The organism is Leptolyngbya sp. AN10 (assembly GCF_050565645.1).
Taxonomy (GTDB): domain Bacteria; phylum Cyanobacteriota; class Cyanobacteriia; order Leptolyngbyales; family Leptolyngbyaceae; genus Leptolyngbya.
Genome location: NZ_JBNXVP010000024.1, coordinates 1 through 105,680 on the forward strand (window position 1 = coordinate 1; position 105,680 = coordinate 105,680).

Genomic DNA, 105,680 nt, shown 5'->3' on the forward strand with positions numbered 1-105,680 from the left:
TGGCTTTCACCGCTTCGCTCAGCATTGACGGCAACGGTTCTGGGTTTGGAGGTTGAGACATCATCGCAAGGGCTTCTCTCATTTCCTCTAGAATGACCGGGATCTTATTTATTCGCAAGCCCCTAAGGAAGATCGCGACTGGTCAACAGTGTTGTCTGGTTGTAATGATCTCCCTTATTCATTCGCTTCTAACCAATGGCTCAAATCATCGATCGAATTAAAATTGAGCAATGCGATCGCTAAGTCTGACAGTTTGTTCGGTGCGAGCGAAGAAATGCGATCGCTGATTGCTTCTGGTAGTTGCCCAATTTTTTGTTCCAACAAAAGAGAAACGAGCGATCGTTGTCCCTGTTCAACTCCTTTCTCAATGCCCTTTTCTTCCCAACTCGTGGTAACTTGCATAATCGCCTCCCTTTGCGCTACACCGATTTTATCAAGTTCCGCTTGAAAAGTCTGCTCTTCTTGGGCGTTCAAGCGTAGGTATGTGTCAACAAACTTGGATATCAATCGAGTTTTAGCAGGGTCAAGCTTTAACGTTACCAGCAATCGTAGACATTCTGCTTTCACCTTGGGACGATCTCGTTTGGCAACTTTCATCTTGCTCATCAATGCGGCTGCAACAGGATTGGGGTGATCAATATAGTCCCGCCAGTTGAGTCGATTCAGTTGGATGGCATGAAAGCGAAACTCCAATACCTTGAAGTTGGGAAATTCGATCTTGAAGGTGTTATTCTCTGCACGATAAGGTTGATCGAACGAAAAAATGACAATTGGATAAATGTCTTTGACATAGTTCTGGTGCAGTCGTGCCAGATAGTAAAACATTCTGCGATTAAGTCTGCTTTCACTATAAGATTGTGCTTCGATATGGAATAGAAAGGTCGTATCTTGCCCAAATAGCTTGACCTCTACCAGCAAATCAATGATTTTCTCATCGCCTTCTACTAGATCAGCGAAGTATTCTTGTGGTAGAAATCGAATTGATTCAGGGTCGATGTTTCTGGCTATCTCTGGCAAAAATAGTTCTAGGAATTCCAGGAAAAAGGTTGAGATTAGCTCTTTAAAGTTTTGGTCATGGTCGATGGCTTCGGTACTTTGAGAAGAGGGATTGGACATAAGTCATAGCAAACTGTATATCAAAAGTTCATGTGTACCATATCATATTTTGGTCGCTAGAGAAGAGGGATTGCACTTCATCAAGTCTTGGTGAGATTATGTGGTTAAGCGCGAGTTGTAGTAACCGCAGCATAACAACAAACACAGTGGAGCGGACGGTACAGAGTCTTTGCGCTACGTTCTAGTTCCCTCGCCGCCGCTCACTTTAGCCGATATGTAGCCGTACTTAATTTCAGTTAGGACACTTCGAGATCGCCCCCAAGCCCCCAAGTTTGGGGAAGCAAGAGTCTTAAGCCTCCAGAATTGTGGGCTTGGGGGCGACTCCGAGGATGTCCTAATCTAAACTTCTACTGCTATACCTGCCGATCGTTCTGCATTCTAAACTATGTATCACTCATCAAATCCTTTTCCTGATAGCACCTCTGTTCGATCTGCCCATCGAGGAAAGCATAAAATCTTTATTGGCATGGCACCGGGGGTAGGTAAAACATACCGAATGCTAGAAGAGGGGCATCGTCTCCGGCAAGAGGGAATTGATGTTGTGATTGGTTTACTTGAAACCCACAATCGGCAAGAAACAGCACAGCGCTCAGAAGGGTTAGAAGTGGTGCCCCGATTGAAAATTAATTGTTCTGACACTGTGCTGTCTGAAATGAATACAGATGCAATCCTTGCTCGTCAACCGCAACTGGTCTTAATTGATGAACTTGCTCATACCAATGTCCCTGGCTCCCAGCGAGAAAAGCGGTATCAGGATGTAGAAGTCGTTTTGGCAGCAGGGATTGATGTCTATTCAACCGTGAACATTCAGCACTTAGAAAGCCTCAATGATCTGGTTGCCCGAATTACAGGGATTGTGGTTCGAGAACGAATTCCCGATCGCTTACTGGAAGAAGCGGATCAGGTGGTGGTCATTGATGTTACACCAGAAACGCTAGAGGAACGCCTGAAAGACGGTAAAATCTACGCTCTTGAAAAAGTCGATCAATCCCTGCAAAATTTTTTCCAGCGGCGTAACCTCATCGCCTTGAGAGAACTGGCACTCCGAGAGATTGCAGACAACATTGAAGAAGATGCTCTCCAAGCCTCAAACGGACTCGAAGCGAATGCTCCGTTTTGCAACATTCATGAACGGGTGTTAGTCTGTGTCTCAACTTATCTCAATGCAGTTCAACTGATTCGGCGCGGCGCTCGTATTGCTGGATATATGCACGCTCCGTTTTATTGTTTGTTTGTGAATGATCCAAACCGTTTCCTCACTAAAGTAGAGAGCTTACAGATTGAAACCTGTGAAAGACTCTGCAAAGAGTTTGGCGGAGAGTTTATTCGAGTCACAGACGAAGACAAAGCAAAAGCGATCGCGCAAGTTGCCAGAACCTATCACATCACTCAAATTGTCATCGGGGAGAGTCAGCGATCGCGCTGGAGATTAATGCTGCACGGCTCACTGACTCATAAACTATTGCGATCGCTCAAAAATATTGATGTCCATATTATTGCAACGGACAAGACGAGCTAGTAGCTCCTTCAACCGATATCGGGCAGTTATAGCAGTACCTACTTTAGTTAGGACACTTCGAGATCGCCCCCCAGCCCCCAAGTTTGGGGGAGCAAGAGTCTTAAGCCCCCAGAATTGGGGGTTTGGGGGCGACTTCGAGGATGTCCTAATCTAAACTTCTACAGCTATACCTCAATTTTTTATTAAATGCTTTTGAAGATTCGATCACCAAAAGTTGCAGTTAGCACTACAATCTTTAGTAACGCGCTTCAACTCAAGGAAATATAACAGTGCCTACTATCCTCAATGATACGCTCAAAGCAGAACTCGAACAGACTCGTGCTCGATTGCTCAGTGAGCAAGAAACGATCGCTGAAACCGTGACGAAAGAAGCAGAAGCAGAAATCGATCGCGTTCTCAACTATATCAATTCTTTGCTCGGTGAGACGACTGAAAGCGAACCTGTCTCAAAACCTGCGGCTAAGTCTGAACCAAAAACGACTGAACCAAAAACGACTGCTAAAGCAAAGTCAGCAGCACCCAAGTCATCGAGCAAAACTGCGTTTGATGCTGGAAAGCTCAAAGCCAAATTCAAAGGCACGAAGCCGATGGATGCAATTTTGCAAGTGTTGGCAGATGAGAAGAGTGCTTTATCGATCGATGATTTGATCAATCAACTCTACGATGAGTTCGATCCGGCTGAAATTTCCAAAGCAAGAAGAAGTGTTGCCATCACCACCAAACACGCTGAACGGCGTGGATTGTTGAAGAAAGTGCAAGACAATCCTTCTCGCTTTGAAGCAGCTTAACTGAGATTGGAGTGGAGCTAAGCTAGGGGAAATCCGGCTGCGAGTAACCATGCGAAAAACAAGGCACTCGAAATCGCAACACTCCAACTTTCTCGAACTTGAGCACCGACGATCGATAAGACCGTAATCAATACTGGAAACAGCGGCAGCAAGATAAACATAAATCCAAGCTGCGGCAAGAATTGTAGTACCAGTACAAAGCCACCAATCAGAGTTACACTTTGAGCAATTCCCCAAAGAATTCGCTGTTTAGATTGGGCGATTTCGCTTGCTAAAAACCAGGGCAAAGATGCGATCGAGATCATTCCCCAGATTAGTAATCGCTCTGGAATCAGCACCGATTGTAGCCAAACGAATTGCGCCATTGCTCCCACTGCAATCCACAGCACTGTAAATACGCCAATTCCAAGAAGTAACTTTTTCAGATTGAATTGTGGAATTTGGCGGAGAACTGCTAACCAGAGCAAACCTGCGATCGCAAACCAGAGCGCAACTGCTCCCCCGACTTGAATTCCGCCTAATGTTTGTAAATCAGTGACGCGATTGAGCAAAACCAGTCCAGCCGTCGGAACCGTCGAAGACAGCAATAAGCCGCCCCAACGCTGCAACGGTGAAATCGATAACGGTGAAGTTGCTATCTGCAAACTCGGCGCGATTGCGCTCAGAGCAATTAGCCAGCCGATTAAATGGATCGCTTGATAAAGCATTCGTCGATCGACATACGAACTTTGCTGCTGTGATCCAAATGTTCGATCGAGCCAGTCTCGTGTCGCAGTATGACTCACCGAATTGAACAAGATCGTAATGTGCTCAACATTCGGAACGAGAACAAACTCTCGACCTCTACCGTTTGCAACATCCGAATTGCTGCCGCCTGCTTGCTGAAGAATCCGTTCTGCATTGCGAATAAAGCCCCCTTCCCAGCTACCCGCTTGAAGTTGCAGATTTCTAGGTCGCTCTGGAGTTACATTCGCACCTGTCGGAGAGATGCCCACTGTGGCAAAAAAGTCACCGGGATGAGCGATCGCAGCATTCATTACGGCTCCACTTCCCATTGAATGTCCCACCAATGCTAATCGAGTGGCATTGACTTCAGGCTGTTGTGCCAATGCGTTCCATGCCGTCTCCAAGTTGCGCCTCAGTGAATCATTCTCTAATCGACTCGGATTCGCACCATGTCCATCCCAATCCCAGAGCATGACCCCGTAACCCGATCGCGCTAATACATGACCATAAGACAGCATTAATTGTTTTGAGCCAGAGTAACCATGTGCGACCAATACACCTGGAACAGAGCGCAGTGACTTTGGAGCAAGATAGAGCAGTGGAACTCCCTCTTGGTTCAAAGAACGAACGGTTAAGCCTGAACGAGCAGAGAAGATCCCCCACCAAGAAAAGATAATGAGCAATCCCGCAAGAATGAGCAATCCGATTCGATAACGCTTCAATGGACAATCCTCAATCAACTGTTTCCCATCAAAGCAATTCTAAAGAGTATTGGAATCGGGCGATCGTTAGAAATTTAGGTGTTGCTAAATTGCAGTATGTTTTCTACGTTTGAATCGGTTGCAGCCCTCACCCTAGCCCTCTCCCTGGGGGAGAGGGAACAAGAAGTCTGGCTCCCTTCTCCTTGGGGAGAAGGGTTGGGGATGAGGGCGAATTCATGCCATCATTCAGCAACGCCGAAATTCGATCGATTCAAGCTTTCGTTCAGATGTGCCGAGTAAACAAACAGCGATCGCGGATCGACTCGATCGTGCTGCATCTGATAGTCACACGTTGCAAATTCAAGCTGAAGCATCAATCGATCGTGCCGAATCGGTGGCATTCCTTTATGGAAACACAAGGTATCTTCGACAAATCCAAATCCTGCATTGCCTCGAATCGTGACTAAATTCTCAATTCCATACGCATCGATAATTTCGGAATCTCTAAAGCGTTTTCGATTCAGTTCATGTCTTAGCTTTTTACGTCGATGCGTTCCTTGAACACAAGCATGAGCGCCTGTTAGCCCATCAACATTGGTGAGATAGAAAAAGAATTTGATAAATCGATAGTCATCTAAATCATAGTGAAACAATTGTGCCGCTTTGCGTCGAGCTTGGATTGAAGCATCTGTGACAAAGCTCCACCAAAGCTGGCTACTAATGAAAACTGGATCTGTTCCTAAATACTGAGCCGCGATCGACAAAATCAGCGGATCACGACTCAGTTGCGCGATCGCAGGACAAGTCTTGATCGTATTAAAGTAGCTGGCAGTGACAAATCTTCGCTCATACCAGTGTTCCGCTTCGAGCTTCTGAGCATAGTGAAAGCCGTACTCAGGTTTACGATCGCCATAACAGGGATACTGTTTCGCATAAGTAATGATGTCTTGAAGCGATTCAGGCGGCAGATTCAAGCCCAGATATAATCCATCATTTGCAACAGATTTCACAATAAACTCTGGAGCGACATGAGGAAAGACAGATTCACCGGAAAATTGAGGAACAGAGCGAGACTGAAAGTGACGAAAGAGCGATCGAACTGCTCCAAATCGTGCCAGTTGTCGCATGACTAGCCATCTTGGATTTCTGGTGATTCCTCGAAACCATTCGTACCCAGAATCATAAGCATCATGGTAAAGCTCTCTTAACCAATGAAATCCTAAGAACACACTCTATCTCCATCAAGCGATTTGTGAAGCTGGCTGTCTTTAATCTTCTGTTCTTTTACTGAGACACCCGGCAATTTTGTCAATACTTCACGATTGTTCCCTTAGCACGATAAAAACTCCAATGAATCCCACATCCGTTTTGTGAAAGCTTTATGATTCTGCTCAGTGTTACTCCGCAAGTATGAAGCGTTTCACGGAAAATACGGAGCGATCGAGTCATCAAACTGGTTCTCTGTTTAAAGAACTTGCGAAAATTACTTTGAATAAAAAGAATGAATTACAACCGCAAATTGAGACTTATTACAGATAGGCTTAATTGAACCGAACCCCCGTTTCATCTGACTTAGAACCCTCTCAAGGAACGCCACAATCCTCATAAATTGAAAGCATTGATACGATAAAGCTCATGCAAATGAACTACCTTGACTTCGGGGATTTGACGTACACTAGCAGTGCCTTTGTGAGAATTGCCTAAACAGTTCGGATCACAAGCGGAAAGCTTGAATGACCTAGTAGCGTGACGTAGGAGTGAACTTCTAGCTTTATGTTTGACTGTATTGTTGTCGGAGCAGGACCCGCTGGAGGAACTGCCGCCTATCATCTCGCCAAACGCGGACGCTCTGTTTTAGTGCTAGAAAAAGAAGCACTACCTCGCTATAAACCCTGTAGCGGCGGAGTCTCTCCTGCGATCGCACAATGGTTTGATTTCGATTTTGCGCCCGTCATTTCTCGAAGAGTCAATACAATTCGCTATACCTGGAAGCTCGGTGATCCGGTCGATGCGACTTTGAATACGCCAGAGCCAATGTGGATGGTGCGCCGCGATCAGTTCGATGAATTTCTGATGAATCAGGCACAGCAAGCAGGTGCAAAACTCCAAGATGCAACGGCTGTGACGGGGATCGAATTCAAGGGCGATCGTTGGCAAGTTAATACGACATCGGGAGTCTTAGAAGCGAAATATCTCATTGCTGCGGACGGTGCGAAAGGTCCGATGGCAAAATGGCTCGGATTCAAAGAGCGCAAGACTCGGATGGGAGCGGTGATGGAAGCGCCTCATGCGGTTGGAAGTACGGCACAATTCGATTTCGGTATGTTGAAGAACGGTTTTATCTGGAATTTGCCGAAAGCTGAAGGGTTTTCTGCTGGAACGGCATCGTTTAGAGGTGACGATCGTACTGATTTCAATGCAGCTTTATTAAAGTACGCCAAGGAAGCTGGATTTAATACCAGCGGTGCTCAAGTTTATACCCATCCGATCGCGTTTTGGGATGGGGATCAAACGCTGCATACTCAGAATGCGGTTCTCGCTGGGGAAAGTGCTTCGATCGTTGATCCGATGACTGCGGAAGGAATTCGCCCCTCGATGTTTAGCGGGATGAAAGCAGCGGAAGCGGTGGATCAATCTTTGAATGGAGATCGATCGGCGTTGGCTCAATACACTGAGATTATTCAGCGGGAATGGGGCAGCGATATGGTTTGGGCGCAACGGTTAGCGAATTTGTTTTATCGTGTGCCAGGGATCGGATACAAAGTTGGTGTGAAGCGTCCGACAGCGACCGATCGACTAGGGAAGATTATGTGCGGTGAACTGCGCTATGCAGATGTGGCAAATCGCGCCTTAAAACGATTAGGTGGCGGATTGATTCCAGGAATGGGGGGTTGAATGTAAGAGGGTGTTTGAAAAGTAATCGTTGATCGCATTCACCCGCCCGGAAATGAATCTCCGGGCTAATCAGGGAAGCCCACTAAACTGGGCTAAGAACTCCGAATGATTCTCCCAGCCCGCTTCAGCGGGGTTTCTTCCATTAGCCCGGAGATTCATTTCCGGGCGGACTGGCAACGCAGCAAAGCCGCTTTTTATACTTTTCAAACACCCTCTAAGGGCATCTTGTCCGATCGTGGGGTAGATTTTCCCGTTCTGAACAGGATGCCAATTTTAGAGCATGTTTGAAAAGTATAGAAAGTCACTTCACTCCGATGTCCTCTCGCCCCGGAATGGAATTCGGGGCTAACAGAACGAAGTCCACTCAAGGGGACTGGGAGCCGATTTCAGAGTCTTGAGTCCCTCTAGTGGACTTCGCACCGTTAGCGCCGACTTCTAGTCCGGCGCGGGTGAATGCGTCCGAACTGCTACTTCTCAAACACCCTCTTACAAAGTGTGCTATTTCAACGTGATTGATTAGAACGATTCGGAGACGATCGAGGTTTAGCTGCTTGAGCTTCACGGTGATCAAACACCTCATCATCGATCGTGCCTCGTACCGAAAATGCCTGCTGCGGAATCGCAATCTGAATTCCCTCAGCATCTAAAGCCATTTTTAATCGTCTACGAAATTCTCGTCCAACGTGCCACTGTTGCAACGGTTGAGTTTTAATCCAAATTCGTAAAGTTACCCCTTCGTAACTCAGATTTTCTACTCCTAAAACGTCCGGTGGCTCTAGAATTCGGCTTTCCCAGTCTGGGTCGTGACTCATCTCAGCCCCAACCTTTTCAATTAGCTCAATGGTTCGATCGACATTGGCATCGTAAGAAATCGCGATCGCTAAATCCACTCGCGACCAATCTTTCGATAAGTTTTCTACGATCGAGATCGAACTATTCGGAATCGTAATTAATCGCCCTTCTGCATTCCGAATCTGTGTAATTCTCAAGGTTATAGATTCGACTAAGCCGCTCAGTGTACCGACTTGAATCACGTCACCTACTGCGTATTGATCCTCAAATAGAATTAGAAATCCATTAATCACATCTTTGATCAAGTTTTGTGATGCTAGAGAGATTCCTAAACCGATAATTCCAGCACCCGCTAATAACGGTAAAATTTCAATTCCAATCAGCGACAGGATAGTAACTAACGCAACGCTAATCCAGCCTAGTGTGACTAATCCTTTGATCACTCGCGAGAACGTTGAAAATCGCAGTGCAACTCGCTGAGAAACATCCGTAGACGACTGAGAAATATCTAATGCACCAAAGATTCGATCGATTAATAAATCACTCAATCGGCTCAGAAGATAAGTCGCGACAATGACTCCCAAAACCTTCAGCGGCGTAGAAAGTACAAACGGTTGCAGCGATCGCGTTTGAGGAAAGAGTCCAAGAATTATAAATCCGCCTGTTGCCCAGATCAATAATTGAACAAGCTGAAGCGATCGACGCTGAACATCTTTCATGGTTCGTTGCTGTCGATTCGCTAACTGTTGCTTCACAATCAATTGAGTGCGAGAACTAGCGGTTTCTGGCGAATTCGGTGGCAATTCAGAGAAATTTGGCTCTTTAGTGTGCGATCGTCGATCTCGCTTTCTCAAATACAATTGCAGGCGTGATACCGTCCAACTGAGTGCAAAGGTTCCCGCTAGAATCGCGATCGCTTTCCCGGTTTGGGTGACAAAAGTATCCGGTTGTCGTTCCCGTCGAGCAGTCGTCAATGCTTCCTGAATCACGCGAGTTAGTTCTTCTGCATACGTCGCGGGTTCTTGTCCTTGCAGTTGAGCATCTAAGGTCGTCACCGTCATCAAATACTGATTATTCACCCGAATCACCGGGAGATTGCTGCTAGAGTCGATCGCGCTCGTAACTTCCAAAGCCGTTGAACTCGATTGATTCGCGAATCGTTGCAAACTGCTTTCAATGCCTTGAACTCGAACTGCGATCGCGTTATTTTGATTTGAGTCGCCATCGGATGGAACCGCAACCCGAAAGAGTTCTCGTCCATCTAAGCGAACGGGAGCCGTTCTGACATCGGTATTGCTTAGTTGTGGAATTTCGATTCTAGGAGTTGGCACAATTGGATTCTGCGCTGGATTCTGTGCCAAAACCGATGGAGTCAGAATCAATAAAGCGCTCAATACAATAGCGAAAATAAACCGACGCGATGCCTTTGGCACAGGGAAACCTGCTCGCACACCACACCTCCGATAAGCTCATCCGTCGAGGATTCTAGCTGAGGGATCTGGTCGATCGTCTCCCCTCGTGGAGAGATGCCTCATCACTGTGAAGATACGATCGTGCCTGGATTATTGCAAGCCTAAGAGGGTATTTGAAAAGTATAAAAAGCGGCTTTGCTACGTTGCGAGTTCGCCCGGAAATGAATCTCCGGGCTAATAGAGGAAACTCCGCTAAAGCGGACTGAGAGAGCGGTACAGAGTTCTTAGCCCAGTTTAGTGGGCTTCCCACGATTAGCCCGGAGATTCATTTCCGGGCGGGTGAATGCGATGAACGATTAATTTTCAAACACTCTCTAAGGAGATTTATCGAAAACAAATTACCCGCTGTCTTCGGCTTCGCTCAGTCAGCTAGAGATCGCGCCCTGAGCGAAGCCGAAGGGCAGTCTTTCAAGCGGTAAGCTCTTTCGTAGAAATCTCCTAACAACTCACCAAGCCCATTTTTAACGCTCGAATGATTGCCTGAGTCCGACTCGTCACACCCAACTTATGAAAAATTGCTGTTAAATGCGCTTTCACAGTCGCGACTGAAATATACAACCGAGTCGCAATCTCTTCATTTGATGCGCCTTGAACTAACCAATGTAAGACCTCTTGTTCTCGATCGGTTAAATGCAATTTCGCTTTCGCATCCAACGCTTGCCCATTGTAGAACCGGAACATTTGAAAGAACCGAGTCGCCAAATCAGGAGAAAGATAGACCTGATCATTCAATACCGTAGTCGTAGCATTAAACAATTCGGTTGCGAGTTCAGTCTTGACGACATAGCCATTCGCGCCCGCTCTCATTGCTCGAAACACCCATTCTTCTTCTTGATGTCCAGAGACCACGAGAATCTTCGATCGATGTTCTAATTTCGCCAATTCATTCAGCGTTCCAATTCCATCACCATTGGTCAATTCCATATCTAGCAGGATCAACATTGGGTGTTGTTGTTGTGCGAGTTGAACCGCTTGATCCGAAGATGCGGCTTCTCCAATCACCGTAAAGCGTCGATCTTGAGTTGTACTGTAGAACTGAAGCAGCGTTTGGAGTCCCTGACGAAATTTGGCATCGTCATCGACTAATAGAACTGAAATTTGACCTTGAGCGGGAGCCGTGGAAATCATGTTGCACTCGTAAAAGAAGGGACTTCGATCGACGGAACGATCGATAATTTGGGCTGTTGGCGAGGAAGGGTGAATGAAAACTGTGCGCCGCCTGTGGGACGGTTTGCGACCCAGATTTGACCGTGATGCGCCTGAATGATTTTTTGTGCGATCGATAATCCCAGACCTGTTCCTTCGGGGCGACGCGAATAAAACGGAGTAAACACTTGCTCCAAATCGGCTTCTGATAATCCTGTACCTTGGTCGGAGATTCTGATTAAAACTTCTTGTGGTGAAATTTCCCAAGAACACTCGATCGTGCCCGATTCAGGACTGTAATAAATTGCGTTTGTCAGCAAATTATCGAAGACTTGCTTTAGTTGCCAGCCATCCACATCGATCGGCAGAGGAGAGCGAGAATAATTCACTTGAATTTGCTTTTCTGTTAACCAAGGTTCAAGCTGTTTGATGCTCTGAGACAGGATTTCAGTCAGATCATGCTGTTCGATTCGGAGTGGTTTTTGCTTAAGTGAAATATGGCGATGAATATCTTGAATTGAGGATTGAATCGATTCTAAATACGATCGAGATTGCTCCTCCGAAACGGTCGATAATAGCATCTGAGTATAAATTTGAATTAATGCGATCGGGCTTTTAACTTGATGTTCGATGTGTTGATTTCTTTGTTCAATTTGTTGTTGCGCTTGGCGTTGAATAGATAAATCTCGAACGGTTGAAAGATGATGACTCAACAGATTTGCAACATTTTCGATAAAGCGCTTTTGATGAGCGGTTAATACTTTGGTTGTACCCAAGAGTAAATATTCAGGCTTAGTCTGGCTCAATGGACAAGCGTAAAATCGCCGCCGCGATCCAGTAAACACCTTTTTCAAGCGTCCGATCGAATTTTTGATCCACCAAGATTCCGAAGCGAGAAAGGTTTGCGCTTCGGAATCTAACAGCGACCAAAACTCTCGACCGTACACTACCGATTGACGCTTGGATTGTTCTGGAGATTGATAAACCAGTCGAATTCCTGCACCCGGCAAGATCGATAGAATTTGCTCAATTTGCAGCCGACAGAACGATTGCAGGGGAGAATCAGGCTCGACGGCATCAGGAACAATTGAAGCTGGACGAAGAGCAACAGAGGAAACAACGGCTTGCATAACACCACAAGAGTCCGAGAAATCAGGGAAGCACAAGACCGACCACGCCAGATTAGAAGTTCTAAACTGATGCGTCGTAACTTAAGCACATGATTAAAAAACCATACTTTTGGATAATCGAGTCACCGAAAAATCCTCAAAATTCCCCAATTTTCGTAGAATAACTCAGTAATTTTTCGGAGGGAAGCAATATTAATAACACCTATTTTGTAAAGACTCAATTTCGGTAGGGAGTGGGGAGTAGGGAAACCCGCACTCACTGGAGAGCGAACCTCCCTGAATAAAATAGAGACGCAAGGCGCGATCGTCGCGCACAATGAAGAGCATTCCACCTTCTAAGAATCAAGACGAGGCTTATGACAACGATTCTAGAGCAGGGAAATATTTCGATTCATACCGAGAATATTTTCCCAATTATCAAAAAGTGGCTGTATTCGGATCACGAGATTTTCTTACGCGAATTGGTATCGAACGCGATCGATGCGATTCAAAAGCTCAATATGGTCTCCCGCTCTGGGGAATTTTCGGGCGAGGTGGGTGAATTAGAAGTCGTGATTACGATCGACAAACCGAACAAAACGCTGTCGATTTCAGACACCGGAATTGGGATGACTGCCGATGAGGTGAAGAAGTATATTAACCAAGTCGCCTTTTCCAGTGCAGAAGAATTTGTCGAGAAGTACAAAGCAAGTGGCGATCAGCAAATCATTGGTCACTTTGGATTAGGCTTTTATTCGTCGTTCATGGTGGCGAAACAGGTTGAGATTGATACCCTGTCGTACAAAGAAGGTTCACAAGCGGTTCATTGGTCTTGTGATGGTTCAACCGAGTTCAGCCTTTCAGACTCACCAAGAACAACGCGAGGTACAACGGTTAAGTTAACGCTACAGGATGAAGAACACGAATACCTGGAGCCATATCGAATTCGTCAGTTAGTCAAAACTTACTGCGACTTTCTCCCGTTCCCGATCAAGTTAGAAGTTCTGGCTGCCGAAGGTCAGGAAATGACCGCACCGGAACAAATTAACCGCCAGAAAGCACCTTGGAAGGAGTCGCCGAGCAATCTGACGAAAGAAGACTATCTAGAGTTCTATCGCTATCTCTACCCGTTCCAGGAAGATCCGCTGCTTTGGGTGCATCTGAACACCGATTATCCGTTTGTAGTGAATGGAATTCTCTATTTTCCGAAGCTCAAACCGGATGTCGATGTCACCAAAGGACAGATTAAACTGTTCTGCAATCAAGTCTTTGTTAGCGATAACTGTGAAGAAGTTGTTCCACGGTTTTTACTGCCGCTGCAAGGCGTGATTGATAGTGTCGATATTCCGCTGAATGTCTCTCGAAGCTTTTTGCAGAACGATCGGACAGTTCGTCGAATTGCAGACTACATTGCCAAGAAAGTCGGCGATCGATTAAAAGAACTCTACCGCGACGATCGAGAAGCTTATATCCGCAGTTGGCAAGACTTAGGAACTTTCGTCAAGTTCGGATCGCTCAATGATGACAAGTTCAAAAAGCAAGTCGAAGATATTCTGATCTATCGCACCACGCTCAAAGAACAGCCAAAAGTCGAAGTGCAAACTCAAGAAAGTGATGCGTGGCAGGACACCGAACAGAGCAATTCTGTAGACGGTAAAACCTTCACCACATTGAAAGAGTATCTAGAGCGGAACAAAGAGCGTCACGAAAATCGAGTGTTCTACTGTACCGATGAAGTAACTCAAGCAACGTATGTTCAGTTGCATACCAGTCAGGGCTTAGAAGTTCTGTTCATGGATTCCTTTATCGATAGCCACTTCGTCAGTTTCTTAGAGCGGGAATATTCTCACATTAAATTCTCCCGCGTTGACTCTGAACTTGATGACACGCTGATCGATAAAGACAAATCTGAAATTGTTGATCCGAACACCAATCAAACCCGTGGTGAACAAATCAAGTCATTGTTCCAAAGTGCATTAGGAAAGCCAAAACTGACGATTCGCACTGAAGCATTGAAAGGAGATTCTGCGGCTCCTCCTGCGATGGTCTTGTTACCAGAACAGTTGCGTCGAATGCAGGAAATGAGTGCATTACTGCAACAACAATCGATCGAGTTTCCTGAGGAGCATATTCTGTTAGTCAACACCTCGCATCCGATGATTCAGAATTTGATGAATCTAAGTCAAGGAGCGATCGTCACCAGCGATGCAAATTCTCCATCGGCTGAACTAGCCAATATGATTTGTCATCATGTGTATGACTTAGCATTGATGGCGCAGAAAGGCTTTAATGCAGATGGAATGAAGGCGTTTGTTGAGCGATCGAATCAGGTGCTGACGAAACTGACGGAACGCGCATTGAACTAGAGCAGTAGAAATTTAGATTTGGACAGCCTCGGACTTGCCCCCAAACCCCCAATTCTGGGGGCTTAAGACTCTTGCTCCCCCAAACTTGGGGGCTGGGGGGCTTGCTCGAAGTGTCCTAACCAAAGTAGGTACTGCACTATTACCCAAACACTATCACCTAAACGAAAACCCTCCTAGCTCAATCAATCAAGCTAGGAGGGTTTTTCAATTCAAAATCAACTAAACCGCAGCAAAGTACTCTTTCGACTTCACCGGATCAGGACTCATCGTTTGATCACCCGGCTTCCAACCAGCGGGGCAAACTTCATCCGGGTGAGATTGAACATACTGGATCGCTTGCAGAGTCCGCAGCGTTTCATCCACGCTCCGACCAAACGACAAGTTATTGATCGTCGAATGTTGAATCACACCATCTTTGTCGATGATGAACAAACCACGCAAAGCAATTCCTTGCTCAGGGTCAAGCACATTGTAAGCAGTGCTGATTTCTTTCTTGATGTCAGAAACCAAAGGATAGGTCAGGTCGCCTACACCACCAGACTTACGATCGGTTTGAATCCAAGCCAAGTGAGAGAACGCACTGTCAACTGATACTCCAAGGATTTCAGTTCCGATCGCTTTAAATTCTTCGTAGCGATCGCTAAATGCGGTGATTTCGGTCGGACAAACAAAGGTAAAATCGAGCGGGTAGAAGAACAGGACAACGTATTTGCCGCGATAGTCAGACAGTTTGATGTCTTTGAATTCTTGATCGATCACAGCCGTTGCTGCAAAATCTGGTGCGCTCTGACCGACGCGCAAGCATCCTTCTTGGGTCATGGGATTTTTTCTCCTTGCAAGAGTAGCAGTGTTCGTCTGTATGATTACGAAACAGTTACAACTATATCATAGTCATTACGATTTTGACCTACGATGATCCCCGAAGTTGAAAATGCTATTTTTCGTCTAGATTCTCGCGCCTCCGATTGGCTGAAAGTCGGGGCTACACAGCGAATTGAGTATTTGAAGCGCTGCATGGAGGGCACGATCGAGGTCGCGGAGGATTGGGCGATCGAGTCGTGTAAGGCGAAAGAATTCAATGCACCGGGCGAAGAATGGCTAACCGGATCGGTCACAACGCTGATGATGTTAAGAGCGATCATCAGAACTTTAGAAGGACGAACCGCGAAAATTGAGAATGGAATTGCGCGAGTGTTTCCGGATAATTTGCTCGATCGATTACTCTGGCTCGGATTTCGGGGAGAAGTTTGGATCGATGCGGCTCAGAGTGTAAACTGCGATCGTCCTGGAATTGCTTTGGTGTTGGGAGCAGGAAATGTTGGCTCGACTGCTCCACTCGATGCACTTTATAAGTTATTTGCAGAAAATCAAGTCGTTTTGCTCAAGATGAATCCTGTGAATGAATATGTGGGGAAATTTTTAGAGCAAGCATTTGAACCGCTGATTACGGATGGATTTTTGCAAATTGTTTATGGTGGGGCGGATGTTGGGAGCTATCTTTGTCAGCATCCGAGAATTGATTCGATTCATGTGACGGGATCGCATCATACTTACTACGCGATCGCGAATTCCAAGCCAATTACGTCAGAGCTAGGCTGTGTCACTCCGGTGCTAATTGTTCCTGGAAATTGGTCAGAATCTGATCTGAAATTTCAAGCACGTCATGTTGCCAGCATGGTGGTACATAATGCGAGTTTTAACTGTGTGGCGGCGAAAGTGATTGTCACGGCAAAAGGCTGGAAATTGCGCGATCGCTTTCTCACACTCTTGCGTCAAGAATTCGCGAGAATTCCGAATCGCAAAGCGTACTATCCAGGCGCACAGCAACGATATCAGGAATTTCTCGATCGCTATCCTCAAGCCGAAATTTTCGGAACTCGCACTGATGAGATTGTTCCGTGGACATTTATTCCAGATGTTGAAGATCACTATGCGCTTCAGAATGAGGCATTTTGTGGGGTGCTGGCTGAAGTTAGTTTAGAAGCTACGACTGCTAAAGAATTTCTCGATCGAGCCGTTCCTTTTTGCAATGAGAAAATTTGGGGGAATCTTTCCTGTGTGATTCTGACGAAGACTCCGGTAGACGAGGCGATTAAAAAATTGAACTATGGCGCGATCGGAGTCAATGTTTGGACAGGTGTAATTTATGCGTTACCAGATTTGGCTTGGGGTGCATATCCTGGAAACGATCATCGCGATATTCAGTCAGGTCAAGGGTTTGTGCATAACGCTTATTTTCTCGATCGACCTAAAAAGTCAGTTCTCTATGCACCGTTCCGAATTCGTCCCACTCCATTTTGGTTTGCCGATCATCGAAATCTGGAGCAATTTGCTCGACGTGCCGCAGAACTGCAAATTTCACCCACGTGGAGCAAATTTGCACAAGTGATTTTTGCAGCGATTCAAGGCTGAGAGGTGTTTAATTGACTGTTAGTATACGGAGGTACGCTTTGTTTGTATAGCCCCGAATTCCATTCGGCGGGCGCTTCGGATTCATGCAAGAAAAACATGAATGCGATTGCCTTCACATTGTGTATACACAATAGAGTTTGGGGACTGGGGGGCGATCTCGAAGTGTCCTAACTAAAGTAGGTACTGCTATAGTACATTTTTTCTGGAAAAAACTCGATTTCGTGGTGCATAATGCGTAACGTTAGCTTCACGGTTTAGATTATGGCGAACTATCAGCAAATTGAGTATCGCATCGGCAAAGATGGCAAAGTCACAGAAACGGTGCTGAATGGTGCGGGTGAGAGTTGTACCTTAGCCACCGAAGATTTAGAACGATCGCTAGGCTCGATCGAGTCCCGCGATCTGTTACCCGAATATCACGATAATGCAGATAATTCTCTAAACGTTGAACAATCCCAAACCATTCAACAGCAGGAGTAATCCAATGGATTTGGGCGTTGTTGGATTGTCGCTGAGTTTGATTGGACTGAGTGGATTTTATTGGCGATCGACCAAAGCCGCTCAAGCCACAGAAGCGATATTGCGATCGAACATTGATAAACTAAACCAAACACAATCCGAGCTTGAACAAAAACTAGAAACTACAACTTCAGATTGGCAAACGAGTCAGCGAGAAAAAGCAGCTTTGGAAGTTCAGATCGAGGAATTTAAGCAACAGTGTGCAAGATTGCGATCGCAGTTAGAAACTCAGTCCACACAAACTCAGCAAGACTCCGAAATCAAAGCTTTCGAGCAGATTCAATCTTTGTTAACACAGTATCCGAGTGTTCGACGGATGGCGGAAACTAAACCAGATTTGCCTGCTCGAAATCTAATTGGAATGGTTACTGCTCTCGATAACTTAATTAAGTTTTGGGGTTATCAATCGATCGGGAAACCTTGGGAGCAAGTCGAATTCGATCCACAATTACATCAGGGGGATGTAGGCGATTTAGAGCCTGGGGAATCCGTATATGTGCGATTTGTTGGATATCGGAGTGACGATCGTATTTTAGTGCCTGCCAAAGTTAGTCGAACTTTACCTGCTGGAGCGACCCCATGACCGCAGTAGCGATCGATTTTGGAACCAGTAACACGGTCATTAGTATTTTGGAGCCTGACACACAAGCTCCGGTCACGCTGAGAGTTCCGAATCTTTCTCGATTGTTTAATGAAATTGCAGTGATACCCAGCTTAGTATTTGTGCAGGGAAAGGGCGAATTTGTGGTTGGGGAACCTGTGCGATCGCAGCGTCTCGGATTGATGCAGCCACAGCGATTTTTCCGGACATTTAAGCGAGATTTAGCGGCAGACTTCCAGCCACCCGCGAGAACATTGGACGGGCAGATTTATGATGCGGAAGGAGTTGCTGTTCACTTTCTTAACCAAATTTGGAAAGCAATCAAAGCCTCGCAGATTGAGCCTTCATTGTTAATTTTTACAGTTCCAGTTGGAGCATTTGAAAGATATCTAGATTGGTTCCAAGATGTTGCTCTCAAGTTCGGCTTTCCTGATGTCAAATTTGTGGATGAATCGACTGCGGCAGCATTAGGATATGCAGTTCAGCGACCGGGTTCGACTGTTCTCGTTGCTGATTTTGGAGGCGGGACATTAGATTTAAGCTTAGTTCGCACTTCAGGCATGGCAACAGGTCAGGAGGTTTTACGGGCTGAAGTATTATCAAAAGCGGATGCTTATGTGGGTGGAGAAGACCTCGATCGATGGATGGTCGAGAACTATCTTCAACAGATGAACACGACGCGAGAAGCAATTGGCGAAATCGGTTGGCAGAATTTATTGTCGATCGCTGAACAGCTAAAAATTCGGCTTTCAACTGAGGATGAAGCAAAAGAAAGCTGGTTCGATGAAGAGAATTTTATCTATCACGATTTGGTGTTAACGCGATCGCAGTTCGAGGATTTGCTAGAAGAGCGGCAATTATTAGAGCAAGTTCGCCAAGCGATCGATGAAACATTGCAGTTGGGTGTGCGAAAAGGAGTGCAAAAGTCCGACATTGAGCAGGTTCTATTAGTTGGTGGAAGTTGCCAAATTCGTGCAATCCAACAACTGTTTGTTTCCTACTTTGGACGGCAGAGAGTACAGATTCATAAACCGTTTGAAGCTGTTGCACATGGAGCATTAGCACTCACACAAATTGCAGGATTAGAAGACTATTTGCGGCATGGATACGCGATTCGACTGTGGGAGCCATATTCTCGATCGTATAGTTACTATCCGTTGTTTGAACCTGGCACAAACTACCCTTGCAAACGCGAGGAACCCCTGATGTTACAAGCTGCTTCAGAAGGACAAACCGAGATTCGATTGGACATTGGAGAAGTAGCACAAGTGACCGAATCAGAAGTAGTCTACGATGCTCAAGGGCGAATGAGTAGTACACCATTGAGACAGCAGGAAACTTATCGATCGTTAGAACGCGATCGCAACCCAGTCTGTGTGGCGCGTCTCGATCCACCTGGACAACTGGGAATCGATCGAATTTCAGTCGAATTGCAAGTGACAGAGCATCGAATTTTAACTGCAACCGTTCGGGATTTGTTGACTCAAACTGTGTTGGTTCAAGAAAGTGCGATCGCAAAACTCAGTTAAGAAACTGTTGAAGTAATTCATCTCTCGATCGCTGGACAATGAGTGGCATTGATTCTTCTGGAGGAAGCGCCATCAAAGCAGGGACGATGGATTGAAGTTCAGCATCGATCGAGCCAAACCGAGATTCCAGGAGACTTACAATCATCGCCTGTCGCTCTTCCTGCCGTCCTTCCTGCCGTCCTTCCTGCCGTCCCTCCTGCCGTCCCTCCTGCCGTCCTCGCTCTAAGCCTTCTTCAATGCCCTGACGACGAGTTTGCTGTTCCCATTCCAAATAAGCTTGCGACAAAGCCATAAGAATTCGCCTCTCTTCATCATTCGCCTGTTCTAATAAATCTATATTAATCCGCCAAGACACAAGTAGATTCAGTACATTCATACGTAGCGAACTATCTTCTGGAAGCAGCAATAATTCGGCGATCGCGTCTTCCTGAGTTCGTCCGCGACCGAGTAGACGCAACCAAAGCGTTTCAGGTGTATTTGGCAGTTCATCAATTACCACGATCGTGGCTCGAAGACGGGGTGCAAGAGAGTAGAATCCTTCTCCCAATGTTTCATCAAATTGCCCGTTGAATTCTTCGATTAGCACATTCGAGACGGAAGCACAGAGCATCCAAAGTCGCGGTAAATTCTCAGTTTTAATCGATTCCTCTTGGCGGCGATACTCCGCATACACTAAAAATAACTTCAGCATACAGTTGTGCATATCTTCATCGCTGAGAGAACTACGAAAGGGTTCTAGCAATGCAGGTTTATCGAGCATCAAGGAGAGATAGCCAAGTTCATTAAGGGGCAGTGAAACATTTGGATTCGGTTCAAAATAGATGTCGATCGCTCTTTCTTCTCCTAAAACGGCGCGATTCGGGGTGACTGTACCAAAAGGGGACAGTAAGGTTTCAAATAGACGTTTGTTGAATTGATCAAAAGGTTTCGTAGTCATAGGGTTGAAGATGGTACGATCGCACAAAGCGCATCTACGGATAATTCACTGGGCAAACTAAGCAAAGTTCGTTTTTCTAGCACAATTACACCACAGAAGACGCAATTATTATGCCGGAAGCAAATTCTAACCCTCAGCCTACAGATGCGATTTTAGGTGGACAGACTCCAGCACCGTATCAAGGCGCAATCTTAGGAGGAATTGAAGGGATTCAACAAAAATTAAACCATGAGGATCTCTCCGTTCGCTTAGAAGCAGTGGATCAAGCTTGGAGCTATGGAACCGCAGGACTTGGATGTTTGCATCAGGCGTTGAGCGATCGATCTAAGTTAGTGCGTCGTCGATCGCGCTGGTTATTGCGGCAACCTCAAGATTTACCACTGATTAATCTGCCCTTGTGGAATCTCACAGAGCGCTTTGACTGTCTAGGGAACAATCATGGTGGACTGTTTAGAGGTCATGTCGAACAGTTTGCAGGGCGGCAAGTTTGGGAGTTTGACCGAGAGCAAGCTTTACCGAGTCCGCAACAGTTCGCGTATGCGTTTCGATGTGATTACGATGATGAAGATGATAGTGTTGCGGATCAGATTGATGTGTTGTTGGGAATGCCTGGAGCCGAACTCACTGAAGCATTGGTAATTGGTGCTTGGGTTGGGGGTGAAAGTGTTTCTACAGGAGATTCTACGGCTCAGACTATCGTAGAAAGTTTGGTGGCATTGCGAGATCGCTTTCCGAATCTCAAAGCCTTGTTCCTTGGCGATATTGAATCCGAAGAGTGCGAGATTTCTTGGATTATTCAAAGTGATATGAGTCCAGTTTTGCAGGCATTTCCACAGTTAGAAGTGCTGCAAGTTCGGGGTGGAGAAGGCTTAAGGATTGATCCGACTTTGGGACTTTCGAGACATGAGAATTTGAAAGCCTTGATTTTGGAAACGGGCGGATTAAGTCGATCGACGGTTGAGCAAATCTATGAATGGGAGTTTCCCGCGTTAGAGCATTTAGAACTTTGGTTTGGCAGCCCGTCTTATGGTGGCGATTGTTGGGATCGAGATTTGCTGCCCTTGTTGGAAGATCTGAAGTTTCCGAATTTGACTTATCTGGGATTGCGGAATAGTGGATTTGCAGATGAGATTGCCGCGATGATTGTTCGATCGCCGTTATTAGCAGGGTTGCAAGTGTTAGATCTTTCGCTGGGAACCTTGACCGATGCAGGAGCGCAGCATTTACTCGATTGTGCCGCGATTCGAGATTTGGAAACGTTGAATGTTTCAGCGAGTTATTTATCTGGGGCAATGATTGATCAGCTTCGGGCGTTGGGCATTCAAGTATTGGCACATGAGCAACGCGAGGAGGATGACTATGAAGAGCCGTCTTATCGTCGTTATTGTGTGGTTTCTGAATAGTAGAAACAATGCTAAGTTTTGCCCTCGTTGCTAATCCTGAAACCCGCAGAGTTGAGCTATTTCAACAAGCATTAGCTCGATTCAATCTGCCGCCTGCTGAAGTCATTCCTTACGAGGAACTGTTAGCAGGTCGGTGTTTTTTACATGAATGGGATTCGCTCGATCGACATTTTCGTTTCGATGCCCCAGAACGTAGTTTCAACGTCGATCGAGCTTTTATTGCAGCGGGAGCCGACCAACCGGGAAATCATTGGAAAGTGAGCGCGATCGAGGCTTACAATCTGCCTGCTGATAAAGGTCGCATTCTGCATCCGCGTCAATGGTATCTGGGCTGGAAAACTCGCTTACAAGAATGGTCATCAGTGCAAGGAACCATTCTGAATCACCCGGATGACATTGTGAGAATGTTTGATAAAACTGTGTGTCAGCGGATTTTAGCGAGTCATAATATTCCGATTCCTCGATCGCTTTCTTCAATTAATAGCTATGAGGAACTGTGCGAAGAGATGGAGCGGCAAAACTGCGATCGAGTTTTCATCAAACTAGCTCATGGCTCATCGGCTTCGGGTGTGGTCGCTTATGAACGTCGAGCAGGAGCAGAACGCGCAATTACTAGCGTTGAACGAGTTGTTGAACAAGGAGAGCTTAGATTCTATAACTCTCGTAAGATTCGACAATATCGAGATTCGCGAGAGATAGCAGGGATTATCAATTTTCTGGCGCGGGAACGGGTGCAGGTTGAACGATGGATGCCGAAAGCTCGGATTGAGGGGCGCGAATTTGATGCGCGAGTGGTTGTGATTGGCGGAAAAGCGCGGCAGGTGGTGTTGCGGTTGGGAAATAGTCCGATGACGAACTTACATTTGGGCAACGATCGACGAGACATTTCGGCACTTCCTCGATCGCTTGCTCCCGAAACTTGGGCGGAAATGATGCGAACTTGTGAACGGGCTGGGGCTTGTTTTCCAAAAAGCTTTTATTGTGGAATTGATTTACTAATTGCACCGAATTGGAAAGATCATTACATCCTAGAAATGAATGCGTTTGGCGATTTGTTGCAGGGCATTACCTGGAATGGGCAAGATACTTACACAACAGAGATTGAAATGTTGATGGAGCGGCATCAATGCTCAACATAAATCAAATCATTGGAACACACGACATCCTGTTTATCACCTTTGATACGCTCCGATATGATGTTGCTAGAGATTTGCTCGCTCAAGGTCGCACTCCGAATTTAGCCTCTGTTTTGCCGCCTCAAGGCTGGGAAGAACGTCATTCGCCTGGAAGCTTCACTTATGCGGCTCACCAAGCCTTCTTCGCCGGATTTCTGCCCACTCCAATCGCTCCTGGTATTCATCCCCGTCCGTTCTCGCTTCAATTTGAAGGCAGCACCAGTACACGCCCAGAGACTTGCATTCTTGAGCATGAAAACATTGTGAGCGGACTTGCTGCAAAAGGCTATCACACGGTTTGCATTGGTGGAGTTGGTTTTTTCAACAAGCTCAATCCATTAGGCAATGTGCTTCCGTCAATGTTTGCTGAGAGCTATTGGAGTTCTGAAATTGGTGTGACTTGTCGGAATTCGACAGAAAATCAAATTGCGATCGCACAATCGATCCTCCAACGCCCAGAAAAAATCTTTCTGTTTATCAACATTTCCGCCTTGCATCAACCGAATTATTTCTATCTACCAGGAGCAACAACAGATAGTTTAGAGTCTCATGCTGCGGCTTTGGAATATGTCGATCGACATTTAGGTAATCTCTGGAATGCTTTACGACAAAGAGGTTCTACGTTCTGTATTCTCTGTTCAGACCACGGAACCACTTACGGTGATGACGGGTACACTGGACATCGATTAAGCCATCCCGCAGTTTGGACAGTCCCTTACGCAGAGTTTATCTTATGAATCAGTCCCCTTATCAAACTTATGTGTACTCTTACCCGCATAAAACCGCTTATCGAGAATTGAAACCTCGATCGCTTTCCGAAGTTTGGGCAGATGAGAACAAGAATGCTCTTTTTCTCTACATTCACATTCCATTCTGTGAGATGCGTTGTGGGTTCTGTAATCTATTTACAACTGTTAGTCACAATGATGATTTTGTGAGTCGGTATGTTGCAGCATTACAGCGACAAGCAAATCAAGTGAAAGCAGCATTAGGTGAAGTGCAGTTTGCTCGATTTGCTTTGGGAGGAGGGACACCGACGCAGTTATCGATCGGGCATTTGGAATCGGTTCTGAATGTTGCTGAATTAATGGGCGCGAAGCTTTTAGAAATTCCGGGTTCAGTTGAAGTTTCACCTGAGACAGCAACTATTGAGAAATTGAAACTATTGCGAGATCGTGGACTCGATCGAATTAGTATCGGTGTTCAAAGCTTCGTTGATAGTGAAGTTCTCGCAACTCAACGCCGCCAAACTTCTGATCAAGTGAAAGCTGCTCTTACTCGCATTCGAGAAGCGAACTTTCCGACATTGAACATTGATCTCATCTACGGACTACCAGGACAAACTGTAGAAACTTGGTTGCAATCGCTCAAAACAGCTTTGGTGTTTGAGCCTGAAGAGGTTTACCTGTATCCGCTGTATGTTCGTCCGCTGACTGGATTGGGAATCAGCGATCGAGAATGGGATGATATTCGCCTCGCTTGCTATCGAACAGGTCGAGACTTTCTAAAAGCTCAAGGCTACACTCAAGTTTCGATGAGAATGTTTCGATCGAACACTGCGCCCGAATCTTCTGCACCTGTGTATTGTTGCCAAGCAGACGGCATGATTGGGCTAGGTTGCGGAGCGCGATCGTATACGCGATCGTTGCACTACTCGAATGATTATGCAGTGAATTCCAAAGAGATCAAAAACATTATTGAGCAATACAACAGCACTGAAGATTTTAATGCTGTGAACTATGGCTTTGAGTTGGATTTAGAAGAGCAGAAACGGCGATTTATCTTGATTTCGGTGTTGTCAGAAGAGGGACTGAATCTTGAGAATTATTGCGATCGCTTTCACTCTGAACCTTTACAAGACTTTCCTGAACTTCAAGAAATAATCGAACTTGGTTTAGTAAACAATGATTGGAAGCTGACAGAACTGGGACTTGAACGATCGGATACATTTGGCTCTTGGTTGTTCTCGAATACTGTGCGATCGAATATGTCAACCTATTCGCTGAAATAACAATGCACCTTACTATTCTGTATCGAGGTTCGCTGGTTAGCTGTAACTATGGTTGCGAGTATTGTCCATTTGCAAAACGTCAGCAAACAGCGGCGGAAATGGCGATCGACAAACAAGAACTCGATCGATTTGCTACTTGGATCGCGAATCATCCTGAGCACGACTTTTCTATCTTATTTACGCCTTGGGGTGAGGCTCTAATACATTCTGCCTATCAGCAAGCCCTCTCAAAGCTGTCTCATCTTCCAAACGTTCACAAAGTTGCAATCCAGACGAATCTATCCTGTGATTTGCATTGGATTGATCAGGCAAATCCCGAAACATTCGCGCTGTGGACTACGTTTCATCCTGAATGGTCAGACCTCGATCGCTTTCTCGAAAAGTGCGATCGCTTAATGGCTCAAAACATTTGCTTCAGTGTCGGTGTAGTTGGTTTCGCAAAGTTCAGAAACGCGATCGCAACATTACGCGAGAAACTACCCCAAAGCGTTTATCTATGGATTAATGCAGTAAAAGTTGAACTTCCGAATTTGGCAGAAGACGATCGCGCTTTCTTTCAATCGATTGACCCACTTTATGAATTGAACACGAAGCACTATCCAAGCTTCGGAGAATCTTGTAGAGCAGGACAATCCGTAATTTCAGTGGATGGAAAAGGAACTATTCGCAGATGTCATTTTATTAAAGATGCGATCGGGAGTATTTACGATCGGGAGTTTGAGAAAGTTTTGTTCGATCGACTTTGTACAAATCAAACTTGCCACTGTCACATCGGTTATGTTCATCTTGATTATTTAGAGTTAGATAAAGTATTTGGATCAAGGCTTTTAGAACGAATTCCGGTCAACTACCAATAAATTTATCCTTGACTCTCGAACTATGACCCAGCAACCTAATAACACAGATGCAATTTTAGGAGGTCAAAATCTACCGAATAGCGTTGTGCTAGGTGGAGTTGAGGGATTGCGACAACGCTTGAAGCTTGCAACTCCGGAGCAAAAGATTGATCTGTTAACTGATACGCTGAACTATGATGCAAATGGGATTAATCTATTAATTAATTTGCTTGATGATGCTGAGTTGAAAGTGAGAGTGACAGCATGTGAATTGTTGTCACTGATTGATTCAGAAAAAGCGAGTAGCGCGATTGCACAAGGAGTTCGATTAAATCCAGGCGATCGAATTTATCACGTTTACGAATCAGCGATCGGGTATAACGACGATTCGTACTATCTAATCACTGATTTTGCAGGGTGGAGAGTCGAAGAATGGGGATCTCCAAAGCTAATTTCGTCTTATTCCGATCGAGACAAAGCAGAGATCGAGGCATTGATTCATCACCAGAAACGCGCACACAGCTTGAATCTTCTAGATTTTGAACGCGACGATCGAGAATTCAATCTTGAACAATGGATCATCGAGAATCGGATCTTCGATCGACAACCCGAAGAAACCGTTTTAGAGTTTTCCGAGCGGCTCAGACAAATCTTTGAAGCAACTGGGCAGACAAACCTGATAGTACAACTATGGCAAGACTTTCAAAGAGAGAATTTTGATATCGATCGATGGTTTGCTGCTCTCGCATTCTTCAGGCAATCACCTGACGAAACAGATTGTGAACTTGAGACGAAAATCGTCAAAGCTCTCAAAGCACTTCAGTATCACGACAAATTGGGAGAACTTTGGCTGGAGACTATTGGTGAACTTGCTTTTGTCGATGAGGAGACTGTGACAGAAGCGAAGTATGTTCACGCTACGGAGTTTCTCTAATGTTAGAACTTAGTATTGCCGCGATCGAGCTTCGTCCCCTTGCTGGGCGCACTTTTATTGCTCGTATCGGCGCATCAATTGTTCGTACTGCGATCGCTTTGTCGTTGCTCGATCTGTAATTTGCGCCCATCGAATAGACGTAAAAGCTTGCCATTGCGGAGTTTGCTGAGGTTGAATCTCCTCTATTGGAATTGCAGATTCAATCTCAATGCCGTACTGATACCAAGCATTTAGACCCGCATCTGTCCAGATATTATCTGCAATTCGTTCGATCGCATTGAGCAGTGATCGAGTTGGTTGACTAGCAAGCTGTGAAGTTAAAAAAGCCCGTAAAATCAGAACTGCTAATCGAACGTGCTTTTCATCTTGTCGAGCAGTCTGATCTAAACCGCGTAAACATTTCAGCTTGCTTTCCAAACATAGCAATGGATGTAAAACTTTTAGCTGAACGCCGGACAGCGCATCTGTTCCTAGAAACGGCAAAGCAGTATTAACAATTTCAGTATCATTCAATCCATACACAGACGATAGAACGTTAATTCGGAAAGGTCGATCTTGCCAGTTGAGCATTACAACACCCGCATTGGGAGAAGGATCAAAGTTCTTTGCGAGAGTCAGTGTTCCAGATAATACCTCTGAACATTGAACCGCTTCGAGTCGTCCGCCAAAGAGGTCTAAATCCATACTTGCAAAAGGCTGAAGTTCGTCCCATTCTGAGGTCGGTTGATAGTACTGCATTGCCCACAGGTTGATCGCCTGACCCCCTACAATCACTAAATTGATTTCAGCTTGTTGAAGCTGTTGTAATACAGTTTTGAGAGCATCAGGCGTAAGTGGAGACATTACACAACTTGCTAAAGGAAAATTAGTCGATCGATCAATAGAACACCCGTCAATCTGGACTCGCCACAGTTCGGCGTGTAGTGTTTGATTGACCTGATTTTGAGCTTCAGCAGGAGAAAGTTTGAGTAAGTGCTGTCGAGCCGCAATTTTTTCGGCTTCTAGAGTGTCGATCGACGATTGGGAAATATCACTCATGCAGTAGTATAGTTTTACTATTATTTGTTGATAACACTATTTCATTCTAAACGTCTCGATCGGGCTTATTTACAGTTCCCAAAGGTTCAAGAATGCTAGGACTAAGTATTACCGCGATCGGGCTTCGTCCCCTCCCCGATTGCCTTACGATTTTCGATGAACTGCGTCAACCGCTTCAGCTTGATTTTCTCGAACTCGCGATCGGTTCTCCTTGCGATGTCGATGCACGCTATCCGAATGTGCCGCTGATTCTGCATGATTCGTGTCTCTATCGCAACGGTTTCCGCTGTCGGTTGATGTTGAATGAGCCTCGAAGCTGGAAACCTTACGTGGAATTTGCCCGATCGCAGAATGTCGCAGCTTTATCGCTTCATGCGCCGTTAAGGAAAGAGTTCGATCGATCTCAACTCGAAGATGCGCTGAAAGCTTTAGAAGAAACCGTTCAAGTTCCGGTATATGTGGAAGTGATGCCTTCACCAGAGTATTGGTGTTCTAGTTTGGATACGTTAGTTCAGCATCCATTATTGCTGGATGTGTCTCATGTTCTGATTTGGCATCAGGGCGATCAGGTGCGGACTGAGGAAACTTGTTTAGAAATGCTCGATCGAGTAAAAGCAATCCACCTCAGCCACAATAATGGTCGATCGGATGCTCATGATTTAATTCCGATCGAGATTTGGTTTGCGTCGTATTTGAAGGATTGGACGCAGCGATATCTCGTAACTTATGAGAGTTTGCCGGAAACACAGGCGGCTTATGAACGGTTAGATAAGAGGCGCAGACGTTGAAAAGGTCGATCGAAGAAACTCCTCGATCGACCTTTGTTCACAGACGTTCCCAAGCTAGTTGATTTAGTGTAACTGACTAACGATTAGTCTGCACCTCTTTGATCTCAACATCATCTGCACTCGGACGCGGTTGGTCTGAAGTGAGCTTTTGTGGAGTCGAAAAACTCGATGAGGATTCTTCCGCCAAATGCGTCCATTCCGTGTGGAATACGCCTTCTTTGTCGGTGCGGAGATAGGTATGCGCCCCGAAATAATCGCGCTGTGCTTGTGTTAAATTTTGTGGCAAGCGATCGCGGCGATAGCTGTCGAAATAGTCGAGCGATGCGCTGAACGCAGGAACGGCGATTCCGTGACGAGCGGCAGCCATGATCACTTCGCGCCATGCAGATTGTCGATCGAGAATGGTTTGCTTGAATTCAGGAGCCAAGAGCAAGTTCGGCAGCGTTGGATTTTCGATGAACGCATTTTGGATGCTGCCCAGGAAACCCGCTCGGATGATACAGCCGCCTTTCCAAATCCGGGCGCATTCTGCCAGATCTAGCTCGTAACCGTAGTTTTGGGATGCCACATTCAGCAGTGCCATTCCCTGAGCGTAAGAGCAGATTTTCGAGCAGTACAGGGCATCGCGAACGGCATCGATAAACCGCTTCTTATCACCGTCGAAAGTGGGGCTGACATAAGTTAGCTGTTTCGAGGCTTCGACCCGCTCGGTTTTGTAGGAAGACATGATTCGAGCGTTCACCGCAGCGATGATCGTGGGAATCGCTACACCTTGTTCGAGCGCATCGGTCACTGTCCAGCGTCCCGTTCCTTTTTGTCCAGCAGCATCCAGGATGAAATCGACCAGCGGTTTTTGGGTGTCGGGATCGTAAACCTTGAAGATGTCTGCCGTAATTTCGATCAGATAGGAATTCAGTTCAGCAGTCGTGTTCCACTCCATGAACACTTCATGCAGTTCCTCGTTGCTGAGTCCGCCTACATTTTTCAGAAGATCGTAAGCTTCTGCAATTAACTGCATATCGCCGTACTCGATCCCGTTGTGAACCATTTTGACGTAGTGACCTGCACCACCCGGACCAATGTAAGTCACACAAGCGCCATCATCGACTTGAGCTGCGATCTTGGTCAAAATCGGCTCTAAGTATTCGTAAGCGGATTTCGTGCCACCCGGCATCAAACTAGGTCCATTCAGCGCACCCTCTTCACCTCCGCTCACACCCATTCCGATAAAGGTGAATTTTGCGGCTTCGAGGTCACGGGCGCGGCGGGCAGTATCGCTAAATAAAGAATTACCGCCATCAATCAGGATGTCACCCTCATCAAGTAGCGGCTTCAATTGTTCGATCATGGCATCCACGGGCGCTCCCGCTTTCACCATAATCAAGATCTTGCGGGGGCGTTCGAGGGAAGCAACGAATTCCTCGATCGTATAAGCGGCTTTGACGTTTTTTCCGCCTGCCCGATTTTCCATGAAGGCATCGGTCTTTTCGCGGCTCCGATTGTAGACTGCGACCGGGAAGCCATTTCGCTCGACGTTGAGTGCCAGGTTTTCACCCATCACGGCAAGACCAATTACACCAAAACTTTGTGCCATAAAATTTCTCTGCTAACTCTGTAACGGCAAGAACGCGATCGTTTTCTTCAAGGTAGCTCGATCGCTTTAAGGTAGCGTGGAAGATTCCATTAAGACTCTGGCTGAGGGGAGAAAGTGGGGAGTGGGGAGTGGGGGGAGATTAAGCATTGACTCGTTGGAGCAATCCCCGTAATAATGCGGCTTCCAGGCTGATCGTTTTGTATCCAACTTCATCGAAAAGAATGACGATTTTATCGCTCTCGTAGCGCATCACAGTGCCTTCTCCCCAAGACTTGTGAGCGATGCGGCTGTTGAGTTGATACGGTTTTCGAGCGGTCGATTGCTGGTCGGCGGCTCCACAGGCGCAGTTGTCACAATTTCCACACAATTCTTCACGGGGATCGCCAAAATAATTCGATAGGTAGTTGCGGCGACAATCGAGAATTTCAGCATAATTTCGCATCATCTCTAAGCGCGATCGCTCGACTTTGATTTTCCGTTCCTGAGCGTGTAAGACTTCCTCAGCAGCTTGATCTAAATCAGGAGGATCAGATTTTGCGGTCACTTCTCCAGTTGGCAATGCTTCAACGATTCCTAAAAGTTCTAAATGGCTTAAGGTTGTCTTTATTTTCGTTCCTGATAAGTCAATCAGCGATTTTAATGTTTTCGGGCGAATCGGCTCGGATTGTTGTTGAACCAGTTCAGCGAGTTGAATAACTTTCTCTTTCTCTAGCTTGCTGCCACCGGAGAAGAACTTGCGTAAGTTCAAATCGTCGGGTGTGTAGAACAAGATAATATTTGCAGGATCGCCATCGCGTCCGGCGCGTCCGATCTCTTGGTAGTAACTATCGATCGAGTCACTAATGTTGTAGTGCAACACAAATCGAACATTGGGTTTATCCACACCCATTCCAAACGCGGTGGTTGCCACAATCACTTCTGCTTCATCAGACATAAAAGCATTTTGAGCTTGTTCGCGTTCTTTGTTCTTGAGTCCCGCATGATATGGAATTGCTTTAATTCCGGCTTCATTCAGTGATTCCGCCAAAGATTCCGTAACTTTGCGAGTGGCAACATACACGATTCCTGGCTTTGTTAATTGCTGAATTCGTTTAATGAAAATTTCGCGCTTTTCCGCTTCATCATCATAGTTCTCGACTGCTAGACGAAGATTCGGTCGATCGAAACCCCGAACAATGATCCGAGGATTGTTCATTCCCAATCGCTGAATGATCTCTTCGCGGACTGGAGGGGATGCAGTTGCAGTTAAAGCTAACGTAGTCGGATGCCCTAAAGCTTCGATCACGGTTCCTAACCGCAGATAGTCCGGGCGAAAACTATGACCCCATTCACTAATGCAATGTGCTTCATCAATGACAAACAGTGACGGAGAAGCAAATTGTAAATGCTCGATCGTATCTGCATTGTTAAATTGCTCCGGTGCAAGAAAGAGAAATTCAATTTTTCCATTGCGCCATTGTTCAAAGATATTTGCTCGATCGGCAGCACAAATCGTTGAATTAACAACTGCTGCATTTCCAACTTCAACTGCGATCGATTCCACTTGATCTTTCTGAAGCGCTAACAGTGGAGAGACTACGATCGTGGCTCCTGGAATTCTTGCCGCTGTCAGTTGATAAATTGCGGATTTGCCCGATCCGGTGGGCATTACAGCGAGCGTGTCACGATGTTCGAGAACGGATGCGATCGCGGCTTCTTGTCCGGGTCGAAGATCGTCGTAGCCTAAATAATCTTGAGCAAGTTGCTGAATTGAAACTGTCTTTTTTCTTGGCATAACCTAGAGGTGTTTGAAAAGTATCGTTTATTGCATGACCCGCCCCGGATTGAAATCGGGGCTAACAGTGCGAAGTCCTTTAAAAAGGACTGAAAATCTTACCTAAGCTGGCTGTCAGTCCCCTTCAGTGGACTTCGTTCTGTTAGCCCCGATTTCAATCCGGGGCGAGATGGAACGGAGCGGGGGAGCTTTTTATGGTTTTCAAACATGCTTCTAAAAGAAAAATGCAGAGCAAGTTAAAACTCGCCCCACATTTAGAGAGGTTGAACAGCTTATGAACTTTGGAACACTTAACTCCGATCGCTAAATCCACCCAGCAACGCAAGTCCACCTAAAACCGCAGCCGCGAGTACTCCGATCGAGAAAGCAGGAGTCTTATCAATGTGATCAAGGAAGCTCGGAATTTCAAATTTCTTGTAATCGCCATCAATGCGATCGTATCCTGGTTCCTCGATCGGCTCAAACAGATTGTTCGGATCGTCTTCGCCTTTCTCAACATCGGTGCGCTGTAGCGGGAACGCAAAAGCTAACAAGCCTAAATCGACTAATCCTGGTGAAATTCGCTGAACGACATCCAGAATCTTACCCACATCGCTTACTACATAGTCACGCACTTCATGTTCAGCCGCGTACAAGATTGCATCCGTAACTAAGCTGGCATTGTAAAACGGAGGGGGAGCCATTGGCTTAACACCAAGCTTCGTTTTACCTTTGTTATAGAACGGAGTATTGATCACTCCCGGCAGAATGTTTGCCACATTGATCGGATAGCCTTGATGCTTCAATTCCAATCGTAGTGCATCGATCATCCCCATTGCGCCATGCTTAGAAGCAGAGTAGGGACTTTGATAAGGCAGCGATCGACGAGCTTCTACTGAGGTAATACTGACGAACGAACCGCGCCCTTCTTGTTTTAGCAACGGTAAAGCGACCATAGCACCATAGACTTGACCCATTAAATTCACATCGATCACGCGCTTGAACTCTTCGGGCGTAATGCGATCGAAGGTCGAAAACATTCCAGTTGCAGCAACATGAACCCAAGTATCGAGTCTGCCAAAACGGTTGATCGTTTTATCTCCGATCTCTTTAACCTGATTAAAATCTGCCACATCCGCGATGACTGCGATCGCTTCTCCGCCCAGTTGATGAATCTCTTCAACCAGTGTCGCTAATCCTTTTTGGCTCCGGGCAGCGACTACCACTTTCGCACCCCGTTCCGCAAACTTTAGAGCCGTGTCCCGTCCAATCCCACTCGATGCGCCGACAACTGCGACGACTTGCTCACTAATCGGTTTTAAGTTCATTGTTCTAAAGTTAGTAATCTTCTTCGTTTCTACGGTCTTGGTAATCTTCAGAGGAGGAAGGCTCAAGCTCCCATCTCCGTTCGTCGCGTCCTTCTAAAATCTCATTCGTGTGCAGATAGTTGTAGTCGCTCATTTCTAAGCCCACTGCCCGACCCAAATCATCCACAATGTCCATATCTGGAGTCGAAACTGTGCCGCCAACCGACTCATCCCCGACCGCATTGGCTTGCTCATAGTTCGCATCAATATCGCCACCCGTTAATACTGCGGACGCTTCATGCAGTTCACTTTCTCGATCGTGCATGGTTCGACCGCCGATCGTATATCCAGGCATCTCCATCACACCCGTTCCATACGACTCGGTATACTCTTGCGGAACATCGCCGTAGTCCTGTTCTTCGAGATCTTCGTCTTCAAGGTCTTCAACATCGCCGCCCAAATTATGCAACGATGCCTCTAGATCCGCTTCGTCAGAGATATCTTGGTATCCTGGATTTTTGCTGTATGTCATCGTGTTCTCCCGCTCTAAGGCATCGCACATTTGTAAGTTAACGAATTGCAATCAAAGCAAACTCTTCACATAGAAAGTTCCTTGATCCGTCTAGAGAAGGAGATTTGCTTCTGTCATCCGAATGAGGAGCGATCGAGCTTTTCTTCTTAGTGTGTAAAAAGCCGAACGCGATCGAAGACCAGTCTAGACACAAGGGAGACGCAGCAAATGGTGATGGACACGCAGCCCAAAAAGGTTGCTATTTTAATCGAGCAGGGCGTTGAAGATGCGGAATTTCAGCTTCCCTACAATGCGCTGAAAAAAGCTGGGGCCGAAGTGGTAGTTCTCGGCTCTCGTGTGAATGAAGAATACAAAGGTAAGCAAGGTAAGCTCAATATCAATGCGGATGCTACGACGACCGAATCGATCGCAACAGATTTCGATGCGGTGATTATTCCAGGCGGTCATGCACCTGATCAGATGCGAACCAACCTGAAAACAGTGCAGTTCGTAGAGGATGCACTAGAAAACGGTGTGATTGTTGCTTCTGTTTGTCATGGTCCGCAAGTTCTGATCGAAGGCGATCTGTTAGATGGGGTTCGGGCAACCGGATTCCGGGCAATTCGCAAAGATATGCAGAATGCAGGAGCAGAGTTTGTTGATGAACCTTTGGTGATTGATGATAACTTGATCACCTCTCGTCGTCCGGGAGATTTGCCGATCTTTGTGACTGCGATTCTGCAACAGTTAGATCTCAGCATTCCAGATACAACTTTGCCTTTGATCAGCGATCTCGATGCAGGCTGGTGGAAGCTTGGTGAGGAGTGGGGTGGTTCTAGCAGAAGTGAAATCATCAGCGCTTTGAATACTGCCCTCCAAGGTGAGCGGTATAGCCTGGAAACCTTCCAGCATTACTACGACAATGCCACCGATGATGCAATGAAAGAACTGTTCCAGGAGATTTTGCAGCACAAAAATCAGCACGTCCAACAGTTAGAAGCGCGGCTGGCTGTGTTCAACGAAAGACCTTCGCTGCCTGCCGCTGTTAGCAATATCTACGCCAGCATTAAATCCTTCTTCCAGAACGATCAAACCGATGTTGAGATCTTGCGACGGGCATTAGGCGACCTGCAAACGGGTGTGGTTGATACTTACAATCTCCGCAATATGCTGACTGATCCTGCAACGGTTGAAATTCTCGATCGAATGGAAGTGACTTTGGCAAGAGACGAGCAGCGAATTGCAAATCTCTACAAAGATCGATTGGGCGATCGTACTCCCCAATCTCCCAAACCCACGAGCCGTCCTGCGGTCACGGGCGCATAGTTCTCCAGAAGTCGAAGGTCTCAAAGATTTTCGACTTCTCTGTTTCAATTTACTGTGAGTCACTATGGAAACTGAATCGAACAAAACAATTAACTCTTCTGAACAGCAACCGATGACCGATACCGAAAAATGGGCATCGATCGTCGGGGGTAGTGCAATGGTGCTAATGGGTCTACAACAACGATCGCTCAGAGGAGTTCTCACTGCGATCGCGGGGGGTGGTCTTGCTTATCATGGTGCAACTGCTGAAAAAAGCCTAACCGAGAAGGTCACTGATGCTGTCGGACTCAACAAAGCGATGAAAGTTGAGAAGACCGTCACGATTAATAAATCTCCTGAAGAACTGTACAACTATTGGCATAACTTCGAGAATCTGCCGACCTTTATGAAGCACGTGAAATCCATCACAGTGAGCGAAGGCGGAAAGCGATCGCATTGGGTGGCGAATGCGCCTCTCGGTCAGGAAGTCGAATGGGATGCAGAAGTAATCAAAGATGAGCCAAATCGATTGATCGCTTGGGCATCGCTGGAAAATGCAGATGTCGATAATTCGGGATTTGTGCGATTTACTCCAGCACCAGGAGATCGAGGAACTGAAGTGAAAGTCGTGATGGAATACGAGATTGTGGGCGGTCGATTGACGGCAGCTTTAGCAAAACTGTTTGGGGAAGAGCCAGAACAGCAAGTTGGTGATGAACTCCGTCGCTTTAAGCAATTGATGGAAGCGGGTGAGATTGCCACTACTGAAGGTCAACCTCGCTGTCATGGGTAGTGTGTTTTAGAAATATTGCACTGCGTTGCTGACCCGCCCCGGAATGGAATTCGGGGCTAACAAAACGAAGTCCACTAAAGAGGACTGAGAGCCAAATCGAAGATTTTCAGTCCGTTTCAACGGACTTCGCACAACTAGCCCCGAATTCTATTCCGGGGCGGGATTGAACGAAGCGAGTGTTTCTGAAATGCTCTCTGGTTCCTGCAAAAACAAGCCGCAATTTGCTCAAATCTCTGTCTCTCTGTTCATTTATCCAAGTAACTCACAATGAAAGCTGTTTGCTGGCATGGCGCGAATGATGTCCGCGTCGATAATGTTCCTGATCCAAGCATCCTCAATCCCAGAGATGCCATTCTCAAAGTTACAGCCACTACGATTTGCGGTTCTGACCTGCATATCTATGATGGTTACATTCCCTCAATGCAGCCCGGAGACATTATCGGGCATGAATTTATGGGGGAAATTGTTGAGATTGGGAGCGGAGTTAGAAAACTGAAAAAAGGCGATCGAGTCGTCGTTTCTTCAATTATCGGTTGTGGTCAATGTCACTACTGTTCTCACCAACAATGGTCACTCTGTGATAACTCAAATCCAGGGGGCGCACTCCAAGAGCCGCTATTCGGATATAGCACAGGTGGAATTTTTGGCTACTCGCATCTATTCGGTGGATATGCAGGCGCACAAGCAGATTATGTTCGGATTCCCTTTGCCGATCATGGCTGTGTGAAAATTCCTGATGGCATGACCGACGAGCAAGCCTTACCGATTTCGGATGCTTTCCCGACTGGATACATGGGCGCGGATATGTGTGATATCAAGCCCGGAGATGTGATCGCGGTTTGGGGTTGTGGTCCGGTTGGATTGTTTGCAATTCGGAGTGCTTATCTATTGGGTGCAGAGAAAGTGATTGCGATCGATCGTTTTCCTGAACGGTTAGCAATGGCGAAAGTGCAATGCGGTGCAGAAATCATTAACTATGAGGAAGTTGATGCTGGGGACGCTCTCAAAGAAATGACGGGTGGACGCGGACCCGATGCCTGCATTGATGCGGTTGGATTGGAAGCGCATGGAACCGGATTGATGGGACTGTACGACGAAGTAAAACAGAGCGTTCGACTCGAAACCGATCGACCTCATATTTTGCGCCAAATGATTGTTGCTTGTCGTAAAGGTGGCGTGATTTCAGTAATGGGCGTGTATAGCGGCTTTATTGATAAATTGCCGATGGGTGCTGCATTTAACAAAGGTCTTACCTTCAAAATGGGACAAATGCACGGACAGCGCTATATGCCGAAACTGATTGATCACGTGCTTAAAGGTGACATTGATCCGGCGTTTACGTTCTCTCACCACATGCCGCTGACTGAGGCGAAACAAGCTTACGAAATGTTCAAGCACAAAACCGATAAGTGCATCAAAGTTCTACTGAGACCTTAACTATGAAAGACTTACGCAAGATTTTCTCAACCCTCGTTCTGAGTGTTGTGCTATTCCTGACGCTATTGTTTACCGCCACTGTTTCCGCGAATGCTGCGATCGCTCCCGATGAAGCTCAAAACATCATGCGCGATGCGGGTAGCCTTCAAGAAGCAGGACAAAAACTCAGAGAAGCCGATTCTTCGGCAAAGCTGCGGAATCATGAAACTCTAAACACGGCTAAAGAAGTTCGCAAAAATCGACCCGCGATCGATGCAAAAGGCAACACGATCGAAGAAGCCAAAGAAAGCTTGAAAGGCATTGCTGAAAACGTCAAAGAAAAGCTGAACTTAGATGAACCGCTTGCACCTTCGACCAAAGAGTTTCTCGGTAAGCGCCAAGAAACGATTGAGCCGAACGGAAAGATCTTAGTCAAAGAAGAACCTGGATACTATCAGCGCAACCGCCAGACCAGAGTATTTGAAGAGGAAAAATAATGAAAGCTCTCTGTTGGCATAATGCGCTTGATGTTCGAGTAGACACTGTTCCTGATCCGAAGATTTTGAATCCAAGAGATGCGATCGTCAAAATTACATCGACTGCAATCTGCGGTTCTGATCTTCACCTCTATGATGGGTTCATTCCAACGGTGCAGTCTGGTGACATTCTTGGACATGAATTCATGGGCGAGATTGTCGAGCTTGGACCTGCGGTAAAGAATCTCAAAATTGGCGATCGAGTAGTCGTTCCGTTCACGATTTCCTGTGGGAACTGCTATTTTTGCCAAAAAGATCTTTGGTCGCTGTGTGATAACTCCAATCCAAACGCCTGGATGATTGAACCGTTGTACGGAACTTCTCCGGCTGGATTGTTTGGTTATTCACATTTCTTTGGTGGATATGCAGGCGGACAAGCTGAATATGCTCGTGTGCCGTTTGCTGATACCGGATTGTTCAAAGTTCCGCCTGAGCTAACCGATGAGCAGGTTTTGTTCTTGACTGACATTTTCCCGACGGGGTACATGGCAGCAGAACATTGCGACATCAAACCGGGACACGTGATTGCGGTTTGGGGTTGTGGACCTGTTGGACAGTTTGCGATTAAGAGTGCCTTTCTGCTCGGTGCAGATCGGGTGATTGCTATCGATCGAGTTCCTGAACGCTTAGAGATGGCGAAGAGTATCGGCGCAGAAGTGCTGAACTATGAGGAACTCGATGTTGGGGATGCGCTGAAGGAAATGACGGGCGGACGCGGACCGGATTCGGTGATCGATGCGGTGGGCTTAGAATCGCATGGAACGAGCATCGACTACTGGGTAGATAAAGCGAAGCAAGCGGTTCGATTGGAAACCGATCGACCGATCGCTTTAAGACAAGCGATCGTGGCTTGTAGCAAAGGTGGGACGGTTTCGGTTCCAGGTGTGTATGGGGGTTTCCTCGATAAAATTCCGATGGGAGCCGCATTCAACAAGGGATTAACCTTCAAGATGGGACAAACCCACATTCATCGTTATCTCAAACCGTTGATCGAACATATTCAGAGAGGCGAGATTGATCCATCATTTGTGATTACTCATACCTTACCTTTGGATCAGGCTCCACAAGGTTATGAAATGTTCAAGCATAAGCGAGATAACTGTATTAAGGTTGTGCTGAAACCTTAGAGGGTGCTTTAAAGGTAGTCGTTCATCGCATTCACCCACCCGGAAATAAATCTCCGGGCTAATTGTGGGAAGCCCACTAAACTGGGCTAAGAACTCCGTATTACTTCTCTTAGTCCGCTTCAGCGGGGTTTCCTCCATTAGCCCGGAGATTTATTTCCGGGCGGACTGGCAACGCAGCAAAGCCGCTTTTTATACTTCTCAAACATCCTCTTAAACAGTATTAGCCCTCAGTTTCAATTTTCGGAACTGGGGGCTTTCATTTACATTGCTAACTTATTCACCTGATCTAACATTTGCAAGCCGTGGATCAAAGATGATCCACCTCGAATCGCTGTCGCAACATGAACCGCTTCAGTCATTTGCTCAAGATCTGCCCCTTGTTGTAAACATTCTTTCGTATACGCATCAATGCAATAGGGACATTGAACCGTGTGAGCAACCGCGATCGCAATCAGAGCCTTTTCTCGTTTCGATAAAGCTCCCTCTTCAAACACAGCCCCATAGTAAGCAAAGAACTTTTCAGCGAGTTCGGGATTCCCCTCGCTGATTTTGCCAAAATTCGGTAAATGGTCGGGATTGTAGTAAGTATCCATGTGTTGTATTGAAAGAGTGCGATCGCAATCCTAGCGAATTACGACGAACTCAAATCAAACAACTTTCTAGCAATTTTTCGAGCGGTTGCTCTGAGGTCAGCCGTTTTATCAGTCTCATCTACAATCTCACCCGTCAGCAGCTCTAAAACATCTTCTAGCGTAATCACTCCAGCCGTTACACCGTATTCATTTACAACAATCGCTAAATGTTCGTGCGATTTCTGAAACAACGTGAGTAAACTATCGGCTCGCATAGTCTCTGGCACAAACTGAACGGTGCGGGTCAAACTTGCGATCGTGCGTTCTCCCTCTCCATTCACAAGTGCTGATAAGAGTTGAGCTTTGAGAACAACACCCACTGCTTGATCAATTGATTCATCCGCAACCACAATTCGACTATGTTGCGATTCGATAATCTGAGTTTGAACTTGTTTGAGCGTGGAATCTTGGTAGAGATAGGTCAATGCCAGTCGAGGAGTCATCAAATCGGCTGCGATCGCATCACTAAACCGAAACAATCGCCGAATGAGATCAGCTTCTTGATCATCAATTACGCCTTCTTCGTGTCCCATCGTTGCCATGAGTTCAATCTCTGATCGACTAATTCGAGATGAGGCTGCATTTTTAGTGATAGGGGCTGTCACTTTTTCCATCAGCCAGATGATCGGAGTCATGACGATCGCAAAAAACTTGAGCGGAATCGCTGCTAAAAGCGCAAGTTGTAAGCTGTATTGTTCTCCTAGCGTTTTTGGGATGATTTCACCAAAGATGATGATCAGAAACGTTAATACCCCAGAGAAGATGCCAAGGAGTGCATCCCCAAGAACTCGGTTAGCAATTTCAGCGATCGCGATCGATCCCACAATGTTGAAAAGATTATTGAGAATCACAAGTGCGGTGATCGGTCGATTAATGCGCTTCCGAATGGTGAGTAAGGCTGCAACCGCCGGACGTGATTGATCTAACTGTTTTACTTTGAGGATCGAAACTGAGAGAATTGCAATCTCAACGCTCGAACACAGAGCAGATCCAGAAAGCACAATGAGAATCGCGAAAAAGAGTTGCAGCATAGTATGTGTGAGAGTATCAAGTCCATTCTGCGGCGGTTTCCCATCCTAGCCCTTTTCGCACGATCGAGGGTTCGTCTGTGGTAAAGTCCAAAATCGTCGAAACTGCCTGAGATGGCTCTTGTCCAGTATCTACAATCAGATCAACTAATCGATCCATGCTATCAAACAGTTCGGGCAGCGATAGATTCTCTGGATCACGAACTTTCAGCGGGATAGTTTCATCTTCCACTGGAACATGAGCAGAGGTCGAAATGATCGGGTTTCCTAAAGCTTTTAACAATGCCTGACACACCGGATGATCGGGAACTCGAATTCCGGTCGTTTTCCGCTTCGGACTCATCACTAATTTTGGGACAAGTTTGGTAGTAGGTAGCAGAAAGGTGTAAGGACCAGGAACGAGACTTCGCATCATCCGGTACGCCTGATCGGTCACGATCGCATATTGAGAAATGTCCGAGAGCGACGGACACAAAAACGTGAGTGGCTTATCATTTGCGAGTTGTTTAAGCTGTCGAACGCGCTGAACTCCTGATTTGGAATTGAGATCGCAGCCGATCGCATAAACCGTATCGGTGGGATAAAGCATCACAGCACCGTTGCGGAGTTCTGACACAACTTGATCGATGCTACGGGATTGAGGATTGTCTGGATGAATTTTATAGAGGGTTGCCATAACTAGACGCGGGTGTATTGTGGAGAAGTATTTACCCTTTTGGAAGTGTGATGAGCAAGATTGCTTACCTGGATTGCCCTACGGGGATTGCTGGCGATATGTGTTTGGGAGCGCTGGTGGATTTGGGTGTTCCTCTAGCGTATCTAACAGAGTGCTTGGATCGATTAGGAATTTCTGAAGAATACGAATTGTCTGCGGAATCGGTTCAACGAAATGGACAACGCGCAACAAAGATTCAGGTGAAGTTACAGTCAGATACAAAGCATTCTCATAAGCATAAACATTCTCATGATCATCATAATCACGATCCTGATCACGAGCATCATCATGATCATAAACATTCGCATGATCATGAACATCACCATCATCATGATAAGCTGCGTCACCTGCCTGAGATCGAGGAGATGATTTATGGTGCGAAATTGCCACCACGGGCGGAGGCTTGGAGTTTGGCAGTCTTTCGACAATTAGCGATCGCTGAAGGAGCCGTTCACGGAATTGCCCCAGAAGCAGTTCATTTTCATGAAGTGGGCGCGATCGATGCCATTGTCGATATTGTCGGAACTTGTCTTGGCTTTGACTGGCTGAATGTCGATCGTATTATTTGCTCTCCACTCCCGACCGGAGGCGGTACAGTTTGGGCTGCACATGGACGATTACCTGTTCCCGTTCCAGCGGTGTTAAAACTGTTTGAACTGCGGCAAGTTCCGATTTATAGCAATGGCATTGAGAAAGAATTGGTCACACCGACTGGAGCCGCGATCGTAACAACATTAGCTAAGTCTTTCAGCGCTCCTCCGAAGATGACCTTACAGAAAGTTGGTTTAGGAGCAGGAACAATTGATTTACCGATTCCAAACATGATTCGGATTTGGATTGGAACAACAGAAGAACAATCACATCAAAGCTCAACGCCTGAAACGGTGACAGTTCTCGAAACTCAGATTGATGATCTTAGTCCGCAAGCGATCGGATATCTATTTGATACGTTACTAGAAGCGGGTGCGTTGGATGTGTTTACTCAAGCGATCGGCATGAAAAAGTCGCGCCCTGGAATTCTATTAACAGTGATTTGCTCATCAGAAAAAGTAGATGAATGCGAAACGATTCTATTTCGAGAAACAACGACTTTGGGAATTCGGAGAACAACACAGCAGCGAACAATACTCGATCGAAGATTTGAACAGGTCAACACCGAGTATGGAGCCATTCAGGTAAAAATTGCATCTCGAAATGGCTCGATCGTCAATGTGCAGCCAGAGTATGAGGACTGTGTTCGCATCGCCCGAAAGGTAGATTTACCTTGGCGAGAAGTGCATCGAATCGCGTTACAAACCTGGCATCTTGCCCATTCTTGACAAATTCCTCGTAGAATAAAAAGCGGATCTGCTTGCGTAATTTCCGCATCTGTTCCGGTGCTTCAGATCTATTGAATCAACAGGAGTTCTATCACTGGAGATCGATTCATGTGCCAAGCAGGGGGCGATTATGCAGGACGCAGCTTTCGAGGGCGAGATTTCAGCGGACTCGATTTAAGTCGATCGAGCTTCCAAGACTGCGATCTCACCGGAGCTAACTTCACCGACACCAATCTCACCGGAGCCGAATTAAGCGGTGCAAACTTAAGAACAGCAACGTTTCTTAGAGCAAACCTGTGTCATGCTCGATTAATGCAAGCGGATTGTAGTTTTGCAGATTTTTCTCATGCTCAAATCCGCTATGCCAATCTCTCAGAAACGAACTGTAGTCATACCAAATTTATCTCAGCGGACTTGGGCGGATCAGCATTTCGAGACGCAATCTTACATCAGGCGAAGTTCATTGATGCTTGGTTACGCGGTGCAAATTTTCTCACTGCTAATCTGAGTGAAGCGGTGCTAATGGGTGCAGATCTCAAAGGAGCCAAGCTAGAGGGCGCGAATTTAGCTCGATCGAAGTTCACTGATGCCAATCTCGAACGCGCCAATTTGAGCAATGCGAACCTAGAATCGGCTAATCTCAGAAGTGCAATGCTAAAAAATGCTTTCCTCGAAGGTGCAAACTTAACCGATGCTAATTTACAGGATGCGCGATTGTCTGAAGCGAATTTACGAAAAGCATACCTGTATCGAACAAATCTATCTTTTTCAATGTTAGCGGGAGCAGATTTTAAGGAGGCTCGTTTGTGTTGCGCTAATCTAACTGGAGCCGCATTACAAGGCGCTTATCTGAAGTGTGCCGATCTTAGAGATGCAATTCTCGATCGAGCAAATCTGCGTCGTGCAAAACTCTGTGGGGCAATGCTAAATCGATCGAGCTTAATCGAAACGATCCTCGAAAATGCAGATCTTTGCTATGTCGATTTCAAGCGAGCAAATCTGCACAATGCAAAGCTCGAAGGTGCAGGATTAGAGAACGCAAATCTGTACAAAGCGAACTTATCAGGAGTGGATTTAAGTCGATCGAGTTTGATTGCAGCAAAGCTCTGTGGGGCAGATCTGACTGATGCAATGTTACGAGGTGCAGATCTGAGTCAGGCGAATCTGACTGGAGCGAATTTAAGTCGATCGATCATTCGAGGTGCAACATTAATTGGAACAATTCTGCACAATGCGAACTTAACAGATGTCGTTTTTACTCGATCGAATCTTAGTGATAGTTCTTTTCGAGAAGCTGATCTATCTAATGCTCGACTAAATCGTGCTTATCTAAGCGGTGTATCTTTTGAAGGTGCAATTATGACGAATGTTCGATTAAGTGGTGCAACTGTATTAAGAGCTTATTTCAACAAAGCAATCTTACACGAAGCACAGTTGAATCGAACTTATCTTAGCTATTCTGACTTTGATTCAGCTATTCTGAACAATGCGAATTTGGTCGCATCTACCTTGGTGCGCGTCAATTGGAACAGTACGATCGTGCAAAACACCAAATTCGGTGGCAACCAAGGTTTAATCAGTTCTCAACGCGAACAATTACAGCAACAAGGAGCCGATTTTAGCTTATCGCCGCTACCTGATGAGATGCCGTCATCCATGCAGTTACTAGAATCATTCCAGAGTGACTTAAACGATCGATTAATGGATCTCGATGATGCCACCGAACGAGTAAAAGATGCGATCGAGATGTTGAGTGAGAGTTGTGAAACACCGACTAGACAAGCTCGATTTGATTGTATTACTCAAGTGCAAAGCCAAATTGAACTGATGAAAGCGGAATGCGATCGAGCGATAGAAAACGGCGATCGTTATCTCACTCAAATTCAAAACCTCAGAGGTGTAAATTTAGGTTCAGACGTAATCAAACTATTAGACGGCATTCACGCCCAGATTTTTCGATTAAATCAACTTCAGCGATCGGCATTCGAGCGAGTCCGACTAAACAATTTTGGCGAATCGGATCGCTCGATCGATTTAGAGGAACAGATTGATCAGATTGATTTAGAGGTGGACTCGATCGAAGACATCGAGGATGAGAACTAACCCATTGCCTTCTGATAAAACGCGGTCATATTCGCAAACCATTCTTGTCGAGATTTCTCCCAAGTGTAGAACATGTGTCCACCGAGATAATGCTTCAAAGTGAGGTTCGATCGCACATCGGAATGCAATTTCATCAAGTCCGCCAAATGATTCGACGCAAAATAAGGCGTAACCAAATCAAAGATGCCATGACAGATATAAACCTGCATAAACGGATTCAAAGTCATGCCCACGCGCAAATCATCAATCGATCCGACAAAGCCTTGCTTAAAATCGCCTTTAAGGTCATATTTCCAAGCCTTGAACACCTCAAAACTCAGCAAATGATAAGTTAGATCCGTTTCAACTCCGAGCGTATCGCGCAAGTGACTATTAATTCCACCTGTGAACAATCGATCGAGTCCGTCTAATGTTGGATCACTGCCTTCAAATGAAGTGCGATCGGGAAATGGGTCGATCGCGGTAATCGAAGCATCATACAATCCGACAATCTTTTGCTGATCTCTAAGCAATTCTCGCGAAAATATCTCTAATCCAACTCGTCCGCCCTGCCGTTCTACGATCGATTCTGGCAACCCAATCAATGCTGCTAATTGCTGATAAACCGCTTTCCGCTCTTCAGCATCCAAAGCATCCCCAAGCGCCAATGCTGGAATCAATTTCTGACGTGCAAATTGTTCTGCTGCGGCTCGATGGGCTGCTAAATCTCCGGGTGCGCCTGCCCATTTTGCTCGATCGTGGTGTGCAGCGGAAACAGCTAAGGATGGCACTAATGTTGCCCAGGAAGTCAACGTGTAGTCACTTTCATCAAGCAAACTGAACTCTAAAGCTGGAGAAATCATAATTGCTCCAGACAGTCCAATCCCAAATTCTTGTTGGAGTTTTTGAGCTAGTTTTGCAACTCGAAATCCTCCATAACTTTCACCTGCAATAAAAACTGGAGAAAGCCAGCGGTTTTGTCGTGAGAGGAAGCGTTGAATAAATTCGCCGATCGCTTTTAGATCTCGATCGACTTGCCAAAATTCGCTGTCCTTCGACTTTTCTTCTTCAGCAGGATTTTCTTTGTCTTTCTCTGATTCTTTCGGAATGCTGCGACTAAAACCAGTTCCGATCGGATCAATAAACACTAAGTCAGTAAAGCCCAACCAACTTTCAGCATTGTCTACTAATTGAACAGGAGGCTTAGGTAAGTTCCCATTTGGATCAAAATAAATTCGTTTTGGACCTAATGCGCCTAAATGTAAATAAGCAGAAGCAGCTCCAGGTCCACCATTAAAGACAAAAGTGACAGGTCTCGGTGAATCACTTTTTGCCAGATAAGACACATAAAACATTTCTGCGATCGGCTTTTCTCGATCGAACAATGTTTGCCATTCTGCCGCAGCCGTATAGGGAATCGTTCGACCTCCCAATTGCAGCGTATGTTCTGTTGTTTTTCCTTGGCGCGTCGTAGTTTCAGCCATGATCAATCTCAGCCCAATATCTTTCTCAGCTTATGACTTACGCTTGAGAATTACCATCGTTTCACCCACGATCGGGGGACGCGCGAGTAATGTTCCTTGAGCATCCGTGATTTTAAGATTTGATAGCTCGATCGATTGCGCTTTCTCCCAAAGTTGATTCACGAATCGGTCTTGCTGCTCTGTACTAAATCGATACCAATCTTCTGAAACTCGAACATTCAACCGAGCACGATCGATTTGCGGTTCAACTGATGTCACCAATCCACCAATGAAGCGATCGCTAATTTCTGTCACCTGAGATCGAATCTCCGCAAGCTGCTTCTGCTCTGGTGTCAATTCTGGTTCAGGCAAAGGTTCGACGACAGGCTCCGGAGAAGGTTCAACGACAGGTTCAGGCGAAGGTTCGATTTCAACCGGAACTTCTGCAATGGGTTCTTCTATGACGGGTTCTTCCACTGGAATTTCTGCAACTGGTTCTTCGACTGGCACAGAAACAATTTCAGGAGCAGCTTCGGGAGCAGCAAGATCCGTCGGAAATTGTGTCGGTTTATCTGGAATCGTGATCGGAGGACGACGATCAACCACTTGAACAGGTTTTTGAACAGGCTTTGAAGAAAAGAGCGAAGACGTAAACGAGAAAAGAATCACGATCGTACCAATCACAATTCCACTCAGTGCCCGATCGCCTAATTTTCTGCTCACAGGCAGTCGATCGCGAATGAGCATCAACAATCTGTTCCACAGTGGCGCAACTCGTTCGAGCGCGATCGTGCCCGCAGTCGTCACTTTCAACAAGAGCGGATTCGGTTCCTCAGAGGCTTCAATCCGATTGGCAGTACTCTCTAGAAAGCGACTGGTCGATCGTAATGTGCCAATTGTCCCCGTTCTCAGCTTGGCGAGAAATTTTGTCGCAGTCGCTTGCGATTGTGTCACACTGGACTCGGATTCTGTCGGTGACTTAGCATCTGGTTGTGACATTGATGTGACCTCCTCGACAAACGAAATCCGGTTAAGTCCAGTAGAGTGAAAAACGGTAGAAATTTCAATCTACCATTTGTCGATCGCACTGTTGTTTAAGAACTGACCCCTATGAGTTTAAAGCGTCGTGACCTTTTGGTGTTAGGAGGATTAAGCGGTCTAGGACTTGTCGCTGCCGGAAAAACCTTGAGTCGTTCCCCAGAGCAAGTGTCTGGAATGCCGCAAACCGTTTCAGAGCCACCCAAAACCGCAGGCAAAGAATTGATGCTGCGATTTGTGGCAGTAGCAGATTCAGGTGCAGGCGATCGCAATCAGTTCGCGTCCGCCAACGCAATGGCAGGGTATCACAAAAAAAATCCATACTCGCTCGTCACTCTCGCTGGAGATAATATCTACAACAGCGGCGAGATGGAACGAGTTGGGATTGCCTTTGAAGAGCCGTACGCTCCCCTGTTGAAGCAAGAGGTTCGGTTCCGTGCTTGTCTTGGAAATCACGATATTCGTACCGAGAACGGCGATCCTCAAGTTCGATACGCGAATTTCAACATGAACGGACGGTATTACACTTACCGCGAAAAAGATGTTCAGTTCTTTGTATTAGACACGAATGGGAATGCGGACTGGAAAGACCAAATGGCTTGGCTCAATGCCGAATTAGGACGCAGTACCGCTCCTTGGAAAATCGTTTATGGGCATCATCCGATCTATTCGTCTGGACATTATGGAACTGATGCTGAAATGATTCGCAAGTTTGCACCCTTGTTCAAACAGCACCAAGTCCAGCTTTATATCAACGGACACGAACATCATTACGAGCGATCGACCTCGATCGATGGAACAACCTATCTCGTAACCGGAATCGGCGGCGCAAGTCTCCGTCCCGTCGGTCGCTCTAAAACCACTGAATATTCTGTGTCCCGCTTTGGATTTAGCGCGATCGAGGTTTATCCCGATCGACTCCAAATCGAAGGCATTGGCACAGATGGATTGGTCTTCGATCGAGGAATTGTGGCAAGACAAGCGAAAGTCTCAGTATGACGGATGCCTACACCCGAACGGTTCAACTCTCAACGGAATTCATCGAAAATGGTGATCCGTTGGGATGGTTTGAAGCGCTCTATGCTACTGCAAACGGCGATCCGAATGCAGTTCCTTGGGCGCGATTAACTCCGAATGCACTTCTATTAGACTGGCTCGATCGCGATTTAATTCGAGGCAAAACCGCGATCGTTATTGGTTGCGGTTTAGGTGACGATGCTGAAGAACTCGCAAAACGCGGATTGAACGTGACTGGGTTTGACATTTCAGAAAGTGCGATCGCTTGGTGCGATCGGCGCTTTCCGAATTCCCCAGTAACATACCAGGTTGCAGATTTATTCGCGCTTCCAGAGGCTTGGAAAGGGACATTCGACTTTGTTCTAGAGTCGTACACAATTCAAGCGATGCCACCTGAATTACGAGCCAAAGCGATTCCTAAGATTGCCGAATTGGTTGCATCTTCTGGACAGTTATTAGTCATTTGTCGGGGTCGTGAACCAGAGCAAGATTTAACAACGGTTCCTTTTCCACTAACAAAAGCAGAGCTAATCGGCTTTCAGCAGGCGGGACTGTCTGAAATGGAATTCGAGGATTTGGCTGAACCTGGAACAGTGCGACGATTTAGAGTGAGATACGAAAAATGAATGTGATATCTACGATCGTTAATTCAACGCTAATTAAGCAGTTTCACTCATTCCATTAGGCTTCCTGCCGAAATCAACACCGACAGGATTACAACCTGGGAAATTCACCGCATCTTCGTCTAGGAATCCAGCAATCGCCATCTCGATCACAGCTTCGATCGGAAAACCCACTTGAGCGGCATAAGTCATCAAACCAAGTCTGATTTTTTCTGGTAATCCATTCACGAACGCCTGAGCGACTTCAGGACTCAGATGTTCACGGACTTGTTCAGACGCTTGCATCGTCATTCCTCCCTACTTCTTACGAACGTTATAACTCGGATCAGCAATCCGGATACATTTGGAAAGTAAGACAACTATGCTGACTAAGCAGCTTTGGATTGTGAAATCTAACGACAAGGATGGAGACTTTAGCGCCACTGGTTGACGCAATATAGCAATCCGGTTTGAGTTGTGAGATTCGGGAACGCCCCCAAACCCCCAATTCTGGGGGCTAAGAGTCTTGTTCCCCCAAGCTTGGGGGTTAGGGGGCACGATCAATCCTGCAATTCACAACTGATTTAGGATTGCTATAGGACAAACAAGAGTTCTAGCTCATCTTAATTGGCAAGCTCAAGGTCAAAACAGTCGTCCCCGATCGCTGTTCCACACTCACCGTTGCATTCAAATCGATCGCATATCGTCGCAAGAGTGCTAACCGTAGATTCGAGACGTTCTGTTTTCGTCTCGGTAACACTTCCTCCGCATTCGCCACACAGCAGGCAGAAATACAGAAATTCTGTGAATCAATGAATGTTCGGAGTTGAATCGGTAAGCCTGGATTCGCTTGATTGAGATGCGTTAGCAATTGAACGATCGTTTTATCCAAAGTGGATAAATGCACGAACAATTTTGGAATCGCTTCGGAAGTTCGCTCAAACTGAGTCACGATCGCAATTTGATTAGAAAATCGTTCAACAGCAACTGCTAACCAATCCTGAATGTTCACTTCACTCAGCGGCATTGCCTCTGATCCATTCGACGCATTCTGAAATGCAAGTAAATCATTCACTAAGCTAAATTCTTCGCGCCATTCTTGCTGCAAAATCCCTGAGTATCGCTCTAACCGTTGAATCTCAGGATTCGGAGTTTCAGGATCATCGAGAGAAGTGGTAATTTGCTGCATCAACTCGATCGCGATTCTCATGTTCGTCAGCGGCGTTCGGAGTTCGTGTGACAGCGCTTCAATAAAATCCTTTTGTAGCGTTTTGAGATGCTGTAACTCTGCAATTTCGGTACGAAAACTTTGGAGTTGTTGAGCCGATTGATAAGCCCGAATCGCTTGACTAACGAGTTGCGCGATCGCGTCCGCCTGAAAGCCACTCCAGCGCGGATAATCTGGTAACACCAATCCAAATTCCCCGATCGTGCCACACTCACCTTGAATCGGACAGATAATCACCTGCGATTCAGCCCGATACAGCGGCGGTAAAGTTGCAGAATCCGGACAAATCCAACACTGATGCTGGAACAATCGCAGATAAAACTCTGAGAATTTCGAGATTTCAACAATGCGCCGAAGATTCGATCGCGGTTCTCCGTCCGGTGAATTGAACTCAGCGACGATCGTTGAAATCGTCGAATCCGAATTATGCAGCGCAATCCACCCGTAATCGAGTTTCAACGTGTGCCCAATTTCTTGCAGCATCCAGGGCATGAACTCGCTCTGATCGGCATTACATCGATCGAACACTCGCTGCCGTAAGCGATCCACTCTGATCGTAAACTGAAGCTGCTCTGTGCGTTCTTTCAGTTGGGCACATAACAGCGATTGCGTCGTTTCTAAGATTTGCTTTTGGGCATCCAAACTCGATTCGCGCTGGCGGCGATCGCTCATATCCTGAAACACCATAACGCCACCAATAATCTCTCCGTCTCGGTTGCGAATCGGGGAAGCACTATCGCCCACAGGTCGTTCTGTTCCATCTCGCGATCGCAAGACTGCACGATCAGGCAGGGTAATTGTATCACCCTGACATAAGGCTGCCAGAATTGGATTGTCGATCGCGGCTCCCGTTTCTTCATCAATCAGATCTAACACACGTCCCGCAAATTCTCCCAGTGCTTGCTCTTGTGTCCAACCTGTGAAGAATTCGGCTGCCGGATTCATGAACGTAATAAAGCCATCGACATCCGTTGCGATCGTGGCATCACCAATACTCACCAACGTCGTGGCGTACCATTGCTGTGTATCTTTGATTGCGACTTCCATCTGATGACGACGGAGAGCGACTTGAATGGTGGATTGTAAAACGGCTTCCTGAAATGGTTTAACGACGTATCCGAATGGAGACGTTTCTGTAGCTCGTTTTAGTGTGTATTCGTCTGCGTGAGCCGTGAGATAAACGACAGGCAAATTTAGCTTCAAATAGAGATATTCTGCCGCAGAAACGCCGTCGTTTTTCCCCTGTAAACAGATATCCATTAAGACGAGATCGGGACGCTGGTGGGTGGCGATTTGGATAGCTTGACGAGCATTTGTTGCGATCGCGATCACTTCATGCCCAAGCGTATGCAAGGCTTCTTGCACGTGCCATGCCACCACACTTTCATCTTCCACTACGAGAATTTTTGCTGTTCTCAATGGTTCAGTCACTCAACAACCCCAATTATTGTACGGGATGTTGAGATTTTTTAAGCAAAGACTTAAGCGCAATCAAATATCACTTTAAAGCGTGTTTTTTGCGTTTTCTCGACTGTAACTTTGCCATTCAGTTGATCCACTAAGGCATTAACGAGACGTAACCCCATTGATCGAATTTTTTGTAGCTCGAAACTTTCAGGTAAGTTCTTTCCACCATTTTCTACGATGAGACAAACTTGAGAAAATTGATTGTGCAACGTTACGGTCACTTCTCCTGTTTCTTCGCCAATAAATCCATGTTTCAAAGCATTTGTCATCAGTTCATTCAAAATCAAACCACAAGGAATCGCTTTCTCCAGACTAACAATCACATCGGGATCAACGTGAACCACTAAATTAACCGTATCCGATTGAATGCGATACGTATGAAATAGGCTCGATGTCAGAGTTTGAACATATTCGGATAAATTTACTCGTGCAAAGTCTTGAGAGCGATACAAACTATCATGAACTAATGCCATTGAACTAATTCGACTTTGACTATCTTTGAAAATTTGTCGCACGTTTGGATCATCAATTCGCTGCGCTTGTAAATAGATCAAGCTCGAAATAATTTGCAGGTTATTTTTGACCCGATGGTGAATTTCTTTAAGTAGCGCTTCTTTCTCTAACAAAGAAGATTTAATTTGGTCTTCTGCAAATTTTTGACTGGTAATATCTTCGATCGTTCCAGTATGTCCAATCAATTCTCCTGCCGCTGAAAACATTGGAGCCGTTCGAGTATGAAGCCAGCGAATTTCTCCATCAGAAGTGATGATCCGAAATTGATCGGTACGCGATCGACCCGATGTTGCATCTTCAATCCAAGCAGGAACTACTCGATCTCGATCTTCTGAATGAACATAATTTGTCCATCGATCGCCCAAACTTTCTTCTAACGGATGCCCTAAAATCTCCTCACACCGAGGGTTCGTATAGATACATCGTCCTTGCATATCACAGCTAAAAATCCCAAACGGCAAACAATGGCTTAGGGCTGACCAATGCTCCTCACTCGCATGAGTCGCAATAAATAAGGGTGCTGCTTGAGGATTTAGAACCGCTTCTAACTGGGTCAAAATCGTGGATAACGATCGCTCGATCGACGGTTGAATGGGGTTGGGTAATTGTTCGATCGTCTGTTGAAAGTCCTGAACTTGCGTTTTGAAAGCACGAATGCGTGTCATCAGTTCAGGACGAGGTGAATTGGCAGTCTCGTCCATGCGGCAGTAATCTCGAAAGCTATAGGAACTCTACCAAAAATTCCATCGTGTCTTAAGTTTTAGCAGAGACTTTAACCCGAATGGGTGAGTTGCGATCGTCGGAGAACCGCTTAGAAGATGCGGCTTTCTCTGTCTAGCAATCTACGTAAATCAAAACTCCAAAGATGGCGTTAGCAGGAGTTGGAGTCGCGATCGCTCTTTTATAGATGAAATTGGTTCGAGATTGTAACAAGAAGCCGTTGATACGTTGGCAGTTGAGGAGCATCATCGGGCAAATCTGCAATGAAGCCTTTCAAAGATCGCAACGATCGACGATTTGCCTTTTGAACTCGCTCATTTGATCTGCCGATCCATAAGCTTGCAAGAAATTGAATTTGAGCTAGAATTTCTTCTTTGTCTTCATCAGTGAAATTCTCCTCTGTTTCGATGATTGTGCATAGCTCAGTCAGGCTTTCTTTTGTTGCAATGCCTTCTGGTGAATTAGGAAGTTTTGGGATGCTGTCGATCGCTTCCGAATGAGATAGGCTTCGGCTCCGAATGTTGCGCTTCAAGATCTCGCTTTTCGATTTTGCGATCGTGAGTGTTTCGGACATTTGCTCAATGAGTCGATCGAGGTCTTGCGCCAAGTCTTTTAAGTCCTGAGTTGGTGCGGGAACAAAGTCATACTTTGAGAGTTCAGCCTCGCTCATTGCAGCTAAAATCTCACTTTGAAGTTGCTCCGTATCGACTTGTAAGTTTTGCAATACTTGATAAGCAACTCCTTGTTTTAAAGATGCGATCGCAAGTAATAGATGTTCAGTTCTGATCGTCGGATGTCCAAGCCGTTTCGCCTCTTCGAGTGATTGTTCTAAAACGGCAGCAGCATTTCGGCTGAATGGTATGTTTACAGTGTAAAACTCTGGTGCTCTGCGTCCAACGATTTCTTCAACCTCGCGCCGCGCTGTTTCGAGATCCAAACCCATTTTCAGTAGAACTTGTGCCGCAGTTCCTTGACCTTCTGCGATTAACCCCAGTAATAGAAAAGCGGTTCCAAATTCTTGAGTTTGTCCTAGCCGAACCGCCTCTTCCTGACAAAGCATCACAACTCGAATCGCATCTTCACCAAACATAGCTTCAATTGATTTAAGGTTTAGTACTGATATATCAAAAAAAGCAGGCGAATTACTCGATCATTGAATTGATTTAAGAATCTGAATTGCAGAACGAAAAAAGAGGACTTTCGCCCCCTTACTGAATTGATTTAAGAATCGAACTTACTCAACACCTTCGATGCGGTCTTCGACTTCTTGATAAAGTTCGCGGAGTCGATCGAAGGCATTTTGGTACAGAATCTAACTGCTCAAAATCACATCATTTTTGTTCGTTCCCACCAGCTTATCTCGCTTCTCTGTACCCGTCAGTTGAGTTCTGCCCTGCTGCACATTCGCGAAGAACTTATCATCCCCCACGGCTTTCAGACTCAGATCCAACGCTTTTGCATCCAGAACGCTTGCATCGGAGAAATTGATGTTTGCAGATAGCTCTTTGCCTTGCGTTGATGCGAGTGCAGCAAGAATATGACCAGATTTACGAGCAACAATCAGTGTGCTGTCACCTACATCGACCGATCGAATATCGTCCAGCTTCAGGTTGTCATCCAGCACGAGCATGTCGGCTTTAGGATTGAAATCGAGGATAACATTGGTCGTATCCTTGCCCAGAACAATGTGATCGACCGCGCCGCCACCGCTGACGATCGTATTCGTTCCCCCGCCATTTCCAATGATGAAATCGTTTTTGTCAGATCCCAGAACAACGTTATTTCCGCCTTTGGGGTCGAGGAAATCTCCATCGATCGCGCCATCGCGAGGAAACAGGGTTTTGATGATTTCTTCAGAACTTTTGCTCTTACGAACCGCATCAGACAGTTGAGGTGGAGTGATCGTATCGGTGTCTTGAATGGGCTGCCCGCGTTGAGCCAGGAAGTTGGACAAACTGTTTTTGCCCTGAGACTTGCCCGAATCTCGCTCAACTTTGTCTTCAATTTTATTCATTGAGGAGTCGCGAAGCTTGGGTTCATTGAAAGCTTTGCCCAACGCTTCATCCATTTCGCTTGCCGCGATCGAAGAACCCTTTGAGCGCTGAACCTCTGTGTTCGCGTTCTTGTCACCTGTCGGCAGCATCGGATTGACCATGCTAACGCTATCTGACTGATTTAGATTAAAAAGATTTTCCATGAGAAATCTTGAAATTCTACATTGGTTCTCTTCTGTCAACGAGAGCAGCATCCGGATCAAATATCGTCAAATGCAATAAAAAAAGAGGGCAAAATGCCCCCTGATTAAATTGGTTTAAATCTTGAAATTATTCAACGCCTTCGATGCGGTCTTCGACTTCTTGATAGAGTTCGCGGAGTCGATCGAGGTTTTCTTCAGATGTTTCCCAATAGCCGCGACCATTGGCTTCGAGCAAGGTCGTAACCATCTTACGGAACGAGTTCGGATTCAGATCTAACAGACGCTTACACATTTCCTCATCTTTGAAGAACGTGGTGTTCGTGTCTTCATAAACCCAGTTATCGACTGCGTTCGCGGTGGCTGACCAGCCCATTGTGTTTACCAATCGTTTCGATAGTTCGCGCACTCCTTCGTATCCGTGGCTCAACATGCCTTCGTACCATTTTGGGTTGAGCATTTTGGTACGGGCATCAAGTCGGACAGTTTCGGATAAAGTACGAATCTGAGCGTTTGCCGTGGTCGTATCTGCCATGTACGAAGCGGGCATTTTGCCATCGTCGCGGAGGCGGGACACGATCTTGGTTGGATCAGAATCGTAGTAGTGTGAAACATCGGTGAGCGAGATTTCGGACGAATCGAGGTTTTGGAAGGTCATATCAGCCGTCTTCAGCGAAGCGCGGAAGAGGTCTTCGTTTTGTTCCATCATGCCAGGATTGTCTGAGGAGAACGCGAACCCTTTACGAGCGAGGTACATATTTTGTAGTTCCTCTTCGTTTTCCCACGTTCCATTCTCGACTGCTAAGTTGATGTTCGAGGAGTATGAACCCGAAGCATTCGAGAAGACACGAGTTGCAGCTTGACGGAGGTTGATTCCAAGTTCGTCAGCTTGCTTCATCGCGTGTTTGCGAACGAAGTTCATTTCTAAGGGTTCTTCGGCTTCGGCTGCCATTTTCACGGCTCGATCGAGTAATGCCATCTGATTGATAAACAGATCGCGGAATACTCCAGAACAGTTCACAACCACATCGATCCGAGGTCTGCCCAGTTCTTCCAGCGGAATCAGTTCGAGCTTGTTAATGCGTCCGAGCGAGTCGGGCATTGGACGAACTCCGACCATCCAGAGAATCTGTGCGAGAGATTCACCGTAGGTTTTGATGTTGTCGGTTCCCCAGAGAACACAAGCGATCGTTTCTGGATAAGCGCCACCATTCTCGGCACATTGGCGAGCAATTAAGCGATCGACCACAATCTTGGCAGATTTAACCGCAGCAGCAGTTGGAATCGATTGCGGATCGAGCGCGTGAATGTTCTTACCTGTGGGCAAGACATCAGGGTTCCGAATCGGATCGCCACCTGGACCTGGAAGAATGTATTCGCCTTCTAAAGCAGTCAATAGCGCACCGAGTTCGTTATCTGCAACAACTTGCTTCAAGCAGAACTGCAAGAACTCGACCAGCGGTTTCATTGCTTCTTGATCAATACTCGGATAGCCCGCTTCTTCTAATGCAACAATCCAAGGCTCCTTCTTACCACCGAAGTTAAACAGATTGCTTAACATCGACGATTTAGAAACGCGACCGTCTTGATCAATCTGCGCTTTCACCATTGCGGTAACAGCCGATCGAGTGGCTTGGTTGATGTCGTTTAACAGTTGCACATCGTCGAGAATTCCTCGATCGCTGTTCTGGAAAATTTCATCAATGTCACGGTTCAGGCTATTCGCAATGATTCGAGGCAAGCTGATCATGCTTTCTTCGGGTCGATCGAGGCTGGCAATATTCACCAGAGTTGCGATCGCTTCGTCTGCCGAAGGTGGTTTACCAATCACGTGCAAGCCGCAAGGTAACAATCGCGATTCGATCTCCATCAGTTTGATGTAGACCTTTCCAACGATCGTGTCTCGCTCTTCTTGAGTGAGTTCGCTGGAGTTGTCTGGGAATGCAATGTCTTTGTCAAGATTGCAAATCCGAGCTTTGTCCATGATCGTATCGACGATTTGAACACCGCGACCCGAATCTTTTAGCGTTTGATACGAGCCAACTAATTCGCTGAGTTCTTTTAGACCTTTGTACAGTCCAGCATTTTCAGCAGGTGGAGTTAGGTAACTGATTGTTTCAGCGTAAGAGCGGCGTTTTGCGATCGTAGCTTCAGATGGATTGTTCGCTGCGTAGTAGTACAAGTTGGGAATCGTACCGATCAAGCTATCAGGGAAGCATTCTTCGGACATTCCGATCTGTTTACCCGGCATGAATTCGAGCGATCCATGAGTTCCGAAGTGCAACACTGCATCCGCTTTCCAGATTTTTTCCAGATAGGTGTAGTACGCTGCAAAACCGTGGTGTGGACTTGCCGATCGAGAGAACAACAATCGCATCGGATCGCCTTCATATCCGAAAGTCGGCTGAACTCCGATAAACACATTTCCGAAGGTCTTCCCGTACACCAATAGATTCTGTCCATCCGTGTTCAGATGTCCCGGAGCCGGACCCCAAGACGGAATCAAGCGCTCATGATACGGAGTCAGTTCTTCGTACTCTGGAACAGACATTTTGTAAGCAATGTTCAATTCTGGACTGTTGTATTGTGCGCGTGCATCATGTAGCACTTCTAACATCAATGCTTCAGCCGATTCGGGTAAATCTTGAACATCGTACCCATTCTGTTTCAGAGCTTCCATTGCTTTGTAAATGGAGCCGAACACATCTAAGTAAGCTGCCGTTCCAACGTTTCCTTTATCCGGTGGGAAACTGAAAACAGTGATTGCAACTCGTTTGTGCAATTTCGGCTTACGGCGCAGATTTGTCCACTTGAGAGCGCGTTGTGCGATCGCTTCGACTCGATCTTGAAGCGCGATCGCTTTTCCGGTTGCTCCATCTCGACCCGAAACAATGATTGGCTCGATCGCGCCATCTAATTCGGGCAGTGCAATCTGTAGCGCAACTTGGATCGGGTGCAAACCGAGTTCGCTATCTTGCCATTCTTCGGTCGTTTGGAACACCAGCGGCAATGCCACCATATACGGACGATTCAAACGGCGAAGCGCTTCGATCGCTTTCGGGTGATCTTGACGAGCCGGACCACCGACGAGTGCGAATCCGGTGAGCGAAACTACGACATCTACGATCGGCGTTGTAGTTGCAACCGGATCATAGAAGAACGCATCTACAGGTTTCGAGAAATCCAAGCCACCTGCAAACACTGGAATAACCCGCGCTCCCATCGCTTCGATCTCTTGCACCATCGCCACATAGTGAGCATCATCGCCCGTGACTAAGTGCGTTCTTTGCAGCACTAATCCCACAGTCGGAACTAGCGGATCGCGCATATCTTCTGGGATATCTTTGCGCGAACTAAACCAGTTCAGATACTCCTTGAGATCCTCGAACATGGTCGGAGCCATCGGATGCCAAATTCCCAAATCTGGGTAAACCTGCGGCTCTTGAATTGCGCCAGTGATATCGCCCTTGAACACATACTTGTCTGCCAACATTAGCAGGAAGTTTTCCAGGTTCTCAGCATTGCCACCCAGCCAGTACTGGAAGCTCAACATAAAGTTCCGGGCATCCTGCGCTTTGTCCATCGGCAAATACTTCAGGACTTTCGGCAGCGTGTTCAGCAATTTGAGCATCGCGTCTTGGAAGCCTGCGCCAGAATTCTCCTTGCGCTTCTTCATGAACTGCGCGATCGCACTTTTCGACTGTCCCAACTGTGCCATTGAGAAGCTGCCCAATTTGTTCAGGCGCATTACTTGAGGCATAGAGGGAAACACCACTGCCGCATCTAAGCGATCGCGGTGCGGTTCAACTGCGGCAACCACTTTCTCGGCTAGGTCTTCCAAGAAAATCAGCGAAGCGATGAAAATATTGGCTTCAGAGACATCTTTCTGGAAGGCTTCGTAGTTCTCCGGGTTGCGGAGTTCTTCAATGAGATACCCACTGATTTCGACTGCCACATTCGGATGGTTGGCATTAATCGATCGTACGGCGGCGGAGAGCGCACTTTGATATTGTGGCTCCAACACGACATAGACCACCTTTAATAAAGACCGTCCTGCCAAGTTCTCAGGGACAATGTGTCGAACGGTGGGCTTGACGTGAGTGAACATTCGCTCAGACTCCTTTATGCGTGTTCTCTTCTTAAAACAACCAGCGAATCAAGCGGAGGATCGTAACGCTTTGTAAAGCGGTGGTCTCGGCTTAACGATCGCAAAATGTATTTAATCTACATTTGTGTTTTTACCAGAAAACGTATACATAAAGCGCATTTCGGCAGGTATCTGACACAATTTGATAAGAAACTCGTCGGTTTTTGTTACGTTCAGTTACAGAAAGTTGGGGGATTCCTCGTTTCTTTTCAATATTTCTTAATTAAGGAGTGTAAAGTCCGAGGGGGTATTTGAAGGCGGGTCGTCCCTTGCGCTGACCCGCCCCGGAATGAATTCGGGGCTAACCGAACGAAGTCCACTAAAGGGGACTGACAGCCTCAAGCTCACGTCCTCAGTCCTGTTCATAGGACTTTCCCCCGATAGCCCCGAATTCATTCCGGGGCGAAATCGAACGCAGCGAGAAACTTCTGACGCTTTTCAAACCCCCTCCAAGATGAACGAAGCTTGATTTAGAGCGGTGTAATGCAAGTCTTCATCTCAAAAAAAAGCGCCTACACCAACCCGTAAGGGGCACAGTGTAGGCTTTCGAGTCGCCCCGGAGAACGACTGATATAGGATTAATCAGATCAGCCTGGGCAAACAGGTTTCCCACTTGAGTTCAGCCGAATCTTGCCCTCGGTTCCGTTGATCATGAAGGGCACTTTCTGATCTTCCACCACACGCACGAATGCAGGGCGGTCTTGTAAACAGGCACTTACCGCTGCACCCCAAGCCGTTAAGTCTTTCGACATCTTATCGGTGATTGGCGTGTCGCTGGTCATGCTCGGTTCTTGGACTACCGCAACCTCGATCGGTAAAGTGAATTTCGCAGGAGCATTTCCAGTCATCGGCAGTGTGACCTGCTGAATTCCTGTGATCGTTTCATCTGCTAGTACATTTGTCGTTGCCGTGGGGGAAGAGCCGGGAGTGCTCGATTGCTCGGTCGGGGTCGTGGGAGCAGGAGCCGTGGTGGGAGCGGTTGGCGTTGTGTTTGGAGTCGTTGAGTCTGTAGGACTCGTTGGCAAGGTTGAAGGACTTGTTGGCGACTCTGTAGGACTCGTCGGCGACTCTGTGGGACTCGTTGGCGAGGTTGAAGGAGTCGTTGGCGACTCTGTAGGACTCGTTGGTGAGGCTGAAGGAGTCGTGGTTGAGTCTGTAGGACTCGTCGGTGAGTCTGTAGGACTCGTCGGTGAGTTTAGAGGACTCGTCGGCGACTCTGTGGGACTCGCTGGCGAGGTTGAAGGAGTCGTGGTTGAGTCTGTAGGACTCGTCGGCGAGGTTGAAGGACTCGTGGTGGAAGGAGTGGTCGTGCTATCGGGAGTCGTGGGACTGGATGGCGCGATCGGAACACTCGTAGGACTGGATGGTGTGGTGGACTCGGTAGGAACAGGCTTCACCGTATCCGAAGAAGCGGGACTCGATGCTGGAGCGATCGACTCAGCAGGACTCATCGGGGTTGTGGGGGTCGAGCCTGTCGGAGTCGTCGGCATCGAAGGAGTTGAACCCGTTGGGGAAGTGGTAGGAGTCGAACCCGCCGGAGTCGTGCTCATCGTTGGCAGTGAGGTCGGACTCGTAGGAATCGTCATCATCGTCGGAGAAGCAGGAACGATCGGAGTCGAGCCTATGCTTGCAGGTTGAGTGGACGAATTTAGCGGAGTCGTTGAAGTTTCAGGTGCGGAGACGGGATACAACTCTGGAGTAGTTGGAGTCGCCATCGTTGGAGAAGCAGTTGGCTCCGTGGGAGTCGCCTTCATCGGCTTCTTGATCGACTGAGCGATCGTAGGAAGAGCAGAGCCAGCGAGGACTGTTGCTACGCCAATGATGGCAATCTGTTTCAGTTTGCTCACGTTCATCTCCAAATTTTGTAAAGGGCAATTTACGAGTGCGGACAGCACCGATGATGATTCACACCTGTTAATCGATCGAGCTTCTTTGGTAGTCCCCAATCAGTGATGAAATGCAGAATGCGCCGTTCCTCTAACCAGGGAGGAATGGCAGGATGAGACCCAAGAGCGGGAATGCGAGGCACATCCAGATTTCACAACTCGAATCGGTTTATAGTTCTACGGGTTTTGGAAAGTGACAGAGAAGCTTTAGACAAGGCAAACCGTACAGAAGTGAGGGTGAAACACTCAACTCACTAAGAGACAGATCATGGATTGGCACAGTTCGAGGATACAAGGCTGAAGATTGGTGTGTCGATCGCGAATTTCAGCATTAAAGTAGGCGATACACGAGGATTAAGAAGAGATGCAGAATCCGTATTACCGACTATCACCCTTTATTCAGGAGTATATTTACAAACAGGGATGGAAGGATTTACGCCCGATTCAAGCGGAAGCCTGCCGAATTTTATTTGAGACAGAGAATCATCTGTTAATCGCAGCGGGGACAGCATCCGGGAAGACTGAAGCGGCATTTCTTCCAGTGTTGACTTTACTGCATGAGAATCCGTCTCGAAGTGTCGGTGCGATTTATATCAGTCCGATTAAAGCCTTAATTAATGATCAGTTCGATCGATTAACAGATCTCTTACAGTTCGCGGACTTCCCGGTTTGGGCATGGCATGGAGATGTCGCGCAAAGTCGTAAAAAAAAGCTCCTAAATGACCCGCAAGGGATTCTGCAAATTACGCCCGAATCGCTCGAAAGTCTGTTGATTAATAAGAGTGCAGAAATCGATCGTATCTTTGGGGACTTGCGCTTTGTGATCATTGATGAAGTTCATGCGTTTATTGGCAGCGATCGGGGCTGTCAAATTCTCTGTCAACTCTCAAGGCTTGCAAAGCTGACAGGGAAGGAACCTCGGCGAATTGGCTTGTCCGCGACCCTAGGCGATTATTCTATAGCAGAATCATGGCTACGGGCGGACACTTCTCGATCTGTCATGACCCCTAAAATTTCAGGGGCAGGGCGAAACATTCAATTATCGATCGAACATTTCTATGATCCGGGCTTGGTGGTTCGCGCAAAAGGGGATTCTCGCGACAAGGTTTTCAATCCTTATCATTTATATTTGTTTCGGCAAACTGAGGGGCGGAAGAGTTTGATCTTTGCCAATGGACGAACGGCAACCGAAGAAGCGATCGCGGCTTTGAGAGAGATTGCACAAGCCAAAGGCGCACCGGATATCTATCACGTGCATCACGGCAGCATTTCCGCAGCGCTGAGAGAAACGGCAGAAGAGGCAATGCGCGATCCTGAAAAGATGGCAGTGACAGCCGCAACTGTGACTTTTGAAATGGGGATTGATTTGGGACATCTCGATCGAGTGTTGCAACTCGAAGCACCGTCATCGGTAGCAAGCTTTCTGCAACGATTAGGACGATCGGGACGACGAGGCGACACCGCAGAAATGCGATTTATCTGCGCTGAAGACAAGCCCACAGGCGAAGAGATTCTTCCAGAACAGATTCCTTGGCAATTACTACAGTCGATCGCGATTATTCAACTCTATTTAGAAGAGCAATGGATCGAGCCTGCTCAAACGATGCGCTATCCGTTTAGTTTGCTTTATCACCAGACGATGAGTACTCTAGCAGCTTTAGGAGAATTGTCACCGAGCGCGATCGCACAAAATGTTCTCAAGCTTCCACCTTTTAAAGCGATTTCACAAGACGATTTTCGATTATTTCTAAAACATCTAATCGACATTGATCATCTAGAACGCACTCCAGAAGGCGGTTTAATTGTTGGAATTGCAGCGGAGAGATTGATCAATAACTTCAAGTTCTACGCAATTTTCCCAGACACCGAAGAGTATTTAGTCAAGCACAAAGGAAAAGCGATCGGGAGCATTATCGTTCCACCGATGGAAGGCGATCGTTTCTCACTAGCAGGTCAAACTTGGGAAGTGATCGAAGTGAATTCAAAGAAAAAAGCGATCGTCGTTGAACCGAGCAAAAAATCAGTCACATCAAGTTCATGGCGCGGAACAATGGGCGAAATTCATTCCAAAGTGCTTCAGCGAATGAAACAAGTTTTGCAGGAAACAACTGTATATTCCTATCTTCAACCGGGTGCAAAACAACGATTACAAGAAGCGAGAGAATTAGCCCAACCGATCATTAACAATCCGATTCAGATGCTTGATGAGGAATTTTGCTGTATCTTTCCTTGGACAGGCACGATCGCATTTCGCACACTAGAACGATTTTTGCGGTTTTATGCCAAGGATGCCTTGGGATTCAAGAGTATCAAAGCTCGATCGCCCTATTTTATTCTGGTGCGGCTTGGGAAATGTAAGGTTGAGAACTTGGAAAATGAACTGCGATCGTTAGTCGATCGTCGATTGAGTGCTGAAGATTTGATCAATGATGACGACATTCCGAAACTGCAAAAATACGACGAGTTTATTCCACCGGAACTATTGAAAAAGAGCTTTGTAGAAGATTATTTGGATCTTGAGGCATTGAGGAAATTGTTTTAACAACGAATACCTGTTGGGAGCGTGAATCAAATCAGTCCGGCGAATAGAATTCGCCAAGCAAATGTTCGGAGTGATTATATTCACATTTTTTAGTGTCAAATCTTGAATTGTGATGCGATCGACTTGTCCGATTATCCAGGATGTTGCACAGTTAGAATAGCCGAGTATTCTAAAATCCCTATGTTTCAACGAATCTTAATCTGTACTGACTTCACAGACGGGCTGCAACGACTCGTCGATTTCGTCCCCCAGATTGCCGCAGGTGGCATCAAACAGATTGTGTTCCTTCACGTCGTGCCCTACGGCGAAGAAGTCGGAGTGCCAAAACCCGATGCCGAAAAAGTCGATCGTGCCCAAAAACAATTTGCTGCGGCTCTAAAAAATGTCCCTCCCGGCATCGAAGTTAAAACCGAAATTCAACCCGGAAAAGCGATCGATGCGATTCTTCGCATCGCCAAAACCTACAGTTGCGATGTCATTTTAATGGGCACTGAAAGCCGTAACCTTCTGACCGAGAAACTATTCGGCAGTACTACGGCAGAACTCTCACAGCGATCGACGATTCCTTTAATGGCGGTTCGCCCCCAACTCATTTCAGCCCTCACCGTTGAAGAACTAAACTTGCGATGTCAGCATCTCTTTCGCGGGTTGTTAGTTCCGTATGATGACAGTGAAGCCTCGAAACATACTGTCTCTGAGATTGCAAAGCTTGTACAGTCTGGGACAGAGCAATTCTGCTATCTCTGTCGCGTCGTAGATGAAAGTGGAAGATATGAACTCTCTCCAGCAGAAGAGGAACGATTAGTCTCCGAAACCCTGAAGCCAACTCAAGCGAAATTGCAAGCAGCAGGAATCAAGACAGAAATCGAATTGCTCCACGGGAATGCGATCGTGCAAATTTTACAAGCGGCTCAAGAGAAAGATGTCAGTGCGATCGCAATTTCATCGAACAATGGCACTCGTGGTTTTTGTGCAGTTCCAAGCTTTGCAGCAGAACTATTACGACGCAGTATGCACCCTGTTTTGTTCTTTCCGGTTCCGCATTAAGACTGTATCCTAAAACACGAATTGCCCTCGAAAAAGTGTGATAAAGCTGACACAAAGCATTCTTGAGGGCAGATCATGAGTGGACTAGGTGGATTAAACAAAACGCCAAACGGTGTTGTTCTGGGACTGGTGCAGTTACAGCTTCCAAATGTTGTGACCCCCGATGATCTTGCCGCGCAGACCGATCGCATTTGTCAGATGGTCGGAAAAGCGCGGCGCAATATGCCCACGATGGATCTGGTCGTCTTTCCAGAGTATTCGCTACATGGATTGTCAATGGATACCAATCCAGCCATCATGTGCCGTTTAGATGGCAAAGAAGTAGAAGCGTTTCAGAAAGCCTGTCGAGACAATCACATCTGGGGCTGTTTCTCGATCATGGAGTACAACCCTCATGGCAATCCGTACAACAGCGGCATCATTATCGATGACAAAGGCGAACTCAAACTGTACTATCGCAAGCTTCACCCGTGGGTTCCGGTCGAGCCTTGGGAACCTGGAAACTTAGGAATTCCCGTCTGTGAAGGTCCGAATGGAAGCACGATCGCATTAATCATCTGCCACGATGGGATGTTCCCAGAGATGGCGCGGGAATGTGCTTACAAAGGGGCAGAAATCATGATTCGCACCGCAGGCTATACGGCTCCGATTCGGCATTCCTGGCAGATTACGAATCAATCGAATGCCTTCTGCAATCTGATGTACACCGCTTCTGTGTGTATGTGCGGCAGTGATGGTACATTCGATTCGATGGGTGAAGGAATGTTCGTGAACTATGATGGGATGCCGCTCGTGATGGGCAGTCACCGACCCGATGAAATCATCACCGCTGAACTACGACCGGATTTAGTGCGGGAAGCTCGGAAGCATTGGAGCGTCGAAAACAATATCTATCAGTTTGGACATCGAGGCTATGTTGCGGTCAAAGGTGGAGCACAAGATTGTCCTTACACTTACATGAAGGATTTAGTCAATGAGAGCTATCGTTTGCCTTGGGAAGACGAAGTAGTTCACACCGATGGTACTTCTTGCGGATTTGCTGCACCTAGTCGATCGTATCGCGGTGAAGAACTTCCAACTTCAGTCACCTCGCCCTGATTTGTAGCCAATTCTATGTTCAGATCCTTTGAGGTTGCCCCCTAAATCCCCCATTCTGGGGGACTTTGAAGCGTGAGAAATTCTTCTATCTCAAAGTCCCCCAAATTTGGGGGATTTAGGGGGCATAAGCCGACTGAAACGAAGCAATAGATCAAGATTTGTACACCGTTAACTTCTATTAGCAGAGATTTATGTTCGTCAAAGCCGATCCCTATCCGTATCCATTCAACGGCGATCTGTGTCCTGAAAATACGGCGCTCATTGTCATTGATATGCAAACCGATTTCTGTGGCAAAGGGGGCTATGTAGACAAGATGGGCTACGACCTATCTTTGACTCGTGCCCCGATCGAGCCAATTCGCCAAGTCATGAATGTAATGCGATCGCTCAATTTTCACATCATTCACACCCGCGAAGGTCATCGCCCCGATTTATCTGATCTACCCGAAAACAAACGATGGCGATCGCAACAAATCGGAGCCGGAATTGGCGATCCAGGACCTTGTGGAAAAATTCTCGTGCGGGGTGAACCAGGATGGGAAATTATCCCAGAACTTGCCCCGCTGCCTGGAGAAGTCATCATCGACAAACCCGGAAAAGGATCGTTCTACGCCACCGATTTAGATCTGATTCTGAACCGCAAAGGCATCCAGAATTTGATTCTCACCGGAATCACGACCGATGTTTGCGTTCATACAACGATGAGAGATGCCAACGATCGAGGATACGAATGCTTACTACTCTCCGATTGCACAGGCGCAACCGATTACGGAAACTATCTGGCAGCGCTGAACATGATCAAAATGCAAGGTGGCGTATTTGGAACCGTGAGCGATTCGATCGAGCTAATCACTGCACTTAAATCGGGATTGTGATAGACAATACAGCTTGAACGATCCAAACCGACTTCAATCGATCGCATTTAATTCAACTCTCCGAAAAAGGAACCCGCGATGAGTAAACATGATCCGCGCCATTCAAAAGTGTCCCGTCGCCAAGTGATTCGGGGGCTACTCGCCACTGGAGCCTTTGGCGCAACCTCGAAACTCTGGACAGGTTGCACTCCTGCCAACAACACCACAACCGCCTCTGGGGGCAGTCCCGCAGCAAGTCCCGCCTCTGCGAGTGAGCTTGTCATGGGCTTTATCTATGTCGGACCTAAAGACGACTTCGGCTATAACCAGGCGCATTATCAAGGTAAAGAAGGCTTGAAAGCGCTGAACATCAATACGGTTGACCAAGCCAGCGTTCCTGAAACAACTGAAGTCCAGGAAGCAATGCGGAACATGATCGAGCAGGACAAAGCAACGGTTCTGTTCCCAACTTCATTTGGCTACTTTGATCCACACATTCTCAAACTGGCAGGCGAATATCCCGAAGTGCAATTCTTTCACTGTGGCGGACTGTACGATGCTGCAAAACATCCTAAAAATGTTGGAAGCTACTTCGGATACATCGACGAAGCTCAGTACGTGGCAGGTGTCGTTGCAGGTCACATGAGCAAAACAGGAAAGCTCGGATTCGTCGCAGCAAAACCGATTCCTCAAGTGCTTCGGAACATTAACAGTTTCACCTTGGGCGCAAGAAGCGTCAAACCCAACATTACAACGCAAGTCATTTTTACTGGAGACTGGTCACTTCCGGTTAAAGAAGCAGAAGCAACCAATAGCTTAGTTGACCAAGGCGCAGATGTGATTACCTGTCATGTGGACAGTCCTAAAGTCGTGATGGAAACCGCAGAAAAACGAGGTGTATTCTCATCGGGCTATCACGCGAATCAAGCCTCGCTTGCTCCTAAAGGCTATCTCACGGGAGCCGAATGGGATTGGACGAAGGTGTATACCGACTACGCCAAGATGATTCAGGAGGGGAAAACGCTGATGAACGGTGGCATTCCCCATTTGCTGCGCGGCGGATACAAAGATGGATTTGTGAAAATTTCGCCGTTTGGTCCTGCGGTTTCGGCTGAAGCGAAAAAAGCAGCAGATGGCATTGTCGCGCAGATGCAGTCTGGAACATTGGTTGTTTACAGAGGTGGACTGAAGGACAATACCGGAAAGACGGTGGTTCCTGAAGGAAAAGATTTCGGTGCAACCGCGATCGAGCTTGAATCGATGAACTGGCTGGTCGAAGGTGTAGTCGGCAAAACAGCTTAGAACGTCGCTGCCACCGCTACACTCATAAACGTGGTTAGCGGTGGCAACGATGAATTTAGTGGATTTAATCGCTGGACTAGGAATTGGTTTTGTCGGGGGATGGCTGGCAAATCGGAAAAAGCCCGATCGACAACTTGAATTGGCATACAGATCGCTGCTCGAACAAGCTCAATTCAAAGCTGGATTTTTAGCTCGAACTTCTCACGAATTACGATCGCCTTTAAACGGCATGATCGGCGCACACCAATTAATCCTTGCAGACTTATGTGAATCGCCAGAAGAAGAACGCGAATTCATCGAACAAGCAAACGAGTCTGCTTTGAAAATGGTGAAGTTGCTTGATGAAGTGATTAATATTTCCAAAGTTGAATTCGGCACAGGCAAATTAGATTTAAAGTCCGTTTCTGTTTCTGATGTCTTTGACAGTGTATTTTCTCTAACGCATCTATTAGCAGAAAATCGGAATTTGCCATTTCAGATTGTGTTGCCCGAACCGGATTTTGAAGTAATGTGCGATCGCAAATCGCTAGAACAAGTTTTAACCAGTTTAATCAGTAGCGCGATCGCAACAATGCAAGATGGAACGCTGAAACTCTCAGCCCAGACCGATTCCAATTTCGTCTATATCGATTTAGAAGACGAACGCCCGATCGAGGTTTGGCGAGACGCGATCGATCTATTGAAAAAAGATTCACCTCCCGATTTAGAGCCGCCATCTTTGGGTTTCAGCTTATTAATCAGTCAGAGCCTAATGGAGTTGATGAATGGTCGGTTAGAATTCGTGAAGATGCCCAGTGGATCAGAGGAAAAAATCACTCAGATCCGATGTACGCTCCCTCGAAGTGCAAGTTGACCTGTCAGCATGAATTCTCTTATCGGTACAACGCTCTCAAACGGCAAATACACCCTCCAAGAAGAGATCGGACAGGGTGGATTTGGAGTGACTTATAAAGCGATTCACCACTTTCTCGAACAAACCGTGGTGATTAAAACGCTGAATGAATCACTACGATCGCAGCCCAATTTCCCCGATCTTCAGCGCAAGTTTCAGGATGAAGCTCGTCGGCTTGCTCTGTGTATTCATCCCAATATTGTGCGCGTCAGTGATTTTTTCATTGAAGACGATCGCGCTTACATGGTGATGGATTACATTCCGGGTAAGACTTTGGAAGAGTTGGTTTTTCCCGATCGACCCATGCCCGAATCGGTTGCCATTCACTACATTCGACAAATCGGCTCTGCGCTTCAAGTCGTCCACCGCAATGGATTACTTCACCGAGACATCAAACCCCAAAACATTATTCTGCATGAGAAAACACAGGAAGCCATCTTAATCGATTTCGGAATTTCACGAGAATTTACGCCAAATTCAACGCAAACGCATACACAAATGATGTCGGTGGGATACGCGCCGATCGAACAGTATTTTGCTCAAGAAAAACGCAGTCCCGCTAGTGATGTATATGGACTCGCAGCAACACTCTACGCATTAGTAACCGCAACCGTTCCAACAGCATCGATTCTACGGGATCATGAACGAATGCCAGAACCGAAAGAACTCGCATCCTCGATTACTCCAGGAGTGAATCAGGCAATTCTTCGAGGAATGGCAATGCAAGCAAGTACCCGTCCTTCAACGATCGAGGAATGGCTTACTTTATTGCCCGAAGGTTCTCCATCCTTCCAAATGACACAGCCTCCGAAGGCATCGACCACCACGACTGAAACGGTGATGTTCGTCCCCAAACCGGAACCTTCAAAGCCTGGATTGCGAGTCGTTTGGTTATTGACAGCCTTATCAGGACTAACATTAACCGGAGTTGCGATCGCAATTCTTTGGCTTCAATCCCGCCCATCTTCCCCCGTCGTCACTCTAAATTCTCCGCCTCCTTTACCGTCCCTTCCCCCTGAACCTTCCCCGTCCGTTTCCCCCAGTCCATCTCCAGTTCAGAGTGCTTCTCCCCGCCCCAAACCCACTCCAGCAACTCCCGCTCCTCAACCGATTCCCGTTGATCCGTCGCTGCCTTCTTCAGAAATGCCGAAAGCAATTACTCGATCGAGCAGTGGTCGCGTCCCAGGATTCGCAGTCGGGACACCAGAACAAGAAGTCAGAGCCGCACTCGGTGATCCGGTTAAAACTAGCGCAGGCTATTGGCAAAATACGCGCAGTGTCTTGTACGAGCCTGTCCCCGATCGCATTAGTTTGGGCTATCTCTACGATCAATCCACCAACCAAATTCGGCAAACAGAAGCTTCATTTGCTCAATCAGTCGATGATTTGACTCTGCAAGTTACTGTGAACGGAATGTTAGGTAGTCGAGCCGCGTCAGAAGTGATCGAAGGTCTGAAACAAGTGTATCGACGGGAACGCGATCGTTATACTTTCCAACAAGGCAACCTCAAAGGCGTGATCGAACGCAACAATCAGGATCGCATTTATGTTGGCGTTTGGGAAGCAGACTTACACGATTAGAACTTAAGCTGACTGCGATGAATCACGCCCGGTGTACCGCAAACATCCGTCGTATACCAATCGCCTTTCAAGTCAGAAACATTGATATCCCGCTTGTCCCGAACCGAGCAGAGAATTGCTCCATTCGGTGAAACTCTGACATTCGAGGGCGGCTGAAAGACGGTCGCCACTCCTGCTTTAGAAATCGAATCCTGCGATGGCTTTGAATCTTGCGGAGATTTTGCACCACAGATTTGCTCTAGCATCTTTTCAGTAGCGGGAGATTGAGGACGATTCACCTGATTCTCTGGCAGGCTTGTCCAAGTTCCGCTGACACAATCGGTTTGGGCTTGAACTCGATCGCGATCCAAGTAATAAACGAATTGAATCAGCGACGGATTACTCGCATCGATCGAACAAGTATCCAGCGTTAAAGTCTGCGCTCTCAAAGTTGTTCCGGTTTGGAATCTGCAAGCTTGATCGATCGGCAGTTCAACAGGTTTCGCTGGTGGATCAGCAGGTTTCGCAGGCTCTTGAGGAACGGGAGACGGTTTAGAAACGGTCGTCTCTTTCGGTGACGGGACTGGAGAAGGATTAACCGGAGATGGTTTCGGAGAAGTGACCGTATTGGTAACCGGAGAATTCGATACGATCGGCGTTGAAGTCGGTCGCATTGTCGAATAAGCTAGCAATCCTGCAATTCCCGCTAAAGAAGCAACTCCCACTCCAATCAGTGCCCATTGCCAAGTCCAAGGAGATCGAGGAACGATAGGCGGTTGAGTGGATGGAGTCGATGCAATCTGCACTGTTTGTGAGGGTCGATCGACTTGGAATTCAGACGCGATCACTGTAGAAGGCGGCACTGATCCGGGTGAAAGTGCCATTGCCATATCTTGCGCTGCGACGAATCGCTGATTGGCATACGGTTGAATTGATCGGTCGATCGCGGTTGCAAAATCCGGACTCACATTCGGGACGTACTGATGCCAGAGAACTTTTCCCGTCATCGGATCGCTGTCTAATTGTTGCGGCTGTCTTCCGGTGAGCAAATAAATCGCGGTTAATCCTAAGCTATACAAATCACTGGAAAAAACGGGACGACCAGCCATTTGTTCGGATGGCATATATCCCGGTGTACCAATCACGATCGAATGCGTCTGATTAGAATTCACCGCAGTTCCCATCGTTTCTTTCACTGCACCAAAATCGATTAAGACAGGCTTGCCATCCGCTCGACGCAGAATGATATTGTCAGGCTTGATATCGCGGTGAACGATTCCTTGGCGATGAATATCTGAAATAGTTGGTAAGAGATCAAGAAGTATCGATCGAACTTCTGCCTCGCTCAATCCGCCCTGTAATTCCACTCGCTGCGTTAAGGTTTCGCCTTCAACCCATTCTTCAACCAGGTAAAACTCGTCTCCTTCCGCGAAGTACGCATAGAGGCGCGGAATCTGGCGATGATGTTCTCCCAAGCGTTCTAGAATCGCTGCTTCTCGCTGAAACCGCTCTTGTACAAGTTGATGAATCTGCGGATTGTCATTAATCGGTTTCAGTTGTTTGAGAACACATTTTCGAGCAGAAGGCATCTGCGTATCTTCTACCAAAAACGTTTTACCAAAGCCCCCATCTCCCAAAACGCCCATAATTCGGTAGCGGTTACTGAGCAGTTGAGACGGAGATCCACCGGGATTTGAAGGACTCATAACTTCTAGAAGAATCAAGACAGGTGATGATTCATTCTACAATCTGATATTCTTTCACTTCTGAAAGATTCGAGAAACAACTTTCGCTTTATCTGGAGCAGGAAGATTCGATGAGGAATGCGTTTCAGCCAACTGTTTCGCTACTGCAAAAATCTGACTCGATCGCTCACTTCCAACAAACCGCCAATGCCAAGGCTCATAGCTCACTCCTTGCCAATTGTGCGGCGGAAACGACAATTCAAATCCAAACTTCTTCGCATTCAACACTAACCACCGATAAGCAGGCGTGTCTGCAAAACTCTGTTTCAAATCGGTTTCGGGATGTTGTCGATCGGCAATATCGAGTGCATATCCTGTGTGATGCTCACTGTATCCAGGTGGAGCACTCCATTTTGCTGCGGCTGTTTTGCTTCCTTGCCGCTCTGTTTGTCGAGCAAATAGGAATGTCTGATCTTTAATCGATCGGAATCCCGAAATCGGCATCAAGGAAACTTTGGCTTTCTTTGCGGCGATCGACATTTCCTGAAAGGCTTTAACCGCTTCGAGATCCATTTTTTCCGGTCTTGCAGAACCCCCTCGAACAAACTGCCCCACGAGTTGCAATCGGTTAGGAACATCTTCCTGATAGGGCAAGTGCCCATACGACAATCGAACTTTAGGGAGTGCTGGCGCGATCGAGGGGATCGGGATCGGCGTTATTTTGAGCAATGGAGCTTGAGGACTGGGGCTTGGAACGGGTGCAGCCTCAAGTTCAGAATTCATGTGTAGCTCCAATGAGATACAGAAAATTAAACTCGTGGTGAAAAGCGCGATCGCGAAAAATCGGAAGAATTTAGACAGCATGAATTAAGGGCAAATTCGACACTCTAACTTAAGTATTCCGCAAATTTTAATCATGCTGACTGTTTGCATAAACTGTTTTAAGAGGACGTTTGAAGAGTAATCGTTCATCGCCTAAATCACCCCTCGAATGAATTCGGGGCTATCGGAACAAAGTCTGTTGAAACAGACTGAAGAGGTTTCTGTAACTGGCTTTCAGTTCCCTTTAGTGGACTTTGATTCGATAGACCGTGATTTCCAATCACGGGCGAAATGCAATCGAAGCGAGCCTCCTTTTCAAACATCCTCTAAATCTTTCACAATAAAACAGCATGAGAGATCTTTCCCCTCATGCCGTTGAATTTCTGAGTTAACCAATCGAATTAATAACGATCGCGAGTGCTGGATACATCCGCCGGATCACGATAAGCGGTTGCACCCGTCGTTGAAGAATGCTCATCGCGCTTGCTATTGCGTCCCAGCAAACCAAACAAGCCGAGCAAACCAAGCAATCCCCAGTAACCGTTGCGTCCTGCTTGGTGGTATTCAGTGTCCACAGCAGTGGTTCCCGTTCCAGTCGTGCCCGTTCCGATTCCTGTTCCTGTTCCGGTTTGGCTCATCGCAGGCAGCGACATCGGAGCCAAAATCAAAGCAGACGCGATCGCGAGTTTTGCAGCAAATTTAGTCATTGTTTTATCCTCTTTTCAAATTCTTCGTGAACTTCAACCTCGAACAGTTACACAATAGAAATTTCAAACCAGAGTTTAATCCGACTAAAGCTTGAGACTTGTCTCTGTTGTTAGAGTCATTCCGAAAATACGAACACACTCCACTTGATAGAGGGAATATTTCAAAACCGTTACATTGATTGGGTTTGCGACGGAGAGAGATCCGCTCAGTGATAGGCTAGGAAACGTAGAAAACAAAAGGATTTATTAAGAGGCTTCTTGCATGACGGGTTCTTCGCAACTTCCACTTTTGTTACGGGCTGCACGGGGTGAAGTGTTGGATCGTCCCCCAGTTTGGATGATGCGACAGGCTGGTCGCTACATGAAAGCCTACCGAGATTTACGCGATCGCTATCCATCTTTCCGCGAACGCTCTGAGATTCCAGAAGTCGCGATCGAAGTGTCGCTTCAACCCTGGAGAGCATTCAAACCGGACGGTGTGATTCTGTTTTCGGATATCGTCACTCCGCTGCCTGGATTGGGGATCGAGATGGATATCGCGGAAGGAAAGGGTCCGATCATTGCTGATCCGATTCGTTCCCAGGCACAAATCGATCGCTTGCATCCCTTGGTTCCCGAAGAGACAATGCCGTTTATCAAAACGATTCTCAAGTCTCTGCGCGAAGAAGTGAAGAACGAAGCAACGGTTCTCGGATTCGTCGGTGCGCCTTGGACTTTAGCGGCGTATGCAGTCGAAGGAAAAGGATCGAAAACCTATTCGATTATCAAGAATATGGCGTTTTCCGATCCAGCGATTCTGCACCAACTCTTGTCGAAATTGGCAGATGCGATCGCGACTTATGCCTGCTACCAAATCGACTGTGGTGCTCAAGTGATCCAAATGTTCGATTCTTGGGCAGGACAACTCAGCCCCCAAGATTACGATACGTTTGCGCTGCCGTATCAACAGCAAGTGTTCCGCAAAATCAAACAGGTGCATCCCGAAACGCCGTTAATTCTGCTGGTGACTGGAAGTGCTGGACTGCTCGAACGGATGTCGAAAGCAGGCGCGGACATTTTAACGATCGATTGGACAGTCGATATGGCGGATGCGCGTGAGCGACTTGGAAAAGACGTGAAAGTGCAGGGCAATCTTGATCCCGGTGTCTTGTTTGGATCGAAGGAATTTATTCGCGATCGCATTCTCGACACGATTCGCAAAGCTGGAAACCGAGGACACATTTTGAACCTGGGACATGGGATTCTCCCGAATACCCCGGAGGAAAATGCGGCTCATTTCTTCGAGACTGCGAAACAAGTCGATCAATTGCTAACGGCTACCCGGTAAAGGAAATTGAAGGATGAAAGATAGATCAGGGATCAGAAATCACAGAATCCGTATATTCTGTTAATTCAAAGGGATTCCTCACACAAGAATCATGTCCTTCATCCTTCATTCCCTCAATGACCAAGCGAATCTTTGTGACAGGTGCTAGTGGTTGCATTGGTCACTATCTTGTTGAAGCGCTCATCCAAGATACTCAGCACGAACTATTTTTGCTCGTCCGAGATGCCAATAAACTGAAAATTGATGTGACGGCTCGATCGGGCATTACGGTGCTTGAATCCGATATGTGTGAGATCGAGCAGCATCGGGATTTGTTGAAAACGATCGATTGTGCAATCTTGGCGGCAACCGCTTGGGGTGGAGACAGTGTTCAAGCTGTGAATGTTGACAAGAATATTGAATTGCTCTTGATGCTGGATGCAGAGCGAGTCGAGCAAGTTCTTTACTTTTCAACGGCAAGTATTCTCGATCGACAAAATCAGTTACTTCCCGAAGCAATGAAGATCGGGAATGACTATCTAAAATCGAAGTATCTTTGCTGCGAAAAGTTAGCAAACTTAGCGATCGCACCCAAAATTACTAAACTCTTTCCAACTCTAGTGATTGGTGGTGGTGAGCGGTATCCCTATTCAGCGATTACGGCTGGAATTCCAGATGTCACAAAGTGGGCAAAATTGATTCGGCTGTTTCGGGCAGATGGCAGCTTCCACTTTATTCATGGACACGATATCGCTCAAGTGGTGAGGCGTTTCGTCGATCATCCGCCTGCTGAGAAAAGCATCGTTTTAGGCAATCCGAAGATTACGGTGAATCAAGCGATCGAGGAACTATGTGATTACCTCGGTTTGAAACCGCTGATTGGAATTCCATTGGTGTGGCTGGCAGATCTAATTATCTTTTTGTTCCGAATTCAAGTCGGGGAATGGGATCGATTTGCTTTGCGCTATCGCCATTTCACCCATTTGAATCCGGTCAGTCCAGCCACGTTTGGAATGGAGAATTATTGCTCAACGATGGAAGATGTTTTGAAGCTGAGTGGCGTTCGGAAGAAAGCCTAGTTCTGCATCACTTTGACGTAGATTGTTTCATAAAAGCAATAAGGGCAGCCTTTGTCTTGTATTTAGAGCGCCCTTTCAACTCTCGTCCTCTAGCTAGTGTCTTGAGTTCTTCAGCACTTAGTTGTTCATACCCTTCCGATTTAACTTTTTCCTCTAATTCTTCAACAGGAACGACTACTCTTTTCCGACTCGTTCCCACTTCTTGTACGATTTGCTGAACAATCGTAGAAAGCTGTTCTTTGAACACAGTTGAAATAGTGGCATGAATCGCATCCGCGATTTGTTCCTGTAAATTTCGCTGAGAACTTTGTTGATTAAAATCTAGAAGTCTTCGATTCAGTTCGCTGAGTTGATTTTCGATTTGCTTTTCCAGGTTGCTTAAGCGCTGTTCGAGCATCGTTAAATCTGACGCAACGGCTAAGGGCGATGGCATTACTTTAGCCTCTTTTTCTGCTCGCAGTAATCGAACCTGCTCTAGAATCGCGGACTCTTTTTCTGGTGGAACAACGATCGCATCGATCATTTCTCCTTTCACTAAATCGAGTTCTTTTGCACGCACCGCTGCATAGTATTCCAAGTGTCCATCGATAACTTCAAACTCTTGAAAACTGAGCTGACGAACGACAAGGGGATTAATCGTTCCTTCTGCATCAAGAATTGCTTTTGCCGCTTGCTCAATTGCGTCTGGTGAAAACGTTGATCGAGCCTGGTTAGATTTGATCTTTTTAACAGGGAGAAGAGAGGGGTGCAAGCTCATAGTGTCATTCCTATCTTTTGCAGAACTTCGGTCGCCAGTGCATCGAACTCCTGAGCGGAGGGAGAGTCCGGTTTGAAGTCAAATACAGATTTTGGATCGGGAATTTCTCGATCGCCTTCCATATAGCTTTTCTCTGCACATTTTGCTAGATCCTCGCGCTCAAAAATCACAGAATCTAGCACTTCAAAGCCGTATCGCTTTGGAATTACAGCTTTTCGTTTAGGCAGGGTTGCTTGCAAAAACTTTGTGTTTGTTGAAATTTTACTAGGCAAAACTCCCAAAACTTCGATTGCAGGCTTGTTGACATAGCGACGAAAAGCATTTTGATCCTTGATAAAGTTACTTACATTCTGTAAGCCTTGGTTCGCGAACGGTTTGAGATCAGATGGAATGATGAGATAGTCGCACGCAATCAACGCAATTTTGGAATAAAGATTCAAAGATGGCGGCGTATCGATTAGCACAAGATCGTAGTCACGTTCTGCCGCTTTTAATTTCTCGACAAGCGTTCCTCGTGTAAAATCTAGTCGATTCAAGTCCTGTTCATCTTTCATCAAATTAATATGTGCTGGAACAACATCAATTACAGGATCGTTGAATGATGATTTCTTTGCGACTTGCGAAATCGGAAAAAGTTCATCTGACTTAAGAAGATGATAAACGTAGCACGATTTAATATCGTCAAATTCTTCATCTTCAAATTTAGCTAAACCGACTGCATAAGTCGTATTTGCTTGAGCATCCAAATCAATTACTAATACTCTTGCACCTTTTTTGCTGAAGGCTGCTGCCAGATTGGTGACGATCGTTGTTTTGCCGACTCCGCCTTTGTTGTGATATACCGCAATGACTTTCATTTCGCGTTTCCTACTTGCTTCTGCGTTAACTTGAGAACTTTTATCTTCTTTAACCTGACCTTTCAGATTTTCCCGACCAATCAAACTTCTTACTGTATTCAATTCGCTCTGAATCTCTCGTCCTCTACACTGAAAAACGAGTTGAATCCTTGCCGAATTCCGATCGTAGATTCTAATCTCCTTGCCATTGGTTAACAAACCGTATCTAATATTCAAACTGCTCAAATACCGACCCAGTTTCCGGACGTGCAGATCCAAATTTTGCTTTGGACTTTTTGCCTCCATTGCCACACTCAGCGGCGAATTCGCATCTAAGACGAACGGAATCACCTGTGCTGCAAATGCAAGAAAATCCAGTCGAATGCTGCCAACAGCAACCTCCTGATGCCAATCATTCGGACGATAGCCCAATGCAGGTAAAAGGTATTGCACAATCAATTTGCTTTCGACTTCACTTTCGTTGCGGCACTGCTCCGGATCAAATTCTAAAGGGGGATTTTCCTCAAACTCCTGCATTTCTTTGCCTTGCAACGGATTCGTAGTAATCGTGATAAATCCAATTACAGATTGGTTCCGTAGGATTACGTAATTTTTTCAATCGCGAAGTTAAAGTTTTCATATAGCGTCTCGATCGTATTTAAAGTTTGCTTTTGTCATTGTTAAATCAGAACGCTGTATGATGTGCCAGATATTCGGATCGCGATTTCGACGAATCATCGGAGGCAAAGCATGACGTATACGATCGCAATGACGAACATGAAAGGCGGAGTCGGTAAAACGACCCTCTCGGTGAATTTGGCAACCTGCCTCGCAAAGTTTTACCAGAAGCGCGTTCTCTTAGTTGATTTGGATACACAAATTAGCGCAACTTTGAGCTTGATGCCGCCTGCGGATTTCGCTCGGTTGCGGAATGATAAGCGGACATTGAGAAATTTGATTAATCGTGCGATCGCGTCTGATCCGAAGTTACCGCAAATCGTCCCGGATGCAATTCACAAATATGTTTGCCAGTTGAAAGGCTTCGATCTGTTGCCGGGTGATATTGATTTGTATGATGAATTTTTGGTGTCTCAACTGTTACATAAAACAGCACTCCAGAAAGGTGATACTGATTTTGAACAGGTTTGGAATGTCTTTGAGAAGCAACTGATTCGGAAAGTATTAGAACCGATCGAGAAAGATTACGATTTCATTATTCTCGATTGCGCTCCAGGCTATAACTTGATTACTCGAAGTGCATTGTTAGCCAGTAATTACTATCTCATTCCTGCGAAACCTGAGCCACTTTCGCTGATTGGAATTCAGCTTTTGGAGCGTCGGATTAATAAGCTGAAAGAAACACACAAAACAGATGCGGCTGAAGTTGAATTAGAAATGCTGGGCATTGTGTTTTCGCTGTCTGGTAATAATATTTTGACGGGTCGATATTACGGGCAAGTCATGAAGCGACTCAATGAAGATTTCAGTGAAGCGAAATTGTTCAAGACGCGGATTCCATCAGACGTGAATGTGTCGAAAGCGATCGATAGTTTCAGCCCGGTTGTATTAACGAATCCGGGAACGGCAGGATCGAAAGCGTTTGCAATGTTGGCTCAAGAAGCACTGCAAAAATTATCAGTTTTGACTCGGACAAATCAAACCTTGCAAAAGAAAATGTCGCTGGCAGCTTTGGATTGATTCGCTTCGTTTTGGTCGGCTAGTGCCTCCTGAGAGCTTTAAAGGAATGAGAGTCACGTCGCTGTGGTTGCATCCGCCCGTGATTTGCAATCACGGGCGGATGTAGCAATCAACGACTACCTTTAAATACCTCCTAAATCCCTCTGAAATGCAGCGAATCTTTGTCAAACGATCGTACAATTTCAATCTCATCCAATCCCTCATCCAATCCAGGTGGTGCGCCATATAATCGACGTGCCATCCGATAGATTACTTCTTCTGGAACGACTCTCGATCGCAGTTTATTCCGCTCTAAACAAACCTCGATCGACGGATTAATCCAAACTCCAATAATCTCTGTAAATCCACATTTTCGCGCTAATGCGATCGCGGCTCTGCGTTGTTTCCGTACTGCGTTTGTCGCATCGTAAATCGCGAATTCAATTTCATTTTTTCCGATCGCTTCGACTGCTTGATCAAACTGCGATCGAACTTCTAACCAAATGTTTAACCAACTGCCTTGAATCGCTTCTGCTCCGAACAATTGAGCGCGAATCGCATCTGTGGAAATAATTCTTGAATGAGAAAGAGAGCGGGCAAAAGTTGATTTCCCGCTCCCTGGTAAGCCGATTAACAGAACTAAGCGAACCTTAGATAATGGTTCCGTCGGGGATGATTGCACCTTTCAAAGTCACGACAATGCCACTACGAATGTAGAAACCCTGATTTTCTCGATCGGCTTCTTGTACCCGATCTTTGTTCACGATTTGCACATTGCAGCCGATGTGAGCATTCTTATCAATAATTGCGCCCCGGATAATCGTGTCGGAACCGATGCCCAACGGCACTTTTGGCGTGTTGCAATCGATTCCTGATCTCCGTTCAGCGTGACCTTCGTAAAAGTCGGCTCCCATGATGAGTGTATCTTCGATGATCGAGTTGGCTTCAATTCTCGATCGAACTCCTAACACCGAATGATGCACCCGACAATTCTTTAGAATGCAGCCTTCCCCAATGATCGATTCAGTCACATGAGAATCGAGGAATTTGCTCGGAGGTAGGAATCTTTGACGAGTGTAAATTGGAGCCGTTTCGTCATAGAAACTAAACGGAGGATACGGTTGCTGAGTTAGTGCAAGATTGGATTCGTAAAAAGCGCCGATCGTTCCAATATCTTCCCAATAATCATTGAACAAATATGCTTGAACGTTGTAGCGATTTGACGAAGCTGGAATAATTTCTTTACCGAAATCCGTTTGATTCGGTGCTTCTTTTAACAGCTTTTCGAGAACTTCTTTTTTGAAAACATAGATTCCCATTGAAGCAATGTAGGGATTTTTAGCGGCTTCTTCTGCGGTTAAACCCAGAACCGTTGTATCAACCTGCATCTCTTTCAGGGCATCCCCTTTCGGCTTTTCACTGAAGTCTACAACCCGTCCAGCTTCATCGATTTTCATCAATCCGAAATCTGAGGCGCGATCGTCATCCATCGGCACAACAGACAGCGTAATATCTGCACCTGTATCACGATGTCTTTGAACAAATTCGCGATAGTCCATCCGGTACAAATGATCACCCGAAAGAATCAAATACTCGTCAATATCCCACTCTTGAAACAGCCAAATATATTGACGAACTGCATCCGCCGTTCCTTGAAACCAATTCGGATTTTCAGCCGTTTGTTGAGCCGCAAGCACTTCGACAAAGCCTTCATTAAAGCCTGAAAAATTGTAAGCGCGGCTCAAATGGCGATTGAGAGAAGCAGAATTAAATTGCGTTAGAACGTAAATCTTAAAAATTTCGGAATTGATGCAGTTACTTACTGGAATATCGATCAGCCGATACTTTCCAGCAAGTGGGACAGCGGGTTTTGCTCGTTGTTTCGTCAACGGATACAACCGAGTTCCAGCGCCCCCTCCCAGGATTATTGCTAATACCTTTTTCACAAAATAACCTCAACTTCCTCTTCGACTCCCACCCTTAGTTTGAGTCCGGATGGCAAAGTTGGCAAGAGGTTTCAGGCAGAGAATTCAAATTGGGGATCGTCCAGGGAAAATTTTGAGGAGGTTTGCAATCTAGGATACATTCACGAATCAAAATTGCGAGAAATGATAACTTTGGAATGATGTCTTTATGTTGTGAGTTGCTCCCTTGAATTCTTTGCGCCGCACCCCGTTGTATAAATTAGCGATCGAGCTAAATGCCCGGATGGTTGGTTTTTCTGGCTGGGAAATGCCTGTCCAATTTGGTGGAATTACGCAGGAACATCATGCAGTCCGCGCTGATGCTGGAATGTTCGATATTTCTCACATGGGCAAATTTACGCTCACAGGCAAGGATGTGCTGCCTCAGATTCAACGGCTCGTTCCTTCCGATTTAAGCCGTCTCCAGCCCGGACAAGCTCAATACACAGTGTTGCTGAATGAACAGGGTGGCATTATCGATGATTTGATTTTTTACTTTCAGGGTGACGATCGCTGGACGGTGATCGTGAATGCGGCAACGACTCAGAAAGATTTCGATTGGATGGCTGCAAATTTGAGCGGGGTTGAATTCCAAAATCTCTCTGATTCTCAAGCTTTGATTGCGGTTCAAGGTAAAAAAGCAGTTGAGCATTTGAATGCGATCGTCGATCAAGATCTTTCTCATCTCAAACCCTTTGGACATTTAGAGACTAAGATTCTCGGTCATTCTGCGTTCATTGCTCGAACTGGATACACCGGGGAAGATGGATTTGAAGTCATGCTTGATCCTGAAGGCGCGATCGAACTTTGGCGATCGTTACTCGATACGGGTGTCGTTCCTTGTGGATTGGGAGCGCGGGACACGTTGCGATTGGAAGCTGCAATGGCACTTTACGGACAAGACATCAACGATTCGACGACACCACTTGAGGCGGGATTAGGTTGGCTCGTGCATCTCGATACGAAAGGGGATTTTATTGGTCGATCGATTCTTGAAGACCAGAAACAAAATGGAGTCAAAAAACGGCTCGTCGGCTTACAGATGCAGGGAAGAAATATTGCGCGGCATGACTATCCGATTTTTGCAGACGGGCAAGAAGTAGGAATTGTCACGAGTGGAACCTTAGCGCCAACGGTGGGACAAGCGATCGCACTGGGCTATATTCCGACTGAATTATCCAAGCCTGGACAACTCGTAGAAATTGGAATTCGCGGAAAAAATTATGGTGCGATCGTGGTTAAGCGTCCGTTCTACCGCGCAACCAAATAGAATAGAAGATGCAATTTGACCCCCAGACCGCTCATGGCATTCGATTATCCTGAAACGCTGAAATACACTGACTCTCACGAATACGCCAAACTTGATGGCAACACTGCCACGATCGGCATTACTGCATTCGCGATCGACCAACTTGGCGATATTGTGTTTCTGGAATTACCGGAACCTGGAACCGAGGTGCAGAAAGGCGAGAACTTCGGAACGGTGGAATCGGTGAAAGCCGTGGAAGATTTGAAATCGCCTGTGAGCGGTACGGTGTTGGAAGCGAACACGGAAATGGTCGATGCTCCAGAAAAGTTGGTCGATGATCCGTATACGTCGGGCTGGCTGATCAAAGTTCAGGTGAGTGATTCGTCTGAGTTGGAGAGTGCAATGTCGGCGGATGACTATCGTGGCATGGTTGAAGGAAGTTGATAGAACTACGGAATTAATCGTTGTACCGTGGCGATCGCTGTGAATTTTGAAGCGATCGCTGTGTACGCTTCATAAAACCCTGTGAATTTTGAAGCGATCGCTGCGTACGCTTCATAAAACCCTGTGTACGTCTGACTAAACGCTGTAAATTTTGAAGCGATCGCTGTGTACGCTTCATAAAACCCTGTGAATTTTGAAGCGATCGCTGCGTACGCTTCATAAAACCCTGTGTACGTCTAACTAAACGCTGTAAATTATGAAGCGATCGCTGTATTTGCTTCATCAAACGCTGCGACTAATCAATCAGCCTGCCTGAATCAGTTGTAAAAGATCATCAGTCGAAACCTTGCCGCTGATCTCTGTGCCTTCGAGCAAGCTATCTGCCAATTCGCGTTTGTGCTGGTGTAACTCTACGATTTGATCCTCGATCGTTTCTTTTGCCACCAGTCGGTAAATCGTGACGGGTCGCTGTTGCCCGATTCGATGAGCGCGATCGCTGGCTTGATCTTCAACTGCTGGATTCCACCACGGGTCCATGTGAATCACATAGTCTGCGGCTGTGAGATTCAGTCCAGTTCCGCCTGCTTTTAAGCTAATTAAGAACACATCGCCTTCACCGGATTGGAAAGCGTTAATCCGTTTTTTGCGCTCATTAATCGAGGTGCTGCCATCAAGGTATTGATAAGCGATCGCTTTTTCGTCCAGAAAATCTCGCAGGATGTGTAAGTGATCAACGAATTGACTGAACACTAAAACTTTGTGGCGATTGTCTAAGAGTTCTTCAAGAACTTCGCCAAATAGCTGAAGTTTGGAACTGGGTAACGGTGACTCTGGAGTGACCAAACGGGAATTGCAGCAAGCCCGACGCAGCTTCATGATTTCTGCTAAAACTTGTAGATGTTTTTGTCCTGCAACCGCATCGGATTCTGAAAGTCGCTCGATCGCGCTTTTTCTGAGAGCTTCATAGAATAAGCGTTCTTCTGCACTCAGTTCAACGTGCAACACAATCTCAGTTCGCGAAGGTAATTCTTGTAGGACTTGGCTCTTGGTGCGGCGTAGTAAGAACGGTTGAATCAATTTTCTCAGTCGAATTCGGGCTTGTTTGTCCTCGAATCGCTCGATCGGGACAGCGAATCGTTCGTTGAATTGCTCCATTGAGCCGAGCAATCCGGGATTGATGAATCTGAACAAATTCCAGAGTTCGCCTAAATGATTCTCGATCGGGGTTCCTGTCGTAATCAGTTTGAAGCCGCCTTTTAAGTTCATTGCAGCCTGCGATCGCTTCGTTGCAAAGTTCTTAATCGATTGTGCTTCGTCGAGAATGATTGTTTGCCATTCAACATTCGCTAATAGTTGCGCCACATCATCTTGCTGAAGCAATCCATAGCTACAAACCAGCACGTCGAACGGTTGAAGGCGATCGATCACTTTTTGCCGATCGCCACTTCCAAACTGAACAACGTTCAAAGTTGGAGCAAATCGATCAATTTCACTAATCCAGTTCAAGCACACCGAAGTTGGAGCAATGACCAAGGTTGAACCATTCGCAGCACGAGTGAGGATGAGCGCGATCGATTGCAATGTTTTTCCTAATCCCATTCCATCCGCCAAACAAGCCCCCACACCCCAATGAGCCAGTCTTGCCATCCAGCGAAACCCTTCGATCTGATACTCTCGAAGTTCTGCCTGTAGCGTTGAAGGAACAACCGGATCAAGCGTTCCGATCTCTTTCAATTTCTTGAGATGAGCTTTCCAATTCCGATCGACTTCGAGATCTCCAACATCTTCAATCCAATCCTCGATCGCGACTGCGGCTAAAGGATGAAACCTTGTCCCTTTTCCATGCTGTTGTGCGATCGCTCTGAATTCTTCTAACCGTTTGCGAAACTCTTCAGTCAGTGCAAGAAACTGTCCATCTTCTAATTGAACAAACCGACTTTCTGTATGTCCAAGCAATCTCAACAATTGCTGCATTTCCAGGACAGACTCTTCATCCAGCTTGATTCCGCCAGTCGCAGAGAACCAATCTTGTTCGCGTTGAATCCGAAGCTGAAAATCTCCCAGTCCAACCTGTTTCCGAATGCGGAATCTTTCACCTTCAGGATGTGAAATGATGGCTCGATCGCCTAAGTCTTGCAAATCGAGCAACAGTTCTAAGCAAGCTTCAGGATCTTCGATCCACCATTCCCCGTCTTCTTCTTCGTAGTCATCGAGCGTATGACAATCTGCGATCGCGCTTTCTGCAAGCTTCCGTTCTTGTCGTAAATCTCGTGTGGTTTGCAATCGCTTCCCGTCAATCTCAGCAATCACCGTTTCGCCACCCATTCCCGGACGATAGTATGCTCCACCAATTGCGAAAGGACGAACTAACGCAGAAACTTTTAGACCTGTTCCCGCTGGTAGTAAATGAATGTTCGGAGTTGGATCAGCAGGAACTTCTTCGGCACTTACACCGCCACCAATATCAGAGTGAACGGTTACTAATCCAGAGATTGCATGAATGGCGGATAGCACTCGATCTTTTGCAGCCGAAGGTACTTCCAATTGATTCTTTGATCCTAGAATTTCCGCGATCCGACGATGCTCTGGAGTCAGTTCAATCACTTTCAGTCGTGTTGGACTTTCCTTAATTACCAGAATGCTTTGATTCTCTTTTGGTGCGGGTGAAAGCTGCAACGTTAAACGATCGCTCTTCCCCTTTTTCACCATCAATTCCGGTTCGCCTCGGACAATCTCGATCTGCACATTTGTATCTTCCCAAAACACATGAGGATGACCAATCAAAGCCGCGATCGCTCTTTCCCCAAACTTATAATCCATCTGTCCGTAATAGCCCTGCGGAGTCGCTTTCAGTTCTGCACAAGCCCGCCGATCTTGCTCAGTCAGATAGGAAAATTCATCGATCGATTTATCCAATCGTTTCAGTGCAACATTTCGACCTTTGCCCCATTGTCCTCGTGCATTCAAAGATTGTTCTCTAGGTTGCAGTAACCAATGATTTTGGAACAACGTCACAAACCAAGCTAATCGCTGTTTTGTCTCAGCTTTACTGGGTTTAGTCGGTTCTTTTTGTAAGTTCACTAACGCATTCAGGCAGAGTTCCCAAGGTTCTTGCGATCGCACTAAATCGATCATTGGGGTGATACCTGTCGATCGCACAAGTTGTTCTGTAATTTCAACAAACTTACTACGCGGTTTGAACTTTGCTAACAGGGCAGCAGTTTCAAGGGCAATCCAGTCATAGCCTGCGGCGCTTGCTCGTTCATAAAACGCTTCCAAGCCACGAGACAACAATCGTTTTGCACTGTCCACATCTGTCCAATACACAGCGAGTGCATTGATAATTGTTTCTAAACTGTAGTGATTTCGATAGGGAGCAAGATCGAGAATCCACTCTTTCTGAGCGATATCACCTTGCTGGAGTTGAATGACTTTCTCTAGAGTCTCGTAGGGAGAATTGAGCCAGAATTTTGCTTGTTTCGCGATCGCACAATACGTTTTCGCTTCTTCTAGTCGCTGTGGAGATCCGTCTTTGATCAATGCCAGCACAAAGAACAATCCGGTCACAGCTTGAAAGTAAGCTTTACGTTTTCCAGTGCCTTTTCTCAGCGTTTGGAGTGCGATCGAGAATTGTGCGATCGCGCTTTCGGTATCCTGATTCAACAGATTGAACCATCCCCACAAAGCAGCACCACTCTCTCGATACTCCGTTGGCAAGTTTTCTAGAACGTTTCTAGCTTGTTCGAGTTGTCCGCGTAGCAACAACTGTTCAGCTAACAATAAAGGCTGCCACTTGAACTTCACCGATTCCGCTGCACAGTCTTCTTGTAGTAGCTGAAAGGCTTCATGAGCGGGAATAAGATGCTGATAAGAATCTCCCAACACTCCGATTAAAGCAGTCTGATAGATATCTGGATCTAAGGTACGGAACCAAGTTGAATCAAACGGATTGCTGCAAATGAAAGTGAGAACATCCTCGATCGACATTCTCTGTTTCTGATTGGCATATCGATAATAGTCCTCGAATTGCTCCGCTACAAAGGTGAGATTGTTCTGATACAAGCCAATCCGAACTTCGCGGAGAAACTGTCGCTCGCCAGTGAAATAGCGAGGTCCCATTTTGCCGTAGGTGTGAATCGGTATATGTTCATTCACCGCAGCCGCGATCGTATGAAATTCGTTTAGCTCGATCGCTTCACGAGTCGCGACTTCAGCAATTAGCGGATTGCAAATTGTTGATTGACCAGACGGAACGAGAAACTCGTCTTGCAGTAAGCGATCGAAATGCGGCTTGAGTTCGGTCGTGGTATACGTCTTACCTGTGGCGCTTCTCGTACCGAGCGGATTAAAACAGCTTAAAAATGCAGTCCGACTGATTGGCTCATACGCGATCGAATACACACGAACGATTTGGCGTTTGAGCGGGTCGAGTTTCCGGTAGCGATCGATTAATTGAGCTTGTTCTGCATCCACTGGCATTCAATCTGAGGAAAATGGATGTCAACCAGGATAACAAGAAAGAGCGAAGACGATATAAGAGGATGTTTGAGAAGTAGCCGTTCGGACGCATTCACCCGCCCCGGACTAGAAGTCGGCGCTAACGGTGCGAAGTCCAGTAAACGGGACTCAAGACTCTGAAAGCGTTCTCCCAGTCCCCTTCAGTGGACTTCGTGCTGTTAGCCCCGAATTCCATTCCGGGGCGAGAGGACATCGGAGTGAAATGACTTTCTATACTTTTCAAACATGCTCTAAAACCCAAACTCACGATTTTCCTCTCAGATTTCTAGAATCTAAATCGCATCTTCATGGTAGATTTACCTCTCTTCGGTTTCGCTTACGAGTTAATTGTTGCAGAATGTTTCTAATTGATTTGATATTGTGAATGTTCATCGACTGAATTTTAGGAATTTTTCTGTCCCTTAGCGATTCCGGTATCCTATGTCTGAACCCACTTCTACGCCGATTTTGTCCGACTATAGTGAGCGCTCTACCGTCGAATTCGATTCGTCCGACTCGATCGATCGCACTCCCGCTCAAACTCAATTGAATTACACCGATCGCTTTGTCGATCGTCATATCGGAGTCCGAGGCGATGACATTCAAGCGATGCTCTCAGCATTGGGCTTGAAGTCTGTTGAAGATCTGATTGCCAAAGCGGTTCCACAAACGATCCGAATCCAACGCCCGTTACAAATCGGAGCGGGACAGAGCGAGTATGAATTGCTGCGAGATTTGAAAGCGATCGCGTCAAAAAATCGAGTCATGCGATCGTTTATCGGGATGGGCTACTCAAACTGCATTACGCCGCCAGTGATTCAGCGCAACATTTTAGAGAATCCCGGTTGGTACACACAGTACACGCCCTATCAGCCCGAAATCGCTCAAGGTCGCCTCGAAGCGCTGTTGAACTATCAAACGATGGTGATGGATCTGACAGGGCTAGAAATCGCGAATGCGTCTCTGCTCGATGAAGGAACGGCGGCAGCGGAAGCGATGTCGATGAGCTACGGATTGGTGAAGAATGCGGCGAAAACGTTTTGGGTGTCGAGCGCGTGTCATCCCCAAACGATCGAGGTAATTCAAACTCGTGCGCTCCCGCTTGGAATCAATGTAATTGTGGGCGATCACCGGACGTTTGAATTCGATACGCCGATCTTCGGAGCCTTGTTGCAATACCCAGCCACCGATGGCGCGATTTATGACTATGCCGAATTTATCGATCGTGCTCATCAATCCGGAGCGCTCGTCACCGTCGCGGCAGATCTCCTCAGTTTGACGCTGTTGAAGCCACCGGGAGAATTCGGAGCCGATATTGCGATCGGAAATACTCAACGATTCGGAGTTCCCCTCGGTTATGGTGGACCCCACGCCGCTTACTTTGCGACAAAAGAAGCCTACAAACGGCAACTCCCAGGAAGATTAGTCGGTGTCTCAAAAGATCGCAGTGGTCAGCCTGCTTTAAGATTGGCACTCCAAACTCGTGAGCAACACATCCGACGCGATAAAGCCACCAGTAACATTTGTACCGCGCAAGTTCTACTGGCTGTAATTGCTGGAATGTATGGCGTTTATCATGGTGCAGAAGGCTTGAAAAATATTGCCAATCGCATTCATCGCATGACCGTTCAATTGGCGATCGCGCTCTCTAAATCAGGCTTCAAACTCGGCTCTGAATCTTACTTTGATACGTTACGAGTCGAAATTCCAGGAAAAGCCGCTCAGATTTTGGCACAAGCATTAAATCTGGGAATTAACTTACGCAAGATTGATGCCGATACCGTTGGAATCTCGATCGATGAAACGACTTCGGAAAAAGATTTAGTCGATATTCTCAAGAGTTTTAGCGATCGAGCAAAATTGCCTGAAATTCCGAGTGTGCAAATTCCAGCAACATTCGCCCGAACTTCTGAATATCTGACGCATCCGACCTTTTCAGCTTATCGATCGGAAACCGAATTGCTCCGGTATATGTATCGCTTGCAATCCAAAGATCTGTCGCTCACTTCTGCAATGATTCCGCTCGGTTCTTGCACAATGAAGCTAAACGCAACCGCAGAAATGGTTCCGATCACTTGGGCAGAATTTGGACAGTTGCACCCATTTGCCCCGATCGACCAAACTCAAGGCTATCAAGAACTCTTCAATCAGCTTGAATCCTGGCTCTCTGAAATCACCGGATTTGCTGGAATTTCACTGCAACCGAATGCTGGATCACAAGGTGAATACGCTGGATTGCTCGTAATTCGACAATATCACCTCGATCGTGGTGATGCTCATCGAAATATCTGTCTGATTCCACAATCTGCACATGGAACGAATCCCGCGAGTGCAGTGATGGCAGGCATGAAAGTAGTCGCGATCTCGTGTGACTCCGAAGGCAATATTGATCTCGCTGACCTCAGAGCCAAAGCCGAACAGCATCGGGATAATCTCGCGGCTTTGATGGTGACGTATCCTTCAACGCATGGCGTATTCGAGGAAGGCATTCGCGAAATTTGTTCGATCGTGCATGAGAACGGTGGACAAGTTTACATGGATGGCGCGAATATGAACGCTCAGGTCGGACTCTGCCGCCCTGGTGATTTTGGTGCAGATGTCTGCCACTTGAATTTGCATAAAACGTTCTGTATTCCACATGGGGGTGGGGGTCCTGGAGTTGGACCGATCGGGGTTGCAGCGCATCTAGTCCCGTTCTTGCCCAATCATTCTGTAATCCCAACCAGTACAGAACAAGGAATTGGGGCAGTGTCAGCGGCTCCTTGGGGCAGTGCCAGCATTTTGCCGATTTCGTGGATGTACATCGCCATGATGGGCGGTCAAGGATTAACCGAAGCGACTGAGATTGCAATTCTGAATGCAAACTACATTGCCAAACGGCTCGAAGGTCACTATCCAGTCTTGTACAAAGGCAAAAACGGCTTAGTCGCGCACGAATGTATTCTCGATTTGCGAGAGTTCAAAAAGAGTGCAGAAATCGAAGTCGATGATATTGCCAAACGACTGATCGATTACGGCTTCCACCCGCCTACGGTATCTTGGCCCGTGGCTGGAACGGTCATGGTCGAACCAACCGAGAGCGAATCAAAAGCAGAACTCGATCGATTCTGTGATGCGATGATTGCAATTCGAGAAGAGATTCGACTGATCGAAACTGGAAAGGTCGATCGAACAAATAATCTCTTGAAAAATGCACCTCATACGGTTGTCGATCTCACTTCTGAAACTTGGGATCGTCCCTATTCTCGCAATGAGGCGATTTTCCCAACGGCTTGGACTCGTGCAAACAAGTTCTATCCGGCTGTGGGGCGAATTGATAATGCGTATGGCGATCGTAATTTGGTTTGTTCTTGCTTACCGATGGACGCTTACGAAAGCTAGTTGAAAAAAAGTGCCCTCACTCCAAGTTTTCCAGAGCGAGGGCACTTTTTTGTTGAAAATTAGGCAGACTTTGGTTTGAACAATCCACCAAGTTTTTCGCCCACAGACGCGATCGCATTCTGCACCGCGTTCCCTACACCCGGTTGCGGACGAACTGCCAATTGAATCTCTTCGTCTTTGAATTCTTTCAACCGATATCCATACTCTAAGGAATCGCGCTCTTGTCGCAGTTTGGGGAACAGCCGGAACGCGCCTTTAAGTAATTCTTCTTCATTGGCAAAAATAGCAGCGTTGATTTGGGTCGATCGTTTTACTGCGACCGCACCGATCGGAAACCATTGAAGCTGTTTTTTACCCTGGACTCGGAGATAAATTTCATATTCCGGTAGCCCTTGCGATTTGAAATCATCGAACTGTTTTGAAGCTTGTACCCGCTTCTCGTTTCCAGTCGATTTTTTCTTCTCTTTGTGAACCTTCTTACCGAATCCAGGAGAGCTTGTCATAGTTGCAGTTACAAAATGTCCTATTACAAAAGTTTACAACATTCTCAGACTGCACCCAATAAACTCGCCATTAATGCTTTCTGTGCGTGCATCCGATTCTCAGCTTGATCCCAAATTTTCGATTGTTTCCCTTCCATGACCTCATGCGTGATCTCTTCGCCTCGATGAGCGGGAAGGCAATGAAGCACGATCGCATCTTTTTCTGCATAGCTCATCAGATCATCGTTCACTTGATACGGTTGAAAAATTGGAATCCGACTTTCAGCTAAATCTTCTTGACCCATACTTGCCCAAACATCGGTGTAGATTACGTTTGTGCCCTTTGTGGCAGCGATCGGATCTTCGGTGAGCAATACTTCTGATTTTCCAGCGGCAATCTTTTGGGTCAGTTCAACGATCGAGGAATCCGGTCTGTAATCCGCTGGAGTTGCAATCCGAACATTCATCCCCACGAGCGCACATCCAATCATGAGAGAATGCGCCACGTTGTTCCCATCCCCGACATAAGTGAGAGTCAGACCGGACAGTGTAGAGAATTTCTCTTGAATCGTTTGCAAGTCTGCCAGGATTTGACACGGATGCTCTAGATCAGTCAGCGCATTAATGACCGGAATTTCCATCGAATCCGCAAAGGTTTCGAGATCGGACTGTTCAAAGGTGCGAATTGCGAGAATATCGAGATATCGATCGAGAACTCTAGCCGTATCTGCGATCGGTTCTCCGCGACTGACTTGGGTGGCATTCAAAGGCAGATCCAAAACCTGTCCGCCTAAGTGATACATTGCAGTGGAAAAGCTCACACGGGTTCGAGTCGAGGCTTTATAAAACAACAATCCCAACACAGGCGTATGACCATTGACGATCGGGCGCGGGCTTAATTTTCCCGTTTTCAGTTGTGCCGCGATGTCTAACAGTTCCATCACTTCATCTGTACTGAGATCTGACAATTTCAATAAATCCCGTCCTTTGAGTGCTCCCATCTAATGCCTCTCCTCAAGAAATAAAAAGCGCTCCCTACTCTGAGCGTAAAGGAGCGTAGTTGTACTCAGAGTAGCAAATCTATCCGATTGAGCAAAATCCGACTTAGAGGATGTTTGAAAAGTATAAAAAGCGGCTTTGCTGCGTTGCGAGTCCGCCCGGAAATGAATCTCCGGGCTAATGGAGGAAACCCCGCTGAAGCGGGCTAAGAGAGTAATATGGAGTTCTTAGCCCAGTTTAGTGGGCTTCCCGCGATTAGCCCGGAGATTCATTTCCGGGCGGGTAAATGCGATGAACGATTGCTTCTCAAACACCCTCTTAAGCCGACTTTAGGTGCACCAGTAATTTCTGCCATTCCGCCAACATCGCTGGATTTGAAGGCTGACCTCGCACCATCATCACCACACCATCTTCGACCTGTTGCACTCCATACTGATTCTCGTTGACTAATTTTTCGAGAACAGGCAAAGTTCGGAAAAGTTCAGAGCGGCTATCTTTGAAGGCTCGGCTGTATTCTTTGAGATTCCAGAGATCCGCGATCGCATACTCAATTTGAACAATCTGTTTTTGCTCGTTGTAAATCTCCAGCACAGGCAATCGAACAATGATGCGGCGCGACGAAAGCTGCGGAATCAAATGGGTTGTCGTACTGACACTTACCTCTTCTGGAACATTGCGAATCACATTGTTGATATGTGCTGCGTGTTCCCACTGGCGAGGCAATGGAACATACACTAAAGGGCGAACCGAATCGGGAATGATGAACGAAAAAGCACGATTCGGATTGCCACTCACCATAAAAATCAGAGACAACACGATGCACACTTTCCACCAGCGTCGAAACTTTGGCGTAAAGTATTGCGGATGCTGCTCCCACCACAGAATCGCCCCATAGAACATTCCTGGAACGACTGTGACCGCATATCGCAGCCAAATCGTTAAAGCAGTTCGTCCCGATTGAGCAAAGATTGTGACTAACGGAAATCCAGCCATGATCCAAGCTGCTCCTGATACCGCAGGCACAAACGCTAAAGCGACCCAATGACCTGCTAGATAGTTAATGCGTCGATCGATCGGCAAAAAGAGATATCCTGCAAGCCGAATCGGATTCGTAATCATCCCCCACAAAACTTGTAATGTGGTTGGCTCATCGGTATCCACAAACTGCCGAAACCGATTGGCTAAATACAATCGCGACACATCTTCAGAAAATCGTGGCTGAATCACATTGGTAACGAATGCCACATAGCTAAAACTAACCAGGCAGAGGGCAACTCCAATCCAAGGATGTCGCCGACTCATCAGCAAGTAAACTCCAATCCCAAAGAGAATGATGCCGATTTCTTGTCGAACTCCCAGCACTAAAGCGACACCAATCCAAAACCAAACCCAGTTTTTCTTCTCCAGTGCCAACAATGTTCCAAATGCAAACAGGGGAATCTGACAATGCTCATAGAAGTTAGCAACGGTTGAACCGATCACCGGAATTGCACTGTAATAGCTACCTGTAATCCAAACCGATAATTGTGGAGATAATCGCTGTCGTGCTAGAGCATAGAGCATTAATCCGCCAGCAGTCATCAATCCAACCTGCAACACAATTAAAGTAACTGGGTGAGGAAAAATCGCATAGAGCGGCAACCATAAAAGAAAATCAATAACGAAATGCTGACCTAGATGGATGAAATTGACGATCGGTGTTTTTCCATCTTCCAGTGAAGCAACCGAATTTGCAGACGTGAGAGAACTCTGAAACCAACGCCCGTGTAGATTGTTCCAGAACAGTTGGTTAAACAGTCCTTGATCATAAGAAGTATAAAAAGAGAAATAGCGATTGAGCGAAATAGCCAATACGAGACAAAAAAAGATCGCCGCTAAAATCAATGCTCGTCTTAATCCTTTTTGATCTCGACTCGGTAAAATCGCTTTCAACGCTTTCATTTCATTTCCTGCCAGTCTTTCGTCAATACTTCGCCCCATTTCGCCGCAAGTCCGATTTGGGTAAAAGGAACCTCAATGGTTCGATCGCTTAATTCAAACGCCAATGCAACTTTCTTTCCCTTACTCGGTGGCGCACTCAAATCGATCGCTTGATCGTTCACAAGCAATCGAATATTTTCTACCGACTTCAGCGAAAAAGAATCGGTTTCAGTTACCGCTTTCCGAGTCGCCTTTCCAACGGTTAAAACATCTTCTTTCTGTCCCAAAACCGAATAGATATCAAATTTCGCCCGTCCAAACGGTTCTGCCCAGCGACGATACGTTTCGAGTGTTTGATACTCATTCCATCCCGCATACGCGAGTCCGATAAATGCCGCCAACAATGGCAACCACAACAGTCCGTGTATCATAATCGAATCTATTCAAGAAACATTTCCCATCGTATAGCTTCACCGTTCTAAACACACGAGAACAGAGGTATCGGCTATGGTGAGAATGCAAATAGGATTAGATACGGATTCTATATGAGAAAGCTCCTGATCATCGCCCTTGCTCTTGTGGGATTGGGTTGGGCGATCGTACAATTTCCCGGTTTAGCGGCTCAAGGAACTTACGATCGCATTATTCTCGATTTCCGCGACGATCTCGCACCTGCTGAAATTCAAACTCAATTGGATGCGATCGCTCAAAAATACAATGTTCACCCGAAGTTAAATAGCCAATTTTCACAGGCTGAACATCTCTACATTATCCCTGGTGATCAGGCGCTTCTGAAGGCTCTGAAGCAATCCGAGATCAAACGATATACCGAAGCGATCGAGCCAGATTATATCTATCGCATTCCCGAAGGTGAAACCCTCAAATCCGTCGGTTCCAATTCAGATCCAAAGCTATCGGCTCTAGCTCCCAATGATCCGATGTACAGCAAACAATGGAATTTGCACAATATCAACATCGAATCCGGTTGGGTAGAAACGAAAGGTCGGGGGATCACAGTTGCGGTGATTGATACTGGAGTCTCAAAAGTTCCCGATTTAGAGCAGACCAATTTTGTTGCTGGATACGATTTCGTCAACGATCGAGACGATGCCGCAGATGATAACGGACATGGAACTCACGTCGCAGGCACGATCGCACAATCGACCAATAACAATTTCGGAGTTGCCGGAATTGCCTACGAAGCGAATATTATGCCGCTGAAAGTCCTCAGTTCGTTTGGGGGTGGAACGGTCGCGGATATTGCTGAAGCAATTCGATTTGCAGCCGATAACAAAGCGGATGTAATTAACCTCAGTTTGGGTGGTGGTGGCGAAAGTTCTGTTCTGAAAGATGCGATCGATTATGCTCACAGTCAAGGAGTGGTCGTCGTTGCAGCAGCAGGAAACTCAGATCAGAATGCAGCGGATTATCCGGCTCGATATCCTCATGCGATCGCGGTTGCAGCGTTGAATGCTTCTGGTGAAAAGGCTTTCTATTCCAACTATGGCGCAGGGGTTGATATTTCTGCTCCGGGCGGCTCCACTCTCGAAGGTGAAGCAGGTGGAATTCTGCAAAACACATTCGATCCGCAAACAGGTGAATCGGTCTTTGCAGCCTTTCAAGGAACAAGTATGGCGGCTCCTCACGTTGCGGGTGTCGCAGCATTGATTAAAGCCGCAGGTGTGACCGAACCCGATCGAGTTTTAGCAGTGCTGACCCAATCCGCACGAAAAGTAGAATCGGATGAATTGAACCATTTTGGAGCCGGAAAACTCGATGCGTCTGCGGCAGTGAAATTAGCACTCCACGGCAAAATTACGTTTAATGACTTCTTCCGCTGGCTGCGTGATAATGGCTATCTCAATCCGGTGTTCTGGATTGATGGTGGTGTAATTGCACTGTTACCGAAGCTTGGAATGGTGATCGGTTCCTATCTCCTAGCTTGGTTCTTGAAAGTCTACTTCCCCTTTAACTGGAGTTGGGCAATGTCATCCGGTTTAGTCATGGGAAGCTCTGGATTGTTCTTCCTTAAAGGGCTGTACCGATTTGATATGCCGCAATTTCCATTCCGCATCTTAGGAAGTTCCTTACCCGAACTTGGTAGCGCGATTCAAGCCAGTAGCGCACTCAATCCAATCTCTGCCAGTGTGGTGATTCCGTTTATTCTGCTTGCGCTATTGTTAGGAAATTCTCAAGGACGATCGTTCGCGATCGGAACCACGATCGGGGTGACTGCCTTTCTGGGAATTAGCGCGATCGTTGATCCTCAACTGATGTGGCTCGGTGGCGGTTTACTCGGACGAACCTATCTCGTCATTCAAGCTATCCTCTGTTTTGGACTGGCGCGATTAGCTCTACAAGCAGGAGAACGAACGGTATGACTCTCACAGGTGTAATTCAGCGCAAAGGATTTGGAACCGGGACTTGGGCGATCGATGCCGACAATGGCAAGTCTTACGAGCTGCACAATCCCCCGAAAGACCTTCAAGAAGCGGGTCTTAAAGTCAAAGTCGAAGGCGAGATCCGTGAGGATGTCATGAGCTTTGCCATGATCGGACAGATTCTCGAAGTAAAAGAGTTTGAGATTTTGTAACAATATCAAAACGTCGAACTTAAAAAAGTGCAACTGAGTCAGGAATTTATCTTGCTCAGTTGCACTTTTATTTTGGTTATAGCAGTAGAAGTTTAGATTAGGATATCCTCGAAGTCGCCCCCAAACCCCCAATTCTGGGGGCTTAAGACTCTGGCTCCCCCAAACTTGGGGGCTGGGGGGCGATCTCGAAGTGTCCTAACTGAAATAAGTACGGCTATAATCTCTCAGTGAACTATGATTGCTCTTGATTCACTGGAACTAACTTATACAGAGTTTCATCATTCGGCTTATCCGGTGACGGAGCAGCGGCTGGCAGATTCACGATGCGCTGAGTCGGAGTTTGTTGAACATCCTTCGCGATCGCTCTTACTGCATTCACCGCATTTGCCACGGTTTTCACCGTTGCATTAACCCCTTCTGCCGTTTGTCGAACCGTACTTACCGTACTTCTTACCGTGTCACTGACGTTTGTTGTGACACTATCGACTGCTTCATTCACATCTTTGGTAGAACCATCAATGTTTTCAGCCACACTGTTCACCGCAACACCAAGCTGCTGAACCGCCTCATTGAGATTGTCAGCCGTAGATTTTACGGTTCCTCCGACATTCCGAATCGTTCGATTAAATTGCGTTGTCGTTTCTGGGGTCAAAAGCGACGCAACCAGACCGCCCAAAAGTGCCCCGATCGAGGCTCCAATGACAATCTTAGACAAGCCATTTCCATTTCCCGGTTCTCCTGCCGATGAATAACTAGAACCATTCACCGGAGGCATTTCTGCTGTTGAGAACTGATTGCTATTCTCCACGATCGCACGTCTCCTAATTTGCTCACTTGAGTCGTTCAGTCAGTCTGCCCGCTCAAAGGTTTCGTAGAAGTTGGCAACCGGATCGACTGCTACTTCGTCGCTCGTGCTGGAATAACCGTAGGAGGGTTCCACGTCCATCTTAGAGGGCTGAATCGAATCGATATCCATCTCGATCGATTTTTCGGACATTCCTTGATCCATCATCGATGAGCTAGAAGACTGTGCAGCAGAAGCAACATCGTTAATGGTTTGGCTGGTTGCTTTTCCAGTTTGATCAACCGCATTTGCAGTCTTAGAAGCAGCTTGTTGCGTTCCTTGGCTGATTGCTTCGCCTGTTTGCTGAATCACACTTGCAGTGCTGGATGCGACTTGTTGAACACCTTGAGAGACACTCTGTGCAACATCTGATGTTCCGCCCACAACGGCATAGCTTACGCCATCACCGATGCTTTGTGCAGCTTCTCCAATTCCTTTTGCGGTCGTTCCCAATCCTTCTCCGATCGTTCCGAGCGCTTTACCAAATCCTTTGGAAGCCCGTTTGAATCCTTGCGACAGCTTTTTACCTGCTAAAAGTCCGATCGAGGCTCCGATCAATCCACCAATCAATGCTCTAGTGAGCGCTGAGTTAGAAGAACTGTCCGATTTGATTTCGGGCTGATAGTTCGATTGGGGCTGATAGTTTGCTCCAGATTGAGAGGTCGATTCGGGCTGATAGCTTGCTCCAGATTGAGAGGTCGATTGGGGCTGGTAGTTTGCTCCAGATTGGGAGGTCGATTCGGGCTGATAGCTGCTAGATGTCGGACGATACTCGGATTGAGACGTGGACATCGATTGCTGAGGATTGCTGGTTTGGGTCGTAGAATATTGATTTTCGCTTACCATGATGTATCTCCTAAAGCAAAATTTTTCTGATTCACTTGCGGCAAATTGAATTGCCATCTATAGCAAAGCTAACGACTTTACTTAAGGAGAAAATGCCTCTAAGGACGGACTTGTGTTTATTTACAATGAATCAAAAATTAGAAAGATCCAGCTTACAATTCATTGCTGAAAGACTATCAATTTCAGCCGTTTGAGGGAGTTGGATCTTTCTGTTTTTATTAGACTAATGCGGGTTCAGGTAAAGCTCCTTGCATCCGACTAAGCCAATCGATCAGCTTAGTTAATTGTTGGTCTGCACTGAGCGCACCCAAGCCACGAACGGTAACTTTTCCAGACGTGTACACGAAGCGCAATCGTAGATACTCCAGTAGATTCTCCTTCAACAGTTTGAGATTCTGCGATTTCTTCTGCGATTGCTCCCTAGCAAAAGATGGTCTACTGAATCGGTAAACTCGTTTCTCCCGGACGGATTATCTGACGTTTTGAAGCATTCAAAAATTCAACGCTGACAGGTTCTCCCGCCTCGTCGTAACTCACAATTACACCGCCTGGTTCTGCGATCGCGTCCACTGGGGAAGTTTCTCGCAGAACCAGCGTCAAAATATCGGCATCAGGGCTATACTGCATTCTCATTTGTGTTACTGCCAGTATCGATTAACTTGACTTGTCCAATAGAGGGTCAAAATTCGCTTGGTTGCTCCAATTTCAGCATAAGGAACTCGTAATAGTCCATTCCCTCTCCTAGATTGTGCAACCAAAACGCCATCTTCGTCAGCCACAATCTGTTCAGGATTTAAAACAACTGCTTCGACTTCCTCTCGTGTGATTCCGCGCTGGTTTTCCCATTGCTGTTGTCGTTCCTCCGCATGACGTGTCCAGACGATTTCCATTCATTTTCAGAATTTTCCTACCAGAATAGCTTAGACTAAAGCGGGTTCTGGTAAGGCTCCTTGCATTCGACTTAACCAATCGATCAAGTTCGTTAACTGTTGCTCAGCACTCAGCGCACCTAAGCCGCGAACCGTAACCTTTCCAGATGTGAAAACAAAGCGCGATCGCAGATGCTCCGGTAAGTTCTCCTTCAACAAATTCCAAGCAGGTTCTTCCATTGGAGTCTCTAAAATCACGTGCTGTTTACCTTCCGGTTTGATTCGAGAGAAGCCTAATTTCTTCGCGGTTTGCTTTAGTTCCATGACGCGGAGTAGCTGTTGAGCCGCGATCGGGATTTGTCCATACCAATCATTCCAATCGGCTGCCACTTGCACGAGTTCTGATTTTGATTGGGCTGCTGCAACTGCACGATAAGCACTCATCTTTTGATCCAAGTCAGGAATGTAATCGGCTGGAATAAAGGCAGTGAGACTGAGATCGATCTGGGTGTCATCGACTTGCGGGATTTCTTGACCTCGAATTTCTTGGATGGCTTCTTGCAGCATTTCCATATAGAGATCAAAGCCGATCGCATCCATTTGTCCCGATTGTTCTGCACCGAGCAAGTTACCAACTCCACGAATTTCCATATCTCGAACTGCTAACTGATAGCCCGATCCAAGTTGGGTAAATTCTTGCAATGCTCGTAATCGTTGTCTCGCTGCATCTGAAAGTTGATACTGCTTCGGATAGAACAACCAAGCATGAGCTTGAATTCCTGCCCGTCCAACTCGACCCCGTAGCTGATAAAGCTGGGATAGTCCGAATTTCTGAGCATCTTCGATCAGAATGGTGTTGACTCTTGGAATGTCTAATCCTGACTCGATGATAGTTGTACAGAGCAGCACGTCTGCTTCACCTGCACCGAATGTGAGCATCACTGATTCAAGCTCAGATTCGGGCATTTGACCATGTGCGATCGCAATTCTCACTCCCGGTATCATTTCTCGAATTCGAGCCGAAATCTCTTCAATTCCTTCGACTCGTGGAACGACATAGAAAACTTGTCCACCTCGATCGAGTTCTTGCCGAATTGCCGATCGCACCATTTCCCCGTCATACGGTGATAGATGAGTCTTGATCGGACGACGAGAAGGCGGCGGAGTCGTAATCAAACTCATCTCCCGCACTCCCGAAAGTGCCATGTACAAAGTTCTCGGAATCGGAGTTGCACTCAGTGTCAGAACATCAACTTGAGTCTTCAATGATTTGATCTTTTCTTTTTGATTGACTCCAAATCGTTGTTCTTCATCTACGACTAGCAAGCCTAGATCTTTGAATGCAACGCCTTTTCCTAAGAGTTGATGTGTTCCAACAACAATGTCTAACTCTCCGGTAATCATTCTGCGCTGAATGTCTTTGCGCTCTTCAGGAGTACGGAAACGATTGAGCAATCCAACCTGAATCGGATACGGTGCAAAACGTTCTTTGATCGTGTGATAGTGCTGCTGAGTCAGAATCGTCGTCGGTGCGAGTAAGGCAACCTGCTTTCCGGCAGTGACCGCTTTGAAGATTGCTCGGATTGCAACTTCAGTTTTACCAAAACCAACATCACCGCAGACTAGACGATCCATTGGTCGATCGCTTTCCATATCAAGCTTCACATCTTGCACCGCTTTTAATTGATCCGGTGTGGGCTGATACGGGAAAGAATCTTCCATCTCTTGCTGCCAAGGCATATCAGACGGATAAGTATATCCTTGCTGCTGTGCCCGTTGTGCATAGAGTTGAAGCAAATCAACTGCAACTTTTTTGACTGCTTTGCGAACTTTGCTTTTGGTCTTCTCCCAAGCTTTGCTCGACATCTTGTTTAGTTCAGGTTTCGCATCTCCCACCCCTCTAAAGCGAGACAGCGCACCTAACTGATCGGCTGCAACTCGTAACAATCCATCTGCATACTTCAGCACTAAGTATTCACGAGTTTCATTGTTAATCGTTAAGCTTTCGAGCTTGATAAATTGCCCGATTCCATGACTTTTATGAACAACATAGTCTCCCGGTTGTAGCTTGTTCGGATCAACTTGCTTAGAAGCGGCTCTTCGACGTTTGCGAACATAAGTCGGAGTCGCTAACGTTTGCTGTCCGAAGAACTCTTTATCAGTAACAACGACTAAACGAAAGGTGGGTAAGATAAAGCCTTCGAGTTCTGCTAAACCAGAGTATTTAACTGCAACGGGAATGTGCTGAGTTTGCAGTTTGTCGATCGCTAAAAAGTCCCGCTGATTCGGTACAAACTGCGCCGGACAATCATGCTCCTGTAACAATGCTACCGATCTCGAAGGTTGCGCCGATACAAGCCAAACTGCAAAGTTACGATCGCGTTCTCCCCGCAATGTTTCTGCCAGTCTTGCAAACTGATGTGGAATCGCAGGAACCGGACGACAAGCAAGATTCAGACCATTCTTCTCTTCGGCTAATTCATTGAGATGAATGCGATCGAACTTCTCAACTTCAATCAATGAAGCCTCTAAATTACGATGAATTTTCGGCAGCGTTGGTTTAACTTCTTGCCATTGTTCTTCGACGTGTTCGATCCAGCGATCGCTATGTGCATGAGTCATTTCAGGCTCATCAAGTGCAACGATCGTATCACTCGGTAGATAGTCTAATAAGCTTGCAGGACGATCGAATGCTAAACCTAAAAAGCGACGCATTCCCTCGATCGAGACTCCTTCTGCAAATCGTTCCTGATCTTCGGGAGATAGATACTCCAGAACAGTCTCATCTAATGCAGATTGAATAATTGGACTAAAACTCGTTGGTGTAAGAGTAACTTGCGTGACTCGATCGAGCGATCGCTGTGTCCCCGGATCAAACTCGCGAATCTGATCCAATTCATCTCCAAATAATTCCAATCGAACAGGTAACTCTGCTGCAACCGGAAACACATCAATAATGTCTCCACGTCGGCTCCATTGCCCTTCAGTTTCAACTAAGTTCGATCGTTCATATCCCAATTTCGCTAACTGATCGCCCAACTGTCCCAGATTGACCTCTTTCCCCTTCTCCAGAGTCAGAAAGTAAGGCGAAAATGCTCCCGGTGGCGGTAAATGAGGCTGTAGAGCGCGTTCAGTTGCCACGATCGCCATTTTCTCTGATCCCTTAACCAAATCCGCTAAAGTCTGCAACTGTCCCCAAGTCATTTCCGCTTCGGGATCAAACGGCTCATACGGCGACGATTCCGAAGTCGGATAGAAATGCACCGTATTCCAGCCCATCGCATCCATCTGAGCGCTCCAACGCCCCGCCTCTTCCAGCGTTGCCGTGACTACCAAAAGAGAGCGATCGCTGGTTTGCGCCAGGGTCGAAGCGACAATCCCTTTCGCCAAACGCGACAAGCCAGAGAGTTTTAGCGTCGAATGTTGCTTAAGTTTGCTGAGAAGTTCAGTCGTCAACGGCGATCGACCGAGAGCGCGAGTAATCGAAGAAAAAGCCATGTCGGACAGGGAGCTTAATGGGTCTTTACATTCTATCGAATCAGAATGAGACGGATTTGGAAGAGTCGGGAATTTCGACCTAGAGGTGGGGAGTGGGGAGTAGGGAGTTGATTCTGCTGTTCTCAAAGTTATGTTTCTCACCCCTCGCCCCTATCGCCCCACTCCCCACTCCCCACTCCCCACTCCCCACTCCCAAATTCAACTCAATCCAAGCGTCGATCGGAGATACACTTATACAATTCGTCGCTCTCGGCTAAAATTCTCCGAATGAATTCGCTAACCTCAGACCTGTTGATCATCCTGTTCTTGACCTTGGCAAACGGGCTATTTGTCATGTCCGAACTCGCGATCGTGTCTGCTCGGAAAGTCCGCCTCCAGCAAAGCGCCAATCAAGGTGACACCAAAGCAAGAGCGGCACTCCGACTCGCAGAACAACCAAATAATTTTTTAGCGATCGTTCAAGTCGGAATTACCTTAATCGGCATCGCGTCGGGTGCATTCGGGGAACAAGCGCTGACTCGACGACTCGAACCGTTTTTCCGATCGTTTTCCTTTCTCGAACCGTATAGCCAACCGCTTGCCTTCGGGATTGCGATTCTGACTTTGACCTATCTCACGCTGATTGTGGGTGAACTCGTTCCAAAGCGACTTGCATTGAATTCCCCTGAAACGATCGCATCGTGGGCAGCAGTTCCCATGAGTTTGATGGCAAAAGCCGCAGCCCCGATCGTCTATCTACTCAGTGCCTCTACAAATTTAGCGGTTCGATTGCTAGGAATCCGCCCATCCGATGAACCGCCTGTGACTGAAGAAGAAATCCGCGTGATGATCGAGCAAGGCACAGAAGCTGGAATGTTCGAGCAGGCTGAAGAAGACATCATGAAACGGGTGTTTCGGTTAGGCGATCGACGAATTAGCTCTCTGATGACTCCCAGATTAGAAATTACCTGGATTGATTTGGAAGACTCGATCGATGAAATCCAGCGGCAGATGATGGATAGTTCCCATGCTCGATTTCCAGTCTGTCAAGGTGGATTAGATCACTTACTGGGCGTGGTTCAGACCTATGATCTTTTAGTCAAGTTAATGGCTGGTCAACCGTTGGAGTTTACCAGTTCACTACAAACTCCCGTGTTTGTTCCAGAAAGCACTCGCGCTTTGAAAGTTCTAGAACTCTTCAAACAAACGGGAACACAGATCGCCTTTGTCGTGGATGAGTATGGTGTGATTCAGGGATTGGTCACATTGACCGATGTATTGCAAGCGATCGTCGGTGACATTCCAACAGTGGAAGAACTTGCAGAACCCCAAGCCGTTCAGCGCGATGATGGTTCTTGGCTACTAGATGGAATGCTTCCGATCTACCAATTCAAAGAGATTTTGCACATTGAAGATCAAGAACTTCCTGGAGAACAACGAGGAAGCTACCAGACGCTAGGTGGCTTCGTCGTCATGTATCTCGGTCGAATTCCGACTGCTGCGGATGCGTTCGAGTGGGATACTTTGCGGTTTGAAGTGATGGATATGGATGGAAACCGAGTCGATAAAGTTCTAGTTGGGGCTGTAAAGTCCAGCACAATACCGGAGTGAAAAATGACTACAGTTTAGCGACTTGTTCTGCCGCTTCAAGATGGCGCAAATTCTGTAATACGTCGCCGCTGCTCAGATTTGAAGCCGAGAACAATCTGTTGTTTTGGAATCCCGATCGCGACAAGTTCACTGGCGATGCCGTCTTCAGTGCCGTCCTGTTGAATCCAGATTTTCTCATTGATGATGTCGAGATGGATCAGCGCACCATAGATGCGTCGCCCGTTTTGCCAACCCAGTTCGACAAGAAGATAATGATTATTTGTTTCGTCGCTAATCATTTGCAGTTGTGTGTCAGCATCATTGCCTAGAAAGTTAAGGTAGTTCTGTAGAACGGTGAGGATAGCTTGTTTTAGGTTGGTATCCATTTCACAATGACCTCCTGAGTAGGATCGAATGTAAATAGACGAATCACCTCGTCTTCAATCAGAACCGTTCCGGCTTCTTCTTCAAAAACGGACTGACGGACTTCATCAGGTTTAATTCATCACTGCGTGAATTGCTAACCAAATACAAGCAGGATTAGAACTGGTATAACTTACACGATGTTTCTGATGTGCAGGAATTAGCAAGTAATCACCTGCTTTAAGCCCGATCGACGTTCCATCCTCATACATTAATTGCGCTTCACCCTGCAACAGCAATACCCATTCATCTCGCGGCTGATCGTACCATTCGCTTTCTGGTGTGGTTTGTCCAGTTGAAATAATGCGTTCGATCAGAAGCTGATTCGTTTCGATCAATGGTTCAAAGAGTTCTCGATCGAGAAATTTTTCCGGTAGTTCAAAAATATTCATAGTGCTGATGATGAGATCGCCAATGGTGAGATTGTTCCTACTCCCGCTGAAACTGCACCTCAACACAACAAAGAGCCGAAAGACTTGCCGAACAATTACGATCGCTCGGCATTGATCCAAACCTTTGACCCTCATACATCACGCGGATCGATCGCAGTAATTTCAGAAAAGCGTTTAAAGTCGTTTGTATTGAATGTGAGGAGATGAGTTAGCTGGCTTAGTGATGTAGAAAAGTCCTGAAACGATTAGTTTATCGAGAGTCTTATGTGAGACAAGAATAGCTTGGGCGGGGCAAATTGTGAGATGCTCAAGTTCCTACACCAAAGCAATCTTATGCAGT

89 protein-coding genes are annotated in these 105,680 nt (G+C 46.6%); 42 read left to right on the plus strand and 47 right to left on the minus strand.

The features are described from left to right. Positions 1-174: 174 nt before the first annotated feature. Complete coding sequence (locus ACQ4M5_RS27315) at positions 175-1,116, minus strand: Rpn family recombination-promoting nuclease/putative transposase (protein WP_430678908.1); 942 nt, start codon at positions 1,114-1,116, stop codon at positions 175-177. 385 nt (positions 1,117-1,501) lie between these two features. On the opposite strand from ACQ4M5_RS27315, the gene ACQ4M5_RS27320 reads away from it, so the two are divergent. Both ACQ4M5_RS27320 and ACQ4M5_RS27325 read left to right on the plus strand, forming a co-directional pair. Beyond that, the gene (locus tag ACQ4M5_RS27320; RefSeq protein ID WP_430678909.1) at positions 1,502-2,635 is read left to right on the plus strand and encodes a sensor histidine kinase KdpD; all 1,134 of its coding nucleotides are present in this window, start codon (positions 1,502-1,504) and stop codon (positions 2,633-2,635) included. A gap of 269 nt (positions 2,636-2,904) precedes the next feature. Then, a complete protein-coding gene (locus ACQ4M5_RS27325) occupies positions 2,905-3,423 on the plus strand; it encodes a hypothetical protein (protein WP_430678910.1) in 519 nt (172 codons plus the stop codon). Positions 3,424-3,440: 17 nt separating this feature from the next. Here the strand turns inward: ACQ4M5_RS27325 and ACQ4M5_RS27330 are convergent, their stop codons facing one another. Together ACQ4M5_RS27330 and ACQ4M5_RS27335 are read right to left on the minus strand one after the other, a co-directional pair. Then, positions 3,441-4,871, minus strand: coding sequence for an alpha/beta fold hydrolase (locus ACQ4M5_RS27330; protein WP_430678911.1), 1,431 nt, complete (start codon positions 4,869-4,871; stop codon positions 3,441-3,443). A gap of 221 nt (positions 4,872-5,092) precedes the next feature. Next, the gene (locus ACQ4M5_RS27335; RefSeq protein WP_430678912.1) at positions 5,093-6,079 is read right to left on the minus strand and encodes a hypothetical protein; all 987 of its coding nucleotides are present in this window, start codon (positions 6,077-6,079) and stop codon (positions 5,093-5,095) included. 544 nt (positions 6,080-6,623) lie between these two features. Between ACQ4M5_RS27335 and ACQ4M5_RS27340 the strand changes: the two genes are divergently transcribed. Continuing rightward, positions 6,624-7,745 (plus strand): geranylgeranyl reductase family protein, encoded by a 1,122-nt coding sequence (locus ACQ4M5_RS27340; RefSeq protein ID WP_430678913.1) that lies wholly within the window; start codon positions 6,624-6,626, stop codon positions 7,743-7,745. Positions 7,746-8,248: 503 nt separating this feature from the next. Here the strand turns inward: ACQ4M5_RS27340 and ACQ4M5_RS27345 are convergent. The 3 genes from ACQ4M5_RS27345 to ACQ4M5_RS27355 all read right to left on the minus strand — a co-directional run bounded on the left by ACQ4M5_RS27345 (position 8,249) and on the right by ACQ4M5_RS27355 (position 12,285). Further along, on the minus strand, positions 8,249-9,988 hold the full coding sequence (locus tag ACQ4M5_RS27345) for a mechanosensitive ion channel family protein (protein ID WP_430678914.1): 1,740 nt from the start codon (positions 9,986-9,988) through the stop codon (positions 8,249-8,251). A gap of 459 nt (positions 9,989-10,447) precedes the next feature. Next, positions 10,448-11,137 (minus strand): response regulator, encoded by a 690-nt coding sequence (locus tag ACQ4M5_RS27350; protein ID WP_430678915.1) that lies wholly within the window; start codon positions 11,135-11,137, stop codon positions 10,448-10,450. Next, entirely contained in the window at positions 11,134-12,285 is a 1,152-nt protein-coding gene (locus ACQ4M5_RS27355) for a sensor histidine kinase (RefSeq protein WP_430678916.1), read from the minus strand. The genes ACQ4M5_RS27350 and ACQ4M5_RS27355 overlap by 4 nt, the downstream gene beginning before the upstream one ends. A gap of 356 nt (positions 12,286-12,641) precedes the next feature. Between ACQ4M5_RS27355 and htpG the strand changes: the two genes are divergently transcribed. Further along, positions 12,642-14,630, plus strand: coding sequence for a molecular chaperone HtpG (gene htpG, locus ACQ4M5_RS27360; protein WP_430678917.1), 1,989 nt, complete (start codon positions 12,642-12,644; stop codon positions 14,628-14,630). Between the two features lie 219 nt (positions 14,631-14,849). Here the strand turns inward: htpG and ACQ4M5_RS27365 are convergent, their stop codons facing one another. Continuing rightward, positions 14,850-15,449, minus strand: a complete 600-nt coding sequence (locus ACQ4M5_RS27365) for a peroxiredoxin (protein ID WP_430678918.1) — start codon at positions 15,447-15,449, stop codon at positions 14,850-14,852. 93 nt (positions 15,450-15,542) lie between these two features. On the opposite strand from ACQ4M5_RS27365, the gene ACQ4M5_RS27370 reads away from it, so the two are divergent. The 4 genes from ACQ4M5_RS27370 to ACQ4M5_RS27385 all read left to right on the plus strand — a co-directional run bounded on the left by ACQ4M5_RS27370 (position 15,543) and on the right by ACQ4M5_RS27385 (position 19,691). Then, a complete protein-coding gene (locus tag ACQ4M5_RS27370) occupies positions 15,543-17,042 on the plus strand; it encodes an aldehyde dehydrogenase family protein (RefSeq protein ID WP_430678919.1) in 1,500 nt (499 codons plus the stop codon). A gap of 261 nt (positions 17,043-17,303) precedes the next feature. Further along, positions 17,304-17,522: a DUF2997 domain-containing protein gene (locus ACQ4M5_RS27375; RefSeq protein WP_430678920.1), complete on the plus strand. Its 219-nt coding sequence runs from the start codon at positions 17,304-17,306 to the stop codon at positions 17,520-17,522. 4 nt (positions 17,523-17,526) lie between these two features. Further along, on the plus strand, positions 17,527-18,144 hold the full coding sequence (locus ACQ4M5_RS27380; RefSeq protein ID WP_430678921.1) for a hypothetical protein: 618 nt from the start codon (positions 17,527-17,529) through the stop codon (positions 18,142-18,144). Further along, on the plus strand, positions 18,141-19,691 hold the full coding sequence (locus tag ACQ4M5_RS27385) for an Hsp70 family protein (RefSeq protein WP_430678922.1): 1,551 nt from the start codon (positions 18,141-18,143) through the stop codon (positions 19,689-19,691). The genes ACQ4M5_RS27380 and ACQ4M5_RS27385 overlap by 4 nt, the downstream gene beginning before the upstream one ends. Here ACQ4M5_RS27385 and ACQ4M5_RS27390 read toward each other — a convergent pair. After that, entirely contained in the window at positions 19,684-20,628 is a 945-nt protein-coding gene (locus ACQ4M5_RS27390; RefSeq protein WP_430678923.1) for a hypothetical protein, read from the minus strand. The genes ACQ4M5_RS27385 and ACQ4M5_RS27390 overlap by 8 nt on opposite strands. A 110-nt stretch (positions 20,629-20,738) precedes the next feature. On the opposite strand from ACQ4M5_RS27390, the gene ACQ4M5_RS27395 reads away from it, so the two are divergent. From ACQ4M5_RS27395 to ACQ4M5_RS27420, 6 genes are read left to right on the plus strand one after another with little or no spacing between them, the layout of a single operon-like run. After that, the gene (locus tag ACQ4M5_RS27395) at positions 20,739-22,031 is read left to right on the plus strand and encodes an STM4015 family protein (RefSeq protein WP_430678924.1); all 1,293 of its coding nucleotides are present in this window, start codon (positions 20,739-20,741) and stop codon (positions 22,029-22,031) included. A gap of 8 nt (positions 22,032-22,039) precedes the next feature. Continuing rightward, positions 22,040-23,170, plus strand: a complete 1,131-nt coding sequence (locus ACQ4M5_RS27400) for an STM4014 family protein (protein ID WP_430678925.1) — start codon at positions 22,040-22,042, stop codon at positions 23,168-23,170. Further along, complete coding sequence (locus tag ACQ4M5_RS27405; protein WP_430678926.1) at positions 23,158-23,943, plus strand: STM4013/SEN3800 family hydrolase; 786 nt, start codon at positions 23,158-23,160, stop codon at positions 23,941-23,943. The genes ACQ4M5_RS27400 and ACQ4M5_RS27405 overlap by 13 nt, the downstream gene beginning before the upstream one ends. Beyond that, a complete protein-coding gene (locus ACQ4M5_RS27410; protein WP_430678927.1) occupies positions 23,940-25,217 on the plus strand; it encodes an STM4012 family radical SAM protein in 1,278 nt (425 codons plus the stop codon). The genes ACQ4M5_RS27405 and ACQ4M5_RS27410 overlap by 4 nt, the downstream gene beginning before the upstream one ends. Before the next feature lie 2 nt (positions 25,218-25,219). Then, entirely contained in the window at positions 25,220-26,074 is an 855-nt protein-coding gene (locus tag ACQ4M5_RS27415) for an STM4011 family radical SAM protein (protein ID WP_430678928.1), read from the plus strand. Between the two features lie 22 nt (positions 26,075-26,096). Continuing rightward, positions 26,097-26,987, plus strand: coding sequence for a hypothetical protein (locus tag ACQ4M5_RS27420; protein WP_430678929.1), 891 nt, complete (start codon positions 26,097-26,099; stop codon positions 26,985-26,987). Between the two features lie 54 nt (positions 26,988-27,041). Here ACQ4M5_RS27420 and ACQ4M5_RS27425 read toward each other — a convergent pair whose 3' ends face one another. Beyond that, a complete protein-coding gene (locus tag ACQ4M5_RS27425; protein WP_430678930.1) occupies positions 27,042-28,025 on the minus strand; it encodes a hypothetical protein in 984 nt (327 codons plus the stop codon). A 92-nt stretch (positions 28,026-28,117) separates the two neighbouring features. Here ACQ4M5_RS27425 and ACQ4M5_RS27430 point away from each other — a divergent pair, with 92 nt between their 5' ends. Beyond that, positions 28,118-28,813, plus strand: a complete 696-nt coding sequence (locus ACQ4M5_RS27430) for a hypothetical protein (RefSeq protein ID WP_430678931.1) — start codon at positions 28,118-28,120, stop codon at positions 28,811-28,813. Between the two features lie 76 nt (positions 28,814-28,889). Here ACQ4M5_RS27430 and gndA read toward each other — a convergent pair whose 3' ends face one another. The 4 genes from gndA to ACQ4M5_RS27450 all read right to left on the minus strand — a co-directional run bounded on the left by gndA (position 28,890) and on the right by ACQ4M5_RS27450 (position 33,999). Then, entirely contained in the window at positions 28,890-30,407 is a 1,518-nt protein-coding gene (gene gndA / locus ACQ4M5_RS27435) for an NADP-dependent phosphogluconate dehydrogenase (RefSeq protein ID WP_430678932.1), read from the minus strand. A gap of 139 nt (positions 30,408-30,546) precedes the next feature. Beyond that, positions 30,547-32,181, minus strand: a complete 1,635-nt coding sequence (locus ACQ4M5_RS27440) for a RecQ family ATP-dependent DNA helicase (RefSeq protein WP_430678933.1) — start codon at positions 32,179-32,181, stop codon at positions 30,547-30,549. A gap of 290 nt (positions 32,182-32,471) precedes the next feature. After that, positions 32,472-33,488, minus strand: coding sequence for an SDR family oxidoreductase (locus tag ACQ4M5_RS27445; RefSeq protein WP_430678934.1), 1,017 nt, complete (start codon positions 33,486-33,488; stop codon positions 32,472-32,474). 10 nt (positions 33,489-33,498) lie between these two features. After that, positions 33,499-33,999 (minus strand): DUF6335 family protein, encoded by a 501-nt coding sequence (locus tag ACQ4M5_RS27450; protein ID WP_430678935.1) that lies wholly within the window; start codon positions 33,997-33,999, stop codon positions 33,499-33,501. Between the two features lie 207 nt (positions 34,000-34,206). On the opposite strand from ACQ4M5_RS27450, the gene ACQ4M5_RS27455 reads away from it, so the two are divergent. The 5 genes from ACQ4M5_RS27455 (at position 34,207) to ACQ4M5_RS27475 (ending at position 39,155) form a co-directional block, all read left to right on the plus strand. Next, entirely contained in the window at positions 34,207-35,304 is a 1,098-nt protein-coding gene (locus ACQ4M5_RS27455; RefSeq protein WP_430678936.1) for a DJ-1/PfpI/YhbO family deglycase/protease, read from the plus strand. Between the two features lie 64 nt (positions 35,305-35,368). Beyond that, a complete protein-coding gene (locus ACQ4M5_RS27460) occupies positions 35,369-36,076 on the plus strand; it encodes an SRPBCC family protein (RefSeq protein ID WP_430678937.1) in 708 nt (235 codons plus the stop codon). 267 nt (positions 36,077-36,343) lie between these two features. Further along, positions 36,344-37,513, plus strand: coding sequence for a zinc-dependent alcohol dehydrogenase (locus ACQ4M5_RS27465; protein ID WP_430678938.1), 1,170 nt, complete (start codon positions 36,344-36,346; stop codon positions 37,511-37,513). A gap of 2 nt (positions 37,514-37,515) precedes the next feature. Next, positions 37,516-37,989 (plus strand): hypothetical protein, encoded by a 474-nt coding sequence (locus ACQ4M5_RS27470; protein ID WP_430678939.1) that lies wholly within the window; start codon positions 37,516-37,518, stop codon positions 37,987-37,989. Further along, positions 37,989-39,155: a zinc-dependent alcohol dehydrogenase gene (locus tag ACQ4M5_RS27475; protein WP_430678940.1), complete on the plus strand. Its 1,167-nt coding sequence runs from the start codon at positions 37,989-37,991 to the stop codon at positions 39,153-39,155. Before ACQ4M5_RS27470 ends, ACQ4M5_RS27475 begins: the two co-directional genes overlap by 1 nt. Before the next feature lie 260 nt (positions 39,156-39,415). Here ACQ4M5_RS27475 and ACQ4M5_RS27480 read toward each other — a convergent pair whose 3' ends face one another. The 3 genes from ACQ4M5_RS27480 to ACQ4M5_RS27490 are packed head-to-tail and all read right to left on the minus strand — an operon-like array spanning position 39,416 to position 41,491. After that, positions 39,416-39,748, minus strand: coding sequence for an arsenosugar biosynthesis-associated peroxidase-like protein (locus tag ACQ4M5_RS27480; RefSeq protein WP_068393759.1), 333 nt, complete (start codon positions 39,746-39,748; stop codon positions 39,416-39,418). Positions 39,749-39,786: 38 nt separating this feature from the next. Next, positions 39,787-40,818, minus strand: coding sequence for a hemolysin family protein (locus ACQ4M5_RS27485; protein WP_430678941.1), 1,032 nt, complete (start codon positions 40,816-40,818; stop codon positions 39,787-39,789). 16 nt (positions 40,819-40,834) lie between these two features. Then, on the minus strand, positions 40,835-41,491 hold the full coding sequence (locus tag ACQ4M5_RS27490) for an L-threonylcarbamoyladenylate synthase (protein WP_430678942.1): 657 nt from the start codon (positions 41,489-41,491) through the stop codon (positions 40,835-40,837). Positions 41,492-41,541: 50 nt separating this feature from the next. Between ACQ4M5_RS27490 and larC the strand changes: the two genes are divergently transcribed. Together larC and ACQ4M5_RS27500 are read left to right on the plus strand one after the other, a co-directional pair. After that, positions 41,542-42,849 carry a nickel pincer cofactor biosynthesis protein LarC gene (gene larC, locus ACQ4M5_RS27495; protein ID WP_430678943.1) on the plus strand — a complete coding sequence of 436 codons (1,308 nt, stop codon included), beginning with the start codon at positions 41,542-41,544 and terminating at the stop codon, positions 42,847-42,849. Between the two features lie 108 nt (positions 42,850-42,957). Then, the gene (locus ACQ4M5_RS27500; protein WP_430678944.1) at positions 42,958-44,952 is read left to right on the plus strand and encodes a pentapeptide repeat-containing protein; all 1,995 of its coding nucleotides are present in this window, start codon (positions 42,958-42,960) and stop codon (positions 44,950-44,952) included. On the opposite strand, the gene ACQ4M5_RS27505 is transcribed toward ACQ4M5_RS27500, so the two are convergent. Together ACQ4M5_RS27505 and ACQ4M5_RS27510 are read right to left on the minus strand one after the other, a co-directional pair. Further along, complete coding sequence (locus ACQ4M5_RS27505) at positions 44,949-46,415, minus strand: S10 family peptidase (protein ID WP_430678945.1); 1,467 nt, start codon at positions 46,413-46,415, stop codon at positions 44,949-44,951. The genes ACQ4M5_RS27500 and ACQ4M5_RS27505 overlap by 4 nt on opposite strands. Positions 46,416-46,445: 30 nt before the next feature. Then, positions 46,446-47,393: a hypothetical protein gene (locus ACQ4M5_RS27510; RefSeq protein WP_430678946.1), complete on the minus strand. Its 948-nt coding sequence runs from the start codon at positions 47,391-47,393 to the stop codon at positions 46,446-46,448. A 111-nt stretch (positions 47,394-47,504) separates the two neighbouring features. Between ACQ4M5_RS27510 and ACQ4M5_RS27515 the strand changes: the two genes are divergently transcribed. Next, on the plus strand, positions 47,505-48,431 hold the full coding sequence (locus tag ACQ4M5_RS27515) for a metallophosphoesterase family protein (RefSeq protein ID WP_430678947.1): 927 nt from the start codon (positions 47,505-47,507) through the stop codon (positions 48,429-48,431). Next, a complete protein-coding gene (locus ACQ4M5_RS27520; protein WP_430678948.1) occupies positions 48,428-49,075 on the plus strand; it encodes a class I SAM-dependent methyltransferase in 648 nt (215 codons plus the stop codon). Before ACQ4M5_RS27515 ends, ACQ4M5_RS27520 begins: the two co-directional genes overlap by 4 nt. 33 nt (positions 49,076-49,108) lie before the next feature. Here the strand turns inward: ACQ4M5_RS27520 and ACQ4M5_RS27525 are convergent, their stop codons facing one another. The 7 genes from ACQ4M5_RS27525 to ACQ4M5_RS27555 all read right to left on the minus strand — a co-directional run bounded on the left by ACQ4M5_RS27525 (position 49,109) and on the right by ACQ4M5_RS27555 (position 60,168). Continuing rightward, a complete protein-coding gene (locus ACQ4M5_RS27525; protein ID WP_430678949.1) occupies positions 49,109-49,357 on the minus strand; it encodes a hypothetical protein in 249 nt (82 codons plus the stop codon). 307 nt (positions 49,358-49,664) lie between these two features. After that, positions 49,665-51,710 (minus strand): response regulator, encoded by a 2,046-nt coding sequence (locus ACQ4M5_RS27530; RefSeq protein WP_430678950.1) that lies wholly within the window; start codon positions 51,708-51,710, stop codon positions 49,665-49,667. A gap of 50 nt (positions 51,711-51,760) precedes the next feature. Then, positions 51,761-52,960, minus strand: a complete 1,200-nt coding sequence (locus tag ACQ4M5_RS27535) for a sensor histidine kinase (RefSeq protein ID WP_430678952.1) — start codon at positions 52,958-52,960, stop codon at positions 51,761-51,763. Positions 52,961-53,160: 200 nt separating this feature from the next. Beyond that, on the minus strand, positions 53,161-54,069 hold the full coding sequence (locus ACQ4M5_RS27540; RefSeq protein WP_430678953.1) for a Clp protease N-terminal domain-containing protein: 909 nt from the start codon (positions 54,067-54,069) through the stop codon (positions 53,161-53,163). Between the two features lie 222 nt (positions 54,070-54,291). Continuing rightward, complete coding sequence (locus ACQ4M5_RS27545; RefSeq protein WP_430678954.1) at positions 54,292-55,176, minus strand: hypothetical protein; 885 nt, start codon at positions 55,174-55,176, stop codon at positions 54,292-54,294. Positions 55,177-55,303: 127 nt separating this feature from the next. Next, on the minus strand, positions 55,304-59,281 hold the full coding sequence (locus ACQ4M5_RS27550) for a magnesium chelatase subunit H (RefSeq protein WP_430678955.1): 3,978 nt from the start codon (positions 59,279-59,281) through the stop codon (positions 55,304-55,306). A 626-nt stretch (positions 59,282-59,907) separates the two neighbouring features. Then, on the minus strand, positions 59,908-60,168 hold the full coding sequence (locus ACQ4M5_RS27555) for a hypothetical protein (RefSeq protein WP_430678956.1): 261 nt from the start codon (positions 60,166-60,168) through the stop codon (positions 59,908-59,910). Between the two features lie 25 nt (positions 60,169-60,193). Here ACQ4M5_RS27555 and ACQ4M5_RS27560 point away from each other — a divergent pair, with 25 nt between their 5' ends. Then, complete coding sequence (locus ACQ4M5_RS27560) at positions 60,194-60,958, plus strand: hypothetical protein (RefSeq protein WP_430678958.1); 765 nt, start codon at positions 60,194-60,196, stop codon at positions 60,956-60,958. Next, positions 60,959-61,093: a hypothetical protein gene (locus ACQ4M5_RS27565; RefSeq protein ID WP_430678959.1), complete on the plus strand. Its 135-nt coding sequence runs from the start codon at positions 60,959-60,961 to the stop codon at positions 61,091-61,093. It begins immediately after the preceding gene. A gap of 103 nt (positions 61,094-61,196) precedes the next feature. Here ACQ4M5_RS27565 and ACQ4M5_RS27570 read toward each other — a convergent pair whose 3' ends face one another. Continuing rightward, on the minus strand, positions 61,197-61,349 hold the full coding sequence (locus tag ACQ4M5_RS27570) for a hypothetical protein (protein ID WP_430678960.1): 153 nt from the start codon (positions 61,347-61,349) through the stop codon (positions 61,197-61,199). Between the two features lie 221 nt (positions 61,350-61,570). On the opposite strand from ACQ4M5_RS27570, the gene ACQ4M5_RS27575 reads away from it, so the two are divergent. The 7 genes from ACQ4M5_RS27575 (at position 61,571) to ACQ4M5_RS27605 (ending at position 70,522) form a co-directional block, all read left to right on the plus strand. Continuing rightward, positions 61,571-63,748 (plus strand): DEAD/DEAH box helicase, encoded by a 2,178-nt coding sequence (locus tag ACQ4M5_RS27575; RefSeq protein WP_430678961.1) that lies wholly within the window; start codon positions 61,571-61,573, stop codon positions 63,746-63,748. A 180-nt stretch (positions 63,749-63,928) separates the two neighbouring features. Then, entirely contained in the window at positions 63,929-64,795 is an 867-nt protein-coding gene (locus ACQ4M5_RS27580; protein WP_430678962.1) for a universal stress protein, read from the plus strand. Between the two features lie 75 nt (positions 64,796-64,870). Next, on the plus strand, positions 64,871-65,893 hold the full coding sequence (locus ACQ4M5_RS27585) for a formamidase (protein ID WP_430678963.1): 1,023 nt from the start codon (positions 64,871-64,873) through the stop codon (positions 65,891-65,893). A gap of 191 nt (positions 65,894-66,084) precedes the next feature. Beyond that, a complete protein-coding gene (biuH, locus tag ACQ4M5_RS27590) occupies positions 66,085-66,768 on the plus strand; it encodes a biuret amidohydrolase (RefSeq protein ID WP_430678964.1) in 684 nt (227 codons plus the stop codon). Positions 66,769-66,846: 78 nt separating this feature from the next. Further along, positions 66,847-68,049, plus strand: coding sequence for a BMP family ABC transporter substrate-binding protein (locus tag ACQ4M5_RS27595; RefSeq protein WP_430678965.1), 1,203 nt, complete (start codon positions 66,847-66,849; stop codon positions 68,047-68,049). Between the two features lie 49 nt (positions 68,050-68,098). After that, positions 68,099-68,902 (plus strand): sensor histidine kinase, encoded by an 804-nt coding sequence (locus tag ACQ4M5_RS27600; RefSeq protein ID WP_430678966.1) that lies wholly within the window; start codon positions 68,099-68,101, stop codon positions 68,900-68,902. 9 nt (positions 68,903-68,911) lie between these two features. Then, entirely contained in the window at positions 68,912-70,522 is a 1,611-nt protein-coding gene (locus tag ACQ4M5_RS27605; protein ID WP_430678967.1) for a serine/threonine protein kinase, read from the plus strand. Here ACQ4M5_RS27605 and ACQ4M5_RS27610 read toward each other — a convergent pair. The 3 genes from ACQ4M5_RS27610 to ACQ4M5_RS27620 all read right to left on the minus strand — a co-directional run bounded on the left by ACQ4M5_RS27610 (position 70,519) and on the right by ACQ4M5_RS27620 (position 73,715). Next, positions 70,519-72,207: a protein kinase domain-containing protein gene (locus ACQ4M5_RS27610; RefSeq protein WP_430678968.1), complete on the minus strand. Its 1,689-nt coding sequence runs from the start codon at positions 72,205-72,207 to the stop codon at positions 70,519-70,521. The genes ACQ4M5_RS27605 and ACQ4M5_RS27610 overlap by 4 nt on opposite strands. A gap of 54 nt (positions 72,208-72,261) precedes the next feature. Beyond that, positions 72,262-72,969 carry a M15 family metallopeptidase gene (locus tag ACQ4M5_RS27615; RefSeq protein WP_430678969.1) on the minus strand — a complete coding sequence of 236 codons (708 nt, stop codon included), beginning with the start codon at positions 72,967-72,969 and terminating at the stop codon, positions 72,262-72,264. Between the two features lie 440 nt (positions 72,970-73,409). Further along, on the minus strand, positions 73,410-73,715 hold the full coding sequence (locus ACQ4M5_RS27620) for a WGxxGxxG family protein (RefSeq protein WP_430678971.1): 306 nt from the start codon (positions 73,713-73,715) through the stop codon (positions 73,410-73,412). Between the two features lie 262 nt (positions 73,716-73,977). Here ACQ4M5_RS27620 and hemE point away from each other — a divergent pair, with 262 nt between their 5' ends. Both hemE and ACQ4M5_RS27630 read left to right on the plus strand, forming a co-directional pair. Beyond that, positions 73,978-75,042, plus strand: a complete 1,065-nt coding sequence (gene hemE, locus ACQ4M5_RS27625) for a uroporphyrinogen decarboxylase (protein WP_430678972.1) — start codon at positions 73,978-73,980, stop codon at positions 75,040-75,042. 116 nt (positions 75,043-75,158) lie between these two features. Continuing rightward, on the plus strand, positions 75,159-76,100 hold the full coding sequence (locus ACQ4M5_RS27630) for an NAD-dependent epimerase/dehydratase family protein (protein WP_430678973.1): 942 nt from the start codon (positions 75,159-75,161) through the stop codon (positions 76,098-76,100). Positions 76,101-76,107: 7 nt separating this feature from the next. Here the strand turns inward: ACQ4M5_RS27630 and ACQ4M5_RS27635 are convergent, their stop codons facing one another. Continuing rightward, on the minus strand, positions 76,108-76,857 hold the full coding sequence (locus ACQ4M5_RS27635) for a ParB N-terminal domain-containing protein (RefSeq protein WP_430678974.1): 750 nt from the start codon (positions 76,855-76,857) through the stop codon (positions 76,108-76,110). Then, complete coding sequence (locus ACQ4M5_RS27640; RefSeq protein ID WP_430678975.1) at positions 76,854-78,245, minus strand: AAA family ATPase; 1,392 nt, start codon at positions 78,243-78,245, stop codon at positions 76,854-76,856. Before ACQ4M5_RS27640 ends, ACQ4M5_RS27635 begins: the two co-directional genes overlap by 4 nt. 198 nt (positions 78,246-78,443) lie before the next feature. On the opposite strand from ACQ4M5_RS27640, the gene ACQ4M5_RS27645 reads away from it, so the two are divergent. Next, positions 78,444-79,391, plus strand: coding sequence for a ParA family protein (locus ACQ4M5_RS27645; RefSeq protein WP_430678976.1), 948 nt, complete (start codon positions 78,444-78,446; stop codon positions 79,389-79,391). 133 nt (positions 79,392-79,524) lie between these two features. Here the strand turns inward: ACQ4M5_RS27645 and ACQ4M5_RS27650 are convergent, their stop codons facing one another. After that, positions 79,525-80,052: an AAA family ATPase gene (locus ACQ4M5_RS27650; RefSeq protein WP_430678977.1), complete on the minus strand. Its 528-nt coding sequence runs from the start codon at positions 80,050-80,052 to the stop codon at positions 79,525-79,527. After that, positions 80,021-81,316: a glucose-1-phosphate adenylyltransferase gene (locus ACQ4M5_RS27655; RefSeq protein WP_430678978.1), complete on the minus strand. Its 1,296-nt coding sequence runs from the start codon at positions 81,314-81,316 to the stop codon at positions 80,021-80,023. The genes ACQ4M5_RS27650 and ACQ4M5_RS27655 overlap by 32 nt, the downstream gene beginning before the upstream one ends. A 205-nt stretch (positions 81,317-81,521) precedes the next feature. Here ACQ4M5_RS27655 and gcvT point away from each other — a divergent pair, with 205 nt between their 5' ends. Continuing rightward, entirely contained in the window at positions 81,522-82,604 is a 1,083-nt protein-coding gene (gene gcvT, locus ACQ4M5_RS27660; RefSeq protein WP_430678979.1) for a glycine cleavage system aminomethyltransferase GcvT, read from the plus strand. A 33-nt stretch (positions 82,605-82,637) separates the two neighbouring features. After that, positions 82,638-83,027, plus strand: a complete 390-nt coding sequence (gcvH, locus tag ACQ4M5_RS27665; protein WP_430678980.1) for a glycine cleavage system protein GcvH — start codon at positions 82,638-82,640, stop codon at positions 83,025-83,027. A 13-nt stretch (positions 83,028-83,040) separates the two neighbouring features. Here gcvH and ACQ4M5_RS27670 read toward each other — a convergent pair whose 3' ends face one another. Both ACQ4M5_RS27670 and ACQ4M5_RS27675 read right to left on the minus strand, forming a co-directional pair. Then, positions 83,041-83,247, minus strand: a complete 207-nt coding sequence (locus tag ACQ4M5_RS27670; protein ID WP_430678981.1) for a hypothetical protein — start codon at positions 83,245-83,247, stop codon at positions 83,041-83,043. Between the two features lie 83 nt (positions 83,248-83,330). Continuing rightward, complete coding sequence (locus ACQ4M5_RS27675) at positions 83,331-87,506, minus strand: DEAD/DEAH box helicase (protein WP_430678982.1); 4,176 nt, start codon at positions 87,504-87,506, stop codon at positions 83,331-83,333. 459 nt (positions 87,507-87,965) lie between these two features. Here ACQ4M5_RS27675 and gcvP point away from each other — a divergent pair, with 459 nt between their 5' ends. Next, on the plus strand, positions 87,966-90,905 hold the full coding sequence (gene gcvP, locus ACQ4M5_RS27680; RefSeq protein WP_430678984.1) for an aminomethyl-transferring glycine dehydrogenase: 2,940 nt from the start codon (positions 87,966-87,968) through the stop codon (positions 90,903-90,905). A 59-nt stretch (positions 90,906-90,964) separates the two neighbouring features. On the opposite strand, the gene ACQ4M5_RS27685 is transcribed toward gcvP, so the two are convergent. From ACQ4M5_RS27685 to ACQ4M5_RS27700, 4 genes are all read right to left on the minus strand, one after another. Continuing rightward, the gene (locus ACQ4M5_RS27685; RefSeq protein WP_430678985.1) at positions 90,965-91,408 is read right to left on the minus strand and encodes an HHL1-like protein; all 444 of its coding nucleotides are present in this window, start codon (positions 91,406-91,408) and stop codon (positions 90,965-90,967) included. A 44-nt stretch (positions 91,409-91,452) separates the two neighbouring features. After that, entirely contained in the window at positions 91,453-92,388 is a 936-nt protein-coding gene (argF, locus tag ACQ4M5_RS27690; protein ID WP_430678986.1) for an ornithine carbamoyltransferase, read from the minus strand. Between the two features lie 316 nt (positions 92,389-92,704). Continuing rightward, on the minus strand, positions 92,705-94,327 hold the full coding sequence (locus tag ACQ4M5_RS27695; protein WP_430678987.1) for a DUF2079 domain-containing protein: 1,623 nt from the start codon (positions 94,325-94,327) through the stop codon (positions 92,705-92,707). Continuing rightward, positions 94,324-94,737, minus strand: coding sequence for a hypothetical protein (locus ACQ4M5_RS27700; RefSeq protein ID WP_430678988.1), 414 nt, complete (start codon positions 94,735-94,737; stop codon positions 94,324-94,326). The genes ACQ4M5_RS27695 and ACQ4M5_RS27700 overlap by 4 nt, the downstream gene beginning before the upstream one ends. Positions 94,738-94,851: 114 nt before the next feature. On the opposite strand from ACQ4M5_RS27700, the gene ACQ4M5_RS27705 reads away from it, so the two are divergent. Both ACQ4M5_RS27705 and ACQ4M5_RS27710 read left to right on the plus strand, forming a co-directional pair. Continuing rightward, positions 94,852-96,687, plus strand: coding sequence for a DUF5942 domain-containing protein (locus tag ACQ4M5_RS27705; RefSeq protein ID WP_430678989.1), 1,836 nt, complete (start codon positions 94,852-94,854; stop codon positions 96,685-96,687). Continuing rightward, on the plus strand, positions 96,684-96,899 hold the full coding sequence (locus ACQ4M5_RS27710) for a hypothetical protein (RefSeq protein WP_430678990.1): 216 nt from the start codon (positions 96,684-96,686) through the stop codon (positions 96,897-96,899). Before ACQ4M5_RS27705 ends, ACQ4M5_RS27710 begins: the two co-directional genes overlap by 4 nt. Before the next feature lie 232 nt (positions 96,900-97,131). Here ACQ4M5_RS27710 and ACQ4M5_RS27715 read toward each other — a convergent pair whose 3' ends face one another. The 6 genes from ACQ4M5_RS27715 to mfd all read right to left on the minus strand — a co-directional run bounded on the left by ACQ4M5_RS27715 (position 97,132) and on the right by mfd (position 102,956). After that, complete coding sequence (locus ACQ4M5_RS27715) at positions 97,132-97,707, minus strand: hypothetical protein (protein WP_430678991.1); 576 nt, start codon at positions 97,705-97,707, stop codon at positions 97,132-97,134. Between the two features lie 39 nt (positions 97,708-97,746). Beyond that, positions 97,747-98,589, minus strand: coding sequence for a hypothetical protein (locus ACQ4M5_RS27720; RefSeq protein ID WP_430678992.1), 843 nt, complete (start codon positions 98,587-98,589; stop codon positions 97,747-97,749). Positions 98,590-98,807: 218 nt separating this feature from the next. Beyond that, positions 98,808-98,933: a hypothetical protein gene (locus ACQ4M5_RS27725; protein ID WP_430678993.1), complete on the minus strand. Its 126-nt coding sequence runs from the start codon at positions 98,931-98,933 to the stop codon at positions 98,808-98,810. A gap of 91 nt (positions 98,934-99,024) precedes the next feature. After that, positions 99,025-99,222 carry a DUF2283 domain-containing protein gene (locus ACQ4M5_RS27730; protein ID WP_430678994.1) on the minus strand — a complete coding sequence of 66 codons (198 nt, stop codon included), beginning with the start codon at positions 99,220-99,222 and terminating at the stop codon, positions 99,025-99,027. Between the two features lie 5 nt (positions 99,223-99,227). Beyond that, positions 99,228-99,479, minus strand: a complete 252-nt coding sequence (locus tag ACQ4M5_RS27735) for a DUF4258 domain-containing protein (RefSeq protein WP_430678995.1) — start codon at positions 99,477-99,479, stop codon at positions 99,228-99,230. Between the two features lie 30 nt (positions 99,480-99,509). Further along, positions 99,510-102,956, minus strand: a complete 3,447-nt coding sequence (mfd, locus tag ACQ4M5_RS27740) for a transcription-repair coupling factor (protein WP_430678996.1) — start codon at positions 102,954-102,956, stop codon at positions 99,510-99,512. A gap of 267 nt (positions 102,957-103,223) precedes the next feature. Between mfd and ACQ4M5_RS27745 the strand changes: the two genes are divergently transcribed. After that, entirely contained in the window at positions 103,224-104,546 is a 1,323-nt protein-coding gene (locus ACQ4M5_RS27745; RefSeq protein WP_430678997.1) for a hemolysin family protein, read from the plus strand. Positions 104,547-104,581: 35 nt separating this feature from the next. Here the strand turns inward: ACQ4M5_RS27745 and ACQ4M5_RS27750 are convergent, their stop codons facing one another. Next, complete coding sequence (locus ACQ4M5_RS27750; protein WP_430678998.1) at positions 104,582-104,911, minus strand: XisI protein; 330 nt, start codon at positions 104,909-104,911, stop codon at positions 104,582-104,584. A 111-nt stretch (positions 104,912-105,022) separates the two neighbouring features. Next, positions 105,023-105,340: a cupin domain-containing protein gene (locus ACQ4M5_RS27755; RefSeq protein WP_430678999.1), complete on the minus strand. Its 318-nt coding sequence runs from the start codon at positions 105,338-105,340 to the stop codon at positions 105,023-105,025. Positions 105,341-105,680 lie beyond the last annotated feature (340 nt).

Coding starts and splice junctions, on each gene's coding strand:
- mfd (WP_430678996.1), bottom strand. CDS start 102,956: ATGGCTTTTTCTTCGATTACTCGCGCTCTCGGTCGATCGCCGTTGACG.
- ACQ4M5_RS27535 (WP_430678952.1), bottom strand. CDS start 52,960: ATGGACGAGACTGCCAATTCACCTCGTCCTGAACTGATGACACGCATT.
- ACQ4M5_RS27415 (WP_430678928.1), top strand. CDS start 25,220: ATGCACCTTACTATTCTGTATCGAGGTTCGCTGGTTAGCTGTAACTAT.
- ACQ4M5_RS27700 (WP_430678988.1), bottom strand. CDS start 94,737: ATGATACACGGACTGTTGTGGTTGCCATTGTTGGCGGCATTTATCGGA.
- ACQ4M5_RS27600 (WP_430678966.1), top strand. CDS start 68,099: ATGAATTTAGTGGATTTAATCGCTGGACTAGGAATTGGTTTTGTCGGG.
- ACQ4M5_RS27735 (WP_430678995.1), bottom strand. CDS start 99,479: ATGGAAATCGTCTGGACACGTCATGCGGAGGAACGACAACAGCAATGG.
- ACQ4M5_RS27745 (WP_430678997.1), top strand. CDS start 103,224: ATGAATTCGCTAACCTCAGACCTGTTGATCATCCTGTTCTTGACCTTG.
- ACQ4M5_RS27615 (WP_430678969.1), bottom strand. CDS start 72,969: ATGAATTCTGAACTTGAGGCTGCACCCGTTCCAAGCCCCAGTCCTCAA.
- ACQ4M5_RS27580 (WP_430678962.1), top strand. CDS start 63,929: ATGTTTCAACGAATCTTAATCTGTACTGACTTCACAGACGGGCTGCAA.
- ACQ4M5_RS27405 (WP_430678926.1), top strand. CDS start 23,158: ATGCTCAACATAAATCAAATCATTGGAACACACGACATCCTGTTTATC.
- ACQ4M5_RS27730 (WP_430678994.1), bottom strand. CDS start 99,222: ATGAGAATGCAGTATAGCCCTGATGCCGATATTTTGACGCTGGTTCTG.
- ACQ4M5_RS27540 (WP_430678953.1), bottom strand. CDS start 54,069: ATGTTTGGTGAAGATGCGATTCGAGTTGTGATGCTTTGTCAGGAAGAG.
- ACQ4M5_RS27575 (WP_430678961.1), top strand. CDS start 61,571: ATGCAGAATCCGTATTACCGACTATCACCCTTTATTCAGGAGTATATT.
- ACQ4M5_RS27340 (WP_430678913.1), top strand. CDS start 6,624: ATGTTTGACTGTATTGTTGTCGGAGCAGGACCCGCTGGAGGAACTGCC.
- ACQ4M5_RS27585 (WP_430678963.1), top strand. CDS start 64,871: ATGAGTGGACTAGGTGGATTAAACAAAACGCCAAACGGTGTTGTTCTG.
- ACQ4M5_RS27520 (WP_430678948.1), top strand. CDS start 48,428: ATGACGGATGCCTACACCCGAACGGTTCAACTCTCAACGGAATTCATC.
- ACQ4M5_RS27370 (WP_430678919.1), top strand. CDS start 15,543: ATGATCCCCGAAGTTGAAAATGCTATTTTTCGTCTAGATTCTCGCGCC.
- ACQ4M5_RS27475 (WP_430678940.1), top strand. CDS start 37,989: ATGAAAGCTCTCTGTTGGCATAATGCGCTTGATGTTCGAGTAGACACT.
- ACQ4M5_RS27515 (WP_430678947.1), top strand. CDS start 47,505: ATGAGTTTAAAGCGTCGTGACCTTTTGGTGTTAGGAGGATTAAGCGGT.
- ACQ4M5_RS27460 (WP_430678937.1), top strand. CDS start 35,369: ATGGAAACTGAATCGAACAAAACAATTAACTCTTCTGAACAGCAACCG.
- ACQ4M5_RS27525 (WP_430678949.1), bottom strand. CDS start 49,357: ATGCAAGCGTCTGAACAAGTCCGTGAACATCTGAGTCCTGAAGTCGCT.
- ACQ4M5_RS27490 (WP_430678942.1), bottom strand. CDS start 41,491: ATGGCAACCCTCTATAAAATTCATCCAGACAATCCTCAATCCCGTAGC.
- ACQ4M5_RS27755 (WP_430678999.1), bottom strand. CDS start 105,340: ATGAATATTTTTGAACTACCGGAAAAATTTCTCGATCGAGAACTCTTT.
- gcvP (WP_430678984.1), top strand. CDS start 87,966: ATGTCTGAACCCACTTCTACGCCGATTTTGTCCGACTATAGTGAGCGC.
- ACQ4M5_RS27420 (WP_430678929.1), top strand. CDS start 26,097: ATGACCCAGCAACCTAATAACACAGATGCAATTTTAGGAGGTCAAAAT.
- ACQ4M5_RS27455 (WP_430678936.1), top strand. CDS start 34,207: ATGGTGATGGACACGCAGCCCAAAAAGGTTGCTATTTTAATCGAGCAG.
- ACQ4M5_RS27395 (WP_430678924.1), top strand. CDS start 20,739: ATGCCGGAAGCAAATTCTAACCCTCAGCCTACAGATGCGATTTTAGGT.
- ACQ4M5_RS27450 (WP_430678935.1), bottom strand. CDS start 33,999: ATGACATACAGCAAAAATCCAGGATACCAAGATATCTCTGACGAAGCG.
- ACQ4M5_RS27500 (WP_430678944.1), top strand. CDS start 42,958: ATGTGCCAAGCAGGGGGCGATTATGCAGGACGCAGCTTTCGAGGGCGA.
- ACQ4M5_RS27505 (WP_430678945.1), bottom strand. CDS start 46,415: ATGGCTGAAACTACGACGCGCCAAGGAAAAACAACAGAACATACGCTG.
- ACQ4M5_RS27685 (WP_430678985.1), bottom strand. CDS start 91,408: ATGACAAGCTCTCCTGGATTCGGTAAGAAGGTTCACAAAGAGAAGAAA.
- ACQ4M5_RS27550 (WP_430678955.1), bottom strand. CDS start 59,281: ATGTTCACTCACGTCAAGCCCACCGTTCGACACATTGTCCCTGAGAAC.
- ACQ4M5_RS27430 (WP_430678931.1), top strand. CDS start 28,118: ATGCTAGGACTAAGTATTACCGCGATCGGGCTTCGTCCCCTCCCCGAT.
- ACQ4M5_RS27705 (WP_430678989.1), top strand. CDS start 94,852: ATGAGAAAGCTCCTGATCATCGCCCTTGCTCTTGTGGGATTGGGTTGG.
- ACQ4M5_RS27440 (WP_430678933.1), bottom strand. CDS start 32,181: ATGCCAAGAAAAAAGACAGTTTCAATTCAGCAACTTGCTCAAGATTAT.
- ACQ4M5_RS27315 (WP_430678908.1), bottom strand. CDS start 1,116: ATGTCCAATCCCTCTTCTCAAAGTACCGAAGCCATCGACCATGACCAA.
- ACQ4M5_RS27675 (WP_430678982.1), bottom strand. CDS start 87,506: ATGCCAGTGGATGCAGAACAAGCTCAATTAATCGATCGCTACCGGAAA.
- gcvH (WP_430678980.1), top strand. CDS start 82,638: ATGGCATTCGATTATCCTGAAACGCTGAAATACACTGACTCTCACGAA.
- ACQ4M5_RS27510 (WP_430678946.1), bottom strand. CDS start 47,393: ATGTCACAACCAGATGCTAAGTCACCGACAGAATCCGAGTCCAGTGTG.
- ACQ4M5_RS27630 (WP_430678973.1), top strand. CDS start 75,159: ATGACCAAGCGAATCTTTGTGACAGGTGCTAGTGGTTGCATTGGTCAC.
- ACQ4M5_RS27720 (WP_430678992.1), bottom strand. CDS start 98,589: ATGGTAAGCGAAAATCAATATTCTACGACCCAAACCAGCAATCCTCAG.
- ACQ4M5_RS27750 (WP_430678998.1), bottom strand. CDS start 104,911: ATGGATACCAACCTAAAACAAGCTATCCTCACCGTTCTACAGAACTAC.
- ACQ4M5_RS27390 (WP_430678923.1), bottom strand. CDS start 20,628: ATGACTACGAAACCTTTTGATCAATTCAACAAACGTCTATTTGAAACC.
- hemE (WP_430678972.1), top strand. CDS start 73,978: ATGACGGGTTCTTCGCAACTTCCACTTTTGTTACGGGCTGCACGGGGT.
- biuH (WP_430678964.1), top strand. CDS start 66,085: ATGTTCGTCAAAGCCGATCCCTATCCGTATCCATTCAACGGCGATCTG.
- ACQ4M5_RS27410 (WP_430678927.1), top strand. CDS start 23,940: ATGAATCAGTCCCCTTATCAAACTTATGTGTACTCTTACCCGCATAAA.
- ACQ4M5_RS27375 (WP_430678920.1), top strand. CDS start 17,304: ATGGCGAACTATCAGCAAATTGAGTATCGCATCGGCAAAGATGGCAAA.
- ACQ4M5_RS27320 (WP_430678909.1), top strand. CDS start 1,502: ATGTATCACTCATCAAATCCTTTTCCTGATAGCACCTCTGTTCGATCT.
- ACQ4M5_RS27355 (WP_430678916.1), bottom strand. CDS start 12,285: ATGCAAGCCGTTGTTTCCTCTGTTGCTCTTCGTCCAGCTTCAATTGTT.
- ACQ4M5_RS27605 (WP_430678967.1), top strand. CDS start 68,912: ATGAATTCTCTTATCGGTACAACGCTCTCAAACGGCAAATACACCCTC.
- ACQ4M5_RS27425 (WP_430678930.1), bottom strand. CDS start 28,025: ATGAGTGATATTTCCCAATCGTCGATCGACACTCTAGAAGCCGAAAAA.
- ACQ4M5_RS27545 (WP_430678954.1), bottom strand. CDS start 55,176: ATGGAAAATCTTTTTAATCTAAATCAGTCAGATAGCGTTAGCATGGTC.
- ACQ4M5_RS27470 (WP_430678939.1), top strand. CDS start 37,516: ATGAAAGACTTACGCAAGATTTTCTCAACCCTCGTTCTGAGTGTTGTG.
- ACQ4M5_RS27670 (WP_430678981.1), bottom strand. CDS start 83,247: ATGAAGCGTACGCAGCGATCGCTTCAAAATTCACAGGGTTTTATGAAG.
- ACQ4M5_RS27595 (WP_430678965.1), top strand. CDS start 66,847: ATGAGTAAACATGATCCGCGCCATTCAAAAGTGTCCCGTCGCCAAGTG.
- ACQ4M5_RS27350 (WP_430678915.1), bottom strand. CDS start 11,137: ATGATTTCCACGGCTCCCGCTCAAGGTCAAATTTCAGTTCTATTAGTC.
- ACQ4M5_RS27610 (WP_430678968.1), bottom strand. CDS start 72,207: ATGAGTCCTTCAAATCCCGGTGGATCTCCGTCTCAACTGCTCAGTAAC.
- ACQ4M5_RS27620 (WP_430678971.1), bottom strand. CDS start 73,715: ATGACTAAATTTGCTGCAAAACTCGCGATCGCGTCTGCTTTGATTTTG.
- ACQ4M5_RS27645 (WP_430678976.1), top strand. CDS start 78,444: ATGACGTATACGATCGCAATGACGAACATGAAAGGCGGAGTCGGTAAA.
- ACQ4M5_RS27710 (WP_430678990.1), top strand. CDS start 96,684: ATGACTCTCACAGGTGTAATTCAGCGCAAAGGATTTGGAACCGGGACT.
- ACQ4M5_RS27380 (WP_430678921.1), top strand. CDS start 17,527: ATGGATTTGGGCGTTGTTGGATTGTCGCTGAGTTTGATTGGACTGAGT.
- ACQ4M5_RS27445 (WP_430678934.1), bottom strand. CDS start 33,488: ATGAACTTAAAACCGATTAGTGAGCAAGTCGTCGCAGTTGTCGGCGCA.
- gndA (WP_430678932.1), bottom strand. CDS start 30,407: ATGGCACAAAGTTTTGGTGTAATTGGTCTTGCCGTGATGGGTGAAAAC.
- ACQ4M5_RS27365 (WP_430678918.1), bottom strand. CDS start 15,449: ATGACCCAAGAAGGATGCTTGCGCGTCGGTCAGAGCGCACCAGATTTT.
- ACQ4M5_RS27465 (WP_430678938.1), top strand. CDS start 36,344: ATGAAAGCTGTTTGCTGGCATGGCGCGAATGATGTCCGCGTCGATAAT.
- ACQ4M5_RS27485 (WP_430678941.1), bottom strand. CDS start 40,818: ATGCTGCAACTCTTTTTCGCGATTCTCATTGTGCTTTCTGGATCTGCT.
- ACQ4M5_RS27400 (WP_430678925.1), top strand. CDS start 22,040: ATGCTAAGTTTTGCCCTCGTTGCTAATCCTGAAACCCGCAGAGTTGAG.
- ACQ4M5_RS27555 (WP_430678956.1), bottom strand. CDS start 60,168: ATGACTGGAAATGCTCCTGCGAAATTCACTTTACCGATCGAGGTTGCG.
- ACQ4M5_RS27695 (WP_430678987.1), bottom strand. CDS start 94,327: ATGAAAGCGTTGAAAGCGATTTTACCGAGTCGAGATCAAAAAGGATTA.
- ACQ4M5_RS27480 (WP_068393759.1), bottom strand. CDS start 39,748: ATGGATACTTACTACAATCCCGACCATTTACCGAATTTTGGCAAAATC.
- ACQ4M5_RS27635 (WP_430678974.1), bottom strand. CDS start 76,857: ATGAGCTTGCACCCCTCTCTTCTCCCTGTTAAAAAGATCAAATCTAAC.
- argF (WP_430678986.1), bottom strand. CDS start 92,388: ATGGGAGCACTCAAAGGACGGGATTTATTGAAATTGTCAGATCTCAGT.
- larC (WP_430678943.1), top strand. CDS start 41,542: ATGAGCAAGATTGCTTACCTGGATTGCCCTACGGGGATTGCTGGCGAT.
- ACQ4M5_RS27385 (WP_430678922.1), top strand. CDS start 18,141: ATGACCGCAGTAGCGATCGATTTTGGAACCAGTAACACGGTCATTAGT.
- htpG (WP_430678917.1), top strand. CDS start 12,642: ATGACAACGATTCTAGAGCAGGGAAATATTTCGATTCATACCGAGAAT.